This window comes from Microlunatus ginsengisoli, from assembly GCF_039537205.1.
In the GTDB taxonomy this organism is placed as follows: domain Bacteria; phylum Actinomycetota; class Actinomycetes; order Propionibacteriales; family Propionibacteriaceae; genus Microlunatus; species Microlunatus ginsengisoli.
On the sequence record NZ_BAABAB010000015.1, the window covers coordinates 73105 to 188447 of the forward strand.

The 115343-nt window shown below is 71.3% G+C and carries 94 protein-coding genes and 2 pseudogenes (1 of these 96 running past the window's edge); 48 read left to right on the top strand and 48 right to left on the bottom strand.

What is annotated here, in order from left to right:
* The 3 genes from rpsE to rplO all read left to right on the top strand — a co-directional run.
* Positions 1 to 540 (top strand): 30S ribosomal protein S5 (gene rpsE, locus ABD747_RS10950; RefSeq protein WP_344804338.1); only part of this gene is annotated, 540 nt, incomplete at its 5' end.
* The gene (gene rpmD / locus ABD747_RS10955; protein WP_344804340.1) at positions 540 to 722 is read left to right on the top strand and encodes a 50S ribosomal protein L30; all 183 of its coding nucleotides are present in this window, start codon (positions 540 to 542) and stop codon (positions 720 to 722) included. The genes rpsE and rpmD, both read left to right, overlap by 1 nt.
* Before the next feature lies 1 nt (position 723).
* On the top strand, positions 724 to 1164 hold the full coding sequence (gene rplO / locus ABD747_RS10960; protein ID WP_344804342.1) for a 50S ribosomal protein L15: 441 nt from the start codon (positions 724 to 726) through the stop codon (positions 1162 to 1164).
* 272 nt (positions 1165 to 1436) lie between these two features.
* Here the strand turns inward: rplO and ABD747_RS10965 are convergent, their stop codons facing one another.
* On the bottom strand, positions 1437 to 2117 hold the full coding sequence (locus ABD747_RS10965; RefSeq protein WP_344804344.1) for a FadR/GntR family transcriptional regulator: 681 nt from the start codon (positions 2115 to 2117) through the stop codon (positions 1437 to 1439).
* Positions 2118 to 2139: 22 nt separating this feature from the next.
* On the opposite strand from ABD747_RS10965, the gene ABD747_RS10970 reads away from it, so the two are divergent.
* The gene (locus tag ABD747_RS10970) at positions 2140 to 3405 is read left to right on the top strand and encodes a CynX/NimT family MFS transporter (protein WP_344804346.1); all 1266 of its coding nucleotides are present in this window, start codon (positions 2140 to 2142) and stop codon (positions 3403 to 3405) included.
* 31 nt (positions 3406 to 3436) lie between these two features.
* Here ABD747_RS10970 and ABD747_RS10975 read toward each other — a convergent pair whose 3' ends face one another.
* Complete coding sequence (locus tag ABD747_RS10975; RefSeq protein WP_344804348.1) at positions 3437 to 3916, bottom strand: universal stress protein; 480 nt, start codon at positions 3914 to 3916, stop codon at positions 3437 to 3439.
* A gap of 209 nt (positions 3917 to 4125) precedes the next feature.
* Here ABD747_RS10975 and secY point away from each other — a divergent pair, with 209 nt between their 5' ends.
* Both secY and ABD747_RS10985 read left to right on the top strand, forming a co-directional pair.
* Positions 4126 to 5436 carry a preprotein translocase subunit SecY gene (gene secY, locus ABD747_RS10980; RefSeq protein ID WP_344804350.1) on the top strand — a complete coding sequence of 437 codons (1311 nt, stop codon included), beginning with the start codon at positions 4126 to 4128 and terminating at the stop codon, positions 5434 to 5436.
* Positions 5436 to 5996 carry an adenylate kinase gene (locus ABD747_RS10985; protein WP_344804352.1) on the top strand — a complete coding sequence of 187 codons (561 nt, stop codon included), beginning with the start codon at positions 5436 to 5438 and terminating at the stop codon, positions 5994 to 5996. The genes secY and ABD747_RS10985 overlap by 1 nt, the downstream gene beginning before the upstream one ends.
* A 160-nt stretch (positions 5997 to 6156) precedes the next feature.
* On the opposite strand, the gene ABD747_RS10990 is transcribed toward ABD747_RS10985, so the two are convergent.
* The 7 genes from ABD747_RS10990 to ABD747_RS11020 form a co-directional block, all read right to left on the bottom strand.
* The gene (locus ABD747_RS10990) at positions 6157 to 6615 is read right to left on the bottom strand and encodes a hypothetical protein (RefSeq protein WP_344804354.1); all 459 of its coding nucleotides are present in this window, start codon (positions 6613 to 6615) and stop codon (positions 6157 to 6159) included.
* Between the two features lie 158 nt (positions 6616 to 6773).
* Positions 6774 to 7697 carry a pentapeptide repeat-containing protein gene (locus tag ABD747_RS10995; protein ID WP_344804355.1) on the bottom strand — a complete coding sequence of 308 codons (924 nt, stop codon included), beginning with the start codon at positions 7695 to 7697 and terminating at the stop codon, positions 6774 to 6776.
* 69 nt (positions 7698 to 7766) lie between these two features.
* On the bottom strand, positions 7767 to 8513 hold the full coding sequence (locus ABD747_RS11000; RefSeq protein WP_344804357.1) for a hypothetical protein: 747 nt from the start codon (positions 8511 to 8513) through the stop codon (positions 7767 to 7769).
* Positions 8514 to 8527: 14 nt separating this feature from the next.
* Positions 8528 to 9385: a leucine-rich repeat domain-containing protein gene (locus tag ABD747_RS11005; protein ID WP_344804359.1), complete on the bottom strand. Its 858-nt coding sequence runs from the start codon at positions 9383 to 9385 to the stop codon at positions 8528 to 8530.
* Between the two features lie 2 nt (positions 9386 to 9387).
* Positions 9388 to 14949 carry a DUF6531 domain-containing protein gene (locus ABD747_RS11010; protein ID WP_344804361.1) on the bottom strand — a complete coding sequence of 1854 codons (5562 nt, stop codon included), beginning with the start codon at positions 14947 to 14949 and terminating at the stop codon, positions 9388 to 9390.
* A 163-nt stretch (positions 14950 to 15112) separates the two neighbouring features.
* Positions 15113 to 15397: a pyrophosphorylase gene (locus tag ABD747_RS11015; protein ID WP_344804363.1), complete on the bottom strand. Its 285-nt coding sequence runs from the start codon at positions 15395 to 15397 to the stop codon at positions 15113 to 15115.
* Positions 15398 to 15547: 150 nt separating this feature from the next.
* Positions 15548 to 18241 (bottom strand): PEP/pyruvate-binding domain-containing protein, encoded by a 2694-nt coding sequence (locus ABD747_RS11020; protein WP_344804365.1) that lies wholly within the window; start codon positions 18239 to 18241, stop codon positions 15548 to 15550.
* A gap of 103 nt (positions 18242 to 18344) precedes the next feature.
* Here ABD747_RS11020 and ABD747_RS11025 point away from each other — a divergent pair, with 103 nt between their 5' ends.
* A complete protein-coding gene (locus ABD747_RS11025; RefSeq protein WP_344804367.1) occupies positions 18345 to 20468 on the top strand; it encodes a prolyl oligopeptidase family serine peptidase in 2124 nt (707 codons plus the stop codon).
* Positions 20469 to 21147: 679 nt separating this feature from the next.
* On the opposite strand, the gene ABD747_RS11030 is transcribed toward ABD747_RS11025, so the two are convergent.
* A complete protein-coding gene (locus ABD747_RS11030) occupies positions 21148 to 21534 on the bottom strand; it encodes a VOC family protein (protein WP_344804369.1) in 387 nt (128 codons plus the stop codon).
* 104 nt (positions 21535 to 21638) lie between these two features.
* On the opposite strand from ABD747_RS11030, the gene ABD747_RS11035 reads away from it, so the two are divergent.
* The 7 genes from ABD747_RS11035 (at position 21639) to ABD747_RS11065 (ending at position 38982) form a co-directional block, all read left to right on the top strand.
* On the top strand, positions 21639 to 22622 hold the full coding sequence (locus ABD747_RS11035) for a sigma-70 family RNA polymerase sigma factor (protein ID WP_344804371.1): 984 nt from the start codon (positions 21639 to 21641) through the stop codon (positions 22620 to 22622).
* Between the two features lie 828 nt (positions 22623 to 23450).
* Complete coding sequence (locus tag ABD747_RS11040) at positions 23451 to 26072, top strand: ATP-binding protein (RefSeq protein ID WP_344804373.1); 2622 nt, start codon at positions 23451 to 23453, stop codon at positions 26070 to 26072.
* A 258-nt stretch (positions 26073 to 26330) separates the two neighbouring features.
* Positions 26331 to 29489, top strand: coding sequence for a hypothetical protein (locus ABD747_RS11045; RefSeq protein ID WP_344804375.1), 3159 nt, complete (start codon positions 26331 to 26333; stop codon positions 29487 to 29489).
* Between the two features lie 14 nt (positions 29490 to 29503).
* Entirely contained in the window at positions 29504 to 33316 is a 3813-nt protein-coding gene (locus ABD747_RS11050) for a hypothetical protein (protein WP_344804377.1), read from the top strand.
* Positions 33317 to 33385: 69 nt separating this feature from the next.
* Entirely contained in the window at positions 33386 to 37351 is a 3966-nt protein-coding gene (locus tag ABD747_RS11055) for a hypothetical protein (RefSeq protein ID WP_344804379.1), read from the top strand.
* A 246-nt stretch (positions 37352 to 37597) separates the two neighbouring features.
* Positions 37598 to 37966, top strand: coding sequence for a DUF1707 SHOCT-like domain-containing protein (locus ABD747_RS11060; protein WP_344804381.1), 369 nt, complete (start codon positions 37598 to 37600; stop codon positions 37964 to 37966).
* Positions 37967 to 38094: 128 nt separating this feature from the next.
* Positions 38095 to 38982, top strand: a complete 888-nt coding sequence (locus ABD747_RS11065) for a GTP-binding protein LepA (RefSeq protein WP_344804383.1) — start codon at positions 38095 to 38097, stop codon at positions 38980 to 38982.
* Positions 38983 to 39138: 156 nt separating this feature from the next.
* Here the strand turns inward: ABD747_RS11065 and aroQ are convergent, their stop codons facing one another.
* The 13 genes from aroQ to ABD747_RS11130 form a co-directional block, all read right to left on the bottom strand.
* The gene (gene aroQ, locus ABD747_RS11070; protein WP_344804385.1) at positions 39139 to 39594 is read right to left on the bottom strand and encodes a type II 3-dehydroquinate dehydratase; all 456 of its coding nucleotides are present in this window, start codon (positions 39592 to 39594) and stop codon (positions 39139 to 39141) included.
* Positions 39591 to 40559 (bottom strand): alpha/beta hydrolase family protein, encoded by a 969-nt coding sequence (locus tag ABD747_RS11075; RefSeq protein WP_344804387.1) that lies wholly within the window; start codon positions 40557 to 40559, stop codon positions 39591 to 39593. The genes aroQ and ABD747_RS11075 overlap by 4 nt, the downstream gene beginning before the upstream one ends.
* Positions 40556 to 41473: a DNA-3-methyladenine glycosylase 2 gene (locus tag ABD747_RS11080; protein ID WP_344804389.1), complete on the bottom strand. Its 918-nt coding sequence runs from the start codon at positions 41471 to 41473 to the stop codon at positions 40556 to 40558. The genes ABD747_RS11075 and ABD747_RS11080 overlap by 4 nt, the downstream gene beginning before the upstream one ends.
* Complete coding sequence (locus ABD747_RS11085; protein ID WP_344804391.1) at positions 41470 to 42087, bottom strand: DNA-3-methyladenine glycosylase I; 618 nt, start codon at positions 42085 to 42087, stop codon at positions 41470 to 41472. The genes ABD747_RS11080 and ABD747_RS11085 overlap by 4 nt, the downstream gene beginning before the upstream one ends.
* A gap of 633 nt (positions 42088 to 42720) precedes the next feature.
* Positions 42721 to 43308, bottom strand: a complete 588-nt coding sequence (locus ABD747_RS11090) for a hypothetical protein (RefSeq protein WP_344804393.1) — start codon at positions 43306 to 43308, stop codon at positions 42721 to 42723.
* A 275-nt stretch (positions 43309 to 43583) separates the two neighbouring features.
* Positions 43584 to 44141: a hypothetical protein gene (locus ABD747_RS11095; protein WP_344804395.1), complete on the bottom strand. Its 558-nt coding sequence runs from the start codon at positions 44139 to 44141 to the stop codon at positions 43584 to 43586.
* Positions 44142 to 44528: 387 nt separating this feature from the next.
* Positions 44529 to 45017, bottom strand: a complete 489-nt coding sequence (locus ABD747_RS11100; protein WP_344804397.1) for a hypothetical protein — start codon at positions 45015 to 45017, stop codon at positions 44529 to 44531.
* Between the two features lie 157 nt (positions 45018 to 45174).
* Positions 45175 to 46245: a trypsin-like serine peptidase gene (locus tag ABD747_RS11105; RefSeq protein ID WP_344804399.1), complete on the bottom strand. Its 1071-nt coding sequence runs from the start codon at positions 46243 to 46245 to the stop codon at positions 45175 to 45177.
* A 622-nt stretch (positions 46246 to 46867) separates the two neighbouring features.
* Positions 46868 to 47509, bottom strand: coding sequence for an alpha-ketoglutarate-dependent dioxygenase AlkB family protein (locus ABD747_RS11110; RefSeq protein WP_344804401.1), 642 nt, complete (start codon positions 47507 to 47509; stop codon positions 46868 to 46870).
* A complete protein-coding gene (locus tag ABD747_RS11115; RefSeq protein ID WP_344804403.1) occupies positions 47506 to 48111 on the bottom strand; it encodes a methylated-DNA--[protein]-cysteine S-methyltransferase in 606 nt (201 codons plus the stop codon). The genes ABD747_RS11110 and ABD747_RS11115 overlap by 4 nt, the downstream gene beginning before the upstream one ends.
* A complete protein-coding gene (locus ABD747_RS11120; protein WP_344804405.1) occupies positions 48108 to 48560 on the bottom strand; it encodes an RNA polymerase sigma factor in 453 nt (150 codons plus the stop codon). Before ABD747_RS11120 ends, ABD747_RS11115 begins: the two co-directional genes overlap by 4 nt.
* A gap of 47 nt (positions 48561 to 48607) precedes the next feature.
* On the bottom strand, positions 48608 to 49120 hold the full coding sequence (locus ABD747_RS11125; RefSeq protein ID WP_344804407.1) for a methylated-DNA--[protein]-cysteine S-methyltransferase: 513 nt from the start codon (positions 49118 to 49120) through the stop codon (positions 48608 to 48610).
* Positions 49121 to 49282: 162 nt separating this feature from the next.
* Positions 49283 to 50143 (bottom strand): serine hydrolase, encoded by an 861-nt coding sequence (locus ABD747_RS11130; protein WP_344804408.1) that lies wholly within the window; start codon positions 50141 to 50143, stop codon positions 49283 to 49285.
* Between the two features lie 214 nt (positions 50144 to 50357).
* Here ABD747_RS11130 and infA point away from each other — a divergent pair, with 214 nt between their 5' ends.
* From infA to ABD747_RS11170, 8 genes and pseudogenes are all read left to right on the top strand, one after another.
* Positions 50358 to 50579 (top strand): translation initiation factor IF-1, encoded by a 222-nt coding sequence (infA, locus tag ABD747_RS11135; protein WP_091075514.1) that lies wholly within the window; start codon positions 50358 to 50360, stop codon positions 50577 to 50579.
* A gap of 75 nt (positions 50580 to 50654) precedes the next feature.
* Positions 50655 to 50768 (top strand): 50S ribosomal protein L36, encoded by a 114-nt coding sequence (gene rpmJ / locus ABD747_RS11140; RefSeq protein WP_013862061.1) that lies wholly within the window; start codon positions 50655 to 50657, stop codon positions 50766 to 50768.
* A gap of 241 nt (positions 50769 to 51009) precedes the next feature.
* Positions 51010 to 51384 (top strand): 30S ribosomal protein S13, encoded by a 375-nt coding sequence (gene rpsM, locus ABD747_RS11145; protein ID WP_344804412.1) that lies wholly within the window; start codon positions 51010 to 51012, stop codon positions 51382 to 51384.
* 43 nt (positions 51385 to 51427) lie between these two features.
* On the top strand, positions 51428 to 51832 hold the full coding sequence (rpsK, locus tag ABD747_RS11150) for a 30S ribosomal protein S11 (protein WP_344804414.1): 405 nt from the start codon (positions 51428 to 51430) through the stop codon (positions 51830 to 51832).
* A gap of 22 nt (positions 51833 to 51854) precedes the next feature.
* Entirely contained in the window at positions 51855 to 52460 is a 606-nt protein-coding gene (rpsD, locus tag ABD747_RS11155; RefSeq protein ID WP_344804416.1) for a 30S ribosomal protein S4, read from the top strand.
* A 131-nt stretch (positions 52461 to 52591) separates the two neighbouring features.
* Entirely contained in the window at positions 52592 to 53614 is a 1023-nt protein-coding gene (locus ABD747_RS11160; protein WP_344804418.1) for a DNA-directed RNA polymerase subunit alpha, read from the top strand.
* 108 nt (positions 53615 to 53722) lie between these two features.
* A pseudogene (gene rplQ / locus ABD747_RS11165) lies at positions 53723 to 54238 on the top strand (50S ribosomal protein L17); the annotation flags it as partial.
* 271 nt (positions 54239 to 54509) lie between these two features.
* Entirely contained in the window at positions 54510 to 55079 is a 570-nt protein-coding gene (locus ABD747_RS11170; protein WP_344804422.1) for a TIGR03086 family metal-binding protein, read from the top strand.
* A 235-nt stretch (positions 55080 to 55314) separates the two neighbouring features.
* Here the strand turns inward: ABD747_RS11170 and ABD747_RS11175 are convergent, their stop codons facing one another.
* Positions 55315 to 56598 carry an alpha-hydroxy-acid oxidizing protein gene (locus tag ABD747_RS11175; RefSeq protein ID WP_344804424.1) on the bottom strand — a complete coding sequence of 428 codons (1284 nt, stop codon included), beginning with the start codon at positions 56596 to 56598 and terminating at the stop codon, positions 55315 to 55317.
* Positions 56599 to 56887: 289 nt separating this feature from the next.
* Between ABD747_RS11175 and ABD747_RS11180 the strand changes: the two genes are divergently transcribed.
* Together ABD747_RS11180 and ABD747_RS11185 are read left to right on the top strand one after the other, a co-directional pair.
* Positions 56888 to 57472 carry an arsenate reductase/protein-tyrosine-phosphatase family protein gene (locus ABD747_RS11180; RefSeq protein ID WP_344804426.1) on the top strand — a complete coding sequence of 195 codons (585 nt, stop codon included), beginning with the start codon at positions 56888 to 56890 and terminating at the stop codon, positions 57470 to 57472.
* A gap of 225 nt (positions 57473 to 57697) precedes the next feature.
* Positions 57698 to 59017 (top strand): glycosyltransferase 87 family protein, encoded by a 1320-nt coding sequence (locus ABD747_RS11185; protein ID WP_344804428.1) that lies wholly within the window; start codon positions 57698 to 57700, stop codon positions 59015 to 59017.
* 131 nt (positions 59018 to 59148) lie between these two features.
* On the opposite strand, the gene ABD747_RS11190 is transcribed toward ABD747_RS11185, so the two are convergent.
* Entirely contained in the window at positions 59149 to 60027 is an 879-nt protein-coding gene (locus ABD747_RS11190) for an LLM class flavin-dependent oxidoreductase (protein WP_344804430.1), read from the bottom strand.
* Positions 60028 to 60348: 321 nt separating this feature from the next.
* Here ABD747_RS11190 and ABD747_RS11195 point away from each other — a divergent pair, with 321 nt between their 5' ends.
* Complete coding sequence (locus ABD747_RS11195) at positions 60349 to 61878, top strand: ATP-dependent DNA ligase (protein WP_344804432.1); 1530 nt, start codon at positions 60349 to 60351, stop codon at positions 61876 to 61878.
* Here ABD747_RS11195 and ABD747_RS11200 read toward each other — a convergent pair.
* Both ABD747_RS11200 and ABD747_RS11205 read right to left on the bottom strand, forming a co-directional pair.
* Positions 61856 to 63286: an FAD-dependent oxidoreductase gene (locus tag ABD747_RS11200; protein ID WP_344804434.1), complete on the bottom strand. Its 1431-nt coding sequence runs from the start codon at positions 63284 to 63286 to the stop codon at positions 61856 to 61858. The genes ABD747_RS11195 and ABD747_RS11200 overlap by 23 nt on opposite strands.
* Before the next feature lie 308 nt (positions 63287 to 63594).
* Positions 63595 to 66375: a PEP/pyruvate-binding domain-containing protein gene (locus ABD747_RS11205; protein WP_344804436.1), complete on the bottom strand. Its 2781-nt coding sequence runs from the start codon at positions 66373 to 66375 to the stop codon at positions 63595 to 63597.
* A 76-nt stretch (positions 66376 to 66451) separates the two neighbouring features.
* Here ABD747_RS11205 and ABD747_RS11210 point away from each other — a divergent pair, with 76 nt between their 5' ends.
* A complete protein-coding gene (locus ABD747_RS11210) occupies positions 66452 to 67204 on the top strand; it encodes a Type 1 glutamine amidotransferase-like domain-containing protein (protein WP_344804438.1) in 753 nt (250 codons plus the stop codon).
* A gap of 169 nt (positions 67205 to 67373) precedes the next feature.
* On the opposite strand, the gene ABD747_RS11215 is transcribed toward ABD747_RS11210, so the two are convergent.
* Positions 67374 to 67973, bottom strand: coding sequence for a superoxide dismutase (locus tag ABD747_RS11215; protein ID WP_344804440.1), 600 nt, complete (start codon positions 67971 to 67973; stop codon positions 67374 to 67376).
* Positions 67974 to 68219: 246 nt separating this feature from the next.
* Here ABD747_RS11215 and glpK point away from each other — a divergent pair, with 246 nt between their 5' ends.
* From glpK to ABD747_RS11250, 7 genes are all read left to right on the top strand, one after another.
* Positions 68220 to 69734 carry a glycerol kinase GlpK gene (gene glpK / locus ABD747_RS11220; RefSeq protein ID WP_344804442.1) on the top strand — a complete coding sequence of 505 codons (1515 nt, stop codon included), beginning with the start codon at positions 68220 to 68222 and terminating at the stop codon, positions 69732 to 69734.
* A gap of 143 nt (positions 69735 to 69877) precedes the next feature.
* On the top strand, positions 69878 to 71038 hold the full coding sequence (locus ABD747_RS11225; RefSeq protein ID WP_344804445.1) for a sensor histidine kinase: 1161 nt from the start codon (positions 69878 to 69880) through the stop codon (positions 71036 to 71038).
* A complete protein-coding gene (locus ABD747_RS11230) occupies positions 71035 to 71703 on the top strand; it encodes a response regulator transcription factor (RefSeq protein ID WP_344804447.1) in 669 nt (222 codons plus the stop codon). Before ABD747_RS11225 ends, ABD747_RS11230 begins: the two co-directional genes overlap by 4 nt.
* A 322-nt stretch (positions 71704 to 72025) precedes the next feature.
* The gene (locus ABD747_RS11235) at positions 72026 to 72742 is read left to right on the top strand and encodes a hypothetical protein (RefSeq protein ID WP_344804449.1); all 717 of its coding nucleotides are present in this window, start codon (positions 72026 to 72028) and stop codon (positions 72740 to 72742) included.
* Between the two features lie 161 nt (positions 72743 to 72903).
* Entirely contained in the window at positions 72904 to 73668 is a 765-nt protein-coding gene (locus ABD747_RS11240) for an ABC transporter ATP-binding protein (protein WP_344804451.1), read from the top strand.
* A complete protein-coding gene (locus tag ABD747_RS11245; RefSeq protein WP_344804453.1) occupies positions 73644 to 75236 on the top strand; it encodes a hypothetical protein in 1593 nt (530 codons plus the stop codon). The genes ABD747_RS11240 and ABD747_RS11245 overlap by 25 nt, the downstream gene beginning before the upstream one ends.
* Position 75237: 1 nt before the next feature.
* Positions 75238 to 75609: an MmcQ/YjbR family DNA-binding protein gene (locus ABD747_RS11250; RefSeq protein ID WP_344804455.1), complete on the top strand. Its 372-nt coding sequence runs from the start codon at positions 75238 to 75240 to the stop codon at positions 75607 to 75609.
* 2 nt (positions 75610 to 75611) lie between these two features.
* Here ABD747_RS11250 and ABD747_RS11255 read toward each other — a convergent pair whose 3' ends face one another.
* The 8 genes and pseudogenes from ABD747_RS11255 to ABD747_RS11290 all read right to left on the bottom strand — a co-directional run bounded on the left by ABD747_RS11255 (position 75612) and on the right by ABD747_RS11290 (position 82216).
* Positions 75612 to 76205: a class I SAM-dependent methyltransferase gene (locus ABD747_RS11255; protein ID WP_344804457.1), complete on the bottom strand. Its 594-nt coding sequence runs from the start codon at positions 76203 to 76205 to the stop codon at positions 75612 to 75614.
* A 191-nt stretch (positions 76206 to 76396) separates the two neighbouring features.
* Positions 76397 to 77215 (bottom strand): annotated as a pseudogene (truA, locus tag ABD747_RS11260) (tRNA pseudouridine(38-40) synthase TruA); the annotation flags it as partial.
* Complete coding sequence (gene trmB / locus ABD747_RS11265; protein ID WP_344804459.1) at positions 77212 to 77919, bottom strand: tRNA (guanosine(46)-N7)-methyltransferase TrmB; 708 nt, start codon at positions 77917 to 77919, stop codon at positions 77212 to 77214. The pseudogene truA and the gene trmB, both read right to left, overlap by 4 nt.
* 71 nt (positions 77920 to 77990) lie before the next feature.
* Positions 77991 to 78191 carry a hypothetical protein gene (locus tag ABD747_RS11270; protein WP_344804461.1) on the bottom strand — a complete coding sequence of 67 codons (201 nt, stop codon included), beginning with the start codon at positions 78189 to 78191 and terminating at the stop codon, positions 77991 to 77993.
* Positions 78192 to 78318: 127 nt separating this feature from the next.
* Positions 78319 to 79137, bottom strand: a complete 819-nt coding sequence (locus ABD747_RS11275) for a putative protein N(5)-glutamine methyltransferase (protein WP_344804463.1) — start codon at positions 79135 to 79137, stop codon at positions 78319 to 78321.
* On the bottom strand, positions 79092 to 79967 hold the full coding sequence (locus ABD747_RS11280) for an ABC transporter permease (protein WP_344804465.1): 876 nt from the start codon (positions 79965 to 79967) through the stop codon (positions 79092 to 79094). The genes ABD747_RS11275 and ABD747_RS11280 overlap by 46 nt, the downstream gene beginning before the upstream one ends.
* Positions 79954 to 81033 (bottom strand): ABC transporter ATP-binding protein, encoded by a 1080-nt coding sequence (locus ABD747_RS11285; protein ID WP_344804467.1) that lies wholly within the window; start codon positions 81031 to 81033, stop codon positions 79954 to 79956. The genes ABD747_RS11280 and ABD747_RS11285 overlap by 14 nt, the downstream gene beginning before the upstream one ends.
* 55 nt (positions 81034 to 81088) lie before the next feature.
* Positions 81089 to 82216, bottom strand: coding sequence for a LolA family protein (locus ABD747_RS11290; protein ID WP_344804469.1), 1128 nt, complete (start codon positions 82214 to 82216; stop codon positions 81089 to 81091).
* A gap of 664 nt (positions 82217 to 82880) precedes the next feature.
* Here ABD747_RS11290 and ABD747_RS11295 point away from each other — a divergent pair.
* Positions 82881 to 83540, top strand: coding sequence for a response regulator transcription factor (locus ABD747_RS11295; protein WP_344804471.1), 660 nt, complete (start codon positions 82881 to 82883; stop codon positions 83538 to 83540).
* Between the two features lie 34 nt (positions 83541 to 83574).
* Positions 83575 to 84954: a sensor histidine kinase gene (locus ABD747_RS11300; RefSeq protein WP_344804473.1), complete on the top strand. Its 1380-nt coding sequence runs from the start codon at positions 83575 to 83577 to the stop codon at positions 84952 to 84954.
* Between the two features lie 75 nt (positions 84955 to 85029).
* Here ABD747_RS11300 and ABD747_RS11305 read toward each other — a convergent pair whose 3' ends face one another.
* Complete coding sequence (locus ABD747_RS11305; RefSeq protein ID WP_344804475.1) at positions 85030 to 85698, bottom strand: pentapeptide repeat-containing protein; 669 nt, start codon at positions 85696 to 85698, stop codon at positions 85030 to 85032.
* Between the two features lie 215 nt (positions 85699 to 85913).
* Positions 85914 to 87725, bottom strand: a complete 1812-nt coding sequence (locus ABD747_RS11310; protein WP_344804477.1) for a glycoside hydrolase family 3 protein — start codon at positions 87723 to 87725, stop codon at positions 85914 to 85916.
* 112 nt (positions 87726 to 87837) lie between these two features.
* Between ABD747_RS11310 and ABD747_RS11315 the strand changes: the two genes are divergently transcribed.
* The 3 genes from ABD747_RS11315 to ABD747_RS11325 all read left to right on the top strand — a co-directional run bounded on the left by ABD747_RS11315 (position 87838) and on the right by ABD747_RS11325 (position 91838).
* Entirely contained in the window at positions 87838 to 89070 is a 1233-nt protein-coding gene (locus tag ABD747_RS11315; RefSeq protein ID WP_344804479.1) for a TetR/AcrR family transcriptional regulator, read from the top strand.
* A gap of 197 nt (positions 89071 to 89267) precedes the next feature.
* Positions 89268 to 89798, top strand: a complete 531-nt coding sequence (locus tag ABD747_RS11320; protein WP_344804481.1) for a peptidase — start codon at positions 89268 to 89270, stop codon at positions 89796 to 89798.
* Between the two features lie 357 nt (positions 89799 to 90155).
* Positions 90156 to 91838 carry an ABC-F family ATP-binding cassette domain-containing protein gene (locus tag ABD747_RS11325; RefSeq protein ID WP_344804483.1) on the top strand — a complete coding sequence of 561 codons (1683 nt, stop codon included), beginning with the start codon at positions 90156 to 90158 and terminating at the stop codon, positions 91836 to 91838.
* Between the two features lie 124 nt (positions 91839 to 91962).
* Here the strand turns inward: ABD747_RS11325 and ABD747_RS11330 are convergent, their stop codons facing one another.
* The 5 genes from ABD747_RS11330 to ABD747_RS11350 all read right to left on the bottom strand — a co-directional run bounded on the left by ABD747_RS11330 (position 91963) and on the right by ABD747_RS11350 (position 98358).
* Entirely contained in the window at positions 91963 to 94113 is a 2151-nt protein-coding gene (locus ABD747_RS11330; protein WP_344804485.1) for an HlyD family efflux transporter periplasmic adaptor subunit, read from the bottom strand.
* Positions 94106 to 94933: a hypothetical protein gene (locus tag ABD747_RS11335; protein ID WP_344804487.1), complete on the bottom strand. Its 828-nt coding sequence runs from the start codon at positions 94931 to 94933 to the stop codon at positions 94106 to 94108. The genes ABD747_RS11330 and ABD747_RS11335 overlap by 8 nt, the downstream gene beginning before the upstream one ends.
* A gap of 124 nt (positions 94934 to 95057) precedes the next feature.
* The gene (locus ABD747_RS11340; protein ID WP_344804489.1) at positions 95058 to 96281 is read right to left on the bottom strand and encodes an ABC transporter permease; all 1224 of its coding nucleotides are present in this window, start codon (positions 96279 to 96281) and stop codon (positions 95058 to 95060) included.
* The gene (locus tag ABD747_RS11345; RefSeq protein ID WP_425562510.1) at positions 96278 to 96973 is read right to left on the bottom strand and encodes an ABC transporter ATP-binding protein; all 696 of its coding nucleotides are present in this window, start codon (positions 96971 to 96973) and stop codon (positions 96278 to 96280) included. Before ABD747_RS11345 ends, ABD747_RS11340 begins: the two co-directional genes overlap by 4 nt.
* A 59-nt stretch (positions 96974 to 97032) precedes the next feature.
* Positions 97033 to 98358 (bottom strand): efflux RND transporter periplasmic adaptor subunit, encoded by a 1326-nt coding sequence (locus tag ABD747_RS11350; RefSeq protein WP_344804493.1) that lies wholly within the window; start codon positions 98356 to 98358, stop codon positions 97033 to 97035.
* A gap of 228 nt (positions 98359 to 98586) precedes the next feature.
* On the opposite strand from ABD747_RS11350, the gene ABD747_RS11355 reads away from it, so the two are divergent.
* Positions 98587 to 99729 carry a baeRF11 domain-containing protein gene (locus ABD747_RS11355; protein WP_344804495.1) on the top strand — a complete coding sequence of 381 codons (1143 nt, stop codon included), beginning with the start codon at positions 98587 to 98589 and terminating at the stop codon, positions 99727 to 99729.
* A 62-nt stretch (positions 99730 to 99791) separates the two neighbouring features.
* Here the strand turns inward: ABD747_RS11355 and ABD747_RS11360 are convergent, their stop codons facing one another.
* The 3 genes from ABD747_RS11360 to ABD747_RS11370 all read right to left on the bottom strand — a co-directional run bounded on the left by ABD747_RS11360 (position 99792) and on the right by ABD747_RS11370 (position 102262).
* Complete coding sequence (locus ABD747_RS11360; protein WP_344804497.1) at positions 99792 to 100193, bottom strand: hypothetical protein; 402 nt, start codon at positions 100191 to 100193, stop codon at positions 99792 to 99794.
* Between the two features lie 94 nt (positions 100194 to 100287).
* Entirely contained in the window at positions 100288 to 100707 is a 420-nt protein-coding gene (locus ABD747_RS11365; protein ID WP_344804499.1) for a pyridoxamine 5'-phosphate oxidase family protein, read from the bottom strand.
* 211 nt (positions 100708 to 100918) lie between these two features.
* Entirely contained in the window at positions 100919 to 102262 is a 1344-nt protein-coding gene (locus ABD747_RS11370) for a citrate synthase (protein ID WP_344804501.1), read from the bottom strand.
* 361 nt (positions 102263 to 102623) lie between these two features.
* On the opposite strand from ABD747_RS11370, the gene rplM reads away from it, so the two are divergent.
* From rplM to glmM, 3 genes are read left to right on the top strand one after another with little or no spacing between them, the layout of a single operon-like run.
* Positions 102624 to 103067, top strand: coding sequence for a 50S ribosomal protein L13 (gene rplM, locus ABD747_RS11375; protein ID WP_344804503.1), 444 nt, complete (start codon positions 102624 to 102626; stop codon positions 103065 to 103067).
* Between the two features lie 45 nt (positions 103068 to 103112).
* Positions 103113 to 103634, top strand: coding sequence for a 30S ribosomal protein S9 (gene rpsI, locus ABD747_RS11380; RefSeq protein WP_344804505.1), 522 nt, complete (start codon positions 103113 to 103115; stop codon positions 103632 to 103634).
* 27 nt (positions 103635 to 103661) lie between these two features.
* A complete protein-coding gene (glmM, locus tag ABD747_RS11385) occupies positions 103662 to 105014 on the top strand; it encodes a phosphoglucosamine mutase (RefSeq protein ID WP_344804507.1) in 1353 nt (450 codons plus the stop codon).
* A gap of 577 nt (positions 105015 to 105591) precedes the next feature.
* Here glmM and ABD747_RS11390 read toward each other — a convergent pair.
* Positions 105592 to 106590, bottom strand: a complete 999-nt coding sequence (locus tag ABD747_RS11390; RefSeq protein ID WP_344804509.1) for a Gfo/Idh/MocA family oxidoreductase — start codon at positions 106588 to 106590, stop codon at positions 105592 to 105594.
* A gap of 142 nt (positions 106591 to 106732) precedes the next feature.
* Positions 106733 to 107683, bottom strand: a complete 951-nt coding sequence (gene coaA, locus ABD747_RS11395) for a type I pantothenate kinase (RefSeq protein ID WP_344804511.1) — start codon at positions 107681 to 107683, stop codon at positions 106733 to 106735.
* Between the two features lie 134 nt (positions 107684 to 107817).
* Between coaA and glmS the strand changes: the two genes are divergently transcribed.
* The 6 genes from glmS to ABD747_RS11425 form a co-directional block, all read left to right on the top strand.
* Positions 107818 to 109662, top strand: a complete 1845-nt coding sequence (glmS, locus tag ABD747_RS11400) for a glutamine--fructose-6-phosphate transaminase (isomerizing) (RefSeq protein ID WP_344804513.1) — start codon at positions 107818 to 107820, stop codon at positions 109660 to 109662.
* 42 nt (positions 109663 to 109704) lie between these two features.
* Positions 109705 to 110055: a holo-ACP synthase gene (locus tag ABD747_RS11405; RefSeq protein WP_344804515.1), complete on the top strand. Its 351-nt coding sequence runs from the start codon at positions 109705 to 109707 to the stop codon at positions 110053 to 110055.
* Positions 110056 to 110060: 5 nt separating this feature from the next.
* Complete coding sequence (locus tag ABD747_RS11410) at positions 110061 to 111584, top strand: NAD(P)H-hydrate epimerase (protein ID WP_344804544.1); 1524 nt, start codon at positions 110061 to 110063, stop codon at positions 111582 to 111584.
* Positions 111572 to 112753, top strand: coding sequence for an alanine racemase (gene alr, locus ABD747_RS11415; protein ID WP_344804517.1), 1182 nt, complete (start codon positions 111572 to 111574; stop codon positions 112751 to 112753). Before ABD747_RS11410 ends, alr begins: the two co-directional genes overlap by 13 nt.
* The gene (locus ABD747_RS11420) at positions 112753 to 113817 is read left to right on the top strand and encodes an alpha/beta fold hydrolase (RefSeq protein ID WP_344804519.1); all 1065 of its coding nucleotides are present in this window, start codon (positions 112753 to 112755) and stop codon (positions 113815 to 113817) included. Before alr ends, ABD747_RS11420 begins: the two co-directional genes overlap by 1 nt.
* 376 nt (positions 113818 to 114193) lie before the next feature.
* On the top strand, positions 114194 to 115343 hold the 5' portion of the coding sequence (locus ABD747_RS11425) for a DEAD/DEAH box helicase (RefSeq protein WP_344804521.1). It continues 821 nt past the right edge of the window; only the first 1150 of its 1971 coding nucleotides appear in the window; the start codon lies at positions 114194 to 114196; its stop codon lies beyond the right edge, outside the window.

Below are 115343 nucleotides of genomic sequence, written 5' to 3' on the forward strand. Positions count from 1 at the left end.
CGGCGCGGCGGCCAGCAGCAGGAGAAGAGCAACTACATCGAGCGCGTGGTCGCGATCAACCGGGTGGCCAAGGTCGTCAAGGGTGGTCGCCGGTTCAGCTTCACCGCGCTGGTCGTGGTGGGCGATGGCGACGGCACCGTCGGTGTCGGCTACGGCAAGGCCAAGGAGGTGCCGGCCGCGATCGCCAAGGGCGTGGAGGAGGCCAAGAAGCACTTCTTCCGCGTGCCGCGGATCCAGGGCACCATCCCGCACCCGGTCCAGGGTGAGAAGGCGGCCGGTGTGGTCATGCTGCGTCCGGCCTCGCCCGGTACCGGTGTGATCGCGGGCGGTTCGGCCCGGGCGGTGCTCGAGTGCGCCGGCGTGCACGACGTGCTCGCCAAGTCGCTCGGCTCGTCCAACGCGATCAACGTGGTGCACGCGACCGTCGAGGCCCTCCAGTCGCTGGAGGAGCCGGAGGCCGTCGCGCGTCGGCGCAGCAAGCCGGTCGAGGACGTCGCCCCGGCGGCGCTGCTCAAGGCTCGAGCCGAGGTGAGTGCGTGATGGTGCGGCTCAAGGTCAAGCAGGTCAAGTCCGGGATCGGCGGCACGTCGGGCCAGCGCAACACGCTGCGCACGCTCGGCTTGAAGCGAATCGGCGACGAGGCCGTCAAGGAAGATCGTCCGGAGATCCGGGGCATGCTCGCCACGGTTCCCCACCTGGTCAGTGTCGAGGAGGTCGACTGACATGACGCTGAAGGTTCATCACCTCCGGCCGGCCCCCGGCGCGAAGACCGCGAAGACCCGGGTCGGTCGCGGCGAGGGTTCGAAGGGCAAGACCGCAGGTCGCGGCACCAAGGGCTCCAAGGCTCGCCAGAACATCGGCGAGAACTTCGAGGGCGGCCAGATGCCGATGCACATGCGGGTGCCGAAGCTGCGTGGCTTCAAGAACCCGTTCCGGGTCGAATACCAGATCGTCAACGTGGCCCGGCTCGGTGAGCTGTTTCCCGAGGGCGGTCAGGTCGGCGTCGGCGAGCTCGTCGCCGCCGGCGCGGTCCGGGCCGGCTCGCCGGTCAAGGTGCTCGGCAACGGTGACCTCACCGTCGCCCTGCAGGTGAGCGCGCACGCGTTCTCCGGCAGCGCGAAGGAGAAGATCGCCGCGGCCGGTGGGAGCACCACCGAGCTCTGAGGCTCGATAGCTCGATCGTCGAGGGGCGTCCGGTTTCGACCGGGCGCCCCTCGTGCTTCTTCTCGACCGGGTTCGGGCGGCCCGGGGCCAGCCCGCACACCCGGTCCCCGGCCCGGCCCCCGTCCCCGGCGCCCGTCCCCGTCCGAAAACTGTGCAGCTGTTGCAGCTCGGGCCGCCGTGTCGCTGCGAGAGCCGCACAGTTTCCGGGGGGACCGGGGCTGGCCGGGACTGGACCGGGACTGGGGCCGGGGCCGACAGGGGAGCAGGGAGGGTCAGCGGCGCCAGGAGTGCTCCCAGACGAAGGCGTGGGTGCCGGCCTCGGCAGCCGCCTCCTGGGAATTTCCGGCCCGGATCGCCTCGACCAGCCGGTCGTGGTCGACGTACGCGTGCTCGTTCAGCTCTGGCCCGACGTCGGAGCGGAGGAAGTCGCGGACGACCTCGATCAGGTCGGCATACAGGTCGAGCAGCACGGGGTTGTGCGAAGCGGCCACCACGACGAGGTGGAACTCGGTGTCCGCGTCGACGAACGCAGCCGCGTCGCCGGAGCGCCAGGCGTCCTCGCGGTGGGCCAGCGCGCGGTCGATCTGGCCCAGATCCTCGGCGGTGCGCCGGCCGGCGGCCAGCCCGGCCGCGGTCGACTCCAGCGACGAACGCAGCTCGGCCACGTGCCGGGTCTCGGCGTGGGCGAAGCGACGCTGCATCACCGCGGCGAGCTCGCTGGTCGCGACGACGTACGTCCCCGAGCCCTGCCGGATGTCCAGCAACCCGTTGTGGGCGAGCGCCCGGACCGCCTCCCGGACGGTGTTCCGGGCGACCCCGAGTTGCGCGACCAGCTCGGGTTCGGTCGGGATCTTCGAACCGACCGGCCAGGCGCCCGAGGTGATCTGGGCCCGCAGCCGGTCGATGACCGCCTCTGCCCGGGCCGGTCGCGGGGGCAATTGGCCAAGATTCATCCCATGATTATATGATTCTGTGATGACGGCGACCACCGAATCGGCGCGCGACGCCGCCCACGCCGGGCGGACCGCGACGCGACTCGGTGCCGCCCTGACAGCGGTAGTCGTCGTGGCGATCGGGCTGACCGCGTTCAACCTGCGGCCGGCCGTGACCAGCGTCGGACCGCTGCTGGCCGAGGTCCGCGCCGGGCTGGGCATGAGCGGGGCCGTCGCCGGCCTGCTCACCGCGTTCCCCGCCCTCTGCTTCGTCGTCTTCGGTACGTTCGCCCCGCGGCTCGTCCGCCGGCTGGGGCCGGCTCTGGTGCTCTGTCTCGCCGCCGCGACCGTCGCGGTCGGTCTCGCGCTCCGGCCGTACGTCGGTGGTGGCACGGGCGGCTTCATCGCGCTCAGCGCGGTCGCGCTCGGCGCGATCGGGGTGGCCAACGTCGTGATGCCGGTGGCGGTGAAGAAGTACTTCCCCCACCGGGTCGGCACGATGACCGGGTTCTATTCGATGGGGCTCACCCTCGGCGCGTCACTTGCCGCGGCGGTCACCGTGCCGCTGACCGGCGCGCTCGGCGGCCACTGGCAGGCCGGGCTCGCCGTCTGGGCGATCCCGGCCCTGCTCGCGGCCCTGGCCTGGACACCGCTGCTCCGCCGGGACCGGCCGCGCCGCGAGGCCCAGGACGCCACCGAGCGGGCCGCCGGGCAGCCGCACGGGCCGGCCGTGCGCCGCAGTCGGACGGCCTGGGCGCTGGCAGTCTTCTTCGGCCTGCAGAGCTCGGGCGCCTACATGGTGATGGGCTGGCTCCCGCAGATCTTCCGCGACGCCGGCTTCTCCGCCGAGACCGCGGGCCTGCTGCTCGCGGCGACCCCGGCGATCGGCATCCCCTTGTCGTTCCTGCTACCCACGGTCGCCGGCCGGATGCGCAGTCAGGGCGGGCTGGTGGTCGCGCTCAGCGCGATCGGAGTCGTCGCCTATGCCGGGATCGGGCTGGCACCGGCAGCCGCACCGTGGCTGTGGGTGCTGCTGCTCGGCGTCTCTCAGTCCACCTTCCCGCTGGCCCTGACGATGATCGGGCTGCGGGCGCGGACGCCGTCCGGCGTGGTGAAGCTGTCCACATTCGCGCAGGGGATCGGCTACCTGCTCTCCGTCGGCGCGCCGATCCTGGTCGGCGTCCTGTACGAGCGCACCCACGGCTGGCTGCTGCCGACCGCGTTCATGGCGGCGTTGCTGGTGCCGCAGGCGGTCACCGGCTATCTCGCCGGTCGGCAGCGGTTCGTCGAGGACGAACTGGCCAGCTGACGAGCGTCCTGGACGGCTCGCCGAGCGGGGACTACGAGATCTCGACCCCGGGCTGAGCGGCGCGCCACGCAGTGGGGACGTCGCCCGAGGTGTCGTGCGCCGGCCGGCCCTGCGAGCGCATCGCGGGCTTGACCCCGACGACCGGGCAGTCGGCGCCGAGCAGGATGGCCTGCGCCGTGCTGCCGGTGATGAGCTTGCCCAGCGGATTGCGCCGGCGGATGCCGATGACGATCAGATCGGCCTGGACGTCCGTCGCGGTCTCCAGCATCGCCTCGGCCGCCGGCTTGCCGTCGGTCGGGCGGCGGATCTCGTGGTCGATGCCCGCGCTCTTCAGCTGGGTGTCCAGCGTGTCGACGTCCTCGGCGGTCGCGAACTGCGGATCGGAGTAGTCCCCGTTCTTGGCGGTGTTGAGCACCGTCAGGCTGGCGCCGTTGTGCTTCGCCTCGGCGATCGCGTAGTCCACCGCGGCGAGGCCCTCGGGCGTCGGAATGTAGCCGACCAGGATCTTCATGAGCACCACCTTAGGGAATCCCTCAGTGGCATCACCAGACCACGCGTCGATAGTCGAGCAGCGCGGCCGCGCTCGCCGCCGGTTCGCGCGATGTCCACCCCGGCGCCAGTCCTTGATAGAGTCGGGCGGTCCCGGACTCGCGGGAGCGCGTTTGCGTGCGTGCGTACGGTCGGGACGTCTGCTACGAGGAAGTGAAAAGGAGGGGTGGAGTGCTCTCAGCGTTCGCCAACGCATTCCGGACCCCGGACCTGAGGAAGAAGATTTTCTTCACCCTGATGATCCTGGCCATCTTCCGGCTCGGATCCATCATCCCGGTCCCGAACGTGAACGTGAAGCAGGTCGACTTCTGCCTGAAGCAGGCGACGTCCGGCGACACCCAGGGTCTGTACTCGCTGATCAACCTGTTCTCGGGTGGCGCGCTGCTGCACCTGGCCATCTTCGCGCTGGGCATCATGCCCTACATCACCGCGAGCATCATCCTGCAGCTGCTCACCGTGGTGATCCCGCGGCTGGAGGCGTTGAAGAAGGAAGGCTCGTCGGGCCAGGCGAAGATCACCCAGTACACCCGGTATCTGACCCTGGTGCTGGCGGTGCTGAACTCGACCGCGTTCGTGACCCTGGCGGTCAACGACCGGCTGTTCACCGGCTGCACCGGCATCGTCTACAAGCCGGACAGCGTCTTCGCCATCTCGGTGATGATCCTCACCATGACGGCCGGCACCAGCGTCATCATGTGGATGGGCGAGCTGATCACCGAGCGCGGCGTCGGCAACGGCATGTCGGTGATGATCTTCACCCAGATCGCAGCCACCTTCCCGGCCGCGCTCTGGTCGCTGCGGGTGGCCCGGCCGGGTGCCAACGGTTGGATCGTCTTCCTGCTGGTGGTGGCCCTGGGCCTGGTCGTGATGGCCGGTGTCATCTTCGTCGAGCAGTCCCAGCGCCGGATCCCGGTGCAGTACGCGAAGCGGATGGTCGGCCGCCGGATGTTCGGCGGCACCACGACGTACATCCCGATCAAGGTCAACCAGGCCGGCGTCATCCCGGTCATCTTCGCCTCGTCGCTGCTCTATCTGCCGGCGCTGTATGCCCAGTTCCGGCCGGACTCCAAGGTCTCGTCCTGGATCCAGGCGCACTTCGTCCGCGGCGACCATCCGGTCTACATGATCACGTTCTTCCTGCTGATCGTGTTCTTCTGCTACTTCTACGTGGCCATCACCTTCAACCCCGAAGAGGTGGCGGACAACATGAAGAAGTACGGCGGCTTCATCCCCGGGATCCGGGCCGGCAAGCCGACCGAGAACTACCTGTCCTACGTCTTGTCCCGGCTGACCTTCCCGGGCTCGCTCTATCTGGGCCTGATCGCGCTACTGCCGTCGGTTGCCTTCATCTTCTTGAACGCGAACCAGAACTTCCCGTTCGGCGGCACCTCAATCCTCATCATCTGCGGCGTCGGCCTCGACACCGTGAAGCAGATCGAAAGCCAGCTCCAGCAACGCAACTACGAAGGGTTCTTGCGCTGATGCGACTTCTCATCATGGGGCCGCCCGGAGCCGGCAAGGGCACCCAGGCGAAGCTGATCGCCGCCCACTACGGCATCCCCGCCATCTCCACCGGGGACATCTTCCGCGCGATGCAGACCGCGGACACGCCGCTGGCCAAGCAGGTCCGCGAGATCATGGCATCCGGCGGCTACATCAGCGACGAGATCACCAACCAGATCGTGGCCGAGCGGCTCTGCCAGTCCGACTGCGACCCCGGCTTCCTGCTGGACGGGTATCCGCGGACGCTGCAGCAGGTGGACAACCTCGACGCCCACCTGGCCTCGATCGGCGCCCCGATCGACTCGGTCATCTCGCTCACCGCCGACGAGGACGAGGTCGTCGGCCGGCTGCTCAAGCGGGCCGAGATCGAGGGCCGCGCCGACGACAACGAGGAGACCATCCGCCGGCGCCAGCAGGTCTATGCCGAGCAGACGGCGCCGCTGCTGGACGTCTATCGCGACCGCGGCCTGCTGGTCGAGGTCGACGGCCTGGGCGGCATCGACGAGGTCTCCGAGCGGGTCTTCGCCGCGCTGGGCTGAGTTCGTTCCTCCGGGGCGTGTCGCGGATCGGCGTGTGGTCGCCGCGTCACACCGACACACCAGACGGCCAACCCTCGCCGGCTGCCGAGGAGGGTCGTCGCCTGCCCGACGAGGAGCAGCGGGACGGCCAGCACCAGCATGACTCGGCATGACGCGTCCCTCAACCGAGCCGAGATGTGGCCAGATGCCGCCAGCCGACGGCCAAAGCGATCTCGACCAGTCCGACGCCGGCGATCACCGGCTGAAGGAAGAAGTAGTGCTGAAGGACTGCGAGTTGCACCAGGATCCAGGCGAGCAAGCCCGCACCGGTCAGCAGGCCGACCCGCCAGCCGATCTGCGGCCACCACGGCGTCCGGACGAGTGCGGCGCCCACCCCGACGAACTGCGGCACGCCGACCGTCAACCACAACAACACACCCGGCCAGACCCATCCGGAGAACGGAGTCCGCGCCAACCACTCCGGCGGGATCCCGAATCCGGTGGCGATCAGCTGCCAACCGCCGATCACCGCGTTGACGGCGACCAGCGCCTGCACGGCGGCGAGGGCCACGGCGACGACCGGGCGCCGACGGCTCGGATCGCGGACAGCCCGCCCTCTCAGCTGCACACTGCTCGCCATGCTCATCGCCTCCTACGTCAACGTTTGACCCGAGGCCGTCCTCGCCACAGAGTCCAAGGGTTCGGTGGGCGAGTGCCAGAGGGCCCGCGAAGGCGCCGACACTCCGCTGGTTGCGCCGCCGACAGGTTGGGGGGTCGGCGCGTTCGATATGTCGCGGGTCAGTGCCCTTGAACGTGGGCGAAGGCCCGGCCCAGGACGGCGATCGTGTCGGGATCGTCGAATCCGTTGAGGTCGAAACAGTAGTCGGAGTCTTCGGTGCCCGGCGCCTTGAGCGGGTAGTCGAGGATTCCTGCTGTCCTGCGTTCCAGCTCCGTGGCGTCGGGACGGAGGAGCCAGTCACGAGCCGCTCGAAGAAGCCCGGGATAGCGACGAAGCACGACGAGATCGTCTTGCGCGGGAAGGACGACGTTGTCCACGCGGTAACCGATGATCGAGCAATTCCGGAAAACGGCCTGGCTGAAGTCGGCGGAGAACGCGGATGGGTCGACGCGATGCCGGTGGCCTCGTCCGTCGATCACCAGCGAATTCAACTCGCCGCGGAAGTGGCAGGCTCTGACGTCGCAGTCGACGAGATGCAGCTGCTTGGACGTCTTCTCGAAGCTGCAGGTGTCGAGGATGGCTGCGGTGAAGGTGGCTTCACGGAGGTTGGCGCGGTCGAACACCACGTTTCGCCAGGTGTTGCGTCTGCCCTGCCAGACGGCGGTGCCGAGGGCGCCGCCTCGGAGGTCGGCGCGGCGGAACGTGCTGTCGGCGATGGCGCTGCCCCACAGCCGCAGTCCCGCGAGGCCGGCGCCGTCGAAGACGCAGTTGGTGATGGTGCCGGCGAAGACGCGGAGTTGTTCGAGCTGTGCGCCGGACAGGTCGAGCGATTCCCAGACGACGCCCGCGGAGGGGTCGTCCTTGTCGCCGATGGTGGCCGGGCTCGCGGTCAACGGGATCCCGCGGAGATCGGTCCGTCCCCGGTGCTCGTCCAGGCCACCGGGTCGCTGGCCCTGACCCGCGAGCCAGGCGCGTGTCTCGCGGACGAGCCGTAGCCGGTCGGGCTGCGACCAACGGCGCCTCAGCTGCGCTGCGGTGATCATCGACGCTGGTTTCCTATCCCTGACTCGCGGCGTCCTGGCGGCTTCGGTCCATCGGCGCCCGACTGCGCGTCAGCCCTCGGTGCCGACGCTGATACCGGTGCGGCGTTGGGCTTGGGCGATGGTGAGGACCCAGTCGGGCAGTGGTGGAACGGCGGGGTTGGTGATCAGGACGCAGGGGCCGGGATAGAAGTCGAGGTCCCATGGGCGCAGGTCGAGGGCGGCGGCGTAGTCGTGCAGCAGTTGGGATGTGAATCGGTCGGCGATCTTGCGCTGTCGGTAGGCGCCGGTGTCCTCGAAGTCCTGGACGGTGCCGTTGGCGTCGAAGCGCCATCGGGCTCCGTCGCGGACGACCGAAAGCGTGCGCGTGTAGTTCATGAAATCGGTCGCCAGGGGGGAGAAGATCTCGAGTTGGCGGGCGCCGTAGCGGTCGGGCAGGTCGGCTGTGGCGCGCCGGTCAGGGATCGAGGCGACGCAGACGCCGTTGGTGGGGATGGTTCGGGCGAGGTAGCCGACGGTGGTCACCTGGTCCCCGCCCTGGACGCCACAGTCGAAGACGGCGGTCCAGTCGGGGGCCTGGGTGGCGACGAGCAGTTCTCTCGGTCGTACGCCGGCGGTGAGCGGTTCGAGCCGGTCGACGTTCGCCGCCAGGCCGTTGGCCAGGTCCGTGCGCTCAGCAGTGCCGTGGATGGACCGTCGCCAGTCCAGGAGGGCGGTTGCGACGTCCTCGAGCGGCGCGCGCAGGAAACCGATCCGGGCGGTGACCGGAGCCCATCGGTCGCCGCACAGCGTCAGCTCGTCGCCTCCCATGAAGCTCACTGAAGTCTGGTCCTTCAGCGCCCGCCATCCGCGCGGTGGGCGATCCTGGCTTGGATGTCTTTGACGGTCGGTCGGTAGTGGCGCCGGTTCTGCATCCGGAGCTCGGTGAGATGGGGCAGCGTGGCGATCGGGCCGAGATCGCCATCGGTGAACCGGGTGCTGCCGTACAGATAGAGCTCCTCGAGTGCGGCAAGGGCGCCGAGCGGCGCGCAGGTGTCGAGTTCGGCGCCTTCGGCGAGGTTGAGCTTGCGGAGGCCGGTGCAGCCGTCGAGGTCCTCGGTGGTGCCGAGTTTGGGGCAGGCCTGGAGGTAGAGGGTCTCGATCCGGCTGCGTCCGCGGAGGTCGGCGACGTCGTCAAGTCGGGAGGCCGCGTAGATGCCGAGATGGGTGACCTCGGGGAGTTGTCCGAGTCCGGCAAGCGATCGGATTCGTGGTCGGTCTTTCATCGAGATGCTGGTCAGCGAGTCGAGGCCGGCGAGCGGGGTGAGATCGTCGGGTCGGTAGCCGCCGAGTGCGACGCGCTGCAGTCCGCGGGCTGCACTCAGCGTGTCGGCGGCCTGGGTCCAGCCGGCAGAGAAGTCGGTGAGCCGGGGAAGTGCGCCGAGATCGACGGTGACGTCCGGATCGACGGTGAGGTGCAATAGTTCGAGGCTCGCGGCGAGGGTGTAGATCGGGGCGAGGTCGGTGATCCGGGGATCGAGAACAACGAGTTGCTTGATCGGCAGGTATTCCAGGAACCGGAGGTCCGGCTCGTCGAAGCCGAGGGCATAGTTGCAGACGACGCGGTCCGCGACCCCGGTCCTTACCGCGGTCTCCATCTGCTCGACCCAAGGGCCGTTGATCACGACCTCGTGCCGATCGTCGAACCGCATCCTCAAAGCCCCGGACGGGAGTAGGGCTGGGGCATCAGGTGAACGCGTTTCGGCCCGATGGGATTGACCTTGTTCAACAATTCGTCCTTGCCTCCGAGCCGGTCGATCATGGTTTGCTCCGAGATCTCTCGTTGGGTCTTGCCACCGAGAACCTCCTGCCGGGCCGCCTTGTCCACCTCGTCCTGGGTGAACTTGCCGGCGTTGACGTGCTCGGACAATCGGCGGTCGATGTCGTTGGACTGCCCAACGTACACACCGTCCGTCGAGTCGACGATGTAGATGCCCTCGTTCACCGAGCTCCGCGGTGCAGTAACCGGAGCCGGACTCGGGGCTGATGGTGTCGTCGGGACGTCGTTCAGCGTCTTGGTCGCGGTGCCCACACCCGGATCGGCCACTCCGCCACCGACGTGACCGGCGGCGGTACTGACGCCCCCGCGGAGGGAGGCAATTCCGGTCGTGATGCCATGTCCGGCGGCTCCGCCGGCCCCGCCCATGAGGGCGCCGGCGCCGGCGCCCTCGCCGGTGGCGAGGAGGAAGCCGCCGACGGTGTGCGGGCCGGGGTTGCGCAGATAGGAGTAGCCGCCGCTGCCGGCTCCGCCGATGGCGCCGGAGTAGGCGCCACTGATCACGGCGGCCCTGAGTCCGGTGGCGCCGGCTTTGGCGGCGAGGGCCGCACCGCCGCCGACGCCCCCGAGGACGCCGGAGACGGCGACCTGGCCCCAGTCGACGGAGCCGGTGGTGGCCTTTTGGATGATCGTGTCGGCGCCGGCGGAGACCAGCATCATGCCGACGGGTCCGCCGACCCCGGTGGCGATCAGCACGCCGCCGGCGATGACCATGGCGCCGCCGGCGACGTACTCCCAGTTGTCCTTCATCCAGTCTTTGGTGGCGTTCCAGGCGCTGTTGAGGGCGCCGCCGAGGCCGTTGCTGTCGCGGTAGGCCTGCAGCTCGGCGTCGGTGACGGGGTGCAGTCCGGTCGGGTCGAGGGCGTGCAGCGGGTCGTTGCCGGCGTAGGAGTACGGGTTGCCGGACCAGCCGGCGCCGGTGGTCGGCTCGACCGGGTCGGTCGACAAGAACCCGCGGCTGGCCGGGTCGTAGACCCGGGCGCCCAGCCAGTCGAGCCCGCCGACACTGAGGTCGCCGGAGCCGTCGACGGCGAGTTCGGCGTCACCGAGGGCATGGCCGCCGTCGGCCGCGGCCCACGGGTCGCCGCCGGTGGCGCGCCCGGTCCGCCAGCCGGGTGCGGTCCATCGGTCGTCGATACCGGTGACCGGTCCGGCGGCCAGGATCGGGGTGTCGCCGACCAGGACGGGGGCGCCGGCGTATGCGGCGGTATCCCAGAAGATCGTTGCGCCGTCGACGTCGGCCAGTTCGCCGAGGGCGTCGGCGTGCACCCGGGTCCGGCGCACCTGGTCCGTGGTGTTCGAGGAGTGGGCGGCGTGCCGGGTGATCCCGGTCAGGTAGCCGGTCGCGTTCCAGCTGAACTCGCGGATCGGCCCGCGCTCGTCCGAGACCTTGGTGCGGCGACCCGCGCCGTCATAGTCGTACGTCAGGCGCCGCCCGTCCGCGTCGATGGTGGCGAGAAGCTGCCCGGCCAGGTCGTAGACGTGACGCCGGGTCGCCTCGTCGACCGTCTCGGCGATCAGCCGGCCGGCCGGGTCATAGCGCCAGCGGGCGAGCGACCCGGTGCCGTCGTCGCGGCGGGTCCGGGCCTGGACCAGCTGGCAGGCGCCGTCGTAGCCGTAGTCGGTGATCTCCGGCCCGGCGGCGTCGTCGCGGCGGATCTGGACGATCCGGCCGTCGGCGTCCCGTTCGATGGCGGTCCGGCTGGCACCGTCGCCGTCGGTCAGGATGTGGGCGACGACGTGGCCATCGTCGTGTTCCCAGGCTTGGATGATCCCGCCGGCGGTGGCGGAGATCAGCCGGCCGCTGGCGTCCCGGTCGAACACGGCCCGGCCGAGGAGCGGATGGTCGATCCAGGTGAGCCGGTCGGCAGCGTCCCAGCCGTAGCGGGTGGTGTGCCCGTCGGGGGTCGTCATCGACGTCCGCCGGCCGGCGGCGTCGTAGGCCCAGGTCAGCTCGCGGCCGTCCCGGGCGCGGCGGATGAGCTGGCCGCGGCCGTTCCATTCCAGCTCGTGTTCGCAGGGCCGGTCGCCGGTCGTGTCGTGGATCCGGACGGTGCGGCGGCGCAGGTCCCGGGTGAGCGCGGTGACGGTCCGTCCGTCGACGGCCATCGATACGGGCCGGCCGGCCGAGTCGTAGGTCCAAGACAGCCGCCGGCCGTCGGGGTTGTCCTGCCAGGCCAGCCGGCCGGCCGGGTCGTAGCCGGCCCTGGTGGTCCGTCCGATCGGATCGGTTTCGGCGACGCACCGGTTCATCGCGTCGAAGACGCGCCGGGTCACCCCACCGACCGGGTTGGTGATCTCGACCGCCCGACCACATGCGTCGTAGGTGTAGCGGGTGACCCCGCCGTTGCCGTCGGTGACCGTGACCAGCTGGCCGGCCGCATCGTAGGAGAACCGGCGGTGGCCGTTGCGTGGATCGCGGGTCTCGACCACCCGGCCGGCCAGGTCGTAGACGTACCTCGACGTGCCGGCCCCCGGCCGGTGATGCGCGACCACCCGGCCGCACACGTCGAACTCCGACGTGGCGACCTCACCGGTCGGCAGGGTCTGCCGGACCGGCCGGCCGTCGGCGTCGTACTCGATCGTGGTCCGGCCGCCGAGCGGGTCGGTCACCGCTGCGAGCCGGCCGCACCGGTCGTAGGCGTAGCGGGTGACCGCCCCGGTCGGGCCGGTCACGTCGACGATCCGTCCGGCCGGGTCGCGGCGGTACCGGGTGAGCGCACCGTCGGCGTCGAGGGCCTCGACCGGCCGGCCGCAGCGGTCGTAGGTCAGCAGGGCGGCCGTGCCGTCGGGCTGGCCGAGCGTGGTCGCCCGGCCGAGCGGGTCGAAGCCGTCGACCACGGACATCTCGCCGTCGTCGACGGTGACCTGCCCGGTGCCGGCGTCCAGCGCGACACCCCGCCGGCCGCCGGTCGGGTCGACGGTGGCGGCCAGGTTGCCGGCCGGGTCGTACTCCCGGGTCCAGACCGCTCCGGTCGGGTCGGTCGTGGCGACCAGCCGGGACAGCGCGTCGTGGGCGAACCGCCAGGTGGAGCCGTCGGGCAGGTCGGCCGAGGCCAGGTTGCCGAGGTCGTCGAGGGTCCGGGTGATCGCGCGGCCGATCGGGTCGACGGTGCGGGTCTCCTCACCGTGCTCGCCGTGTTCGACAGTGGTTCGGGCGCCCAGCGGGTCGACGGTGGCGGTCAACCGGCCGCCGGAGGTGTACTCGTAGGCCCAGAGTCCGCCGTCCGGATTCAGCCGGGAGATCAGCAACCCGGAGACCGGGTCGTAGCCGTAGCTCGTGCGACGTCCGGACGGCGTGACCGCTGCGGTGACCCGGCCCGCCGGGTCGCGTTCCAACCGCGCCGTGTTGCCGTCGGCGTCGGTAGTGGCGATCAGGTCACCGTGGGCGTCGTAGTCGTAAGCCACCTCGACCCCGGTCGGGTCGACCACCCGCCGGAGCAGCCCCCGGTTCCAGTCGAGCCGGGTGATCCCACCCTCCGGGTCGGTGACCGTCGACGGATTCCGCTGCTCGCCGGTGTAGCCGTACCCGGTGACGGCACCGGCCTCGGTGACCACCGTGGTCACCCGGTCCTGCTCGTCGTAGCCCCAGGTCAGGTCCGCCCCGGACGGGGTGACGGTCCGGACCCGGCGGCCCCGGCCGTCGTACTCATGCACCGTGGTCGACCCGTCCCGCTCGGTGAGCAGGACCGGATTGCCGTACCGGTCGTAGCTGGTCGATTGCCGGTGCTCGTCGGCGTCGACGACGCCGATCAACCGGCCCCGGTCGTCGGCGATCCAGGTGTTCGACCGAGTCCCATCGGCATCGGAGACCACCGTGACCCGGCCCGGCAGATACGCGAACCGGGTGGTCCGGCCGAACGGCGACCGCTGAGCGACGACCCGGCCCGACTGGTCGTAGTCGTTCTCCGCCTCCACCACACCGTCCGCATCCAGGACGGCGGCGATCAGGTGGCGTCCGCCGAACTCCGCCCACCGGTACGTCCGGGACCCCAACGGACCGGCCGCGGCGGTCAGCCGGCCGTCGGCGTCATACGAATAGGAGATGGTGCGGCCGTCGGAGCCGGAGGCGGCGACGATCCGCTCGGCGCCGCCCACCGACCCCCAGTCCAGGTCGATCGACCGGCCGCGGCCGTGCTCCAGCCGGACCAGCCGGCCGGCGGCGTCGTGTTCGATCCGGACCAGGTTCCCGTCCTCTTCCGGCCCGACACCGAAACTCAGCAGGGATCCGGCGGCGGTGAACGACCACCACGACCCATCCGTCCCCGCTACCCGCAACCGGTCCTCGGGTGCCGCAGTGAGCCAGACACTCTCGCCGACCGCTCGGTCCCAGCCCTGGCCGAGCCGGGGAAACACGAGCTGTCGTCCGTCCGGGAGCCGGAAGCGGGCTACCCCCTCGGTGTCGAACGTCAGGCCGACCTCGGCCAGCGACGACCAGCCCGGCCCGAACCCGCCAGTGCCCGGATCGAACGAGTTGTAGCTCCGCCCCCACACCAGCAGCGCGGCCGCACCAGGGAAGGCCAGGTCGGTCTCGTTCTCGACGAAGTTGCCGGTCGAGGTGTTCACCGGATCGTTCGCATAGCCGGTCGTCGGCGGATTCCCGTACGCCTGCGGCGGCTCGATCGTCAGATCCTGCCGGGACGCATCCACACCCGCAGCCCGCAGCGCGGCCGCCAGCGCACTGTTCGACAACGTCGAGACGTTGCCCTCACCGCCCGCCGCGGCGAACGCGTCGGCGACCGTGGTCGCCCAGGTCACGTCCTCGTCGTTCGCCGCCAGCCACTTGTCGAACCCGACAAACACCCCGGACGCGTCCAACCGACCCCACCGGCACGACGACTCGAAACTGGAGAAGTCCGCCCGCAATGCCGCCGGCTTCGGCCGCAGATCATCGTTCGCGCCCTTCGACGACGACGCGAAACTCCGCAGCTTCGACGGCCGCGCCGACGACGTACCACCCCCGCCGCCACCGCCGGAGCCGCCGGGGGCCGGGGTCTGCCGGGACCGGTTCACCGACGGCGACCCCGCGATCGTCGGCTCCGCCGCCGGCGGCCCGACCGGCGGATCATCCCCACCGGTGGCCCAGTCCCAGCCCTTCTCGAAGATGTTCCGGTCGTCGTGCTCTTTCTTCCACGCCCGTGCCGTCTCGCGTCGCTGCTGCTCCTTCCGGGCCTCCTCGGCCAGCTTCCGGACACCGGTCGCGACCTCCCGCAGCCGGGCCGACAACTCGGTCGCATCACCCGCCGCCGTCGCGGCATTGGTCCGGAACAGTTCGGAGAAGTGGCCCTTGAAGTCGGTCAACCCGGTCGACACCCAGGTCGCCCGGGACCCGGCCTGACCATCGACCGCGCTGGCGGCGTTGTCACACGCGGTCGCGAACACGGTCGCGACTCCGAAGTCGAACGGAACATCTTCCTCGATGGCGCCGAGGTCGCCCATCAGCTCTCCTCCTGATCGCGCGAGCCACCCGGTGCCGCCCGCTACGAAACGGCAGGCGGCACCCGGGTCGGCACGGGCGACTACTTCGCTTGCGGGTTGATCGGGCGCCGGCCCGGAGCTAGCTCCACGACCGCGCCCGGAAAGACACGAACGCGACCCGAGATCAGGCGCCGCCGCCCGCGGTGAAGATGTTGGTGGCGATCTTGTTCAGTTGCTGGTGCAGCTCCTCCAGCTCGGTCTTCGCCTTCTGCAGCGCCGTCTTGGTCTCCGGCCAGGTCGAATTCCGGAACGTCGTCGCCAACGGGCCGTCCCACACATCGGGCCGGGACAGCTTCTGGCCGTTCGTGTCGAGCTGGCCCAGCTGCTCGGTCAAGCCGCCGTTGATGATCCGCTGAATATCCCGGATCGCTGCCTTCGCCTCTTCGGTCGACAGCACTCGATCTGACATCACGAACTCCTCTCGACCGACCACCCCGGCCGGTCATGTGTGGAAACTGTCGTGGTCACGCATAGCGACCGTAAGCATCCTCACACGGGCAGAGGGTCACCCGGACATCGAGTGCCGGAACTCGTACTAATTCTTCAGGGGCGCGAGTGGTCAGCCGACCATCGCCGTCTGTGCTTCCGGCGCCGCCGCGGAAGAGGCCGCGGGGCTGACCAGTCCGGCCGCACCGTCCACGGTGATCAGGTCGCCGGTGCGGAGCCGGTGGGTAGCGTCGGCCACCCCGACCACGGCCGGGATGCCGTATTCCCGGGCGACCACCGCGCCGTGCGAGTTCGAGCCGCCCATCTCCATCACCAGGGCGCCCGCTGTGAGGAACAGCGGCGTCCAGCCCGGGTCGGTGGACGGGGCGACGAGGATCTCGCCGGGGTCGAGATGCGCGCCGACCGGGTCCAGCACCACCCGGGCCCGGCCGGTGACGGTGCCGGCCGAGGCGGGACTGCCGAGCAGGGCGCCGGCCGGTGCATCCTTCGGCCGGAGGGTGGCCTCGGGTTCGGTGCCGTCGGAGAGCAGGATCCGCGGGATGTGCCGGCGGCGCAGCTCGGCGGCGTACGTCGCGCGGTTCGCCGTCGCCACCGGCCTCAAGTCCGTGCCGTCGAGTCCGCTCCGGGCCTCCGCCAGGTCGACGAAGAAGACGTCGTCGGCGTCGGCCAGCGCGCCGCGACGGACCAGCGCCTCGCCGACCCGCTGCAGCTGCTCGCGCAGCATCGCGAGCGAGAGCACCAGCAAGAACTTGGGGCTCTCCCGCAGCCCGGTCAGCCGCCGCGCGCGGTCGAGCGCGAACCCGAGGACCCGGCCGCGCGCCGAACCCGGCCCACCGACCCGCCGGACCAGCTCGGCGATCATGGTCTCGGCGGTGGCCTCGCCGGCCGCGAACTGCGCGGCCGGCGCCAGGGCCGGGTCGTCCAGCGCCAGGTAGTTCCTGACCACGCCCAGCAGGTGGGTCGGGTCGTCACCCCAGCGTGGCATGCCGAGGTCGATCTCTGCGACCGCCCGATGACCGTACGTCCGCAGGAATCGGGCCAGGCCCTGCTGCGCGACGCGGGGGAGGGCGCCGGACGCGTACGCCTCGGCCAGGTCGGGGACCGACGCACCGAACGCGGCCACCGAGGCCGGATCGGCCCGCACCTGCTCGGTCAGCTCCCACAGTTCGAGGTCCATCTCTGTGGTCACGTTGTTCGGCAGACCGCGCAGCACGGTCTGGATCTCCTCGCGGGTGGCCCGGTCGCCCAGCAGCCGGCGGGCCAGCGCCTGGGCCGCGAAGCCGGGGATGGCGTAACCGAACGTCGACGGCATCAGCAGGAAGGTGTCGGTGGAGAGCACGCGCTCGACGAAGTCGAGCCGCTCGGCCGCGTCGGCGGTCGCGGGCACCGTCAGGGCTCGGCGGAGCCCCGCCTTCGACCGTTCGATCCGGCGGACGGCCAGGTCGGGGGAGATCACGGCGAGAACGGCGTGCAGCGGGAGCCGGGTCCGGACCATCACCCGGGCCACACCGCCGACGAAACCGGCGCGGCCGGCCGGCTCGACCGCGAACCTGGGATCGTCGGTGAGCGAGCCGACCACGGCCGCGGCGCGGGCCTCCATCACGCCGAGCGCGGCCAGCACCAGCCGCCGGGCCATCGGGTGCCGGAACGCAGCGGTCGCGTCGATGAAGGGCCGCATCCCGGCGATCTGCAGCGCGCTCGGGCCGGATCGCGGATCGGCCGGTCGGGAGTGCAGCGCGACCCGCGCGATCGAGGTGCCGATCAGCCGCAGGCTGGCCAGGCCCATCGGCGTGAACGGGCGGGTCAGTCCCTGGGCAAGGGAAGCGCAGAGGAACAGCCGGGTGCCGTAGGCGTCCGGCCGGTTGAGCAGCGGATACAGTGTGGTGATCGGTCGCGCCTGGGTCAGCCAGAACCGGCCGGCCGCATCCAGCGCCCACTCGGTGTCCTGGGGCGCGCCGTAGTGTCGCTCGACCTCGGCACCGAGCCGGGCCAACTCGGCCGCCTGAGCGTCGGACAGGCAGCCGTCAGCGCTGCCGTCCGCCAACGACTGAGAGGTCGTTCCGCCGCCGGACAGCGCCCGGATCGCGACCCGCTTGTCGCCGTTGCGGCGGGCGAGTACCAGCCCCGACGAGCTGTCGACGACGAGGTGGTCGGGGTTCACCGCACCGGACACGACCGCCTCGCCGAGCCCCGGACTGGCATCGATCACCGCCCGGTGGCGGGTGCCGGCGACCGGGTCGGCGGTGAACATCACGCCGGCGGCGGTGGCGTCGATCAGCTGTTGGACCACCACGGCCAGCGCCACGCTCGACGGTTCGATGCCGTTGCTCGCCCGATAACTCACCGCCCGGTCGGTCCACAACGAGGCCCAGCAGCGCCGGACGGCGTCGAGCACAGCCTCGGCGCCGACCACGTTGAGATAGGTGTCCTGCTGGCCGGCGAAGCTCGCCCCTTCCAGATCCTCGGCGGTGGCCGAGGACCGCACCGCGACGGGTACGTCGGTGCCGAGTGCGGCGTACGCGGCGGTGATCTCCGCGGCCACCTCCGCCGGCACCGGCGCCTCGCCGACGATCCGGCGAGCGTGCTGGGCGAGCGGGTGCAGCGCGGCCGGGTCGTCCGCCGCGGCCGCCAGGGCGGTGAGAACGCCGGTCAGCCGGTCGCCGACCGCCTCCCGGTAGCCGGTCGTGGTGACGCAGAAACCGGGCGGCACCGGGAAACCGGCGCGCAGCAGAATCCCCAGGTTGCGGGACTTGCCACCGACATCGGCCAGATCATCGGCCGTGACGAGATCGAGAACGTACGCCATGGAATGAGACTACGGCGATCCGGCGAAGAATTCAACGCTTGGTGAATTCTTCTGCCGGTGGGCTCGGCCGCGACTCTCCGGGGCGCGGGTAGCGTCGGTCCGCGTGACCGTTCGGCATCAGCTCGGCTATCCGCAGACCAGGCGCGACGACGTCGTGGACACCCTCCACGGCACGCCGATCGCCGACCCCTATCGCTGGTTGGAGGACCCGGACTCGGCCGAGACCGCGGCCTGGGTCGCGGCGCAGAACGCCCTGACCGAGGGCTACCTCGCCGGGCTGCCGCAGCGAGCCTGGTTCACCGCGACGATGGCGGCGATCGTCCGGCGGCCGCGGACCGGCGTGCCGTTCGTCCGGGCCGGACGCTGGTTCGTCACCCGCAACGACGGGCGGCAGGACCAGGACGTCTGGTACGTCGCCGACAGCCTGGACGAGCTGCTGGCCGGCGGCCGGGTGCTGATCGACCCGAACGGCTTCAGCGCGGGCGGCACCGACTCGGTCGGCAGCTTCGGCGTCAGCCCGGACGGGGCGCGGGCCTGCTACGGGCGGTCCGAGGGCGGCAGCGACTGGCAGACCTTCGTGCTGCTTGATCTCGCAACCGGTGCGGAGATCGACGACGCACCCATTCAGACCAAGTTCAGCGAGCCGACCTGGTTGCCGGACAGCCGATCGTACGTTTACGTCGACTTCGCCCACGACGGCCCGGCCGACGGCACCCAGGCCGCAGCGCTTGCCGGTGCCAAGCTGCGGCTGCACCGCCTCGGCCAGGCCCAGGCCGACGACCGGGTGCTGCTGGAGTTCCCCGACAACGACGAGCTGATCATGTGGCCGGAGCTGAGCCACGACCGCCGCTGGCTGATCGTCTCCATCGTCGAGGGGACCGACAGCCGGAACCGGCTCTGGGTCTATCCGGTGCTGGACCAGGCCGGTCCGAGCCGGCTGGGCGAACCGATCCGGCTGATCGACTCGCCGGTGGCGCACATCGGGTTCGTCCGGACGGTGGGCGAGCGGCTGGTGCTGCGCACCGACCTCGACGCACCGCGCGGGCGGATCGTCAGCTGCGATCTGGGGACGTACGAACGGACGGGCCTGGCGGAGCTGATCGAGCTGGTGCCCGAGGGTCCGGACACTCTGGAACACGTCGTGCCGGCCGGCGAGACCCTGCTCGCGCTGTCGCTGCGGGACGCGATGCCGGTGCTGCACCGGCATGCCCTGGACGGGTCGCTGCTCGGCGAGCTCGACGTCTCGGGAGGTGCGGTAGTCGGGCTGAACGGCAGTGTCGACGAGCCGGTGGCGTTCGTGGGCATGTCGTCGGTGACCGCACCGACCGAGGTGTCCGCGGTGGACGGCGGCAGCGGGCAGGTGACCGCGTTACCGGAGCTGGTCCGCGCCGCCGGCGACGGCTCGACGGTGTTCGCACCGCCCGAGGTCCGGACCGAGCGGCGGGTCGCGGCGAGCAAGGACGGGACGGCGGTTCCGTACTTCTTGATCGTGCCGTCCGGCGTGGACCTGGCGGAGCCACGGCCGACCCTGCTCTGGGGATACGGGGGCTTCAATGTCCCGATCGCCGCGGAGTATCGGCCGGGGTGGTCCGGCTGGCTGGCCGCCGGGGGAGTGCTGGTGATCGCCAACCTGCGCGGCGGCGGAGAGTTCGGCACCGACTGGTATGAGCAGGGCCGGCTCGGTGCGAAGCAGAACGTGTTCGACGACCTCGTGGCGGTGGCGGAGGACCTGGTGGCGGCCGGCGTGACGACCCCGGACCAACTGGCCGTCCACGGTCGCAGCAACGGCGGGCTGCTGGTCGGCGCGGCGATCACCCAACGGCCGGATCTGTTCGCGGCGGCAGTACCCGGGGTCGGCGTGCTGGACATGCTGCGCTTCCACCTGTTCACAATCGGCGCCGCCTGGATCTCCGACTATGGCGATCCGGCCGACCCGGACCACTTCGCGACCTTGCTCGGGTATTCGCCGCTGCACAACGTCCGGCCCGGCACGGCGTATCCCGCGACCCTGGTGCTGACCGGCGACCACGACGACCGGGTCGTGCCGCTGCACAGCCACAAGTTCACCGCGACGCTGCAGCACGCCCAAGCGGGCTCGGCGCCGGTCCTGGCCCGGATCGAGCCCGCCGCCGGCCACGGGGCGGGCAAGTCCGCCGCGATGGTCGCCGCCGAGTGGGCCGACCTGCTCGCCTTCTGTGCCTTCCACACCGGTCTGCGGACGCCCTAGCGCCCGCTCTCTCGCCGGTCCGCTCGGGGGATTCGCAGGGGGATTCGCACCAACCCGACATTCCTTCCCACTTCGCGCGCCGGAGCGCGACCTCGCGCGTCGTGGAGGGTCCGCGAAGTCGCCGTCCGGTGCGCGAAGTGGGGCGTGACGGGGCCGACAACCGGTGGGCCTACTGAATTTCCGGGACGCATCGACCCGGAGGGCTGGCGAGGGATGCTCCGTAGGTACGCCCGGTGTCGTGAATCGACCTGGGAAGGTGCGGAAAGCGCTTACTCCGGACGATCCGTGCGGGGCGAGGTCGATCTGCGACACCGGCGGCGCCATTCCCGGACCAGGCGGAGCTCGCCGCGATCGCGGTCTCGCCGCCAGCGTTTCTGTGCCCGTGTGGTCCCGTGCCGCCGCGGTCTGCTCCGGCGACTCGCCACATCGCGCGCCTTGGTGCGACTTCGCGCGCCGGAGTGCGACTTCGCTCGCCGTCGCCGGTGCGTGAAGTCCCCGTCCGGTGCGCGAAGTGGAGCCGGGCAGGGCAGGGGAGGTGGAGCCGGGCTTGGGAGGTGGAGCCGGGCTTGGGAGGCGGAGCCGGGCAGGGGAGGCGGAGCCGGGCGGGGAGGTGGGCCGGGCCGGGAGGGGGGCGAACGGCCCGGGCGGACATTTCGAGAAGCGAGCGGAGCGTACGCGCTCAGCCGGCCTGGTCCATGTGCAGGACCTCCCAGACGTGACCGTCGGGATCTGCGAAGCTGCCGCCGTACATCGGACCTTCGGCCATCGTGTCCAGCCAGGGCTTCCCGCCGGAGGCGAGGGCCCGCCGGACCAGCGTGTCGACCTCGTCGCGGCTGCCGGCGGACAGGCAGTTGATCACCGACGTTCCCGCGGCTGGGTCGGCCACCGGGCCGGTGACGAAGTCGGCGAACCGTTCGCGGACCAGCAGCATCACGAAGATGGTCTCGGAGACCACGATGCAGGCAGCCTTGCCGTCGCTGAACCGCGCGTTCACGTCGAACCCGAGGCCGGTGTAGAACCTCCGCGCCACGGCGAGGTCGGCCACCGGCAGGTTGACGAAGATCATCCGGTTCATGCTGCTACCGACCGGCCGGTTCCGCCGAACTCGTCGGCGCGGGCGCAAATTCTCGCTCTCGAAATCTGTCGGTGCCCGCCGGTACGTTGGTCGCTATGACCGCTCTGGACACCGAGGCCACGTTCGCCCAGCTCGTCGAGCCGCTTCGGGGGGAGCTGACGGCCCACTGCTATCGGATGATGGGCTCGGTGCACGACGCGGAGGACCTGGTCCAGGAGACCTATCTGCGTGCGTGGCGGGCGTTCCATGGCTTCGAGCAGCGCTCGTCCGTGCGGACCTGGATGTATCGGATCGCGACCAACACCTGCCTGACCGCGCTGGAGGGCCGCTCGCGCCGCCCGATGCCCACCGGACTCGGCCAGCCCGCCTCCGACCCGAACGGTGCGCTCGACAACCGCCCCGAGGTGGGCTGGCTCGAGCCGCTCCCGGACGCGGTCGTCTGGGGCAAGCCGACCGACGACCCGGCCGATCAGGTGGTCAGCCGGGAGAGCGTCCGGCTGGCGTTCGTCGCGGCGCTGCAGCACCTGACCCCGCTGCAGCGGGCCGTGCTGATCCTCCGCGACGTGCTGGCCTGGCCGGCCGCCCAGGTCGCCGAGGCGCTGGACGTGTCGGTCGCCGCGGCCAACAGCGCGCTGCAACGGGCCCGGGCACACGTGGAGACGATGGTTCCCGAGGAGGACCAGCTGGTCGACGACCATGCCCGCGAGCTGCTCGACGGCTATGTGGCGGCCTTCGAGCACTACGACGTCGATCGGATCGTGGAGCTGCTCACCGCCGACGCGACCTGGGAGATGCCGCCGTACGCGGGATGGTACGAGGGTGCCTCCGCGATCGGCACGCTCATCCGCAACAACTGCCCTGCGCAGCGCGCCGGCGACATGCGGCTGGTGGCGACCGCGGCCAACGGTCAGCCGGCGTTCGGGATGTACATGCGCGACCTCGACGGCGTGCACCGCGCCTTTCAGCTCCAGGTGGTCAGTCTCCGTGATGGACAGGTCTCGCACGTCGCCGCGTTCTTCGACGTGTCGCTCTTCGACGCCTTCGGCCTGCCCCGCGAGTTCCCCGCCGACCACAGCTGAGGGGCCACCCGTGCAGCTCCGGCCCTGCCCTGGCGAGGCCTCGGAGCGAGCGAGGGTGTGAGCATGCGGGATGCTCCCTCGGAAAGTGCCAGATCTGGCAGGGGTGAAGCGGTTCAGAACTGCCGTATCCGCACACTTTCCGGGCGGGGATTGGTAGGGCCGATCGGAGCGAGGTTGCGCGGCGTCGGAGCCAAACCTAGGTAGCACGACCGTCAATCTGGGTAATCGTCTCCGATGTGATCGGCGCGCGATGCTGGCGTACTGGATGGCGTGCCGGTCCCCCATCACTCCGACTCTTGCCCCGACGACCTGACGTTTCCCCGTCACGGATCGCTGCAGCGCCGTCCGTGTGCCCCCGCGGACCGCGCGGACCAGCAGTCGATCCGCCAGGTCCTCGTCGGGCGATGGTGGGGCCGGCACGTCCTCCCCGCGCTGTGCGATTGCGACACCTGATGCCGTACGCACCCATGTTCGCTTCCTACCCGTGCGGCACGTCGGCCGCCGGGTCCGCGCCCCGCCGCTCGGATGGCGACGGCTCGAGCCGTCCGCACCGGACCGGTCCGGGCCCGGCCTTCCGGCGGCCGTCGAGCCGTGCGTTTCAGCCCCGAGGTGCTGCGCTCGGCGCTCCCGGGTGGACCGCTCGTTCCGCCACCGTCCTGCGCTGAGACAGCCGGTGACAGCCGACCTGCCGCGCATCATCAGCCGGCGGCCGGCCTGCCGCGTCGCGGACGTACCCGCGGGGCCCGGTGATCGGCCTTCCCGCGAGCCGAGGACGGATTAGGCTGGAGCCTCCCCCGACCAGATCCGGGCAGCGAGGTAGCCGCTGCGATGTCCTCCTCCCTCCTCGAGCGCTCGGCGCCCAGGGCTGCCCTGGCGGCGGCGCTGGCCGACCTGCGCGACGGCGGATCCGGCGTGGTTCTGATCGCCGGCGAGGCCGGGATCGGCAAGTCGACCCTGCTGTCCGCGGTGCTGGCCGACCTCGCCGAGAGCGCGGGCCGGCCGGAGAGCGGCGAGTGCGACGTACGCGTGTTGCGTGGGGCGTGCGACGACCTGGTGGCCGCCAACCCGCTGGGTCCGATCCTGGAGGCCACCCGCCGCCTCCCCGCTCCGGCATCCGCGGCACCGTCCGGCTCGATCGACCCGCTGTTGCCGGCGCTGGTCGACGAGTTCGAGCGGACCCCCACCGTGCTGGCGATCGAGGACCTGCACTGGGCCGACGACGCGACCCTCGACGTGCTGGCCTATCTCGCGCGGCGGATCGACCGGATGCGGCTGCTGATAGTCGTCACTTATCGCGACGACGAGGTGGCCGCCGACCATCCCGTGCAGCGTTTCCTTGCCGCAGTCCCGACCGCCGGCACCACGCGTCTCACGCTGGAGCCGCTGAGCGAGGCCGCGGTGGAGCGGCTGAGCGCCGGCAGCGGATGGGACGGTGAGCAGCTGTATGCGATCACCGGCGGCAACCCGTTCTATCTGACCGAGACGTTGGCGGCGCCGGCCGACGCGCCGGTGCCGCGGCGGGTGTCGGACGCGGTGCTGGCCCGGCTCCGCCGGCTCTCGCCGCCGGCCCGGCGGGGGGTCGAGCGGATGTCGGTCTGGCCCGGTGTGCTCGACCTCGACCTGGCCGGCGATCTGCTCGGTGCGGACCTGGACGCGCTGGCCGAGGCGGAACAGGCGGGGGTGATCCGGGTCGGACCCGACGGGCTGACCTTCCGGCACGAGCTTGCGCGGCGGGCCACCGAAGCCAGCCTGTCCCAGCTGCAGCATCGCCGCTGGCAGCGGGCGGTCACCGAGGTGTTGCGGTCTCGGCCCGAGCCCGACCTGCCGCGACTGGTGCACCACGCGATCCGGTCCGGCGACTCCGACAGCGTCGCCGAGTTCGCACCCCGGGCGGGTGCGGCCAGCTCCGCCGCGGGTGCGCACCGGCAGGCGTTGGTCTTCTATGCCGCGGCACTGGAGCACCGGGACCGGCTCGCCCCGGACGTACGGGTCGAGGTGCTGGACGGCTATGCCTGGGAGCTGTACAACGCGTACCGGTTCGCCGACGCGGTCGAGTACGCCACCCGGGCTGTGGCGGCGGCGGCGCGGCTCGGCGATCGGCAGACCCAGGCCGGCGCGATGGGCCGGCTGTCGCGGCACCTGTTCATGCAGGGCGAGCCCGACCAGGCCCGGGACCGGGCGATCGGGGCGGTGGAGCTCGCGGACGACCCGGACTCGCTGGCGGCGGCGCAGGTCTCGCTCGGTGCGCTGATGGCGCTCGACGTCGACTGCGAGACCGCGACCGAGGCGCTCGACGAGGGACGCCGGCTGGCCGAGTCGGCCGGCCGGACCGATCTGGTCGCGCTGACCCTCAACTACGACAGCCTGGCCCGGCCGGACTACAGCGCCGACGACCGGCTGGACGTGCTGCGGCACAGCATCGTGCTGGCGACCCGGTCCGGCGCGCACGAGTTCGTGGCGCGCGGCTACACCAATCTCGGTGAGCTGCTCTATCGCTACGGGCGCTACGACGACCTCGACCTGCTGCTCGGCAAGGCGCTGCGGTTCACCCGGGAGCGGGGGTTCTGGTCGCACAGCTACAACCTGGAGGTGCACCAGGCGCTGCTGACCATGCGGCGGGGCGACTGGGCGGCCGCGGAGTCTGCACTGCGTGACCTGACCGAGCGTCATCCGGACCCGGGCATGCTCGCGCTCTACGGCGTACCGCCGCTGGCCCGGCTGCTCGCCCGCCGCGGCGATCCGGCCGCCGAGCCGCTGCTGCGGGAGAGCTGGGAGCGGGCACGCCGGCAGCGGATGCTGATCGGGTTCGGACTGGCCGGTGCGGCTCTGCTGGAGTGGGCGTGGTTGAACGACGACCGTGACACCGCCGCCGAGGTCGTCCGCACCTGGTCCGAGATCGCCGGCCGGCCTACCGCGACTCCGCTCTGGGCCGAGATCCGTCGCTACGCGGCGCGGGCGGGGATCTCGACGCCGGCCGACGAGGGCGCGTTCACCGATCCAGTTGGCGATGACAGCGCGGATCCGTGGCAGCACGGACTGGCGGGGGACTGGTCCGCGGCCGCGGCGGGGTGGGCGGCGATCGGCGACCGGTACGAGCGTGCGCTCGAGCTGGCCGACTCGGGCGAGACCGAGCCGACGTTGGCCGCGCTCGGCGAGCTCGACGGCCTCGGCGCCACGGCGGCATCGGTGGTGGTCCGCCGCCGGCTGCGCGGGCTCGGCGTATCCGCGCCGCGCGGCCCCCGGTCGAGCACCCGGGAGAACCCCGGCGGCCTGACCGGCCGCCAGCTCGACATCGCCCGGCTGCTCGCGGACGGACTCACCAACGTCGAGATCGCCGACCGGTTGGTGCTCTCGGTTCGGACCGTCGACCACCACGTCTCGACCATCCTGGCCAAGCTCGGCGTCGACTCCCGACGCGCCGCCGCCGCCGTCGTCCGCAGCTGGCCCTGACCCGGCACCTAACCGGATCCGCCCGGCCCGAACCCGCCCCGCCCGCACGTGGAACCGCCCCGCCCGTACGCGGAAAGTGTGCAGTTCCTGCACTCTGAAGCGTTTCGGAACTGCGGCTTCTGCACAGTTTCGCGGGTAGCCGGGGTTCCGTGGGGGCCCGGTTTCCTCCCGGAGGGTCGGCAAGGTGGGTAGGCGGATGGGCAAGCTAGGCACCTCATGCCGATGCCCGCACGGGGTGATCGGCCGCCCAATGGTGTCGTGGTGTTCTTCACTCCGGATATCCGGCTGGTCCGCGCCGAGGACCATGTCGTCCTCGACGTCTCGGTGATCGGCCTCCAGCAGGGTCAGATCGACACGCCCGACGGCAGGCGGTACGTCCTCACCGGGTCGGGGCAGCTCCGGGTCCGGTTCGGCGCCCAGCAGATCCTGGAGTACGCGGCCCCCGCGCCGAGCGGCAGCGGGACCACGATCCGGGCGCGCCAGGACGTCCCGATCTACGGGCCGGCCAGCGACGTGGTGGTCACCGTCGCCCCGGCCAGCCCGCCGATCGAGCTGAGCGTCGCCGGCATCCTCGACGCGCTCGGGCGGTATCCGCTCGCCGTCGCGGCCGGTACGCCGAGCCTCGACCGGGCCGCCCCGCCGACCCCACGCCAGCGGGCGCAGCGGGCCGCCGCCGTTCGCACCCCGCAGAACGGTTCGCCCCCCGCAGACGGGGTGCGAACCGATCCACGGGGTGCGAACGCCAACCCGGGGCCGGTTACCCGGATCGCCTTCCCCCGGCGGCTGGTGGTGGAGGTCCCGGGAGGACCCGGGCCGCGGCTGTCCCACGCCAGCGAGCCGGTGAGCAACGGCGGGGCGGTCGAGCTCTGGACCAGCCGGTACGCCCTGCTCAGCACCGATCCGACCGAGCCGCCGAGCGAGCCGCCGATCCCGGTCGGTCTCGGCAAGCTGCCCGGCAACCCCAACCCGCCGCTGGCCGTCAGCGACACGCTGCTGGTCAACACGCTGACCGATGCCAACGTGGACACCTTCGCGGCCCGGGCCAGCGCGGCCGACCCGGCGACGATGACCGACCTGGCGCTGTCCGGACTGGGCGGCTGGATCACCCTGGACGGCACCTGGCAGCAGGCGGATCCGACCCTGCCGCCCGACCGGCTGCGGCACGAGACCCGGCAGGGCCGGGACCAGTTCCAGCACAACGTGCTGGTCGGCCGGCTGCTCCCGTTCGGCAACCTCTGCGTGCTGACCAGCACGACGGTGCGCAAGTTCGAGACCGGCAGCCGGCGCTCCGCAGCGCTGAGCTCGGTCGCCAACCTGGACATCCTCGAACCGACCGTCCCCTTCCCAGAGACCCGGAGCGAGACCGTGCCGCCGCCGGCCGGCAGCCCGCCGGGCACCCCGCCGACAGTCGTCACCCGGGGCAACCCGTGGCCGTGGGACTCGATCACCGTCGCCAACCCGCCCGCCGGCAACCAGGGACCGGGCCCGCAAGGGCATCCGGAGCTGTCCAGCTTCACCGTCGGCGGATCCGACTGGCGGTTCGAGGTCACCGCGGTCGACCGGCAGGGAAACCCCACCACCCTCCGGCTGCCGATGTATTTCCGGGCCGGCACCGCTCCGATCCCGCCGGGCCTGGCCAACGCCTGGGTCGCCGCGGTCGCCGCCACCGGGATCGACCTGGCCGGCCAGCCGCTGGCGATGACCAGCGTCCCGCCCCCGGCTCCGTTGCCACCGCACGCCGACGGGCGGGTACGTCCGGGTCGGGCCGGCGGCGGCCTTCCGCTCGCCGAGACCGCGACCACCGTGCTCGCCAACAACCTCACGCTCGGCTTCGCCGCCGACGGCCGGCCCGAGGTGACCGAGCTGCTCGCCCGGATCCCCAGCATCGATGCCCCGGTCCGGGACCTGGTCGGCCAGGCCGGGCAGCCGGGCCAACCCAACCCGGCCGCCGCCGTCGGCGAGGTCGCGCTGAGCTACGCCAAGGCCTACCGCGACGCCGCGTACACCGCCCTCAACGCCCAGGGCCAGCTGTTCCTGCAGGCGGTGAAGAAGGAGGGGAAGGAGGCGGTGCTCGAGCTCGGCAAGAGCGCCGCGGGCGGGCTGGCCGCCGCCGGGCTTCCGATCGGCGCGCTGTCGGCCAGCTACGGCACGGTCGCCGGCTCGCTCGATCCGGCCAAGGTGCAGGACAGTCTGACCAAGCTGGCCTCCGGCAAGGTGGATCTGAGCGTGCTGACCGAGGGCGTCGGCACGCTGCTCGGCCTGGTCCCGCTGGACGAGATCGTCGATCTCGACGCCGACCTGCCGCTGGACGAGGCGCAGAAGGTCGTCACCGACGGCCAGGACGGCGTGCTGACCAAGACGATCTTGTACGACGTCCCGCTGTTCCGGCGCGACCCCGTCACGCATGCGGTGATCCCGTTCCGCAAGGGATTCATCGAGCTCGCCCCGCGCGCCGACCTGACGAACCCGAAACTCACCGTCACCCAGACGCTGACCGCGGACGCCGACGCCCAGCAGGCGCACCAGACGACGTACGCGGAGGTGAAGGGGCTGGAGCTGAAGGTGTTCTACCGCTCCGACCCGCCCGCGAACGAGGCGGCGCTGGTCACGGTGCCGTTCAAGACGATCTCCGCGTCGTTCCGGGACACCGAGAAGCCGGAGATCGACGTCAAGTTCTCCGCGATCCGGTTCGGTGGCCTGCTGGCCTTCGTCGGGGTGCTGGCCGAGCTGATCGACGACCTCGGGCTGAGCGACCCGCCGGCGCTGGAGATCACCCCGACCGGGGCGAAGTCGTCCTTTTCCTTCCAGGTCCCGACCGTCGCTGTCGGAATGTTCGCGCTGGCCAATGTCACGTTCGCGACCAGCCTGGAGTTGAACTTCGCCACCCAGCCCGCGGTGCTGCTGCTGGTCGAGTTCTCCAGCTTCGACCACCCGTTCCGGCTGACCGTCGCGCTGCTCGGCGGTGGCGGCTACCTGCGGATCGGGGCGGCCTCGGACGGGCTGGCGCTGATCGAGGGATCGCTCTCGTTCGGGGCCGCGATCGCGGTCAATCTCGGCGTGGCCGCCGGCAGCGTGGAGGCGATGGGCGGGGTCTGCTTCCGCTACGACCGGGCCGCGCAGCTCGCCGAGATCGTCGCCTTCCTGCGGGTCCGGGGCGAGATCAACGTGCTCGGCCTGATCTCGGTCTCGGTCACGCTGATGATCACGCTGACCTACGACCTGAACCGCAACTCGCTGATCGGCGAGGCGACCCTGGTGGTCCAGGTCAGCGTCTTGTTCTTCTCCCAGAGCGTCACCGTGCCGTTCACCTGGGAGATCGCCGGCGGCAACGCCGATCCCACCTTCGCCGAGCTGATGGCGCCCCAGGGTGCGGTCGGCGAGCTGCCGTGGGACACCTACTGCCTCGCCTACGCCTGAAGAACGGGAACGCGATGACCTACTCCGTGATGTGGACCCTGCTCCCGGTGGGGTACGCCGTCGGCGGCACCAGCCGGCTGCTGTTCGACGCCGTGGCGTCGTTGAAGATCGACGACAATCGGCCCCAGCTCGGCGTGTCGCCGCTGCGCGACTGGCCGCAGACCCTGGCGGCGTTCGGGCCGCTGCACGTCCAGGTCCGCGGCGAACCGGCGCCGCGTCCCGCCGTGGTGCGCACCAAGGCCCCGGACGGCGCGCTGTGGCAGGCGATCTTCGCCACCGCGACCAGGGTGGACAAGCCGGCACCGCTGCCGAAGGCGCTGCCGATCGCGCCCGAGCCGCGCTCGTTCGCCGACACCGCGTCCGCGCTGGACACGCTGTTCGCGTCGGCGGCAGACACCCCGACCATCGACCTGGCCGCGGATCACCCGGCCGCTCGGGCGATCGAGGCGCTGGCGCTCCCGGCCGAGGCACGTCGGGCCCTCGCCGACGACACCCGGCGGATCGCCGACCCGATCGCGACGTACGCCCGCTCGCTCGCCACGCCGCAGCGGACCCGGAACCGCAGCCGGGCCGAGCGGGCCGCCCTGGTGACCCCGCTGGACCAGGTGCCAGCGGTCGAGCGCGCCGACTTCCACCAGGTGGTCGGGCTGCTGCTCAACCACCCGATCCTGTCCGAGATCCTCGGCCTGCGGATCCGGCTCGAGATCGACGCGTTCACCGACGAGCGGCTGGTCCGGGTCGCCGACGGTCAGGGCCGGCTGATCCAGGGCGAGAAGCCGGTCCGCCAGCCGTGGTCCCGGGTGGTCGCCACCCCGGCCCAGCGGCGGCTGGTGATGGCCACCCAGCGCAGCGACACACCCGAGGTGGTTGCTGGCATGGTCGACGTCGCCTCACCGGCGCGGCGGAAGGAATACCTGGTCACCAGCATCGACGTACCCGGGCTGTCCGCGCAGCTGGAGGCGCACGCCCAGGCCCGGAAGGCCGAGACCGCGCTCCGCACGCGCAGCTCCCGGACGCCGCCCGGCAAGAACCGGCTGCCCGTGCGCCGCGACACCGGGCTCACCCTGGCCCGCCGCGGCCGCCCGGAATCGGTGGTCCGTACCCAGCAGCAGCGCGCGGTGACGCTGGCCGACCCGTCCTCGGCCGCCGAGACGGTGGACGGCGCGCCCGTGCTGTATGCCGACGACGTCACCGTCGGCTTCCGGCTCGACGTCGCCGTGGACGACAAGCCGTTCGCCTCGGTCATGCACCGGCAGGTCAGCTACCGGATCGGCCAGCGCGAGCTCGCCGGGGTGGACGAGGGACGGATCGAGGGCATCGTCGGGGTGCAGCAGACCGACGAGCACGACGTCACCACGCTGCGTACCGGCGAGGAGGTCGCGTCCTGGGACGGCTGGGCGATGGCGGTGCCGAAGCCGGGGCCCAAGGTGGCGGCCCAGCCGGGCGCGCCCAGTCCGGTCACCTCGATCGACCCGACGGTGCTGGGCGGCTACGGCATCCAGATCGAGCTGCGACCGGCCCGCAGCACCCTGCCCAAGCTCCGTTACGGACACCGCCACGCGCTCCGGCTGCGGGCCGTCGACCTCGCCGGCAACTCGATCGAGCCGGCGGCGATCGACCCCGCGCAGCGGATCGAGGCCGGCCCGTACCTGCGGCACGAGGCCGCTCCCGGCCCGTACGTCGTCCCGCGCCGGCGCTACACGTTCGGCGAGTCCAACGAAAGGCTGGTAGTGCGCCCCGAAGGCGGCTCGGGAGAGCGGCACCTCGCCCCGCCGAGCGCGTCCTTCGCGCTGTGCGAGGCACACGGGCTGTTCGACGGCGCGTTCGGCGACGGTCCGGGCGCCGCGGCCGAACGCGCCCGGCTGCTCACCCTCGCCCGGCGGGAGGCCGGAACGTTCCTCGACCCGACAGTCGTCGCACCGAGCGGGCAGACCGCCCCGGCCCGCGGCATCGGCCTGGTCAGCAACGACCCGGCCGTGGTCCCCGCGGTCACCCTGCCGATTCCGCGCGGCGACACCTTGCCCAACGGCGTGTACGTCGTGCACGACACCACCGCGGCGCTGACCCCGTACCTGCCCGACCCGATCGTCACCGGGGTCACCATCTCCGGGCTCGGTGCGCTGCCGCCGCTGACCGTGCCCTTCAGCTCAGGCTCCGGTCAACCGGGCGCGTCCGGCTGGCCCGACCGCCAACCGGTCCGGCTCGTCGTGCAGCCGACCAGCAAGGCCGAGCCCAAGCTGGCGGCTCGCGCGGTGAGCGCGGGCGGACGTACCGATCTCGTGGTGTTCGTGCCGCCGGCCTTCGACGGCACGTTCGAGCTGTCCTGCGCGCTCGACCCGGCCCGGCTGGCCGAACTGGACACCGGCCAGGCCACCGCCGCGGACGTGATCGCCGGACGTCATCTGGGGCTGTCCGCCCGCCAGTCGATGAGCGTGGTCCACCCGGTGAGGAAGCCGCTCGCCCCGCCCACGATGATCGGCCAGCCCAGCCTGACCCCGACCGCCGGCGGCGTCGGCGTCCAGGGCACCGCCCGGTTCGACGTCCATCGCGCCAGCTCCGGCACCGTCGACGTGCTCGCCAGCTGGGACGAACGAATCGACACCGGGATCGGCGAGCTCGGCGAGCCGCAGCAGCGCCGGCTGGTGGTCGGCTCGGCCATGGTCGACGCCGCCGGCACCGAGCCGGCCGAGGTCCACCTGGTGCACGACTTCGGCGACACCCGGCACCGGCGGGTGCGCTATCGCGGTGTCGCCGCGACCCGGTTCGCGGAGTACTTCCCGCGGGTTCCGGCGGGCGACACCTCCCAGCAGCTGGCGGGCGCCGAGGTCGAGGTGTCGATCCCGAACCGCGGCCGGCCGCTGCCGCCGGAGGTGCACTCGCTCGTGCCGATCTTCACCCACACCACGACCAGCTCGCTCGGCACGATCAGCAAGGTCCGCAAGACCCGCGGTCTGCGGGTGTACCTGCGCCGGCCGTGGGAGCAGACCGGGGAGAACGAGCGGCTCGGCGTCGTCATCCCGGCCGACACCCCGGTCGTCGGCGGCCAGCCGCCCGCGCTGAGCACCCTGATGCAGGAGTACGTCTCCCGCTGGGGCGGCGACCCGATCGCCAAGGGCGAGGCGGACCAGGCGCCGGTGCGGCTGACCGCGCTGCAGTTCCCCAACCGGGTGACCGGCGAGTCGCCGCAGCTGCCGCTGGTCGACACGGCCCTGGTCGCGGCGGGGGAGCGGGCCCGGATCGTCTCCCACGCGGTCAAGTTCGACCCGCGCCGCCGGTTGTGGTTCGCCGACATCGCACTGGACGTCCCGGACCAGAACTGGCCGTTCGTCCGGCTCGCGCTGGTCCGGTTCCAGCCGCAGTCGGTCTCCGACGAGACCAGGATCTCGCCGATCGTGCTGACCGACTTCGCCCAGCTGCCGCCGGGTCGGACGGTCAGCGCCGCCCGCGAAGGCAAGTACGGCGTCCGGGTCAAGGTGAGCGGCACCAAGCCGCCGATCGGCGTCACCGCCGCCGGGCTGGGCTACACCCTGCGCCAGGAGCGCCGGATGCCGGACCCGCTCGACCCCGGTCTCGATATCGGCAGCGACGCCGGCATCGCCGCCGGCTGGCAGGTCAGCGCCGAACCGGCGACCGGCGAGTTCGGGCTGGCGAACCTGGTGCTGCGCTGGACGGGCCCGGCGGCCGTGCCGCCGCAGGCCACGGAGCTCGAGGCCGGCCGAATCGTGGTCGAGGAGACCGTCGCCGGGCTGCCGCTGCTGCCGGATGCACCCAGCACTCGGACCACCCTCGTCCAGACCTTCGACCGGGCCGCCATCGGCTTCGGCTGACCCACCCCAACACACCCACGTCCCCCCGACCGCGGGTGGGGGAGACGTAGCTCCCGAGAGGCATCGCTCATGACCGTCATCCGCATCCGCGACAAGATCTCCCTCACCCCCGGCGGGATCATCAACCTCGACCTGCCGCCGGGCGGCGAGGACATCGTGCTCGTCGCCCGCGAGATCGTGCTCGGCGGCGGCCGGATCACCGATCGACCCGTCACCCTGGTTGCCGAGGTGTTGACCCAGGTCGGCGGGATCGACCGTGGTCTCACCCTGTCCCACAGCGCCCCGCCCCAGGACTCGATCACCCTCGCCCGCGGCACCGTCGAGCCGGACGTACCCGTGACGGAGTCGCAGCAGGCCGCGGCCGGCAAGGACGGTTTCGCCCTTACCGCGTACGTCCGCACGCTCCGCGCCAGCACCGCGGTCACCCTCGGCCAGGGCGGCGGGCGCGGCCGGATCGGCCGGGACGAGATCCGCAACGCCTGCCAGATGGTGCCGGACTCTCCGGACCATCCCTGCCGGCATCTGGACATCAAGCACCGGGACTTCATCGAGGGGCCGCCCGGCGGGCCCGGCGTCGACGGTCAGCCCGGCGGGCAGGCCGGGTCGGTGGTGATCCACTGCGTCAGCAACGGCCTCGGCTCGGCGGCGGACTGGCGCGGACGCGGCGGTGCGGGCGGGGAAGGTGGCGAAGGAGGCAAGGGCGGCAAGGGTGCCGGCTTCAAGCCGCCCCCCGGCGACGACGGCGCCGACGGGGAGAAGGGTGCGACCCCGGCCGACAAGAACGCGGTGATCGTCGGCCATACCGAGACCGACTGGTACGCGCTGGTCGCCAAGCTGCCGTACGCGCCGGAGTGGGCGCGGTTCCGGGCGCAGCAACTGGCCCACATCCTGCGGGAGCACAGCGGCGCCGGGGTCAGCGGCGGACGTACCGACGGCTTCCTCGCCGAGCGGGCCGGGGCGGCCCGGCTGCCCGTCGTGCAGCCGCCGTTCCCGCTGACCGACCAGCAGTTCGTCGACGTGGTCGACGAGAACGGGGTCGAGTTCGACCTGGAGATCGTGCCGGAGGTGAGCCTGTACGACAGCATCCGCCGCGGACGCGCGGCGGAGGTCGAGGAGGCCCTGGTCGCGCTCAGCGGCACCGCTCCCGGCGCGGTGAGCGCCGCCCGGGATGCACTGAAGGCCGCGTTGGCCAGCCTGCTCGGACCGGGCGGCAGCTTTCTCGACCAGGGGGACCGGGCCCGCGGCCGACGTACCGTCGCCGATCTGGCGCGGGCCGACGCCGCGGCCGCGATCGATCGCTGCGCCCGCGTCCTCGGCCAGGTGTTCGGCGGCGGAGCAAGCCTGGTCGTGCCCGGCCTCGGGCCGAGTCCGACGTCGATCGACGCGCTCGCGCTGGCCGGCTCGCTGGCGAGCCTGATCGGCACGATCCCACCGGCTCAGGCGGGTAGTCCGGTGCCGAGCGTGTCACCGGTCAGCGCTCTACCGGCCAGGCCCAGCCTGGCGGTCAGCCGGGCGCACCGGACCACGGCAGGGCCGTACGAACCGGGCGCGTTACCCGGCAGCGTGCCGGCGCTGATCGGCCTGGCGCAGCACGGGCAGTGGCCGGCGCTGGCGGGTCCGACCGAGGCCCGGGCCGTCGACCTGGTCCAGGTGGCCGCCCAGCTCCGGCAGGCCACCGGGCCGCGGCCGGCCCGCGACCTGATCGTGGAACTGGCCGAGGCCGTCCGCACCTGGCTGCTCGCCGACCTGCGGATCGAGCAGGCGGGCGACGCGCTGGCGGCGGTGGACTGGGCCCGGGCAACCGCCCAGCAGGCACTCGCCGACCTCGGCGCGGTCGGCAACTCCGACTTCCGCAAGGCCATCCCGGTGCTGATGCGCGCGGGCGGGCTCGCCGCCGACGCCATCCGGTTTCACAGTCTTCGGGCCCAGCGGGCCGCCCGGCTGTACACCCTGAGCGAGGAGTCGCTGACCGGTTTCGGGGCCCGCTCGGCCGTCTCCGACCCGGACCTGATCTGGTCCATGGTCGACCGCGGCGAGCAGCTGTTCGGGCTGACCGACACCGTCCGCGAGCAGGTGACGGCGCTGCTCGCCAGCGACGCCGATGAGCAGCGGGACACCTACACCGCGCGCGGCACCTTCCGCGCCAAGCAGGACGCCGGGACCGCCCGGCTGAAGTTCGTCGCTCCCGATCTGCCGCCGGATCCGCAGGCCTACCCGGGCAGCGCGGAGGTGTTCGCACGGCTGCGGAGCGAGGAGGCGGGCTTCTGGTTCGACGCCGCGCTGGCCGACATCGAAGGTGCCCAGAGCGACGCCAAGGTCACCGGCGCGACGGTCACCATCACGTTCGACTCGGCCGAGAATGCACGGACCGTGCCGGTGACCCTGACCCATCAGGGCTTCTCCAGCCAGCTGGACCTGAACGGTGCTCTGCACACTCAGTCCGCGCTGCCGGCCACGCTCGGGGTCGTCTGCGTCCAGGCGCAGACGGACGGCACCGAGACCCAGGAGCCGATCGGGCTGGACTACGCGGTCGGCAGCCGGGACCGGACACCGCCGGAGATCCCGGCCGGCGGGCTGGAGCCGGAGCCGACGTTCCCGGCGTACGGCCGCGGCGTCGTGGCCGGCTGGCGGTTGGTGCTCGGACTGGACTCCGCCCAGCTCGACCCGTCCACCATCACGATGATCGAGGTAGAGCTGCGGCACGAGTCGCTGCAGGAGAAGCAGATCGTGAACCTGCTCCGGGTCGAGCTGGCCACCCAGGGACTTGCCGCCGGCAGCAGCGCGCCCGGCCGGGTCACGCTCACCGGGGAGGCGCCGACCGGTGGGCTGCAGGTGCTGCTGAGCAGCTCCGATCCGGCTGTCCTCCAGGTCCCGTCCGGCGTGCTGGTGCCGGCCGGGGAGCGTACGGCCAACTTCAGCGTGAAGGCGCTGAAGGCGTCCGGTACGTCCGCGGTCCGGATCGCGGCCCGCACGGCCGACGGGGTCAGCCGACGGGCCCGGATCCCGGTCCGGCCGGCGCTGCCGCCTGCGGTCTCCCGGCGCGTGCTCGGCGGGGCGGGTGTCGGGGCGGCCAACTGCGTCGTGCTCGTCCCGGGCACCGGATCGGCACCGGACCGGCTGTTGGTCACCGTCTCGCCGCCGAAGCCGAGCGAGGCGCCCAGCGGTCCGCTGGTCGCACCCGAGGTGCACCTGCTCGGCTCGGACCTGTCGCCGGTCCGAGTCGGCGAGCCGGGCGAGCTGCCGCGGGCGGTGAGCGTCGATCCAACCCGCTCGGCGGCGTACGTCGTGCTGGCCGAGCAGCTGGTCAAGCTCGACCTCGCCACCCTGAGCGTGGTGGCGACGGCGCAGCTGGGCTTCGGCCTCGTGGACGTCTGCTGCGCACCCACCCACGGGGTGGTGTTCGTCAGCGACCTGTCGCGCGGCCGGATCCACGTGCTGTCCGCGGACGACCTCTCCTCGCGGCAGATCCTCGGCGGTCCGTTGCCGGGGCCGGCGAACCCGCTCACCGGCGTCTCCCGGATGGCGCTGGACGGAGACCGGATCGTCGTCGCGCGCGGCGCCGCCGGGCTGGCCACGCCGGTGGCCGCGGTGACCGAGATCCGCCGGCAGGTCGACGGAACCTGGGCGATCGGGCGGAACCACGACTTCGCCGGACCGTTCATACAGCCGGTCGCGGTGGCGGTGGACCCGGTCCGCGGCTGGGTGTACGTCAGCTCGCTCGGCAACCCCGGCCGGCCGCCGACACTGACCGTGCACAACCGCAATCTGCTGCTCCGCGCCGAGCTGCCGCTGCCCGGCAACGCCAACGGGCTCGCGGTCCGGCCGCACGACGGACTGGTCTACGTTGCGAGCCAGGGTGGCACCCTGCTCGTGGACGGCCCGGGCGAACAGGTGCTGCGGATCCAACCGACCGGCCCGTTCCCGTACTCCGTCGCCGTCAACTCAGCCGGCAGCGCGTACGTCGCCGACCTGATCGAGCACACCGTCAGCAAGGTCGAGACCCCCGCCGAGCTGAAGCTCGTCCGCCTCGCCTGAACGCCCGTCCCGCCCGCCCCTGGCTCTCCGGCTGCCGGCTCCCCGACCCGCCGGCCCGCCGGCTCCCCGACCCGCCGGCCCGCCGGCCCGCCGGGCCCGGCGCCGCCCCTCACCCGAACCGGAAAGTGTGCAGAAACGGCAGATCTGAAGCGCTTCAGACTGCGAGAAGTGCCCACTTTCTCGGGGGACGGGGACCAGCGAACCTGCTCGGCACGGAGCGGTCCGGGACCCTCGTACCCTGGGTAGGTGAGCGAACTGCCGATCTCCTCGCCGTACCGCAGCACGCCGGACGCGCCGGTCAGCGACGCCGAGCGCGATCAGCTGAACGGCCGGCTCAACGCCGCCTTCGAGGCTGGCAGCATCGACGCCGACGATTTCCGCTCGCGGCTGGACCGGTTGTTCGCGGCCCAGCGGCTCGGCGAGCTCGTCCCGGTGGTGCAGGGCCTGCCGCCGCTGCCGACGTACGACACCCCGAGCATCGTGGACGTCGGCACCGGCCAGCCCGGAGAAGTCAGCGAGGCTCGACCGGCCGAGCGGATCGCCCTGATCCTGATCGCGGTGGTCGGCGTGATGTTCCTGATCGCGATGATGCTGCTGTTCATCCTGATGGATTGATCATCCTGATGCGCCGAGCGACAGTTCCGCTGCCGATCGAACGAATTTAGCTAAGGCTCACCTAAACTGTGGCGTACAACACGCGGGAGTCCGTGCCCGAACGATGCTTGTCTTCCTAGAATGAAACTGTGCCGCGGCAACCGATCACTCAGAAGAAGATCGCTGAACACGTTCAGCGGCTGGGTGAGCTCTACCCGCCCATCTCACTGGACTCGGTCGATCGCACCATCAAGAACCCGCAGGCGGTGGCCGATCGCTACGGCCACGTGATCGATTACCTCGCTCGAGTCGAGCTCGAGGTGGACCGCAACGTGCTCGAGCTGCTCTGCCTGCTGCCCGACGTCGACGACACCAACAAGACCTTCTACGCCGACGTCTGGCAGCCGCAGGAGATCCAGCACGGGCTGATCCTCGATCGGCTCCAGCAAGACCTCGGCCGCCAGCCCGCCGAGCCGCACCTGGACGTCTCGTTCAAGATCAAGATCCTGGGTGCGCTGGCCAACCTCAAGCCGATCCAGGACGTCGCGAAGCTGCTCTATTTCCTCACCGGTGCCAGCACCGAGCGGCAGGCGGTGCTTGCGTACAACCAGATCAACTCCGGGATGCGCGAGTTGGGGGAGAGCGCCATCTCCGAAACCATCATCTCTCCGATCAAGCAGCAGGAGCCGGGCCATTTCGCCTTCTACCAGATGTCGGCGACCGCGATGATCCAGGACAAGGTGCTCCGGCCGTGGCAGGTGTTCCTGACTCGGGTACTGCGGGAGAAGTCGTACAACCTGGTCGGCACCAACGCGATGGACCGCTATCGAGCGGACATGGGCGGGGTGGTCGTCCAGCTGGGGCTGGACAGCGACCTGGAGGGGTACGCCCGCGAGGTGGGTCGGGTGGAGACGCGACTGCTGTGGGCGAACGAGCAGGGGATGGAGTTCCCGCCGTACATCCTGCGGGCGCTGCGGGAGAGCGTCGAGCTCTATCAGGAGCGGCTCGGGCACACCGGCCGGTTCGCGACCGCCTGACCCTCCGGTCGTCGACAGGCTCCTGCCACCCGCCGGCCCGTTCGAAACTATGCTGTTGTTGCGGCGACACGCCGGTGGCAGCTGCAACAGCTGCACAGTTTTCCGTTCGGCAGACAGGACGGAGGGACGATCTGTTGCGACGACGGCCCTCGCGGGCTAGCGGCAGGCCTGGGCCAGCCGAGCCAGCTGGGCGATGGCGAACGGATACCCATGGATTCCGGCACCGATCACGATCACGTCGGCCACCCCGGACACGTAGCTGTGGTGCCGGAACTCCTCGCGCCGGTGCACGTTGCTGAGGTGCACCTCGGCGATCGGCAGCGCGACCCCGCTGAGCGCGTCACGCAGCGCAACCGAGGTGTGAGTCAGCCCGCCCGGGTTGATGGCGATCCCCGCGCAGTCCGTCCGAGCCTCGTGGATCGCGTCGATCAGCACTCCCTCGTGGTTGCTCTGCACGCAGCGCAGTTCGAAGCCCAGCGCCGCGGCCGCTTCGGTTGCCAGCCTCTCCACGTCGGCGAGGGTCTCCGTGCCGTACACCTCCGGCTCCCGGGTACCGAGCAGGTTCAGGTTGGGGCCGTTGATCAACAGCAGCCGGCGCGGTGAGTCGCTCACGATCCGTACGGTATCGGTCCGAGCGCGGCCGCCAACCGCTCGATCGCCTCGTCGGCCTCGAACTCGTGCCCCCGGTCGGTGACGATCAGCCGGGGAGCGGGGAATCCCATCCCCGAGCACAGGCCGACCAGCTCGGCGTGACTCGTCCGGGTGGCCGCGATCGGGAAGATCGGGTCTTGCTCGCCGGCTTCGAGGATCAGCGGCCGCGGCAGGACCAGCGCCGCGAGGTCCGTCATCTCGAACCAGCTGAGCAGGCCGGGGACGCTGTTGCAGATGCAGTGCGGCACGGAGCAGATACTGGCCGCGAACGAGGAGAAGTACGTCCCCACGACCGCCGCCGCGATCCTCTGATCCAGCGCCGCGGCCAGCAGGGCGACCGCGCCGCCGCCCGATCCGCCGAGCACCGCGATGCGGCGCGGGTGGACACCCGGCAGTCGAGCCAGCGCGGACACGGCGGCCATCGCGTCTCCGACCCGGTCCCCGAGCACCGGACGGCCGGTCAGCAGACCCATCGTCGCGTCGACCTGGCAGGAGCTCGACGCCCGCCCTTCCGCAACCGCCTCCGAGGTACGTCGCCGGCCGAAACTGCGCAGCTCCGGACACAGCACGGTGCAGCCCGCATCGGCCAGCTTCAGCGCGAGGCCCCGGTGGTAGGCGTCGTCGGCGTCGACCAGCGAGTCGATGCCCGGGCCATGACCCGCGACGGCGACCACGCCGGCACCGGTGTCCCGATCCGGCGGCGGTCGGACCAGCCAGCACGGAACGGTCGTGCCACGGCGCTCGAAGCTCGCTGCGCGGATCCGTGGGCCTGGTCCGGGGTCGCCGACGGTGAGGGTCGCGTCCGGTCTCCGGTCGGCGATGGCCAGCAGCTCGGCGAGGCGCTCGCGGCCAGCGGTCTGCCACGGACCGAACGCTGCGGCATCTGCCGGCACCCGGAGGCGTCGTACGTCCTCTGCGCCCGTCATCGTCCTCCGACCGTCCGCGCCTCAGACAGCTCGTTCATCCGTTCGCTGGTCCGCCCGGTCGTCGGCTCGGTCGGCAGGCCGCTCAGCGCGGCGGTCCAGAGTCGCATCACCGCGTACGCACGGAACGGTCGCCAATGCTCCGCACGCTCGAGTACGGCGGCGGGCTTGACCTGCCCGAGCGCCCGTCGAAGCACCAGGTCACTCGCGGGGCAGGCGTCCTGGTCGTGGAGCACCCGCATGGCGAGATAGTCCGTCGTCCACGGTCCGATTCCCGGCGTGGCCAGCAGGGCCGTACGCACGTCGGGTCCACGGGCCAGCACGAACCCGTCGGCGAAGAGCCGGGCGACCGCTCGCAGCGTCCGAGCGCGTGCACCGGTGACGCCGACAGCACTCTGCAACTCGTCGACCGGAACGTCGGCCAGGCGCCGCGGCTCGGGAAACCGGGTCAGACCGGCCGGTCCGGGATGGCCGTACGCGGCAGCCAACCGGCCCGCAAAGGTTCCCGCGGCCCGGACCGAGACTTGCTGACCGAGCACCGTGACCACGGTCGCCTCGAACGGCTCGGGAAAGCCGAGCACGCGCAGGCCCGGACGCACCCGACCGATGTCCGCGAGCACCGGGTCCTGGTCGAGCACCCGGCCGACCGCCTCCAGGTCCGTGCCCAGGTCGAACCAGTCGCCGACGAGCCCGAGCACGTCTGCGGGCGGGTCGTGAGCCGATCCGACCAGGGTGGCGGTGACACCGTCGGAATGCAGCATCACCGTCGTCGGCACCGGCCCTGCGGACGACGGCAACAGCCGGGTCAGGCTTCGCCGTTCCGACTCGATCCGGTCTATCCCCGGTATCGCATGCCGGACCAGGTAGCCCAAGGCGGTCTCCGCGTCGAACGCGCCGTTGGCCGGTAGCACGGTCACGGGCCTGGCCTGTCGCTCGATGCCGGCCACACCCCTGAGGAGCCGCGCCGGTGACTGCCGACGAAGTGGTCATCGACGATGCCGACCGCCTGCATCAGGGCGTACATCGTGGTCGGACCGACGAACTTGAACCCTCGCTTGCGCAGCGTTTTCGAAAGCGCCACCGACTCGGGTGAGGTGGAGCGGAGGTCGGCATACGACTCCGGGGCCGCCGGCTCTGTTTCGGGTCGGAAGGACCAGACGAGGTCGACCAAGCCCCCCTCCGCGCGGAGGGCCACGGTCGCGGCGGCATTGGCGATGGTCGCCTCGATCTTGGCTCGATTGCGCACGATCGCCGAGTCGCCGAGCAGCCGCTCCACGTCCGAGTCGCCGAACGCGGCCACGACATCGGGATCGAACTCGGCGAACGCCGCTCGAAACGCTGGTCGCTTCCGCAGGATCGTCACCCAGGACAGCCCGGACTGGAACGCCTCCAGGCTGATCCGCTCGAACAGGCCCCGCTCGTCGCGGATCGGCATCCCCCACTCAGTGTCGTAGTAGTCGCGCAGCAGCGGGTCCGACGCCGCCCAGGTGGGCCGCGCCAACCCGTCGTCACCGATCACCAAGTCGCTCACCTCGGCGACGCTAGCTGGACCCTCTGACAATTCGAGCACGACAGGTCGCCCGGCCCGATGCCCGACCGGGTAGCCCATTCCGGCTGCGCGACTCTGGCGGTGGTTCGTCACCAGGCTCCGCTGACCGAGCTGCGCGCCGCCGCCCTCGCTAAGCCGCAGCCCGGCGCGCGGAGGTGGTCGGGTGGCCGGCCGGGGTCGCCGTCAGGGTGCTTCACACCCCCCGCTGCTGCTTCGCACCGCGGGCTGGCGGTGTGGAGCGGCAGTCAGGAGTGTGAAGCAGCAGTCAGGGGCGTGAAGCAGCAGCCAGGGTGTCGTGGGGTAGGCAGGGTGTGGAGCAGCGACCTGGGTCTCATGCGGCCCGTCGGTGCGTGTCATTGGCGGATCTCGGCTGGGCATGGCGCGCCGCACCGGGTTCCGGAGGGGCCCCCGCGGGAACGTCCGCGGAGCGGACGCGGTCGGATAGCTGGCTGGCGTCGGCCCGTCAGGGGTGCTTCACACCGCTCGCTGCTGCTTCACACCCCGGGTGAGCGGTGCGAAGCAGCAGCCAGGGGTGTGGCGCAGCGAATTCGGGCTCAGGTTGGGGTGTCGTCGCGGACATCTGCGAGCTCGGATGGGCGGCGCAGATGCGGCCGGTCAGCGGATCAGGACTTGGAGCTCGCCGACCGGTAGCTGTTGAGTGCCGACCTGGTCCATGGTGACGACGCCCGACTGGCCGCCGACGACCCAGCTGATGGCCCAGTGGGAGGTAGCGCGAACGGTGTAGCTGCCCTTCGGGAGGCTCGGCTTTTGATACCGGTAGCCGCAGCTGCTCGCTTTGCCGGCCGGGACGGCTCGGGTCCACTTCTTCCCGGGGCCGTCGCACGTGACTGTGTGGCCGTCGCCCATGTCGTAGCTGACCGAGGTGAGGTTCGCGTCGAGGGAGACGTAGAGGTTCGCGACGCGTTGGGAGACGGGGCCGACGTGGGTCGGGCCGTCGGCCCAGAGCCAGAGCGGGTACCCGACGGCGGCCATCTTCCATCGGTTGATCGACGGATCGGGTCCGATGCCGGGCTTCACCGCCGGGAGCTGGAGCTCGGCTACCGCCATCAGGGCGATCTCCTGGGGGCTCACCTGTACGACCTGCGGGGCCTTGGGGTCGGACTTCTTCGCGGCGGGCTTCTTCGTCGGAGCGCCTCCGATGGCGAAGGTGCAACCGCCGCGTTCCGCGTCACTGAAGTACACGCAGTTGCGGATGGTGCGTGCTCGCTGCGTCGTAGGTTTGGTTGCCCCGGTTGGCGTGCGCGGACGTAGGGGGCCGTTGTAATGATGCTCGTTCGCGCGGCGGGACGCGCTCCACCGACGGTCAGGGTCGGCATGATGGGCCTTGGCGCTAGCGGTGATTCTTCGATCTGTGCCGTTGACATCTAGCGTGGCCTCCGCCGGCACTGTCGCAACCCCCAGCAGCACCGTGACCGTGAGCAGTAGAGCTGTCGCCGCGCCGAGAATTCTCTTGCGAGTCACTCGCATGACGAAGCCGTCCCCTTCTCATCGCCGTCCCACACCTTCCACCGGCCGTCAATCCTCCGGACGTATAGGGAGCGCAGAAGGATCTGACCGGTGCTGACCTGGTTGCCGTTGCGATCGAGGACCCGGTTCTTCGAGGCGTCTTCACAGACCTCGAGTGTCAATTGCGATGGTGAGTACCCACCCGTTCGGATGTACCCAATCTCGACGCCACTCGTATGGGTGTCGCCGGCCTTCTTCTGAGCCCGAAGGAGCTGTGACTGGAAATCGAGGTATGGCCCGGCGGCCGTCGCCTTCATTACTGCGGTCGGCTCGAGTGACCCGCCCGTCGCTGCCACTCTGTTGGTATCCGCGATGAACGTCCGGTATGCCTTCTCGGCGGCCTCGAAGTCCTCGCGCTGCTGGCGCTCGAGGCTGGTCTCGGGCGGGCTGGGCTGCACGGTCGGGGTCGGCGAGGGAGAGGGTCCGCCACCGCTGTCGCAGCCGACGAGACCGAGCAGGCAGGCAGCGGCAACCGCAGCGCCGAGGCGCACGCGCATCCTCGAGGTCATCAGCGGCTCCCGGGGGTCGGAGAGGGCTGGAGTCTGACACGCACGGGAGCGTCCTCAAAATCCTGCCCGATCGCCCCCGCGGCGGATTGTGACGTACGTAACATCGCGACCAGATCGGCCAGACAGTCGGCGAGCGGCCTCGGTCCGGCCGCCATGCCCGCTGCGCCGGGTCGCGCGTCGAAGGTGCTGGTGACAGCAGACATCGCCACCCCTTCCCGACCTCACCCGGACAACTGGTCATGGACTCTGGCAGCCGCGCGATCCAGGAACAAGAGCGTTCCCGCCACGGACAACACCGAGGCGATGCGGACAACACCGTGGCGATTCGGACAACACCGGGGGTGCGTCGGACAACACCGTGTCCGGACGCGACCAGACGGTGCGGCCTCAGGCGGCTCCGTCGCGGAGCTGACGGGCTCCGATCGGTGCCTCCAGATGAGCCTTCGTGACGATCGGGAGCGCGACCTGCGGTTGCGGTCCGTTGCAGTCGGCGCCGGGCAGTTTGCCCACCCAGAGGGTGATGGTCACTTCCTTCTTGCTCTCGGCGACATCCACGCGCGTGAGCACCGCGCACGGCGGTCCGGGGGTGAGCGCGGCATGGACCAACACGTCGTTCGTGCCGGGGATGAGTTCGACCTTGTTCCATCGCTGTCGCCGAGCGTCGTCGGCGGCGACCGGGGTGGCCAGACTGGGCGTCGGCTCGGCAGAGCCGTCCGGGAGGGGAGAGAGCGGGCCGGACGAGACGATGCCGGTGGGGTCGGCGGCCGGTCCTGCGGCCTCGCCGCCGCCGCCTTGGGACGCGCAGGCCGACATGGTGAGGACAGCAAGAGCGGAGATGGCGACGACCACGGGCAGCCGCCAGGAAGGACGTGACATTGCGTCTCCTTCGAAAACGTGACCGTCAGTGCGCGTCGAAGAAAATCTTCGAGCCGGAATCGATGACGGTCAGGCGAATATCGGACCTCAGGGCCCGGCGCCGTCGCGCCGAGCCCCTTGGTCACTCGAATGTGGAATTGTCGGAGCAGACCTGCGGTCAGCTGGTCTGGTATCGCACCGCGTTGTAGAGCGAGGCGACCTGGTTTCCGTAGTACGGGCTGTACATGTACGCCGGGGAATTGGTGTAGATGAAATCGTTGTGGCCGTTGACGTAGCCCCAGTTGCCGTCGAAGTTCCGGAACCAGGGGCCGCCGGATGATCCACCGGTCAGGCCGGAATACATGTAGATCGTTCCGTTTCCGGGGTTGCCGGTGTTGCCGCACGCCTCGACCAGGTACGCGCCGGTGAACGGCGCGGCCTGCGGGTAGCCGAACGCGCAGGCGTAATAGTTGGCGCTCTGGTTCCACATCAGACCCTGGGCGCCCAGGTAGTCGGCGATGCGGTAGCCGAAGTTGCGGTTCATCGTGGCTGCGCCGACGTCCTGGGTGAAGTCGCGGTTGTAGAACCACGCCGAGGTGGTGGTCAGCTGCCGGGCGTACCACGTTCCGTACGGCCGCGAACCGTTGGAGTAGGACGGGACGAACGCGAAGTTGCTGTCCCACACCTGTCCGTCGGCGACGCAGTGTCCGGCAGTCCAGACCAGGCTCTTGCCTTCACTGTTGACGATCGATCCCGAGCAGACGTAGTTGAGACCGCCGCGGGTGAAGAACACCTTCCCGTTCGTGCGGGCGGCCGGGTAGTAGTAGGGGAGGTTCGGATACCAGTACTGCGGAGCGATCGTGGATGGCGACCGCACCGCCCGGGGGGCGGCAGCCGCCTTGCCGGGCGCGATCTTGACCGCCGGTCCTTGGGCCTGCTTGACCGTCGCGCTCTGCTGCTTCGGCGCGGCCCCGGGGAGTTTCGCGGCGTTGTCGAGCGACTTCGCGGCCTTCATCCGGGCCGGCGTCCAGTAGTCGGCGACGGCGTTGGCCTCGGCGGCGACGCCGGTGCCCTTCATCAGCTTCTTGGCTGCCGGCGTCAGCGTGTTCGGATGGCTGACCGTGGCGTACTTGGGGGACTGGGGAGTTGGATCAGCGTTCGCCGTTGACGGGATCGCCAAGATCGAGGCGGCCGTGGCGGCGGCGGCGAGTGCCGCGAACACCGACACCCGTGCTCTGGTGTTGCCCATGGGTTTGTTCCTTGTTGATCGGGCGTCGGCCTAGCCGAGCGCCAGGTGGTCCCCGAGACCGAGTTGTTCTTGGCCGCTGCCCCGAATCGCCGGACCCGAAAGCCGAGCCGATGAGGCTTGATATTCAAGCGGGCTGTCATCGCGCGTTGTGTCGCTCACCGTGGACTCAACGCCACCGCAGAGTTGCCGGGATTCGTTCTCCTCCTTCCTCCCGTCAAGCTGGCCGGCACTCGTGGGGTTGACAACCGTCTCGAGGACTCCCCGTCCTGATCACATCCATTGCAGAAGAATGAGGTGTGATCACTTTTCGTCCGCTCGAGGGTTGGGGCTGCGACTCCGTGCTGAAGTTCACCACGCGGCACTAGCGCGGCGCAATGGAATATACGAGACAAATTCATGACCAAGCAGAGAACCGCTTGTGCGCCCCCGAAACATAGCCGAACACACCGATTCGGCGGCACTTCTTGCCCGAAATCCCATTTACGAGAGCACCAATTTTACATGGACAAAAGAAATTGAATGTAAAACAATTCTCGTTGCGCTGAGCGAACGGGACATCGACCTCACGATGGGCTCGCCGGCGCACTCGGAGGTCCGGGCCCGAGCGCAGCCGGCGCCGGTGTCAGAGGCCGGTGACACGCAGCGTCACGTTGATCCGGCCCGTGGTCAGCCCGCAGCCCGCTGGTGCGGTGCCGGGCAGGATCGTGGTCACGCCGTGGAATGCCAGCCGCGAGGGGCCGCCGAAGACGAACAGGTCGCCGGAGGCCAGGGTCAGGTCGACGTACGGCCGGGTCCGCGTCTCGGTGTTGCCGAACCGGAAGCGGCACGTGTCGCCGACGGACAAGGACACGACCGGCGCGAGTGACACCTCGTCCTTGTCCTGGTGCATGCCCATCTTGGCGGTGGCGTCGTAGTAGTTGACCAGCGCGGTGTCCGGCTCGTACGCGGCGGCGTCGGGGTCGCCGACGGCCGTCAGCGCCTCCCGGCCGAGCGCGGCCAGCCAGGACGGCATCGCCAGCACGCGTCGGCCGTTCACGTTGCTGGCCTCGCGGGTGTAGCGGTACGGCTGCCAGTGCCAGCCGAGGCACACGGTGCGGACCGACATCTCGTGGCCGCGCACCTTCGCCGCGGTCGGCGGTACCGGGCCGGCCGCCCAGGCCCGGAACTGCTCGACCAGGAAGGACTGACGCTCGAGCGACAGCCAGCCGGGGACGTGCACGGCACCCGGGGCGATCTCGGCAGTCCCGGCCGGCGGCGCCGTCACGCGGCCGACTCCAGCTCCAGCAGCGCGGCCTTCGCCGCGAGCCCGCCGGCGTACCCGCCGAGGCTCCCGTTGCTGCGCAGCACTCGGTGGCAGGGAAGCACCAGCGGCAGCGGGTTGGTCGCGCACCCGGAGCCGACGGCTCGGATGGCCCGGGGCCGGCCGAGCAGGGCCGCGACCTGGGCATAGCTCTCCGTCCGGCCGTACGGGATCTCCGGCAAGTGGTCCTGCACCTCGCGCCGGAACCCGGCCGACAGCGACCGGTCGAGCGTGAGGGCGAACTCGCGCCGGCGTCCGGCGAAGTACTCATCCAGTTGACGCGACGCCTCGTCCAGCCGGCCCGGTGCCCGCAGGATGCGTGGGCTGATCCGGTCGGCGATCGTCTGCAGGACCCGGTCGTGGTCCTCGACCGCGAACGCCACCCGCAGCAGCCCGCGCGGTGTCGCGGCGAGCAGCAGCGTCCCGACGGGGGAGTCGTGTAGGGAATAGGCAACGTCGAGCAGGCCGTCGTCGGCGCCCGACCGGGTCAGCCGGGCGTGCAGGTCGTCGAGGACGCCGGGCTCGATCGGTGCGGGCCGCAGGGCCCGGTCCAGCGGGGTGCTCATCGGGGTGCTCCAGTGGGAAGTAGGCGAGTGCGGAGGGTGGCGATGCCGTCCGCGGCGGCCCGTCGGGCCGCTGCGGGCGTGCCGCCGATCTGCTCGGCGACCAGGGCGTACGGCAGTCCGGCCAGGTAGTGCAGGCGGACCGCCATCCGCTGCTTGTCCGGTAGCCGTTCGACTGCCGCGCTGAGGTCTTCACGCTCCTCGGGTACGTCGGCCTGCGGTTCGGGCACGTTCCCAACCGGCGCCGGCCGCCGGCTGCGGGCGCGGGCCTGGTCGATCGCCTTGTTGGTCGCGATCCGCACCAGCCAGGCCTCGACGTTCGCGCCGGCGGGCAGGTCCGGATAGGCGCGCAGCGCCGCGAGGAACGTCTCGGCCCAGGCGTCGTCCGCGTCCGTGCCGCCGAGCATCGCCCGGCAGACCCGCAGCACGGTCGCGCCGTGGTCGGCCACCACCCGCTCGAACGGTGCCTTCCCCGGCGCTCCTGCCGCTGCCCGGCGAATCAGAACAGCCTCGCGGCGGCGACGTCGGCGGGTTCCTCCAACTCCAGCAGGAACCGCTTCCGATGCAGCCCGCCGCCGAACCCGGTCAGCGACCCGTCGCTGCCGACCACCCGGTGGCACGGGATGACGATCGGCAGCGGGTTGGAGCCGACCGCCTGACCCACCGACTGGGCCAGCCGGCGATCGCCGAGCGCGCCGGCCACGTCGCCATAACTGACCGTGCGGCCGTACGGGATCGTGCTCAGCTCGGCCCAGACCCGCTCGCGGAACTCGTCGGAGCCGAACCGGAGCGGCAGGTCGAAGTCGGTCCTGGTGCCCGCGAAGTATTCGTTCAGCTGGCGGCGGGCCCGCACCAGCACCGGGTGGGCGTCGTCCACGGCGATCTCGTGGTCGTTGCGGAACCACCGCCGGCCGCTCCCGTCGGCGAACCGCACCCCGACCAGGGCGTCACCTTCGGCGATCAGGGTCAGTTCGTCGATCGGGGACGCGATCTGGCAGCGGACCCGCTCCATGCTCGTTCTCCTCATGTCCGGTAGACGCTCGCCACGCCCGAAATGTGAGGTTACGCGGGACCGCCGACGAGAATCGCTCGCTCGTCGCGGGCTCACGACGATTTCCACGCTGGGCATGATCGACTCGGCACGACGAGGGAGCATCCGTCGTCCGTATCGGGCTCAACAGGCCCGGGCGGGCACCTGTCCGATCCGCTTCTCCAGCCAGTTCGCGACCCGGGTCAGGTCCCGGGCGGCCCGGCTGAAGCCCTTCGGCGACCAGACCGCGATCGAGACGCTGTACGTCCGCCCGTCCGGCAGGATCACCACGCCGAGCTGGCGGACCAGGTAGCCCTTGCCGACCGGTCCCCAGCCGCCCTTGAAGCGAGCGCCCCGGACGTGGCCCAGTCCCCAGCGCTGCGACGTGGTGATCTGGCCCATCAGCCGCAGCACCGGCTTGGCCTCGGCCCGGCAGGCGAGCCCGGCGCCGAACCGGGCCTGGTTGGTGGTCGTCCACCTCGTCTGGCCGAAGGCGGTGAACCCCGCCCGGACTCGCTTGCTCTGCACCTTGGTGTGCTTGTCGCCGGCGTCGCGGATGACCTTCTGGGTCCGGGCAGCGGCGGTCTTCGGGCGGCCGAGCCGGCTCCACAGCTTCTCCGCGGCCGCATTGTCGGAGACCGTGATCGCGCGCTTGACCAGGCGTTTCGTCGACGCCGACGGCGACCGGCGCAGCGCCGCGACCGACACCGGCACCTTCGAGGTGGACCAGGCCACGCCGGATCGCCAGCTGCCGACGGTCACCGAGCCCGCGTGCCCGACCCCGACCACGGACACCCCCGCGGTCCCCGGGAGCTGCTTCTCCAGCGAAGCGAAGCTCTTCGACCAGCTGGCCCGCACGCTGTCGGTGGACACGCTGTCGGCGGAGACGCGCGCGGTGGTTGCGGCCGAGGTGGATCCCGGTGCGGCGGCCGCCGGCGTCGCCGGACCGAGCAGCCCGGCGAGGATCAGGGACAGACCACCCAGCAGTGCCGTTGCGGTTCGCACCCGGCCAGTCTGTCGGCCGATCACCTGGGCGAACAGATCTGGGCCAAACAGATCTGGGGCCAACGGGGCTCGGGAATAGACGGGCGGAGCCGCGCGCTGAGCGTTCCGTACGCGGCTTCCCGTCAATTTGGGCGGCCGCGCATTTTGGCGTAATGTTGCCTGTCGGCCAACTCTGGCCGGCAGTCGTTCCATCCCCGATCGAGATTGTGAGTACATGGCGAAGAAGGAAGGCGCGCTCGAGCTCGAGGGCACCGTGGTCGAGGCTCTGCCCAACGCGATGTTCCGCGTTGAGTTGGCCAACGGGCACAAGGTGCTTGCCACCATCAGTGGCAAGATGCGGCAGCACTACATCCGCATCCTTCCGGCAGACCGGGTTGTCGTCGAGCTCTCCGCCTACGACCTCACCCGGGGCCGGATCGTCTACCGGCACAAGTAGCCGACCCGCAAGAATCCATCAACCCAGGTCTCGCACGCGTTTGCGTGCGTGCCCGCAGAGTCAGAGAGTCGTTCGATGAAGGTCCAACCGAGCGTCAAGCGAATCTGCGACAAGTGCAAGGTCATCCGCCGGCACGGTCGCGTGATGGTGATCTGCGAGAACCCGCGGCACAAGCAGCGGCAGGGCTGAGTCCCTCCGCTCGCCGCACGGGACTCGTACGACCCACCAGCAAGACCCAGCAAGACCAACAGAACAGCGTGATCGCAAACCCGGAGCTCGCTCCGGGACCACCCTCGGTCGGAGGCCGAGGCCCGGGCGACGAGACCACAGTTCTCGTCGACAGGCACCCGGGACGCATCACGCCCCACACCTCCGCGATGTGCCGCCGGCCGTTCCGGCACGCATCGACCACTCGAAAGGAACACCGCCTGTGGCACGTTTGATCGGTGTCGACCTGCCGCGCGACAAGCGCCTCGAGGTCGCTCTCACCTACATCTTCGGCATCGGCCGGACCCGGGCCCTCGAGACCCTCGAGGCGACCGGCATCTCCGGTGACACCCGGGTGCACCAGCTGAACGACGACCAGCTCGTCGCGCTGCGTGACTGGATCGAGGCCAACTACCAGACCGAAGGTGATCTCCGTCGCGAGGTCGCCGCGGACATCCGCCGCAAGGTCGAGATCGGCTCCTACCAGGGTCGCCGGCATCGCAGTGGACTTCCGGTCCGTGGTCAGCGCACCCGGACCAACGCGCGCTCCCGGAAGGGCGCTCGCAAGCCCGTCGCCGGCAAGAAGAAGGCCCGCTGACGCGGTCCGTGACGCCCTGAAGACGTAGGAGACAGACACACAGATGGCAACTGCAGGACGCAGCACGGCCGCCAAGAAGGTGCGCCGCAAGGAGAAGAAGAACGTGGTGGCGGGCCAGGCCCACATCAAGTCCACGTTCAACAACACGATCATCACCATCACCGATCCGGCCGGAGCGGTGATCGCGTGGGCCTCGGCCGGCACGGTCGGTTTCAAGGGCTCCCGCAAGTCGACGCCGTACGCCGCGCAGATGGCCGCCGAGGCCGCCGGCCGGCGCGCCATGGAGCACGGCATGAAGCGCGTCGACGTGTTCGTCAAGGGCCCGGGCTCGGGCCGGGAGACCGCGATCCGCTCGCTCGGGGCCATTGGCCTCGAGGTCGGCGCGATCTCCGACGTGACCCCTGTTCCGCACAACGGCTGCCGCCCGCCCAAGCGGCGCCGGGTCTGAGCCGAGAGGAGACTGACCGAAAATGGCTCGTTACACCGGACCACTGACCAAGAAGTCCCGCCGGCTCGGCACCGACCTCGTCGGCGGCGACAAGTCCTTCGAGCGCCGGCCGTACCCGCCCGGCGTGCACGGCAAGGGCCGCTCCAAGGAGTCGGAGTACCTGCTGCAGCTGCGGGAGAAGCAGAAGGCGCGCTTCAGCTACGGCGTGCTGGAGAAGCAGTTCCGCCGCTACTACGAAGAGGCCAACCGGACCCAGGGCAAGACGGGTGACAACCTGCTGCAGATCCTGGAGTCCCGGCTCGACAACGTCGTCTACCGCGCCGGGTTCGCCAAGACCCGCCGGCAGGCCCGCCAGATGGTCGTGCACGAGCACTTCACCGTGAACGGCCAGAAGGTGAACATCCCGTCCTACCGGGTCAGCCCGCACGACGTGATCGACGTCCGGGAGAAGTCCCGCGAGATGACGCCGTTCATCATCGCCCGGGAGACCCACGGCGAGCGTGACGTGCCCGGCTGGATGGACGCGCTGCCGAACAAGATGCGGATCCTGATCCACCAGCTGCCCACGCGTCAGCAGATCGTGATCGACGTTCAGGAACAGCTGATCGTCGAGCTCTACAGCAAGTAAGCGGCAGACGCGTGCTGAGCGCTTCGACAGGCTCAGCGCACGTACGTCGTACGCACGTCCCGGGGCGCCGGATGCGTCCCGGGTTCCGCGTCGTCAAATAGCGGTCGACGCGGGGAAGGAAGAAGAACACCATGCTCATCGCGCAGCGTCCCACGCTCACCGAGGAAGCGATCGTCGAGAACCGGTCCCGGTTCGTCATCGAGCCGCTCGAGCCGGGCTTCGGCTACACCCTCGGCAACTCGCTCCGCCGGACCCTGCTGTCGTCCATCCCGGGCGCGGCGGTCACCAGCATCAAGATCGACGGCAACCTGCACGAGTTCTCCACCCTGGAGGGCGTCGTGGAGGACGTCACCGAGATCATCCTCAATCTCAAGGGCCTGGTCGTCTCCTCCGAGGAGGACGAGCCGGTCACCATGTACCTCCGCAAGGCGGGCCCGGGCGCGGTCACCGCGGCCGACATCGCCCCGCCGGCCGGGGTCGAGGTGCACAACCCCGACCTGCACATCGCCACCCTGAACGAGTCGGGCCGGCTCGAGATGGAGCTGGTGGTCGAGCGCGGCCGCGGCTATGTCTCCGCCGTACAGAACAAGTCGCTGGACGCCGAGATCGGCCGGATCCCAGTGGACTCGATCTACTCCCCGGTGCTCAAGGTCACCTACAAGGTCGAGGCGACCCGCGTCGAGCAGCGGACCGACTTCGACAAGCTGATCCTCGACGTCGAGACCAAGCCGGCGATCCGTCCGTCTGACGCGGTGGCGTCCGCCGGACGTACGCTCGTCGAGCTGTTCGGCCTCGCCCGCGAGCTGAACGTCGAGGCCGAGGGCATCGAGATCGGCCCGTCGCCGATCGACGAGCAGCTGGCCGCCGACCTGGCGCTGCCGGTGGAAGATCTGAATCTGACCGTGCGGTCGTACAACTGCCTGAAGCGGGAGGGCATCCACACCGTCTCGGAGCTGGTCTCGCGCAGCGAGCAGGACCTGCTCGACATCCGCAACTTCGGCTCCAAGTCGATCGACGAGGTCAAGCTGAAGCTGCACGAGATGGGCCTGTCGCTGAAGGACTCGGCCCCCGGCTTCGATCCGCTCGCCGCGATCTCGCGCTACGACGACGCGGACGAGGACGACGTCGACTACTCGGAAACGGAACAGTACTGATTGTATGAAGCAAGGGGGGCGACCTCCTTGAACCCCCGCGCCGCGCGCAACAAGACACGGGAGCGCGGCCGGGGTAGCCGAAGCTAGAGAGAAGGACTGGAGAACACGATGCCCACGCCCACCAAGGGGAACCGTCTCGGCGGTAGTCCCTCGCACGAGCGGATCATCCTGGCGAACCTGGCGACCCAGCTGTTCGAGCACGGGCGGATCGTCACGACCGAGGCGAAGGCCAAGCGGCTGCGTCCGTTGGCCGAGAAGCTGATCACCAAGGCCAAGCGGGGCGACATCCACTCGCGCCGGATGGTGCTGACCACGGTCAAGGACAAGGGCGTGGTGCACATCCTGTTCACCGAGATCGCGCCGACCTTCGCCGACCGCGACGGCGGCTACACCCGGATCACCAAGGTCGGCCCGCGCAAGGGCGACAACGCCCCGATGGCGGTGATCGAGCTGGTGACCGAGACGGTAGCCGACTCCAAGAAGGCCAACGCGAAGTCGGCCGCGCCGGCGAAGGCCGCCGCACCGGCGAAGAAAGCCGAGCCCGCACCCGCCGCCCCGGTGGCGGTCGAGGAGCTGGCGGCCGAGGAGCCCGCGGACGAGCCGGCCGCGGACGAGTCGGAGTCGCCGGCCGAGGTGCTCGTCACCAAGACCGACGAGCTCGAGACCGAGGTCGCCGACCAGGAGGAGCCGAGCGACGACAGCTCGGCCGAGGAGGCTGCCGCGCAGCCGGAGGACAAGGCCTGACCTCAGGCCGTACGTCCCGAGCACGACCCAGAAACGCCCGACCCGGAGTGATCCGGGCCGGGCGTTTCGTCGTTCCCGGCGGTGGTTCCCGTAGCCGTGAGGGGAGTGTCGGCGAGATGCTGGTCTCACGAGGCGGAGGAAGGGAACGGGCATGGATGTGGGTGAGACGTATCGGCGCAGTGTCGAGGGCTGGCTCGCGGTCGCGGCGCGGGTGAGCGACTGGACGGCCCCGACGCCGTGCAGCGACTGGACCGTTCGGGAACTGGTGAACCACGTGGTGGGTGAGGACCGGTGGACCCGACCGCTGGTCGAGGGCCAGACCATCGCCGAGGTCGGCGACTCGCTGTCGGGCGACCTGCTGGGCGAGGATCTGGGCGGCGCGGTGCTGGCCGCCGCCGCTGAGGCGCTCGGCAGCGTGCAGGAACGGCTCGAGGGTGGCGGCATCGTCCACCTGTCCTACGGCGACGAGGATCTGGCCGAGTATGTCCGCCAGCTGACGGCCGACCACCTGGTGCACGGCTGGGACCTGGCGGCCGCGAGCGGCCAGGACCGCACCCTCGACGCCGATGTCGTTGCCGAGGTCGCCGCCTGGTACGCCGATCGCGAGGCGCTGTATCGGGGCGCCGGCATCGTCGCCGAGCGTCCCGCTGGGGTCACCTCGTCCGGCCCTCAAGACGACCTGCTGCTCGCGTTCGGTCGCGAGCCCGACTGGTCCGCCTGACCGCGGCCGAGTCGTCGCGTCCCCGCGTCGCTGCGTCCCCGCGTCCCCGAGTCGCCGCGTTCGCGCCGGACCGCCCCCTGCTCGGAAAGTGTGCGGCTGTTGCAGTGCGCGTCGGCGTGTCGCTGTCACAGCCGCACAGTTTCCGGCTCGGTGGCCGGGGGTGGGACGGCGCGGGTCCGGGTGTGGGGCGGACCGGTGCGGCAGCGGGGCGAGCCTGCGCAGGCGGAGAGTCGGGTCAGGGTCGGGTGGGGACGAGGACATCCGGGGTGATCGAGGCGAGGTCGGGCACGCCGACCAGGCCCATGGTGAGGTCGAGCTCCGCGATCACGTTCTCGATCACCTGACGGACGCCGTCCGCGCCGGCCAGGGCCAGGCCGTAGAGGTGCGGGCGGCCGAGCAGGCAGGCGTCCGCGCCGAGGGCGAGCGCGACGAACACGTCGGCCCCCGTCCGGATCCCACTGTCCAACAGCACGGTGGGCTCGGGGCCGATGGCGGCCCGGACCGCGACCAGCGCGTCCAGCGAGGCGATCGCGTTGTCGACCTGACGGCCGCCGTGGTTGGACACCACGATCCCGTCGACGCCCAGATCGAGTGCCCGCCGGGCGTCGTCGGGATGCAGGATTCCCTTCAGCAGGATCGGCAGCGACGTCCGGCCCCGCAGCGTCGCGAGGTGGTCCCAGCTCAGCCCGGGGTTGGAGTAGATGTCGAGGAACGTCTCGACGCTGGCCCGCGGCACGGGTGACCTCAGGTTGTCCAGGAACCGGCCCGGATGGGCCCTCGACATGGCCAGCAAAGTACGGATCGCGCCCAGCGTCACCGTGGTCGGCGGCCTGCCGGTGGGTGCGGCGATCCGCTCCGCCACGAGGTCGGCGAACCGCCGGTCCGAGGTGTATTGGGCGATCCCCTCACCGCGGGCGAACGGCAGCGAGCCGAGATCGAGGTCCTGGGTCCGCCAGCCCAGCATCGTCGTGTCCAGGGTGACCACGAGCGCGCGGGCGCCGCAGGCCTCGGCCCGGCCGATCATCGAGTCGACCAGATCCTCGTCGGTCGACCAGTACAGCTGGTACCAGAACGGAGTGTCGCCCATCGCCCTGGCGGTGTGCTCCATCGGGTCGCCGCCCTGGTTCGAGAACACGTACGCGGTCTCCGCGGCTGCCGCGCCGGTGGCGATCGCGACGTCGCTGTTCGGCCGGATCAGTCCGGCGGCACCGACCGGAGCGAGCAGCAGTGGGGCGCGGAGGTGGGTGCCCGCGACCGTGGTGGACAGGTCGCGCGCGGTCACCCCGTGCAGCATCCGCGGGACGATCCGCCAGCGGCCGAACGCCTCCCGATTGCTCCGCATGGTCTCGCCGCGTCCGGCGCCTCCACCGACGTACGCCCTGGCGCGGGCGCTCATCGCCCGTCGGGCACGGCGCTCCAGTCGCTCGGGGTCGGTCGGCACCGACGGTCGGCGCCCGAGTACGCCGGCGCGGTAGATCGCATTCTGCCGCATCCGTCCTGGGCCCCCGCCCGAACTCACGTTTGGCAGCGTACGACCGACCTGGCGTCGGCGAAAGTGGTGCGAACGACATCGTTGCGGTCCGAACGATGCCCGGGATCCCTAATTAAGTCCCTCCAGTGCACCGCAAGGGTGCTCGAACCGGCCTCGGGGCCCCACTGCGGGGACGAAATCAGGGGACCGGTGGAGCGCCCGGGCGACGGCGACGCAGGTAACGGTCGGAAACCGATGAAATGCGAGCGGGCGTGGGGCCGGTCAGGGTCGGCTAACCTGACGTCTTGGAGTCCTCGCACCGACCTCGGGGGAGCGCGTGTCGGCCACGATCGACTGCACCGTCTTGTGCATCTGCACGGGCAACATCTGCCGCTCGCCCGCGGCCGAGCGGTTGCTCGCGGCCCGGCTCGGGCCGACGGTCCGGGTGAGCTCGGCCGGGACCCGCGCGATCGTCGGTTGGTCGATCGCGGGTCCGATGGTCGCCCGTCTGCGCCAGGCCGGGCTCCCGACGGTCCGGTTCGCTGCCCGGCAGCTCCAGGCGTCGATGGTCGCCGAGGCGGATCTGGTCCTCGCGATGTCGCGTGGTCACCGGGCCGAGGCGGTCCGGCTCGCTCCCGAGACGGCCGAGCGCAGCTTCACTCTGCTCGAGTTCGCCCGGCTGATCGAACTGCTACGGCCCGAGGACCTGCCCGGCGACACTCCGGGCGAGCGCCTCCGGTCCGCCGTACCCGTGGTCGACCGGATGCGCCGTGCCGTGCGTGGGCGGGACGACATCGCGGATCCGTTCGGTGGGTCGAGCCGCGCCTACCAGCGGGCGTACGTCGAGATCGATCGCGCCGTCACCGCGATCTGCGTCGCCGTGGGGGCAGCGGTGCCCACTCCCGAGATCACCTGGGACTGAGGGTGGCCGGCCGGCTAGGGCGTTCGTCACGACGACGGTTGCTCCCTCGTCGCCGCAGAGCCGTCTAATGCCCGCTCAGCATGATCATCTCGGATCGACGACGGCGCAACCGTCGTCGCTGCCTCGTCCGCCCACGGCCCGGGCACAGGGAACGCATAGCGTGGCTGGGCAGGCTGAGACCGGATCGGCGCAGCGCCGCTTCTTCTCGACCACCGAAGGACTGCCATGCCGACTTCCAGCGCCACCGAGGCGTCCTCGGCCCCGGCGGGCACGCGGTCGCAGTCGCGACTGCTGACTCCGCAGTCGCTCGTGCTGGCGGCCCTGGTCAGCGGTGCCTTGCTGCTGCGCTGGTCGTTGTTCGACGTCGTCAGTGCCGACTACCGGATCTTCTTGTCGAACTGGTACGCCCATCTCGCCCAGGCGGGCGGCCTCGCCGGGTTGGGCGACGAGTTCTCCAACTACGACACCCCGTATCTCGCGCTGCTGGCCCTGCTGACCTATCTGCCCGTCGACCCGCTGGTCGGGATCAAGGCGATCTCGGTGGCCTTCGACCTCGTGCTGGCGTTCTTCTCCTACCGGATCGTTCGGGTGGTCCGACCGGAGTCGGCCTGGCTACCGACCGTGATCACCGGCATCGTGCTGTTCCTGCCGACCGCGGTGATGAACGGCAGCGCCTGGGCCCAGTGCGACTCGATCTATGCCTCGATGGTCTTGGGGAGCCTGTACTTCCTGATCAACCGGCGACCGTGGCGGGCCGCGATCTTCTTCGGCATCGCGTTCGCGTTCAAGCTGCAGGCCGTGTTCTTCCTGCCGGTGCTGGTGTTGGTCCTCGTGCTCAACCGGCACAAGCTCCGCACTCTGCTGGGCGCCCCGGCAGCGTTCGCAGCGCTGCTGATCCCCGCACTGGTGGCGGGCCGCAGCCTGCTCAGCCAGCTCGCGGTGTATCCGGGCCAGATCAGCGGTAGCTCGGGTGCCGGCGGAATCGGTGCCGCAGGGCCCGCCGGCGGCAACCTCGTAGGCGGGGGCGGGGGTTCGCACGGAGGCGGCGCCGGCGGTGGCGGCTTCGGCGGCGCCGACGCGGTCGGCACCGGACACGCGTTCACCGCCAACGCCCCGACGCCGTACGCCTGGCTTCCCGCCGACGCCGGCGAGATCTGGAAGTACGTCGGGCTCGGCCTCGCCGCGGCCGTCGCGCTCGCCTTCGGAGTCTGGCTGCTCCGCCGGCGGCGCCCGCTTGCCGCGGGCCAGGTGCTGCTGGTGGCGGCGACCGCGACCATGGTCGTCCCATGGCTGCTGCCGGAGATGCACGAACGCTACTTCTACCTGGCCGAGGTGCTGCTGGTGCTGGCGATTGCGGTCGATCGGCGGATGATCCTGCCGGCGGCCGCGATCCAGATCGCCAGCACGATCACGTACCTGAGCTATCTGCGCGGCAGGGACCTGATCTCGCTCGAGCTGACAGCTGTGCTCGGACTGGTCGCGGCCGCGGCCGCCGCCGTGGTGCTGGTGGTCCGCTTGCGCAGCGACGACCGCGCCACCCCCTGACCTCATCCTCGGATCCCGTACGGCGATTCGGATCCGTTGCAGGGGATCCGGGTCGCAGCAGGGGATCCGACGATTCGGTGGCGGCTGGGCCGGCCAGGCGCGTCGCGGTCGTGCCTGCGAAGCCCGCAGACTCACCCGCCGAGCAGTGGCCGGACCTCCGTACCGAGGAACCGGGCCAGGCCAAGAAGGTCGGGCTCGTCCGCGGTCGGCTGGATGGCAACGCTGGTCACCCCGAGCTCGGCGACTCGACGGAGCTGGGCGGCCACCGACTCGGCGTCTCCGGCAGCGCTGAAGCCGGGCTCGCCGTCCGGCGTCCAGCGGGCCAGCTCGGCGTCGACCCGTTCCCGCGCACCCGGCCCGGTGGACGCGATCAGCGCACCGACGATCTCGTGCCGACGGCCGGGCGCGGCCTGGTCGAGAACCGTCCGGGCGGCGGTGATCTGCTCCGCGCTGCGGGCCGCGCTGAGCAGGAACACATCGCCCAGCTCACCGGCAACCGCGACGGATTTCGGCCCGTCCGCGCCGATCGCAAGCGGGACGTGGGCCTCCGGCGGCCAGTCGAGCCGGACCCGGTCCAGCCGTACATAGCGGCCCTCGGTGGTCACTTCTTCGCCGGCGAGCAGTCTGCGTAATGCCGTCGCGTATTCCCGGAGGAGGGTCAGCGGAGAGGACGCCCGGACCCCGGCCTGGCCCATCCAGTCCTGCACCCCGTGACCGATGCCGGGGATCAGCCGGCCGGGAAACAGCCGTTCGAGCGTCGCGATTTCCATCGCCGCGAGGCCGACGTTGCGCAGCGGGGTCGGCATCAGCCCGATCCCGATCCGGATCCGTCGGGTCCAGGCGAGCGCCGCGCCGGCCGCCGCCACCCCGCTCTGCTTGAAACAGTCCTCCCAGACCCACAGCTCGTCCAGGCCGCTGTCGTCGGCGGCGAGAGCGAGTTCGCGCAGCTCCTCCGGAGGGCGGTAGGGGACGTAGGTGATACCCAGGCGCGGCGTCGGTGCGGTCGTCATGTCCCCATGCTGGCGGAGGCCACCGACAAGTCCGCGCGTCGGGGCCGGACCGGGCCGGCGCAGGTCAGCGGGCCAGTGACCAGCCGCCGCCGATCACGTGTCCGAACTGAGACTCGATTCGCATGCAGCCCAGCGTCGTCGCAATGCCGCTTCGAATCGTCGGCCTGCAGGACGAGTTTCGACGTACGTCGAGAGGATGATGCCCGCCGAAACCGGGTGGTGCTTCGCGGACGAACTGGCCGCGTGCTCGATCGGTTCTGCCCGCAGAACCGATTCTGTCGGTGCCGGCGGATAGCCTCCGGATGAGCGGGAAGGGGGTTGATGGTGCTGCTGGAGCGACTGGCCGAGACCTCGCGCGCGGTGGCCGGGATTCGATCGCGGAACGCGAAGCGAGACCTGCTCGCCGACGCGCTTGCCGAGGCGGGCCCGGACGACATCGAGATCGTGGTCAGCTATCTGGGCGGCAGCTTGCGGCAGCGCCGAACCGGCGTCGGCTGGCGCTCGTTGCAGGACCTGCCGCCACCGGCGGAGCGGGCCGGCCTCGAGGTGGTCGAGGTGGACGCGGCCTTCGAGGCGATGGCGGGTCTGTCCGGTGCCGGCTCCGCGGCCGCGCGGACCTCGGCCGTGACTGCCTTGTTCGCTCGGGCGACCAGGCCGGAGCAGGAGTTCCTGGCGGCGCTGGTGTTCGGCGAACTCCGTCAGGGCGCGCTGGACGCGCTCGTGCAGGAGGGGCTGGCGAAGGCGTACGAGGTGCCGGCGGCCACCGTCCGGCGCGCGGCGATGCTGCTGTCGTCCACTACGGCCGCGGCCCGGATCCTGCTCGCCGAGGGCGCTGCCGGACTGGACGCGGTCGGGCTCAGCGTCGGCACGGGGGTTCAGCCGATGCTCGCGGCGAGCGCCCAGACGCCCGCGGAGGCGCTGACCAGGACCGGTTTGCCGGCCGTGGTCGACCACAAGCTGGACGGGATCCGGATCCAGGTGCATCGCGACGGCGACGCGGTGCGGGTCTTCACCCGGTCGCTGGACGAGATCACCGAGCGGCTGCCGGAGGTCGTCGCCGCCGTCCGCTCGTTGCCGGCGCGGCGACTGGTGCTGGACGGCGAGGTGCTCGCGGTCCGGGCCGACGGCCGGCCGGAGAAATTCCAGGTGATCGCGTCCCGGACGGCGACCAGCGCCGACGTGCCGGCTGTGTCGGAGGCGATGCCGCTCCGGCCGTTCTTCTTCGACCTGCTGCACGTCGACGGACGGGACCTGTTGACCGTGCCGCTGAGCCAGCGGATCGCCGAGATGAGCGCCCGGCTGCCGCCGGAACTGGTCGTGCCGCGCGCGGTGACGAGCACGGAGGCGGAGGCGGAGGAGGTCTTCGCGGCCGCTGTCCGGGACGGTTACGAGGGCGTGGTGGTGAAGGCGCTGACCAGCGGCTATGCGGCCGGGCGGCGCGATCCGGCCTGGGTGAAGGTAAAGCCGCGGCACACCTTCGATCTGGTGGTGACCGCGGTCGAGTGGGGCCACGGCCGGCGGCAGGGGTGGCTGTCGAACCTGCATCTCGCGGCGCCGGACGCCGAATCCGGTGAGCTGGTCATGCTCGGCAAGACGTTCAAGGGGATGACCGACGAGATGCTGGCGTGGCAGACGAAGGAGTTCCTCGCGCTGGAGCAGCGGCGGACCGCCCATGTGGTGTACGTCCGGCCGAGCATGGTGGTCGAGATCGCCTGCGACGGCCTGCAGAACTCGGTGCGCTACCCGGGTGGTGTCGCGCTGCGTTTCGCGCGGGTACTGCGCTATCGACCGGACAAGCCGGCGACCGAGGCCGACACCCTGCAGACCGTCAAGGCGTTGGCGGTGGGTTGACCGATGGGAACGATCCCGGTCCGGTCGACTCGGACACCGACTCCGCTGGCACCACGGCGTCGAGGACCGCCGGCCGGGCGGCCGCAGCCGGAACACCGGCGACCAGCGAACGGAGGACCGTGCCGACGATGCGTGGCCGGAAGAGAGCCGTGCCGGGCGCCATCAGGTGATAGACGCTGTTCAGCGTCCGCCGGCACGAGGCGTCGCCGCCCGCGGCGAGCCGGTTGACCCGTTGCGTCCATCGATACATCAGCCGCTGGGCGGCGGTCTGGTCCTGCTCGCAACTGGGATAGAGCACGTCCTGTCCGGTCGCGATCGACCACGGCAGGTCGGCGACCCGAGCGAGCCTGGCCTGGACCCGCGCGGTCGTCCGGGCGTCGAGCGGCGTCCGCAATCGAGGCGTGAGCAACTCTGCCTGGCAGGCGGCAACTGTGATGCCCTGGCCGTAGACGGGGTTGAACGCGGTCAACGCGTCGCCGACCACGAGCAGACCGGCCGGCCAGTTCCGCGCCTTGTCGTAGCCGTGCCGGCGATTGCCGGTCTGCCGGTGGATCCGGACGTCCCCGACCGGTTCGAGCATCGCGGCCAGGTCGGCCACCGCCGGGTCACACAGGGCGCGCAGATAACCCTGGAACTCGGCCGAGTCCCGGCTCGGCCGGCGTGCGCCGAAGCCTGCGCCACAGATCAGCCACTCGTCGTTCTCCACCGGAAGGGCCAGCGCTCCGGTCTCGCTCTCCGGGGTCGCGCCGATGAGGATGCCGACGTCGAGTGGCCGGGCGCCGCGGGAGCGGTAGCGACGGGTCGCGTAGCCCAACTTTGCCTCGATCGTCGTCGGCTCGGGCACCTCGATGCCGAGATCGGCCAGCCAGTGCGGCAGCCGGGAGCTTCGTCCCGCGGCGTCGATCACGGTGTCCGCAGCGAGCTCCGGGCCGTCCGCCAGCCGGAGCCGCCAGCGGCCGTCGGCCGGGGCGAGCCCGTGCACCCGGGCCTGCGTGCGAAGTTCGACGCCGGGCAGCGCCAGCACGCGTCGCCGGACCAGGAGCTCGAGCAGCGGCCGGCTGAGCGACACGAATTCCTGCAGTCCTGGTCCGGTCGGTAGCCAGCCGTCCGGGCTCAGCCAGGCCATGTCGCCGCTGTCGATCGGGACGCCGCCCGCGGCGACCAGCTCGTCCCTCAGCCCGGGCAGCAGGCCTTCGATGGCCTCGAGGCCGCGGTGCAGGAGCACGTGCGGCTGGCCGCCCTGCGGCACCCCGGGCCGCTCGGTGGTGTCCTCGCTCAGCGCGTCGCGTTCGAGCAGGACCACTCGGGCGCCGGCGCGATTCGCGGCCGCGGCAGCGAACAGACCGGCGAAGCTCGCGCCGATGACGGCGACCTCAGGGCTGGTCGGCGGCTTGTCGGGGACGGTCACTCCTCTATTGTCCGTGTGCCGCCAGATCGCCCCGCGCCGCCTCGCTGCCCACACCTCGCTGCCCGTACGTCGCGGCCGGCACCGTGACCGCCCGGCACGTCGCCGCCCGGCACGTCGCCGCCCGGCACGTCGGCGTCCGCGCGTCGCGGTACGCACGTCGCGGCCTGACGCGTCGCCGCCTGGCGCGTCGCTGTCCGCGCGTCGCGGCCTCGGCACGTCACAGCCCGCACGTCACAGCCCGACGTCACCGCCCGCACGTCGCCACCCGGTCGTCCGACCCGTCCAGCCGTGCCCGGTCGTCCGACCCGTCAGCCGTGCCGCGTGGCGGCGCGCGCCCGCTTGGCCGGGTCGGCCCGCCGGCGGCGCCGGACCAGCACGGCGGTGCCGGCGGCGAGCACCCCGCCGGCGGCCAGCGCGATCGCCAGCTTGCGGTGCGAACCGTCGGTCTCGGCCGGCGCGGGCGGCTGGTCGGGATCCCCGGGCAGGATCACCTTGCCCGCGTCCCCGTCGACCGTGACGGTCGAACCGTCGACGATCCGGCGGGTCGCGACGTTCGTACCGAGCACGGCCGGGATGCCGTACTCGCGGGCGACGATCGAGGAGTGGCTCAGCGGTCCGCCGATGTCGGTCACCACGGCGGACGCCCGGGCGAAGAGCGAGGTCCAGGCGGGAGTCGTGATGCTGGCCACCAGCACGTCGCCTGGCTCGAGCCGGCCGAAGTCCTCCGGCCCGCCCAGCACCCGGGCGGTCGCCGTCACCTTGCCGGCGCTGCCGCCGATGCCGGTCAGCACGTTGCCGGTCTGCTCCTGGGTGGTGGCGGGCAGCCAGTTCTCCATCCAGTCCATCCAGGTGCCCTTCGGCAACCACTGCGGCGGCGTCGCCCGGCGCCGTCCCCGCCAGAGCTCCTTGCGTTGCTCGATCTCGGCGCCCATCGGGTCCGGCAGCTTCTCCGCCGGCGTGAGCGCGGCCACCAGCTCGTCCCAGTGAAGCCAGAACACGGCGCCCGGGTCGTCGATCACCCCGCTCGCCACGGCGCGCACGCCCAGTTCGTGCAGGACCCGGCGCAGCACCGGCCAGGCCAGCCCGATGTCGGCGAGGGCGTCCTCGCGGATCGGTGCGGCCGTCTGGGCCCAGCCGATGAGACGGTCGAACAAGGCGAGCCGGGCCGGGTCGAGCCGCTCGCGGACCGTGCGGACCGCCTGCTCGCGTCGTTCGGCCAGCCGGGCCTGACGGTCGTACGGACTCTGCCCGCCACCGCGCAGATAGAACCGGACGGTGTCCAGCAACGGTCCCGGATCGTCCGCGGCGACCGGGTTGGCGAAGTCCATGTTGTAGACGGCGTGCCCATAGTGGTCCAGATGGGCGGCGAACCGGTCCGCGAACTCCTCCCGGACCGAGCTCTCGTCCCGCTCGTCGCCGGCCTGCTCCCCGGACTCGTCGGCGGCATCCGCACCGAGTCGAGCCAGCAGCTCGTCGTTGTCCGAGGCGAGCACCGTCGCCCGCAGTTCCGGATGGCCGGCGACCCACTGAGCGAGGTCGTAGAGGGACTTCTCGGCGCGGATCGGCTCGCTGTCGAAGCCGAGCACGAACGTCTCGGCAGACGGGTCGCCGTGGCGTCGGATCAGCGTCTCGTAGAACCTGGTCAGGATGGTTTCGCTGGAGGCCGCGACGGGGATCACCGTCTGCACCGCGGTGTAGTACTCGGTGCCGGCGTCCAGCAGCTCACGGACTCCGGACAGCAGCTCCGGCGAGCTCAGCTCGGCCAGCGGGCGCGGCGACCAAGAGTCGACGATCCGGCGGTACTTGGGGTGCGACCTCGTGCGCCACCTGTTGATCCCGCTGCGTGGGCCGTCGATGCTGAGCACGCCGAACACCCGCGGCGTGACCGCGAACATCCGCCGCATCGCCCCCGAGTCGTACGCGTAGTAGGCGTAGCCGTTGATCGTCGGCAGGCCGACGTCGCCCGGCCGGACCGGATTGCGGCCCAGTAGCTCGCCGAACAGATCCTGGAGCGAGCGGGCCACCGAGCCGTCGATCAGGTCGGCGAACAGCGGGGTCAGCGGATCGGGCAGCTGCTCGGTGATGCTGGCCCGGACATAGAGGGTGTGCTCCTTCGGCGGTAACCACTCGGTGGGCGGGTCGGCCTCGGGCAGCGGCAGGGCCGTGATCGGTCGGGACTGGAGCACGAAGAACTCATCCCCGCTGCGGGCCCACTCGATGTCCTGCGGCACCCCGAAGTGGGCGGCGATGGTCCCGCCGACCCGGGCGAGCTCGAGCGCGGCCGCATCGTCCAGCACGCGGGCGCGGCGGCGCTCCGCGGGCACCGGCCGCTCCTGGGTTCCGGTCGGGGTCCGGACCGTCTGCACCGTCTTGTCGGCGACCTCGCTGGCGAGCACCCGCCCGCCGGCGGTGTCGACGGTGATCTGGTCGGTGTTCACCAGGCCGCTGACCACCGCCTCGCCGAGTCCCCAGGCTGCGCTGATGAGCGTCTGGTTGCGGCGGCCGTTGGCCGGGTTCGCGGTGAACATCACCCCGGCGGCATCGGCGTCGACCAGCCGCTGGACCACCACCGCCAGCCGGACCGACGCCGCCTCGATGCCGCGCTGGTCGCGGTAGGCCATTGCCCGCGCGGTCCACAGCGAGGCCCAGCAGCGACGTACGGCGTCCAGCACGGCGTCGTCGCCCTCGACGTTGAGATAGGTGTCCTGCTGACCGGCGAAGCTGGCATCGGCGAGGTCCTCGGCGGTCGCCGACGAGCGGACCGCGACGGGCCCGCGATCGATCCGGGCGTACGCGGCCAACACGGCGCGCCGCAGTTTCGGATCGACGGTGCCCGCGACGAACTGGGCCCGGATCGTCTCCGACGCCCGCCGGTACGCCTCGTCGGACGGCTCGGTCGGCTGCGTGGCCGCGATCACCGCGGCCAGGCCGTTGGCGTCGACGAAGGCCTGATAACTCTCGGTCGTCACCACGAACCCCGGCGGGACCGGCTGTCCCGCCCTGGCCAGCTCACCCAGGTTCGCGGCCTTGCCGCCTACCGCCTCGACGTCGTCCCGGCCGTACGTCTGCAACCGGCCCGTGTACGCCACCGTTCGCCTCCTTGCGCGTGCCAACTTCCTCACGCTATAGCGTGCGCCGAGACGGGTTCGGGCAGGGGAGGCGATCGTGAGCGTGCATCTGGTCGGCGGTGGGCGCACCGCATCGGCGGCTCCGGCGGTCTACGGGCCCTTCCTGGCGGAGGCGGCGATGCTGGCCAGGGCTCGCGGCCGGTCGGTGCCGCAGGTCGCGGTGCTGACGGTCGGTGACGACCCGGACCGCGCGGAGGCCGCGGCGGCAGACCTGGCCGCGTTGCTCGAGCTGGCGGGCCGGGTGGTCACGTCCGTGGTGGTCGCTGCCGCGGGCGAGCGCTTTCCGGCCGACCTGCCCGACGGGGTGGACGCGGTGGTGGTCGGCGGCGGGTCGACGCCGGCCTACCTGCGGGCGGTGGAGCCGGTCCGCGACCTGCTCCGGCAGTACGTCCGGCACGCCGTTCCGTATCTGGGCTACTCGGCGGGAGCCATGATCGCCGCCCGGCGCGCGATCGCCGGTGGTTGGCTGCTCGGGGGGCTGCCGGTCACCGCCGCCGAGAACGGTGAGGGCCTCGATCAGCTGAGCGTCGAGGACGGGCTGGGCCTGGTGCCGGTCTCCGTCGACGTGCACGCCGCCCAGGCAGGCACGCTGACCAGGCTGATCTGCGCGGTGCGCTCGGGTCTGGTCGGCCGGGGTGTCGCGATCGACGAGGACACCGTGTTGATCATGAAGCGAGACGGCGGCGCCGTGGCCGGGGCCGGCCAGGTCTGGTCGGTTGCCGGGGTGGCCGGTGAGGTCGACCTGCGCGTGCTCGGCCCGGGAACGACAATGGCGCCCACCCTCGGGTGAGCGCCACTCGTCAGGGGTGCCGCTGAGCCTGTCGATGAGGGCTGGTGCCCTGAGCCTGTCGATGAGGGCTGGTGCCCTGAGCCTGTCGATGAGGGCTGGTGCCCTGAGCCTGTCGAAGGGCGACGGTGTCCTTCGACAAGCTCAGCGCACGACCGGGGCGGCCGCCGGGTCAGCCGCGGGCGGCGGCGAACTTCTGCTGGGCGTCGGCCCAGTTGACCACGTTCCACCACGCCTTGACGTAGTCGGCCTTGACGTTCTTGTACTGCAGGTAGAACGCGTGCTCCCACATGTCCAGCAGCAGCACCGGGGTCTGCGCCAGGGGCAGATTGCCCTGCTGGTCGTACAGCTGGATGATGTTCAGCCGCTGGCCCAGGGCGTCCCAGGCCAGGATCGCCCAACCGGACCCCTGGATGGTGTTCGCGGTCGCCTCGAAGTGACCGCGGAACTTGTCGAAGTCGCCGAAGAAGTCGTCGATCGCCGCGCCGAGCTCGCCGTCCGGCTTGTCACCGCCGTCGGGAGAGAGGTTCGGCCAGAACGCCGAGTGGTTGACGTGTCCGCCGAGGTTGAACGCGAGGGTCTTCTCCAGCCCCATCACGCTGTCGAACTTGCCGGTCTCCCGGGCTTCTTCCAGCTTGTCCAGGGCGGTGTTGAGGCCGTTGACATAGGTCGCATGGTGCTTGTCGTGATGCAGCTCCATGATCTCGCCGGAGATGTGCGGCGCGAGCGCGCCGTAGTCATAGGGGAGGGGCGGGAGTTCGTACGCTGCCATGAGGGCGGGTCCTCTCGGGATCGATGGATAGTCCTGAACCGAGCGCGAATTTCATCCTACGCGGGGACTTGCGGCCGCCCCACCGGGCCCGACCCGGCACCCCACCCCCTCCCGGAAACTGGCCAGCTGTTGCAGCGACACGCCGGCGCAGACTGCAACAACTGCACACTTTCCGGGTGAGGGCCGGCCGGGTGAGCGACCACTAAGCTCGGCGGCACAGCGGATAACACGATCCAGGAGGCGACGATGCCGGAGTTCGTGGCGGCGATCGACCAGGGCACCACCAGCACCCGGTGCATGATCTTCGACCACGCCGGTCGCGAGGTGAGCCGGCACCAGCTGGAGCACCAGCAGATCATGGAGCGCCCCGGCTGGGTCGAGCACGACCCGGCCGAGATCTGGGTCCGCACGGTCGAGGTCGCGGCGACCGCGCTGGCGTCGGCCGACCTGAAGACCGACGACATCGCCGCGCTCGGCATCACCAACCAGCGCGAGACGACGGTGGTCTGGAACCCGAAGACGGGCAAGCCCTACTACAACGCGATCGTCTGGCAGGACACCCGAACCGACAAGATCGCCGCCGCGCTCGAGCGCGACGGCCACGGCGAGGTCATCCGGGCCAAGGCCGGCCTCCCGCCGGCGACCTACTTCGCGGGCGGCAAGCTCGCCTGGATGCTGGCCGAGGTGGACGGGCTGCGGGCGGCGGCGGAGAAGGGCGAGGCGCTGTTCGGCACGATCGACACCTGGCTGATCTGGAACCTCACCGGCGGCCGCAACGGCGGCCGGCACATCACCGACGTCACCAACGCCAGCCGCACGATGCTGATGAACCTGGAGACGCTGGACTGGGACGACGAGCTGCTCGCGATCTTCGACGTGCCGCGGCAGATGCTACCGGAGATCCGGCCGTCCTCGGATCCCAACCTGTACGGCACTGTCGAGCCCCGGGGCCTGGTGGCCGAGGTCCCGTTGAGTGCGGCGCTCGGCGATCAGCACGCCGCGATGGTCGGCCAGGTCTGCCTGGACAAGGGCGACACCAAGAACACCTACGGCACCGGCAACTTCATGTTGATCAACACCGGCGAGGAGATCGTCCGCTCCGACAACGGGCTGCTGACCGCGGTCTGCTACAAGTTCGGCGACGCGCCGGCGACGTACGCACTGGAGGGTTCGGTAGCGGTCACCGGCTCGGCCGTCCAGTGGCTGCGCGACCAGTTGGGGATCATCTCCGACGCGCGCGAGATCGAGGGTCTGGCCCGAACCGTCGAGGACAACGGCGGCGTCTATTTCGTGCCGGCGTTCTCCGGACTGTTCGCCCCCTACTGGCGCTCCGACGCCCGCGGCATCATCGCGGGGCTGTCCCGGTTCAACAACAAAGGGCACCTGGCGCGGGCGACGCTGGAAGCGATCTGCTACCAGAGCGCCGATGTGGCGAAGGCGATGGAGTCCGACACCGGTCTGGCGCTGGAGTCGTTGAAGGTCGACGGCGGGGTGACCAACGACGAGCTGTGTATGCAGATCCAGGCCGACGTGCTCGGGGTCGACGTGGTCCGGCCGGTGGTGAAGGAGACCACCGCCCTCGGCGCGGCGTACGCCGCGGGACTGGGGGTCGGGTTCTGGAAGAGTCCCGACGAGCTCCGCGAGCACTGGGCGGAGGACCGGCGCTGGACGCCGGAATCCTCGCCGGAGCAGCGCGCCGCCGGTCACGAGAAGTGGCACCGCGCGGTCGAGCGGACCTTCGGCTGGGTCGACGTCGACTGAGACTCGGCGAATCCCTGATTTCGTCCCCTCAGTGCCCGCCCGAGGCTCAGGATCGGCCTCCGAGCGTGCACTGGAGGGACGGAATCAGGGATCTCCGTCGTACGACCGATGTGCCCGCGCCGCCGATCGCCTACGGTCGGCACGTGAGTAGCCAGACTGCCGCAACGCTGCGCAACCGAGCGCGGGAATTGCGACTGGTCCCACCATTGATCGACATCGGGGTCGCCGTGGCCTTCGCCCTGTTCGCGGTGGCGGAGGCGCTGGTCAGCCCGGACGTCCGCTCTCCCGGTCCATTCCTCGCCCTCGCCGGCTTGTCCGCGGTGCTGCTGGCTTGGCGGCGGCGGTTCCCGCTGCTGGTGGCGGTAACGGTGACCGCCGCCAACATCGCGACGAACACCGACGGCGAGCTGTCCACCCTGCTGGCTCTGGTCTTGGTCTGCTTCACGGTCGGGTCCGAGACCGAGCCGCCGCGCAGCTATGTCGGGTTGATCGTGGTGCTCGGCTCGTTCGTCGGGGTGAGCATTCGGGACGGGCTGGAGCCGAGCGATCTGGCCGCCGGGCTCGTCTTCTTCGCCGGTCCCTGGGTCGTCGGCACGGCCGTCCGGTCGCGAGCCAAGCGGGCCGAGGAGGCCGTGGCCCGGGCCGAGCGGCTGGAGGCCGAGCGCGAGGCCGAGAACGCCCGCGCCGCCGCGGAGGAGCGCACCCGGATCGCCCGCGAGCTGCACGACATCGTCGCCCACTCGATCAGCGTGGTGACCATCCAGACCCAGGCCGTACGTCGCCGGCTCGGCCCCGAGCACGCCGCCGAGGCCGCCGACCTGGCGGCGGTGGAGACAACCGCGCGCGAGGCGCTGACCGAGATGCGCCGGCTCTTCGGGGTGCTCCGCAGCGACGGCGAGTCGCTGTCCCTGGCGCCCCAGCCCGGTCTCGCGGATCTGGACCGGATGGTCGCCCAGGCGGGCTCGGACCAGTTGCGCGTCGATCTTCGGGTGGAGGGTGAGCCGGTCGAGCTGCCGCCCGGTTTGGACCTGGCCGCGTACCGGATCGTGCAGGAGGGGCTGACCAACGCCATCCGGCACTCCCGCGCCGGCGCGGTCGAGGTCCGGCTGAGCTACGGGCCTCACCGGCTCGACCTCGCCGTCACCGACGATGGCCGCGGACCCGGCCGGGCGTCCGCTGGCGGTCACGGGCTGATTGGCGTGCGCGAACGGGTGGCGCTCTACGGCGGGACCGTCGAGCTGGCCGCCGCTCCGGGTGGCGGTGCCCGTCTCGCGGCCAGCCTGCCGGTGCCGGGTGCCCCATGATCACGCTGGTGATCGCGGACGACCAGGGGATGGTCCGGGCCGGGTTCCGCTCGCTGCTGTCGGCCGAGCCGGACCTGTCCGTGGTGGGCGAGGCGGCCGACGGCGAGGAGGCGGTCGCCGTGGTCTCCCGGCTGGTGCCCGACGTGACCCTGATGGACATCCGGATGCCGCGGCTCGACGGTCTGGCCGCGACCCGCCGGCTGCTCGAGACCGGGGTAGCCACCAAGGTGCTGGTGCTGACCACGTTCGACCTCGACGAGTACGTGTTCGAGGCCCTGCGTGCGGGCGCGTCCGGCTTCCTGCTCAAGGACGCCCCTGCGGAGGAACTCGCGGCCGGGATCCGGGTGGTGGCCGCGGGCGACGCCCTGCTGGCGCCGGGCGTGACCCGCCGGGTGATCGACGCGTTCGTGGCCCGGCCGGGTGCGGGCGGCGCCCACTCGGCGCCCGATCGCCGGCTGGCCACCCTCACCGCGCGCGAGCTGGAGGTGCTCGGCCTGCTGGCTCGCGGCCTGTCCAACCTCGACATCGCGGCGCGCCTGTTCGTCTCGGAGGGGACGACCAAGACCCACGTCAGCAACGTGCTGGCCAAGCTCGGCCTGCGCGATCGGGTGCAAGCGGTGATCTTCGCCTACGAGAACGGCGTGGTCGTCCCCGGCGCGAACTGATCCCGACCCGGGTTGGCTCCCGCAGGCACGCGATCCCCGACGGGGCCCGCCCCGCCCGGATCCGATCCCCTCCCCGGAAAGTGTGCAGTTCTCGCACTCTCCGCCGGAGTGTCGCTGCAACAGCTGCACAGTTTCCGGGGTGGGTGCGTCCCGCCCGGATCGGGCCGGGCGCGTTGCCGGAAAAGATCAGTCGCACGACGGAGGCGAAGATCGGTCGCCGGCCGGATCCGGTTGAGATCGGATCCCGGAAGGCTGGGTGTCACGCCGGACCACGGCGAAGACGACAGGGCCGGGACCCGGCCCCAACCCCAGGAGAGTCAGCGTGACCACCGTACTTCCCAACGAGACAACCGATCTCGACCCGACCAAGACCAGCGCGACCGAGACCAGCCCGACCAAGATCAGCAGGCGAGCGATCGCGGTCCGCCGCGGGTTCCTGATCGCCTGTCCCGTGCTGGCCGGCGCCTTCGCCGTCGTGGGCGCGATCGCCGACCCGGCATCCGGCCACGCCGGCGAGGAGATGATGAAGGTCTACATCGCCAACCCCGACCCGCTGCAGTGGAAGTCGACGGGATACCACTGGGCGTACGCCTTCTGGATCGCGCCGGCCCTGCTGCTCGCCGCCTCGGTGCGCGGCAAGGGTGCCTGGCTGGCCAACGTGGCGGCCCTGCTCGGCTTCGCCGGCATGGTGACGCTGCCCGGCATGCTGATGATCGACTGGGTGCAGTCCGGGGTCGGTCAGCTCTACGGCCTGGATGCGACGATCGCGCTGGACAACCACATGATGGCCACGATGTGGGGCCCGAAGGGCTTCATGATCGCGGGGATGGCGGGCTTCCTGCTCGGTCTTCCGCTGGCGATCGCGGCCCAGTGGCGGGCCGGCCGGATGCGGTGGTGGGCTCTCGCCGCGACCGTGGCGGCGTACGTCGTGTTCTTCGTCGGCCAGTCCACCTGGTGGGCCTGCGCCCTCGCCGCCGCCTTCCTCGGCGTCCTGGCCGTCGCCATCGCCCGCTCCACCGCCCCCGCCCCGCGGACCTGACCCGGACCGCGGCGCCCAGTGCCCCCTGAGCCGTCCGGGGGGCCTGGGCGGAGCGGCCGGGCAGCGAGCGGACGGGGTCGGGGCCGGACGTGCCGGACGTCACCGAATCGCATGACCTCTGTCACCCGGCCGTGTCGGTGCCCCGTGCTTGACTGGAGCACATGCCTGCAGCACTGTCCCTCGTCGGGCTCCACAAGAGCTTCGGCGCCAAGCATGCGGTCGCCGACCTCAACCTGGAGGTCGAGGCGGGCCGCATGTTCGGACTGGTCGGTCCCAACGGCGCCGGCAAGACGACGACCCTGTCGATGGCGACCGGACTGCTCCGACCCGACTCCGGCACGGCGTACGTCCTCGGGCACGACGTCTGGTCCGACCCGGCCAGCGCGAAGGCACTGATGGGTGTGCTGCCCGACGGCGTCCGGCTGTTCGACCGGCTGACCGGCAAGGAACTGCTGCGCTACATCGGGCTGCTCCGGCGGGTGCCGCCGGACACCATCGCCAGCCGGTCCGCCGACCTGCTGGACGCGCTCGGGTTGGCCCAGGACGGCGACACCCTCGTGGTGGAGTACTCGGCCGGCATGACCAAGAAGATCGGGCTGGCCTGTGCCCTGATCCATGCGCCGCGGCTGCTGATCTTGGACGAGCCGTTCGAGGCGGTCGACCCGGTGTCCGGCGAAGGGATCCGGGAGATCCTCCGGTCGTACGTGAAGGGTGGCGGCACGGTCGTGCTGTCCAGCCACGTGATGGAACTCGTGGAGAACCTCTGCGACTCGCTGGCCGTGATCGCCCAGGGCCGGGTGCTGGCCGCCGGCACCCTGGACCAGGTCCGGGCCGGTTCGAGCCTGCAGCAGCGGTTCTTGGAGCTCGTCGGCTTCCGGGCCAACACCGAAGGGACCCTGGCGTGGTTGCAGTCCTCGTCCAGCTGAAGCTGCACCTGCTGCGCAACAGCCTCAAGCGCAGCGTCTGGCGCACCGTCGGTCTGATCCTCGGGATGGCGTACGCACTGTTCATCGTCGTCCTGGTGCTGGCCGGGATGACCGCGCTGCGCTGGACGTCGACGGAGCTGACCGCGGACGTCACCGTGCTCGCCTTCAGCGCCCTGACGCTCGGCTGGCTGCTGTTCTCCCTGCTCGTGTTCGGCGTGGACGAGACGGTCGACCCGGCCAAGTTCGCCCTGCTGCCGGTGCGGTCCCGCCAGCTGCAACCCGGGCTGTTCGTCTCCGGCCTGATCGGCAGTCCCGGCGTCGCCACCGTCCTGGTCGGCTTCGGCCTGGTGATCGCCTGGGCCCGGAGCGTGCCGCTCGTGGTTGCCGCCGTGATCGCCTTCCCGATCGGCGTCGCCACCTGCTTCCTGCTCTCCCGCGCCGGGACGTCCGCCTTCGCGTCGTTCCTGGCCTCGCGCCGGTTCCGTGACCTGGCGTTCATCGTGCTGGCCCTGTTCGGGGTGGTGATGGGAATCGGCGGCAACCTGATCGGTGGCCTCGCCGGCCGAGATCCGTCGCAGATGCGCGGCGTGCTCGCCTCCGCCGCGACGCTGGCCGGCTGGAGCCCGTTCGGCTGGGCCTGGTCGGTGCCGGCTGCGGTCTCACGAGGCGAGTGGCTGGGCGCCGGGCTCCGGCTGCTGCTGGCCGTGGCCCTGGCGGTCGCGCTGTGGTGGGTCTGGGGCTTCTACCTGGCCCAGCGACTCACGTCACCGATCGAGAGCGGCGGGGGAGCGGGCAAGGTCCGTTCCGGCGGGTTCGTGGACCGGCTCTATCCGGCGACCCCGGCCGGTGGCGTTGCGGTTCGCACGCTGCACTACTGGCGCCGCGACCCGCGCTATTTCGCCGGTGTCGCGGGACTCTCGATCGCGCCGATCATCATCCTGATCAGCACGATGGTCAATCCCTACCCGGGCAGCACCGTGGTCGCCGCGCTGGCGCCGATCCTGCTCGCCCTGCTGCTGGGGATGAGTGTCGCGCAGGACCTGAGCTATGACGGCACGGCGGTCTGGCAGCACATCGTCTCCGGTGTCCGCGGCGCCGACGATCGGGCCGGCCGGGTGATGTCGACGCTGACGGTCTTCGGCCCCCTGCTGGTCCTGCTGGTGCTGGTGACGATGATCTTGACCGGTGAGTGGCGGCTGCTGCCGATGGTCGCCGGGGTCGCGTTCGGGGTCGCGCTGATCGGGCTGGGAGTCGGCTCGTTCGTCGGGTCGCTCTGGCAGTGGCCGGCGCCGCCGCCCGGCGCGAACCCGTTCCAGAAGGGCAGCAGCGGTGGGCTGCCGTCCTTCCTATCCTTCTCCGCGTCCAGTATCGGCACCTTCGTGCTGGCAATTCCGCTGGCCGCGCTCGCCGCCGGCTCGTTCTGGGTGTCCTGGCTCGGCTGGCTCGCGCTACCGGTCGGGATCGGGTTGGGTTACGTCGTGCTGCGGATCGGCATCGCCCAGGGCGGGAAGCTGCTGGACCGGCGCTGGCCCGAGGTGATGGCCGCCGTCAGCGAGAAGGCGGCCTGAGGTGGCCACCGTCGACGACGTTCGGGCGGTGCTGTCCGGACTGCCGCGCAGCACCGAGGTGGTGGTCCGCGACCGGGTGAAGTTCCGGGTCGGCCAGATCGTCTACGTAGCGTTCAGTCAGGACGAGACCGAGATCGGGTTCGCGTTCCCGAAGGAGGAGCGGGCGGAGTTGGTCGCCGCCCGGCCCGACGTGTTCTTCCTGCCACGGCCCTCGGACCTGCGTTTCCAATGGGTCGAGGCGTGGCTCGCCGCGCTCGAGGTGGACGAGCTGCGAGAGCTGCTGCTGGACGCCTGGCGGATGGTGGTGCCGAAGCGGGTCGCCCGCGAGGCGCTCGGCCCCCTCGCGGAGAGCGAGCGGGGCCGCTCCAACTGACCTCAGCGGGTGACCTCGAGCACCCGGAATCCCTTCGCCGAGGCGGCCCGCTCGCAACCGAAGCCCTGCTCGCGCAGCCAGCGTTGCAGGGTGTCCGCGCCCAGGTTGCGGCCCACCACGAGCTTGCCGGTCCCGTCCCCGGCCAGCCGGGGCAGCCAGGTCAGCAACAATTCGTGCAGGGCGCCCTTGCCGATCCGGATGGGCGGGTTCGACCAGATCTCGTCGTACGTCGCCGCCGGCTCGACCTGTTCCGGCCGCAGCGGCCGCACCCGGTCGGCCACCCCGTGCGTCGCCGCGTTCTCGGTGCAGAGCGTCAGCGCCCGGTCGTTCACGTCGACCGCGTCCACGGTCGCGCCCGGGCACGCGAGCGCGACGCCGACCGCGATCGGACCCCACCCGCAGCCCAGGTCGAGGATGCGCGGTGTCCCGACCGGCGGGTCGTACGTCCGCAGCAGCACGGCGGTGCCCAGATCCAGTCCGTCGGCGGAGAACACGCCGCCGGCGGTGGCGAAGGTCAGATCCCGGCCCCAGATGGTGGTCTCCACCGACCGGCGTTGGTCCGAGCCGGCGCCGTCGTTGCTGAAATAGTGGCTCACGTGTTTTCCTCGTTCGCGCCCGGCGCTGGGAGTCCGGTCATCCGCGGCCACGTCTCGGAAGGCTCTCCCGTCTCGGGTTCACCGCTGGTCGCCTTGCTGGTGCCTTCCGCTCCGCGGCCACGGAGGACCGGAGCGCCTGCCCGACGCTCACTCGCATGTTCCTCGCTCGCGCCCGGCCTCCGGCCCCCTGCGTCGGGCAGGGTGCGGATCGTCTGCGCCTCCGCGACTCGAGCCGCGAGCTCTTCGTCCAGCGGATAGCCCACCTCCTCCAGGGTCAGCCCGTGAGCCGGGAGCACCGGTACGCCCGAGCGGCGTTCCGCGGCGGAGGCCAGCTCGGCCAGCCAACCGGCGTCGCGCCGGCCCAGCCCGACCTCGGTCAGCGCGCCGACCACCGCGCGCACCATCGAGTGGCAGAACGCGTCGGCCCGGACGGTCACCTCGACCACGCCGGCGAGCGGTCCTGACGCCACCCGGTCGGCGCGGCAGTCCAGCAGGGTGCGGATCGTCGTCGCGCCGTCGCGCCGCTTGCAGAAGGAGGCGAAGTCCCGCAGTCCCAGCAGGCCCTGGGCGGCCGCGTTGAACGCGTCGAGATCCAGCGGCGCCCTCAACCGCGTCACGTGCCGGCGCAGCAGTGGGTCCGTCCCGGTCGGCCCGTCCCACAACCGGTAGACGTAGCGCCGCCAGACCGCGCCGAACCGGGCATGGAAGCCGGGCGGTGCGGCGCTCACCCGCCGGACGACCACGTCGTCGCGGAGCACCCGGGCCAGCCGGCGGTGCAGGAGGGCAGGGTCGGGCAGATCGTCCGCGTCGAGATCGACGTGGGCGACCTGACCGCGGGCGTGCACCCCGGCGTCGGTCCGTCCGGCGCAGACCAGCAGCACCGGGCGGTCGAGCCGCAGCACCCGCGGAATCCATTCCTCGAGCTCACCCTGCACGGTGCGCTGACCCGGCTGGGTCGCCCAGCCGGCGAAGTCCGTACCGTCGTAGGCGAGTTCGAGCCGCCACCTCACGTCGAGCTCGACCGCGGGTGAGCGTCGTCGAGCTCGGGGGAGGGGTCGACCCGCCGATAGCAGAAGTCGGTTATGGTACGGCCCGCGTCCAGCCCGCGCTGCTCGAACCGGGTCACCGGGCGGTCCACCCAGCGGGGTGCGGACTCGGCGTCCGGATGCTCGTTGACGAACTCCGGGTGCCGGTCGAGGACGTCTCGGATCTGGGCCGCGTAGTCGGGCCAGTCGGTGGCCAGCCGCCACCGGCCGCCGAGCCGCAGCCGGGTGGCGACGAGGTCGGCGAACTGCGGGCTCAGCAGCCGGCGCTTGTGGTGCCGGGCCTTGTGCCACGGGTCGGGAAAGAACATCCACACCTCGTGCACGCTGTCCGGCGGCAGCAGGTGGGCGAACCCGTCCACCGCGTCGACCGAGGCAATCCGCACGTTGCCGATGTCGCCGGTCGCCAGCCGGGCGAGCAGTGCGGCGATCGCGGGCTCGAAGACCTCGAAGGCGAGCACGTCTAGGTGCCGGTTCGCCGCGGCCATCGGGGCGAGCGAGTCGCCCATGCCCGGACCGATCTCGACCACCAGCGGCGCGGCGCGGCCGAACAGCGCGGCCGGGTCGAGCGTGGCTCCCGGAGCGACCGATGTGCTGGTCTCGCCGCGCGGCACATCGAGCACCCAGCGGTCCCGGTAGGACTCCCAGGCCCGGCGCTGGGCCGGCGTCATCCGGGTGCTCCTGCGGACGAACGAGGTGACCCGGCGATGGGTTCGGGCGGTCCCGGCACGGACCGGCGCGGTCACCGCTTGCGCCGCCGCTCGTAGGCCAGCAGGGCGCCGCCGAAGACGGCGAGGCAGAGCAGGAACGTCAGGATGCCGTAGCCGATCGAGTTCGTCTTCCAGATGGCCAGCGCGCCGCCGAGGGCACAGAGCGCGGACATACCCCAGAGCCGGCCCTCCTTGGCCAGCCCGGTCCGGACGTCGTTACTCTCCTTCGGCACTCACGGAGCCTATCCCGACGCCGCGGGTGGTGCTGTCGGGTGACCGACCCGAAAATCCGCCCCTCGTCGGGCTCGGCGGGCCACTCCCGGGCGGGACGGGTCGCGGAGGAGCACATCGAGGGTCGGATTATCGGGTTCGCCTCGTGCCGACGACCGCAACAGCGTCCCGATCCTGATCCCGATGCACCCGGGCCTCGAGATCGGCGGCCTCGAAGAGGTCGAGCGCCTCGTCCACCTGCGGCTCGGCCACCTCGATCAGCAGCCGGCCACCGGGAGCGAGCCAGCCGGGCGCGTCCGCGGCGATCCGGCGATGCACGTCCAATCCGTCCGAGCCGCCGTCCAGGGCCACCCGCGGCTCGTGCTCGTGAGCCTCCGGCGGCATCAGCCCGACCTCGCCAGTCGGCACGTACGGCGCGTTGGCCAGCACGACGTCGATCCGCCCGAGCAGCGCGCGCGGAACGGGCGCGAACAGGTCCCCCTCGAACACCTCCCCGAGGTCGGCCAGGTTGCGCCGGGCGCAGCCGACGGCGACCGGATCGAGGTCGGCGGCGAGCAGCCGGCACGGCACCCGGGCGGCGACGGCGAGCCCCATCGCACCGGTGCCGCAGCACAGGTCCAGCACGACCGGGCGCCGATCCGGGCCGCTCGGCAGTCCGGCCACCGCGAGATCGACCAGCAGGGCGGTCCGCTGCCGCGGCACGAACACGCCCGGTTCGACACCGACCCGGAGCCCGCAGAACTCGGCCCAGCCGAGGATCACCTCCAGCGGTTCACCGCCTTCCCGGCGGCGGACGTACGCCTCGAGGTCGGCATCGGATCGCGCCGCGGCGAGCAGCAGCCGCGCCTCGTCCTCGGCGAACACGCAGCCCGCAGCGCGCAGGCGGGCGATGAGGGCCGCGGTCAGGAGCTGACGTCCTTGTTGGAGAACCGGGCCCAGGCCAGGCACCAGAACACCACGGCGTAGGCCAGCGCGACCAGCAGCCCGCGGGAGACGTTCTCGGTGAACATCGGGGTGCGGAGCAGGTCTCCGAACGCCGTCGCCCAGTGCACCAGCAGCCACGGGTGCAGCCAGGACAGCTGCGAGATCGAGTCGAGGGCGTACATCATCACGTTCACCAGGACGACCGCGATCATGGCGCCGATCGGCTGCTCGGTGAGTGTGGAGACGAAGAGCCCGATCGCCCCCAAGGCGGCCAGGATCGCCGAGATGTAGCCGACCACCAGCACCATCCGCCACAGCGCGGCACCGAACGGGATCTGCAGTCCGGACAGGGTCATCATCGGTCCCGTGCCGAACAGCGCGATGCCGATCACCCCGCCGACCACGGCCACCAGGGCGGTCGCCCAGACCGCCGAGATGATCAGCGAGAGGTACTTCACCAGCAGCAAGCGCGTACGTCCGACCGGGATCGTCAGCAGGTAGCGCAGGGTGCCGATATTGGCCTCGCCGGCCACCGCGTCGCCGGAGACGGCGGCGATCGCCAGCGGCAGGAACAGCGGGAGCTCGACGGTCAGCGCGGCCAACGCCACGAACAACCCGTTCCCGGTGATCGCGTTGACGAACGTCGGCCCGCCGGCGGAATCGTCGGCGGACACCCGGACCGCGATCGCGATGATGATCGGCACGACTGCCAGCACGCCGAGCCCGGCGATGTTGCGGCGCCGCCCGGCGATCAGCCGCAGCTCCGACAGCAGGAATCGGCCGATCCGCCAGCCACCGCGCGTGTTGGCCGGGGTCGAGGAGGCCCCGACGACCAGGGTCTCAGCCGCTGACATCGAAACCCTCCCCGGTCAGTTGAACGAACAGGTCCTCGAGGCTGGGCGCGCTGACCGTGAAGCCCAGCACGCTGACGTGCTCTCGCACCAGTCGCGGCACGATCGACGCGATCTCCACCTCGCCGGGAAGTCCGGTCACCACCCGGCCGTCCGGGTCCTGCGCCACGTCGGCCAGGCCCAGGTCGGTGAGCACCCGGGCCGCCTCCGCCGGCTGCTCGGTCTCGACCCGGACCGTCTGCACGGCCCCGGCCCGGAGGTCGTCGATGCGGCCCTGCCAGACGAGCTTGGCCTCGTACATCACACCGATGTGGCTGCACATCTGCTCCACCTCGCTGAGCAGGTGGCTGGAGACGAGAACGGTGACGCCCTCCTGCGCCAGCTGTCCGATCAGGTGGCGCACCTCGCGGGTGCCCTGCGGATCCAGCCCATTGGTCGGCTCGTCCAGCACGAGCAGTTCCCGCGGCATCAGCAGCGCGCTGGCGATGGCGAGTCGCTGCCGCATGCCGAGGGAGTACGCGCGGTAGCGCTTGGTCGCGGCGGCGAGCAGCCCGACCCGATCCAGCGCCGCGTCGATCCGGGTCCGGGCCGTCCGCGGGTCGGCGGCGGGATCGGCGGCATCGATCCGGGCGAGGTTGGCCCACCCGGACAGGTACGGGTGGAACGCCGGGCCCTCGACCAGCGACCCCACCCGGGGCAGCGCCTCGGCCGACCGGGCCGGGATCGGCAGCCCCAGCACCTCGACCTCCCCGGCCACCGGCCGGATCAGCCCGAGCAGCATCCGGATGGTGGTCGTCTTGCCCGACCCGTTGGGCCCCAGGAAGCCGTAGATCGCGCCGGCCGGCACGGTCAGGTCGATGCCGTCCACCACGGTCGCGTGCCGGAACCGCTTGGTCAGGCGCCGGGTGCGGATCAGCGCCTCCGGCTCACCGGCACCCTCCGAGCTCACGGCCCCCACCGTACGGGTCGCGCCAGCGATCACCGCCATCTCGGCCGCCGACTCCCCGTCTCCGACCCGGACGTCGTCCCCCACCCCGGCCCGGAAACTGTGCGCGTCGTGCAGCGACACGCCGAGCGCGACTGCGAGAAGTGCACAGTTTCCGGGGAAGGGAGGTGCTGGGTGGTCAGCTGAGGGCCTTGTACAGCGTCTCCGGGGCGACCGCGCCGGCCGCGAACCGGCCGTCGTCGGTGATCACCACGGAGAAGGCCTTGCTGGCCAGCAGCCGGCCGCTGCCCCACGATCCGGAGACCTTCGGCAGCGCGTTCAGGATCTGCTGCATCGACGCGGCGCCGCCCCGCTCGCCGCTGTGGGTCGAGTCCTCGGTGCTCGCCTTGGACAGGTCGGCCTTGCCGACCACGACGGTCGACCAGCCGCTGCCGACGACCGTGGTGTCCTTCTGCGCCGCCGTTGCGTCCTTCTCCGCTTGAGCCTTGCGCTCGGCGACCTTGTCCTTGTCGACGGTCGGCGGCTTCTCCTCGGTCACCTTCGTCCCGGGCGGCGCGTTGAACGTGAAGTTGGCGTCATCGGGGGTGCCGAAGTCGATCGAGCTGAACGCCGTCTCGAACACCGTGGTGCCGTCGGTCGCGATCACCTTCACGCTCAGCGGGACCTTCTTCTCCCCGTCGATGGCGATCCGCACCTGGCCTATCAGCGAGCCGCTGTCCTTCGGCTCCAGCACGAGGGCGTACGCGTCCCGGCCGGCGACCTTCACCGCCGGGTTGGTGCTGACCGTCGTCGTCGGCTCGATCGCGTCCAGAACCTTGGCGGCCGCCTCCTGCGGCGTCTTCGGCGCGTCCGACGGGACCGCGTGCTCCGGCTCGGCGGTGTCCGAGCTCAGCTTCGTGTGGGTCGCCGCGTTGTCCCGGCTGGACCAGTTCCAGACGTCGGTGCCGTTGCGGATGATGTCGGTCTCGCCGAGCGTGCCGTGGATCGCGAGCCGCTGCTTGTCCTCGCCCGACGACCAGACCTGCAGCGTGTGCGTACCGGAGATCAGCGAGGTCAGACTGGTGTCGTAGTCGCCGCCGATGCCCGGCAGCTGCGGCAGCCCGAGGTCGGAGGTCTGCACGACGGTCCCGCTGAAGCTGTCCACATGGGAGTTCTGCAGGTCGACGAGCAGCTGCTGGGGTGTCTCGTCCGGCAGGGCGGCATCGGCGCTCGCGCTGACCGCGATCAGGCTCGTGCCGCCGACCACGCCGACGACGATCGCGGGCACGGCCCAGCGCAGGGCGGGGTGGGACTGGAAGATCCGCATGGGCTTCATTCTGGCTCGAAGCCGCTGTGAGGTTGCTGAGCCGCGTTTGGGCGCGGGCGAGGCGGATAGGACCCCGTATGGTGCAACCTCGCGCGCGCGGTTCGAGTCGCACCTAGGCTTCGCAGGTCATGCCGCTGGCCTGCGAAGCCGCGGCTCGCACGCCCCGTTAGATTGCTTCGCTCGGCAAGCCTCGCTCCCGCGCTCCGCTGCGCTTCAGGCCGGCTCGTTCGTCGCGTTCGGTGAGACGGAAAGGCGTGTCTCACCGAACGCTCCTGCACTTGCCGGCGCGCAGCGCCTTTGATTGCTTCGCTCGGCAAGCCTCGCTCCAGCGCTCCGCTGCGCTTCAGGCCGGGTCGTTCGTCGCGTTCGGTGAGACGGAAAGGCGTGTCTCACCGAACACTCCTGCACTCCCCGGCGCGCAGCGTCGGGCTTGATTGCTTCGCTCGGCAAGCGTCGCTCCGCCGGTCGGGATACTGCGCCGTGTGGTCTTCGCTCGGGTTTGACGTGCTTCGCGCGTGAAGGGGGTCGCGCGGACAAGGTCGAACCCGCGCGGAGTAGCCCATGGGTGCGGGGGTGTGCGGTCTTGCCGCCGAGTGGCGGCTCTGCTCGGCCGGCTCGCCTGTCGTCCCCGACGCGTCGGGCCGGCGTCCGTAGGCTTGCCGTCGTGCGCTTGCTGCTGGTCGACGACGAGGAACGGATGGTCGAGGCGCTGCGCCGCGGGCTGGTCGCCGAGGGTTTCGCGGTCGAGGTCGCGCACACCGGTCCGGAGGGACTGCGGCAGGCGAGCTTCGGCGACTTCGACGCGGTGGTGCTCGACGTGATGCTGCCGGGGATGTCGGGCTTCGAGATCGTCCGCCGGCTCCGCGCCGAGGACAACTGGGTGCCGATCTTGATGCTGTCGGCCAAGGACGGGGAGTACGACCAGGCCGACGCCCTCGATGACGGCGCGGACGACTATCTGACCAAGCCGTTCAGCTACGTCGTGCTGCTGGCCCGGATCAGGGCACTCCTGCGCCGCGGCGTCGTCGCCCGGCCGGCCGTGCTGCAGGTCGGCGAGATCTCGCTCGACCCCGCCCGGCGCGAGGTCGCCGTCGACGGCGCGCCGGTGTCGCTGACCCAGCGCGAGTTCGTGCTGCTGGAGTACCTGATGCGCAACCCGGACCGGGTGATCAGCAAGGCCGAGCTGCTCGACCACGTCTGGGACAACGCGGCGGAGGTCGCGGCCAACGCCGTCGAGGTGTACGTCGGCTATCTGCGGCGCAAGGTCGGTGCCGAGCGCCTGCTCACCGTCCGCGGGGCCGGTTACCGGCTGGCCGACACGTGATCGCCCCGGCCCGCCGGACGCCGGCGGTGGACGCATGCGCAATCTGAGCCTGCGCTGGCGGCTGATCACCATCGGCGTGGTCGGGATGTTGGTCGGCCTCACCGGCGGTGCGTTCGTGTTGTACGCGACCCTGGCGTACGCGGTCAATCGGACGCTGGACAACGAGGCATCGGCGGCCGCCCGGGACGTGGCCGCGATGGTCGACCAGCAGCGGCTGCCGAACCCGGTGCCGGTCAGCGGCGCCCAGGTGATCCAGGTGATCGACACCCAGGGACGGGTGGTCAGCGGGTCAGCGACCGCCGACCGGCTGGTTCCGCTGCTGCGCCCGGCCGAGCTGGCCCGGGCGCTCGCCGGTGGCACGGTGACCGTGCCCGGCTCGCGCGCCGGCACCGTCGGGCCACTGCGGGTTCGGGCCATCCGCGCCGGACCGGCGGACAACCCGGTCAGTGTGCTGGTCGCGGTGCAGGTGGGGGACGTGCTGACCAGCCAGTTCGTGCTGCGGACGTCGCTGATGATCGCCATCCCGCTGCTGGTGGCCGGGCTCGCGGTGATCGCCTGGTACGTGATCGGCTGGACTCTGCGGCCGGTGGAGCAACTGCGACTCGGTGCCGAGCGGATCGGGGCCAGCGTGGAAGGCGGGGCCGGTGCTCGCGGACCGCTTCCACCTCCCGAACGGCTGCCCGTGCCGCCGGCGCGGGACGAGATCCAGGCGCTCGCGCTCACCCTGAACGACATGCTGGGCAGGCTCGCCGCCGGCCGGGCCCGGCAGCGGACGTTCGTGGCCGACGCGGCGCACGAGCTGCGTAGTCCGCTGGCCAGCATGCGGACCCAGCTCGAGGTGGCCCAGCACCTCGGCGAGGCCGGTCGGCTCCCGGCGGACCTACTGCCCGAGGTGGACCGACTGTCCGCACTGGTAGAGGATCTGCTGTTGCTGGCCCGTGCCGACGCGGACGCGCCACTGCCGGCACGGGTCGACCGGGTCGAGGTCGCCGCGCTGCTGACCGCGATCGCGGAGAGTTACGCCGAGGCAAGGGTCGCGGTCCGCACCGACCGGCTGGACCCGGCCGCGAGGGTGACCGCCTCGGTCGACGAACTCCGCCGAGCGGTGACGAACCTCGTCGACAACGCGGTGCGCCATGCCCGCTCGGCGGTGACGCTGTCGGTGGTCGCCGACGGTGGCGACGTGCTGATCGCCGTCGCCGACGACGGTCCGGGCATCGCGCCGGCCGACCGCGAGCGGGTGTTCGATCGCTTCACCCGGCTGGACGATGCCCGCGACCGGGACGCCGGCGGCACCGGGCTCGGCCTGCCGATCGTCCGCGAGCTGGTCCGCCGGGCGGGCGGCTCGGTCGGCTTCGGCACCGAGCCGAATGTGTCGCGGGCCGAGATCCGGCTGCCTGCAAGCCGCGACTGACGCAAATCGGGCGCTCGATCGTCCGGATCCGCGGCAGAACGCCGATTTCGGGCATCGAGTGTCGGTTTTGCGACGTCACACGGCGATATGGATGCCCAGCTGGGTGGCCAGCAGCGGAGCGAACTCGAACAGCTGGGTCTCGGTGATCCAGGCGCCGGCGAGCCCGCCGAGCCCGTTCACCGTGCTCAGCCGGGCGCCGCGCAGGTCGACGTCGGTCAGGGAGGCGTTCGAGACGTCCAGCGTGCCGATCCGGCAGCCGTCCAGCACCAGCCGGCTGATCTTGCCGTAGGACAGATCCAGTTCGTCGATCACGCAGTCCCGGAACGCGACGTCGCGCCAGGCCGCCGACCGGGCGTTCAGATAGTTGATCTTGCCGCCCTCGATCACCACCGAGCGCCAGGTGCTCTCGTACAGCTCACCGGAGCCGATCCGCGACCCCGCCACGGTGGTGCTCCGCCAGGACGATCGGGGTGCCGACAGGGTCGGCGCGTCCAGCTCGTCCAGCACACAATCGGAGAACTGGGCGCCACGCAGCACGGTGTCCAGCAGCCGGGCCCGCTCGAAGGAACAGCCGATGAACGACGTCGAGGTCAGGTTCAGACCGGTGAAGTCGGCGTCGACGTAGCGCTCGTCGGAATGCAGCTCCGCGTCGATCGCGTCCTCCGCGATCGCATCGCCGAGATGGGCGCCCAGCCGCGGGGCGACGATCTCGGGTGGCTTGGGGCCGCTCTTCGATGCGCGCACGCCGCCCACCCTAGGTCAGCGCCGGCCCGACCACCCGTTGGCGGCTCCGGCCGTGCGCGCTCGAGCGACCCCCGCGCAAATTCCGACCGCGGCGGGAAATTCGGGTGTCCTCGGGCACGGAGCACCCCGAAAACCCAGCCATGGACGGAAAATGCGCTGAGGTGGGTGGGGGGAACGGAGGCGAGGCCGGCGGGACGCGCTCGTGCCGGGCGTCGTCAGCTCTCGGGATAGCTCAGCCCGTGACCGAACCGGAAGAGCGGGTCCGCGGTGTCGAACGGTACGTCCGGCCGGCTGGCCACGACCGCCGCCATGCTGGAGGGCAGATCGAACGGCAACCGTCCCTGCGGCCGGGCTCGACCGGACAGCACGTCGAGCAGCGCGGCACCGCTGGCGCCGAAGTCCAGCACGATCGCGGCCGCGGCGTCGACGAACGGGGTCAGGATCGCCGGCCGGTCGCAGAACACGTCGAGCACGGTCGGGACCTGCGCGGCCACCTCGGTCACGTGGGCGACGACGTCGGCCGGGAACTCCAGCGAGCCGGCATGGAAGAAGTTCTCGAACGCGGTCGCCCGGGTCTCGTACGGCGCCTTCAACCGGAGCACGGCGACGTCGGCCTCGGCGGGGGAGCCGACCACAGTGCCGTACGCCGCGGCGACATCGGGATCGATCCCCTCGACATAGAGCGCGAGCCCCGGCCGCAGCGGCAAGGTCGGCGTGCCGTCGGCGCCGGCGGAGTTCGTGATCAGGGTCAGCGAGGCGCGCTGGGCTGCCTCGCCGGCCGCCCGGAAGTCGGCGTTGCCGACGGTCGCCGCCGCCCGGTCCGGATCGACGTACGGATCGTCGAAGAGGCCGAGCTCGAACTTCTCCCGCAGCAACCGGCGGACCGACACATCGATCCGGTCCTCGCTCACCTCGCCGGCGGTGATGATGTCGACGAGCAGGTCGGCGCCGTATTCGCCGCCGAACTGGTCGACGCCCGCCTCCAGGCACTTGATCATCCGCTCGCGCTCGGACAGGTGTTCCACCCCCCAGGCCCGGGCGGGATGGAACGCGTCGATGATCATGTGCCCGGTGATCAAACCCCAGTCGGTGCAGACGATGCCGTCGAAGCCGTAGCGCTCGCGCAGCAGGCCGGTGATCACGCCCTTGTTGAAGCCGAAGCCGACCTCCTCGAACTCGGTGCCGACCGGCATCCCGTAATAGGGCATCATCTGCCGGGCGCCGACCGCCAGCGCCGCCTCGAACGGCTTCAGGTGGAGCTCGAACTGGCCGCCGGGATAGATCTGCTCGCGGCCGTACGCGAAGTGCGGGTCCTCGCCGTCTTGCTGCGGGCCGCCGCCGGGGAAGTGCTTGGTCATGGTGGAGACCGAGCCGGGACCGAACGCGCCGTCCTGATCGCCGCGCTGGAAGCCGCGGATGTACGCCGCGCCGAGCCGGCTGGTCAGGTCCGCGTCCTCACCGAACGTCGCGAATCCCCGCGCCCAGCGGGGCTCGGTGGCCAGATCCACCTGCGGGTGCAGGGCGCAACGCAGGCCGACCGCGACGTACTCCTGGCGGGCGATGTCGGCGAACCGCTCGACCAGATCCTCGTCGCCGATCGCGGCCAGTCCCATCGTCTCCGGCCACTCCGAGAACGCGGCGGCGTTGAACGCCGCTCCCGGGTTGTCGGTGAAGGAGTGTCGCGGATCGGTGGACAGAGTGACCGGGATGCCCAGTCGGGTGGAGGCTGCGAGCTCCTGGAGCTTGTTCTGCCAGCGAGCCGCGACCGCCGGGTCCGCCAGCGGACCGAGCAGGTTGAAGTGGTTCAGGTGCCGCCCGGCGACCAGCTCGTCCGGGGACGGGATGCTGAACGCCGGGTTGCCGTCGCCGAGCTCGCCGTCCGGGCCGATGCTGATCATGCACTGGAAGAACAGGCCGGCCTTCTCCGGCACCGTCATCTGGGCCAGCAACCGCTCGACCCGATCCGCCACCGGCAGCGCCGGATCCCGGTAGCTGGTGTCGAGGTCGGTCGTGGTTTCGCTGGTCATGATCACGCAACTCCCTTGCTGACTGAGGATCTGGCGGCCGGCGTCGTCGGCTGCTACAGTCAATCAGACCGAGTGGTAACAATTCAAGTCGATCATGGTGACGGAGGGTGCGATGGCAGAGGCCGGCGCCCCCCGCGGCCCGTACGTTCGCGGCCCGTACGTCCGTGGCACCCGCCGGCGGGAGCAGATCGTCGATGCCGCACGGCAGCTGTTCGTGACGGAGGGCTATCGGGCGGTGTCGCTACGCGACATCGCCGCGGCCGCCGGTCTCACTCACCCGGGACTGCTCCGGCACTTCGCCGGCAAGGAGGCGATCCTCGACGCAGTCGTGGACGATCTCGAGCGGGCCAACCATGTCTGGATCGACCGGCAGGGTGGACCGCTGGCGCCGGCGTCGATGGTCGAGCTGGCCGAGCACAACGCGACCATCCCGGGCTACGTCGCGCTGTTCACGATGCTCGCCGGCGAGGCGAGCAGCGCCCACCACCCGGCCCACGATCGGATGCGCCGACGCTACGAGTGGCTGCGTGAGCAGAACGCGGCCGTGCTGGGGCGCCACGTCGAGGATCCGCGGACCGAGGCGACCCGGCTGGCCGCGGTCTGGGACGGGCTGCAGCTGCTGTCGCTGTACGATCCCTCGATCGACGTGCCGAGTGAGCTGGCCCGCTGGCTCGAGGCCCTGCTCGGTGGCGGCCGGGCCTCGCGTTCGAGCGGGCGCCTCGCGCGGGCGGACTCGGTGACAGGGGCACCCGTCCGCGGTTCTGTGGGGACCGAGCCGGCCCGCGTCGGCAGCCCCGCGGCCGGTGCGAAGAAGGCGTTGATCATCGACCGGGCGACCGAGCTCTTCGCCAGCCGCGGGTTCCACGAGACCAGCCTGCAGGATGTCGCCGACGCGGTCGGCAGTTCCAAGTCCGGCCTGCTCTATCACTTCCCGACCAAGGAGGCGCTGCTGGAGGCGGTGCTGCGCCGGCGCGACGCCGGCGGCCTCCCCGGACCGGGAGACGGCTCCGGACCCGCCGACCTCGGGGCGGCGGTCGAGGGTCTCGCCGGCACGGTCCGCGATGCGCCGGGACTGATCGAGGCACACGCGGTGCTCTGCTGCGAGGCGACCGCGCCCGACCACCCGGCGCACCAGTACTTCCGCGACCGGCTCTCCGGCACACGGACGTACGTCGCCGCGGAGTTGGCCCGCGCCGCACTTCGGGACGGCAGGCAGCGCAGTGCCGCCACGTCGTTCGTCGCACTGTGGGAGGGGCTGCAGTTCCAGTGGCTGTACGACCGGGGCGCCGTGGACGTACCGGCTCTGCTCGCTGGGCAGCTCCGCCGGCTCGGCCCGGTCGAGTGAGCGGGCCCACACGTGCGGAGACGGGTTCGTTACGAATCTCGCGAGTTCGTTACGTTTCGGCGCTGCGAGGCGTATCCGGCCTGGCACTCGTGCACTCTTGAGTGCTAAGGGCAATCCCGGTCACGATGTGCCCACCAGGTGTGTCAGTGGACATGATCAACCGGTCTGGTGATTGGTGCACGTCGAGGGAGGTCATCATGGATGGCTTTCGGCCATCGGCAGTCGAGGTCGCGCCCCTGCAGTCGGAGGGGACGCTGTACGGATTCATGCTCCTGGGGCGGTGGCCGCAGGACACGGTCGAGTGGGCGAAGTTCCTCGTGCTGGCCGTCCGGATGGCGGCCGTACCCGGCCTGTTGCCGCTCTCCACCGTCTTCCGGGTGAGCGAGGACCTGCCCGACGAGCCGCATGCCGGCGCGGTCGGGCTGGTGGTCAAGGAGGGCCAGCTGATGGGGGAGCACCCGCTGCTGCCCGGTCAGTTCGGCAACCCGCAGCCGCCCGGGCTGGTCGTGTTGCATCCACCGTCGAGCACGCTGCGCTCGGTTCCGGAGTACGAGGTCGCCTCCGGCTGCCTGTTCCTGCCGGGCCTGCCGCACCTCGGCCTGGATCATCGGGCCGCCTGGGTCGAGGCCGACCGTGAGGGCACGGTCACCCAGCTGGTCAGCCGGGCCGGCGTGGACCCGTCCGGCGACGCCGACACAGCCGCCCTGGCGATGCTCCTCGCGGCGTGATTTTCCTGGTGGGCTCGCGCACGCGACGCGCCTGAGAGATCCGGCCTTCCCTCGTCGTTCGCGCGGCACTCGTCCATAGGGTTGTGCAGTCAGCTGCCCGTGAGTGCCGCGTTCACTCCTCAGTCCAGACCGGATCGGGCGCGCCGCTAACGACGCTCGCCCACGGGCTCCTGGTGGGCTCGCGCACGCAGGCGCGTCTAAGAGATCCGGCCTTCGCGGCCCGGTCCAACCCCGAAAAGTGTGCAGGTGTTGCAGCATCGGCCGGCGTGTCGCTGCAAGAGCTGCACAGTTTCCGGGCGAGGGGCAGGGCGGGAAACCAGTCGCGAGCCGGGGCAGCGACGCCTAGCATCGACGGTCATGGGACACGTCGACCTGTCCGCGATCAGCTATCACCTGCCGGACGGGCGGGTGCTGCTGGACGACATCTCGTTCCGGGTCGGTGAGGGCGCAGTGGTGGCGCTGGTCGGGGCCAACGGGTCCGGCAAGACGACGTTGCTCAAGATCATCGCCGGCGACCTGGCGCCGACGTCCGGCTCGGTCTCGCGTTCCGGCGGGCTGGGGGTGATGCGCCAGTTCATCGGCAGCATCCGCGATCACTCGACGGTCCGCGATCTGCTGTTCTCGCTCGCGCCGCCGCGGCTGCAGCACGCCGTCGCCGAGATGGACGCGCTCGAGCTGGCGCTGATGGAGGACGACAGCGAGCCGGTGCAGCTGCGCTACGCGCAGGCCTTGGCCGACTACGCCGATGCGGGTGGGTACGACGCCGAGGTCACCTTCGACGTGTGTACGACCGCCGCGATCGGCATCCCGTACGACCGGGCCAAGTGGCGCGAGGTGAACACGCTGTCCGGCGGCGAGCAGAAGCGGCTGGCGCTGGAGGCTCTGCTCCGCGGTCCGGACGAGGTGCTGCTGCTGGACGAGCCCGACAACTACCTGGACGTGCCCGGCAAACGCTGGCTGGAGGAGCAGCTGGCCGGCACCCAGAAGTCGGTGCTGCTGGTCAGCCACGACCGCGAGCTGCTGGCCCAGGCGGCGACCCGGATCGCCGCGCTCGAGCTCGGCGCGGCCGGCAACACCGTCTGGGTGCACGGCGGCGGCTATGCGACGTTCGGCGAGGCGCGCCGGGAGCGCTTCGACCGCCTCGACGAGCTTCGCCGGCGCTGGGACGAGGAGCACGAGAAGCTGCGCCAGCTGATGCTGATGTACAAGAACAAGGCCGCATACAACTCCGGCATGGCCTCGCGTTACCGCGCGGCGCAGACCCGGCTGGCCAAGTTCGAGGAGGCCGGCCCGCCGCAGGAGCTGCCGCGCGAGCAGCACGTGAAGATGAGGCTGACCGGAGGACGGACGGGCAAGCGGGCGATCGTCGTCGACCGGCTGGAGCTGACCGGGTTGATGAAGCCGTTCAGCGCGGAGATCTGGTTCGGCGACCGGGTCGCCGTGCTCGGCTCGAACGGGTCGGGCAAGTCGCACTTCTTGCGGCTGCTGGCGCGCGGCGGCTCGCACCCGGACATCGAGCACCTGCCGGTGGACGACCTGCGGATCGGCGAGGTCGCGCACACCGGGAGCGCGCGGCTCGGTGCCCGGGTCCGGCCGGGGTGGTTCGCCCAGACCCATCACCACCCGGAGCTGGTCGGCCGTACGCTGCTGGAGATCCTGCACCGCGGCAACGACCATCGCACCGGCATGGGCCGGGAGGAGGCGTCGCGCAAGCTGGACCGCTACGAGCTGGCGTACGCCGCCGAGCAGCGTTTCGACACCCTCTCCGGCGGCCAGCAGGCGCGCTTCCAGATCCTGCTGCTGGAGCTGTCCGGGGCGACCCTGCTGCTGCTCGACGAGCCGACCGACAACCTCGACATCGAGTCGGCGGAGGCCCTGGAGCACGGCCTCGAGTCGTTCGAGGGGACGGTCGTCGCGGTCACCCACGACCGCTGGTTCGCCCGCGGCTTCGACCGTTTTCTGGTCTTCGGCGCCGACGGCAGCGTGTACGAGTCGGACGAGCCGGTCTGGGACGAGACCCGGGTCCAACGCGCCCGCTGAGTACCCACTTCTCGCCCCCGGGGTGCCGAGAGCCCCGCCGGAAACTGTGCAGCTCCTGCAGCGACACGCCGACGGCGACTGCAAGAGCTGCACGGGCTGGGGAGGGCGAGGGACGGGGCGAAGGTCAGCGCGGGCCGGTGCCGCGGCCCGCTCCGCCTGCGCCGCCGGCCGGAACCCCGCCGGGCGGGGCCCCGCCGAAGCCGCCACCTCCACCGGCGAACTGGCGTACGGAGTTGGTGCTGTTGCTCGGCACGGCGGCCGTCCGGTCGGCAAGGATGACCACGGCACCCGCCTGGACGCCCTCGGTGATCTGCGCGGTGGTGTCGCCGACCACCCCCAGGCTCACTCGGGTGGTGGTGGCGACCCCGTTCGCGAGCACCGACACGGTGCCGCTGGTGGTGCTCTCCCGGGTGATCGCCGACACCGGGACGACGACGGCATGGTCGACGGAGGCGATCGTCACGGTGACGGAGGCGGTCGCTCCGGCCCGCAACGTCGTCGAGGTCGAGGCGGGCGCGGCGACGGTCACCCCGAAGGTGCTGGAGCCGCTCGCCGACGAGGTCGGCAGCAGGGCCTTGGCCGAGACGGTGCCCGCCACCGGAGCCTGGCCGGCCTGGTTGATCTGCGCCTTCTGTCCGACCTTCAGCTGCCGGAACGTGGCTTCGCTGACCTGCAGGTCGACCTGGGTCGAGCCCTTGCCGATGACGACGGCCTGGTCGCTCGTGCTCGCGGTCGCGCCCTTGGTGAACGGAAGCTCCGCAACCACGCCCGTCAGCGGGCTGCGCAGCGTTGCGGCGTCCAGGTTGTCCTCCGCGGTGGTCAGCGCCAGCTGGGCCTTGGTGACGACCGCCTCAGCGGTACCGACCGTGGTCGTGCCACCTTGGCCGCCTCCGCCGCCGGTCGAGCCGGTACCGGGCGAGCCCGAGCCACTCGACCCGGAGCCGCCCGAACCCGAGCCACCCAAGCCGCTCGAACCCAAGCCGCTCGAACCCAAGCCACCCGAACCCGAGCCACCCGAGCCCGAGCCGCCCGTCCGGGTGCTCGTACCTCCGGAACCACCCGAGGTTTTGCCCGAGCCCGAGCCGCCCGAGCCCGAGCCGCTCGCGCCGCCTGATCCGTTCCCGCCGGCCTGCGTCAGCGCGGTTGCCAGCCGGGTGAGCGCGGTCGAGAGGACGGCCTGCTCATCCGTGACCGCCTGCTGAGCCGTCTGGGCGGCGGTCAGCGCATCGATGCACTTCTGCAGCTCGTCGCCGGTGCTGACCGGGTAGTCGACCGGCTTGGCCGTACCCGAACCGGTGGTGGCCGACGGCGTCGGAGTCGCGGACTGGCCGGTCCTGCTCGCACTGGGGGTCGCGCCGGCGGTAGAGCTGGGGGCGGCCGACGGCGATGCGCTGGCCGAGGGCGTCGCGCCGGCGGACGAGCTGGCGCCGGCGGACGAACTCGGTCTGGTCGACGGACTCGGCGTCCTGCTGCCCGACGGCGTGGGCGTCGGGGTGACCCCGGTCAACGGCGAGCAGGCCGCGCCCTGGGCGGTGAGCGCGGCGGTCGCCGCTGCCTGGCGCTTGGTCAGCTCCTGCTGCGCGCCCTGGACGGCCTTCAGCAGCCGGGCCGTGTCGGACGTACCCGGTTCGCCGGGTCGGGTCGGCGACCCGGACGACGGGCTGCCGCTCGACGTCCTCGACGACGGCTGCGCGGACGAGCCGGCCGACCGGGAGGAGCCCGCCGAGCCGGAGGAGCGTGCGGTGGAAGCGCTCTTCGCCGCGCCGGCGCCGGCCGACGCGCTGGCCGACGTACTCGCCGATGCGCTCGCCGAGGCTGCGTCCTCGGCGTTGGCGAGGTCTTCCTCGGCCGACGCCAGGTCGGCCTTGGCCTGGATCACCGCCGCCTCGAGGTCGGTGGTGTCCATCGTGGCCAGTGTCTGGCCGGCCTCGACGGAGTCGCCGACGGCGACCTTCACCGAGGTGATGGTGCCCGACGCGGGAAACGAGGCGGTCGCCTGATTCACCTTGGCGATCGTGCCGCCGGCCGACAACGTCTGGGTCACCGATCCGGTGCCGACCGTGGTCGTCGTGTAGCGGTCGGCCTCCTTCTGCGCGGCCATCGCCTGGATGCCGATCCAGGTGCCGCCGCCGGCGACCGCGAGCGCGATCAGGCCGATGCCGGCCCGCCGCACGACCGTACGTCGGCGCGTACCCTTCGCTGATCCACCGGGCTTGGCGCTGTTGCGGTTCGTGCCGGGGCCGGTCGTCGCCGCCCTCGATCTCGTTCTAGCCACCGCTCTGGCTCCCGCTCGCCCGTCGCCCGCCGCCGAAACCGCACTCGCCGTTCACCGGGGCCGACAGCCGGATCGCCGTCGCCGCCAGCGCCCCGGTGGAGTCGGACTTGCCCGTCGCGAGCACGCACCGGTTCGTGGCGATCGCACTGGTGCCGGTCTTCACCTGCTCGGTGTAGGTGGTGTCGCCGGTCAGGTTCACCGCCACCGTGGACTTCTCGGTGCCCCTGGTCTGCTCGATCGTGAGCGTCGAGCCGCTGACCGCGGTGATCTTGCCGCTCGCACCCCCGAACCCGCCGCGGGGCGCACCGCTCGGAATCGCCCCCGAGGGCATGCCGCTGGGCAGCTCGCCGCCGGGGCCGCCCGACGGTAGCCCGCCGGGCCGGTTGCCCCGACCGCCGAAACCGCCGAAGCCGACCTGGCAGCTGCCGTCGACCTGATCGCTGAGGCTGACGGTGCGCGCCGTGATCGACGAGCCTTGGCTCGCCCCGGCGGACGACTGGTCGGTGCTGCGGACCGTCGCGCACATCCCGACCCTCGCCGCCGATGCCTTCGTACTCTGCTGCTCGGTGACCGTGGTCTTGCCGGTGTACGTGACCGCGGACTGGCCCGAGATGGTACGGACCTGCATCGTCTTGCCCGACAGCGCGACGATCAGTCCGGACACACCCGGGAATCCGCGGCCCGGCTGGCCGGACGCGTTTCCGCTCGGCGCGCTCGGATTGCTGCCCGCACTGCTCGCGCTGGGACCGCAGGCGGCCAGCGTGACGACGGCGAGTCCGCCGACCAGCAGGGTCGCGAGTCGGTGCTGGTTGTTGATCATGCGCTTCTCGTTTCGAGTCGTTCCCGTCCCGGAAGCTGTGCTGTTGATGCAGCGTCGACCGGCGTGTCGCTGCAACAGCCGCACAGTTTCCGAGGGAGGTGGGTGGAGGTGGGGAGCAGGGCCATCACTCGCTCCGGAGGGCGTCGATGGGGGCGAGGCGGGCGGCCCGGGTGGCCGGATAGACCCCGGCGATCAGCCCGACGGCCAGCGAGACGCCGAGCGCGGCGATCGAGGCGGCCACCGACATCGTGACCGGCTGGTTGATCAGCTTCGGCAGCGCCAGCGACCCGGCGTAGCCGACCGCGAGGCCCAGCACGCCGCCGGCCAGGCTGAGCGTGCTGGCTTCCATCAAGAACTGGGAGCGGATCACCCGCGGCGTCGCTCCGAGCGCCTTGCGCAGCCCGATCTCGCGGATCCGCTCGGTCACCGAGACCAGCATGATGTTCATCACCCCGATCCCGCCGACCAGCAGCGAGATCGCGGCGATCCCGCCCAGCAGGATGGTCAGCGTCTCGGTCGTTGCCGTCGCGGTCTCGACCAGGGACTGCTGGCTGGAGATCGAGAAGTCGGCCGTGGTCGCGGTGACGTCGTGCCTGGTCAGCAATGCGTTGTAGGCCTGCTGATAGGCCGCCGACAGCCGGTCGGAGGAGACGGCCTCCAGATAGATCGAGGAGACCGTCCCGGGGGCCGAGGTGCCGAGTGTCTGCTGGGCGGTGGTGTACGGGATCAGCGCCTGGTCGTCCTCGTTGGTGGTGCCCGACGAACCGTTCGAGGCGAGCACGCCGATGACGGTGAACGCGGTGCCGTTGACCGTCACCGTGGAACCGACCACGACCGGACTGGTGAGGAGTTCCTCCGCGGTCGATGCGCCCAGCACCATCACGTTCGCCGCCGAGTCCAGCTCCGTCTGGGTGAAGAACCGGCCCTGGGCCAGGGTCCGGGCCCGCACGTCGACCCAGTCCGGGGTCGTCCCGATCACCGACGTGGTCCAGGTGGTGGTGCCGACGGTCAGCACCTTGGAGCTGGTGCTCACGGGGGCGACCTTGGCGATGTCCGGAGCGACCGCGGGATCGGCCAGCGCCGTCGCGTCCGCCTTGGTCAAGGTCGTCGCCGAACCGAGCCCGCCACGTACGCCGCCGGTGGTCGAGCTGCCCGGGGACACGATCAGCAGGTTGCTGCCCAGGCTGTTGATCCGTGCCTCGACCGACTGCTGGGCGCCCTGGCCGAGGCCGACGGTCAGCGTCACCGACGCGATCCCGATGAAGATGCCGAGCACGGTCAGCAGCGACCGCAGCCGGTGCGTACGGACCGCCTCGAGCGCGATCCGCCAGGTCTCGGTCCACCTCATCCGTCCACCGGTCCCGGTGCCGGTTCGAGGTCGCCGAAGATCCGGCCGTCACGGACGTGGATGGTGCGCTGCGCACGATGGGCGACGTCCGGCTCGTGGGTGATCAGCACGATCGTCCGGCCGGAGGCGTGCAGCTCGTCCAGCAGGGCGAGGACGTCGGCAGTCGAGTGCGAATCCAGGTTGCCGGTCGGCTCGTCGGCCAGGATCAGGGTCGGGTCGCCGACCAGGGCGCGGGCCACCGCCACCCGCTGCTGCTGCCCGCCGGACAGCTCGTTCGGCCGGTGGTCCACTCGGTCGGCCAGGCCGACCCGGCCGAGTGCGTCCCGCGCCCGCTGCCGGCGTACGTCCTTGCGAACGCCGGCGTAGCACAGCGGCAGCTCAACGTTCCGCAACGCGGTCAGCGACGGCAGCAGGTTGAACTGCTGGAAGACGAACCCGATCTGCCGGTTCCGCACCTCGGCGAGCTGGGTTTCGTTCATCTGCTCGACGTCGGTGCCGCCGAGCAGGTACGCCCCGGCGGTCGCCACGTCGAGGCAGCCGATGATGTTCATCAGGGTCGACTTGCCCGAGCCGGACGGGCCGACGATCGAGACGTACTCACCCCGGGCCACCCTCAGCGACACGTCTTGCAGGGCGTGCACCTCCAGCACCCCCGACGCGTACGTCTTGCTCACGTGGTCGAGCTGGAGGATCACCTCCCCAGGCCGCGGTCCCGGCCCGGCCGCCGGGCGATCGATCAGCGTCGGCCCGCTCACCGGTTTCCGCCCTGTCCGGTTCCGCCGCCGAAGCCCCCACCGGAGAACCCGCCGCCGCCGAAGCCCCCGCCGCCGCCACCGCCCAAGCCGCTGCCGCCGCGGAAGCCGCCGCCGTTCTGCCCGCTGCCGGTGCCCGTCCGGGTTCCCGTCCCGGTCCCCGTGCCGGTTTGCCGGGCGAACGAGATCTGCACCTCGTCGCCGTTGGCCAGGCCCTTGGTGATCTCGGTCAGATTGCCGTACGTCGACCCGATGCTCACCTGGGTCTGCACCGGGGAGCCGTTGACCAGCTTCTGCACGACGGTCTTGCCGTCGACCGTGGTGACGGCGGCGGTCGGCACCACCAGGACGTTGTCGCGCTGCTCCACGATGATGGAGACCGACGCCGACGCGCCGGCGAAGACGTCCTTCTGCGCCTCGGTGACGTCGATGGTGACCGGGAAGGTCGCGGCGCCCGCGCCGCTGCCGCCCGTGCCGCCGCCACCCGTGCCACTGCCGCCGGTCGTGCCCGAGCTGCCGGAGGAGCTGGAGGCCATCACGCCGACGGTGGCCACGGTGCCGTAGATCGGCTCGGTCGCGCCGCTCGGGGTGATCACGGCCTGCAGCCCGACCTTGAGCTTGGCCAGGTCGGCGCTACCGACCGAGGTGTCGACGACGTACCGGTCGGTCGAGATCACCGTCACGGCCGCCGAGCTCGAGCTCGACGCCGAGCTTCCGGTGCCGCCGCCCCCGCCCGAGCTCGAACCCACCTGATCGCCCTTGGCGATGTCGACCGCCGCTACCGTGCCGGTGATGGTCGAGCGCAGCGCGGCCGCCTTCAGCGCGCTCTTGGCCTGGCTCAGCGCGCTGGCCTTGAGCTTCACCTGTGCGGTCGCCGACGCGATCGCGGTGCTGGTGGAGCTGTCGGCGTCCTCGAGGTCGGTCAGGTTGCTCTCGGCGGCGGTCAGGTCCGCCTGCGCGGCCGCCACGTCGGCCTTCAGCGCGGCGTCGTCGATGGTGGCCAGGACCTCGCCCTTGGCGACCTTGTCGCCGACCTTGACCGCGACCTTGGTGACCGTGCCGCTGCTGGTGAACGACAGGTCGGCCTGGCGGGCGGGCTCGAGCGTGCCGGTCGTGCCGACAGTGGTCTGCACGGTCTGGGTGCTGGCCGTCGCCGTCCGGGTGAACGCGGTCGCGCCGGCATCGGGCTTCAGGACGAGCTGGTACAGGCCGAACCCGGCCAGCGCGAGCACCACCACGCCGATGGCCGAGACGATCCCCCAGCGCCGCCGGCGCTTGTGTGACACGGGCGCCGCGTCGGGGTCGCTCCCGGTCTTCGTCCCCATGGTGTGCGCCTCCCACGACCCGGTGCCGGACTCTCCGGTCCGGTCAGGGCGAGCATCGTGACGCGGTCTGTCCGTATGCTTGGCCCGACCTAGGAGCCAGCTGTGAACGGCGAGGCCGCTGTGGGGCCGGCGATCCGCGTCATTAAGGTGGGGTGTCTTCGAGGGCGGAGGACCGACGGCGCTCCCTCTCGACCCACTGGCCTCCAGCCGTCGGTCGAGGAGCCGAGCATGGTCACGCGGTACGAGTTGCCCACCGTCGAGGACCTGAACCGGCTCGGTGAGCGGCGCGAGCAGGCCATCTCGATCTATGCCCAGACGTCGCCGATCGTGTCCGAGCGCCAGGGCAGCTTTCTCAACGCCAAGAGCGGCTTCGACACCGCGATCACCACGCTGCGCACCGCCGGCCTGTCGCACGCGACCGAGTCCGCGCTCCGGGACCAGTGGTCGGCGATCGCCGACGGGATCGAGCCCTGGAACCGGCTGTCGGCGTCGTTGGCGATCTTCATCTCACCGACCGACAGCGATGTGTACGTCCTGCCGAACCGGTTGGAGAACCAGCAGCAGGCCGCCGACTACTTCGATCTCGGCCAGCTGGTCCGGGCCGTCACCACGCCGCAGGAGGCGTACGCCCTCACCCTGTCCGCCAATGGGTGGAACCTGTGGGTGGCGACGCCGACCTCGCGGGCCAGTGAGCTGGAGCTGGTCGGCGACCATCCCACCGACGCCGCCGACGCGACCAACAAGGCAACCATCCGCGGTCGCGGGCACGCCAACCGGCTGGTCGGCGACGAAGGCCGCAAGACCCTGCTGGAGGCGTACGCCAAGCGGGTGGCCGACGCCGTTCGGGCGGAGCTGGCCCGGGTCGACCCCAACGACGAGCGGCCACTGTTCCTGTTCGCCACCGACCCGCTGCTCGACTTGTACCGCTCCGCGGATCCGCGCCGGCGGATCGTCACGGTCCCCGGCGCGCCGGACGAGCTGCGGCCGGACCAGATCGACGAGCCGATCCGCGCGTCGCTGGCCGAGCTGAACGCCGAGCGCGTCGACGCCCGGCTGGAGAAGATCGGCAACGACGTGTCCGCCGGCCTGGTGCTGACCGAGCTGGGCGACATCGCCCGGGCCTCGGCGTCCGGCGCGATCGCGACGCTGGTCTACGACTTCACCGTCGACGTCTTCGGCACGCTGGACGGCGGGACCGGCGAGATCAGCTACGCCGGCGACGACGCTCGCGGCTATGACCTGCTGTCACGGATCGCGGTGTCCACCCTGCAGGCCGGGGGAGAGGCCATCGCGGTCCGCTCCGACGAGGTCAGCGCCCGGATCTGGGACGGCGGTCCGGCGCTCGCGCATCTGCGGTTCCCCCTGGCCTGATCGGGCTGAGACCCACACGGGCTCGGCCGGCGCGAAGGGTTCTTGAAGTCGATGCCCCGCTGCTAGGTGGACGGGTTGTTCGCGCGCTTCTGCTCGACCTTCTTCTTCACGAACAGGAAGGGCAGCAGCCAGGTGGCGAGCGCGGTGACCAGCCAGACCACCACCGTCGCCGCGATCCAGGCGGTGGCGCCGGTGATCTGCAGCCCGTCGGTGAAGAAGTGGGCCACCACCAAGGCGACGAAGGTGGAGAGCAGGCCGACCCCGCCGAGCAGCGCCCGGGCGTGCCTGTGCGCGACCTTGGCCAGGAACGGGCTGAGCACGCTCTGCAGCACGGCGAAGACCAGCACCGAGGTGACGAACCCGCTGGCGTGGATGGTGAAGCCGTCGACGACCAGGCTGGTGATCAGCAGACCGAGGGTCGCCGAGACGATGAACACGACGACCCGAATCAAGAACCTGACCACGGCCGAACCGTAGCAGCGCGGCCGCTGCCCGTCGTCGGGACTCAGCGAGGGTTCACCACACCGTGATCAAGCGGCAAGCCGAGAGCCCGGCGGCTCAGCCGGCCTCGGCCAGGAAGCCGTCGATCCGCTGGATCGGCACGCGGATCACATCGGTCGGCAGCTCCGGCGGCCAGTCGTCGGCGAGGGCACCGACGCCCGGATCCACCAGGCTGGCGGTTCCGGTGACCGTCACGATCTCGAACGTGTCGGGCGCGCACCGCTCCTCGACCTCCAGGGTCACGGACTCACCCGGCGCGTACTGCAGCAAGTCGTTGTACGTCGGCACCCTGACCAGGACGGCGTCGGCCTGGACCGCGTACCGCACGACAAGCGAGCGCGGACCTCGTCCGGTGCGATAATCCAGCCGGCCCTCATGATGCCCGGCCAGCCAGCTGCGGCACTCGCCGCTGTTCAGCCGTCGCGCGGCCGAGCCGCGGGGAGCGATGGAGGAACTCGGGTTCGCCATGGCGATCATGCCTGTTCGTGCGGGAACGACCGAGTGTCGACGGCGACGCACTCGTGGGGGAAGGGGATCGAGGCGGCGTGCCCGCCCGATTCGTGCGGTCAGCCCGGGGCCAGGCTGCTTGTGATCAAGGCTACGCCGATCGCCACCGGACGCACAGAGGCCCGGCGTGCGATCCGGACCACAGAATCGCGCGCCGGGCCCCTGCCACGGCGGTCGGGGACTATCGCTGGTCGAGCGGCACGAAGTCCCGGGTCCGATAGCCGGTGTAGATCTGCTTCGGCCGGGCGATCTTCTGCTCCTTGTCGGTGATCAGCTCCTCCCACTGGGCGAGCCAACCCGAGGTGCGCGGGATCGCGAACAGCACGGTGAACATCTCCGGGGAGAAGCCGAGCGCCTCATAGATCAGGCCGGAGTAGAAGTCCACGTTGGGATAGAGCCGGCGCTTGACGAAGTACTCGTCCTCCAGCGCGATCTTCTCCAGCTCCATGGCGATCTCGAGCAGCGGGTTGACCCCGGTCACCTCGAAGACGTCGTCGCAGGCCTTCTTGATGATCTTGGCCCGCGGGTCGTAGTTCTTGTAGACCCGGTGGCCGAAGCCCATCAGCTTTTCCTTGCCGTTCTTCACCCCGTCGATGAACTCGGGGATCCGGTCGACGGTCTTCACTTCGCGCAGCATCCGCAGCACGGCCTCGTTGGCGCCGCCGTGCAGCGGGCCGTAGAGCGCGCCGATGCCGGCGCCGACCGCCGAGTACGGGTCGACCTGCGACGAGCCGACCGAGCGCACCGCATTGGTCGAGCAGTTCTGCTCGTGGTCGGCGTGCAGGATGAAGAGCACCTCCAGCGCCTTCACCAGCCGCGGGTCGGCGTTGTACTTGCGCTCGCTCATCTTGAACAACATGGCGAGGAAGTTCTCGGTGTAGGAGAGGTCGTTGTCGGGATAGACGTACGGCCGGCCCATCCCGTGCCGGAACGCGAACGCGCCCAGGGTGGGCATCTTCGCGATCATCCGGGTGATCTGCAGCTTGCGGGCGTCCGCGTCGAGCACGTCGCGGGCATCGGGATAGAAGGTGGACAGCGCGCTGACCGAGGCCATCAGCATGCCCATCGGATGGGCGTCGTAGCGGAAACCCTGGATGAACTGTTTCAGGTTCTCGTGCAGGAAGGTGTGGTAGGTGACCTCGTGCACCCAGTCGTCGAGCTGCTCGCGGTCGGGCAGCTCGCCGTTCAGCAGCAGATAGGCGACCTCCAGATAGGTGGAGTGCTCGGCCAACTGCTCGATCGGGTAGCCGCGGTACTCCAGGATGCCCTCGTCACCGTCGATGAAGGTGATCGCGCTGCGGCAGGAGGCGGTGTTGACGAAGCCGGGGTCGTACGTCGCCAGGCCGCCGGGCTCGCCGTCCACGGCGAGCTTCTTCAGGTCCGCTGCGCGGATGGTGCCGTCGGTGATCGGCACCTCATATTCTTGGCCGGTCCGGTTGTCCCGGATGGTCAGCGTGTCGGCCCTGTCAGTTTCTGGGCTGGAGGTGTCGACGTCGGTCGAATCCGCCGTGGACGTATCTGTCATGGCGACAAACTACGCGGGTGGGCCAGCACCTGCCCAGCCGGGTGACGGTATCTCCGGCGTCACTCGGCAAGCCTCGCTCCGCGCTCGCTGCGCTTCAGGCCGGCTCGTTCGTCGCGATCCGTGAAACGGAAAGGCGTGTTTCACGGATCGCTCCTGCACTCCCCGGCGCGTAGCTTCGGTGACGGGCTGCGCTGGGGGACCGAGCCCCTGTCGTGAGGAGCTCTCCGGCGAGCGTTTTGCTCCGAGGGTGCGCGGCCGGTATTCTGGTCGGCTGTTGCGTTCGCGCGGCCAGTTGACGCTGCGCTGTGTGCCGCGCGACGAGCCAATTGTTGAGGATCACTTCAGGAAGCAGTCGACGAGCGTGTCTACTTTCAGCCCGAAGCCAGGCGACGTCACCCGAGCTTGGCATGTCATCGATGCCGAGGACATTGTCCTGGGCCGGCTCGCGGTCACGGCCGCCACGCTGCTGCGCGGAAAGCACAAGCCGACGTACGCCCCGCACGTCGACGGCGGTGACTTCGTCATCGTCGTCAACGCCTCGAAGGTGGCGCTGACCGGCAAGAAGCGCACCGACAAGCTCGCCTACCGGCACTCCGGCCGCCCCGGCGGCCTGAAGTCGGTCAGCTACGGCGAGCTGCTGGACTCCGATCCGCGGCAGGCGGTGGAGAAGGCGGTCTGGGGCATGCTGCCGAAGAACAAGCTGAGCCGGAAGGTGATCTCCAAGCTGAAGGTGTACGCCGGCCCGGAGCACCCGCACGCAGCGCAGAAGCCGCAGCCGTACGAGATCACCCAGGTCTCCCAGTAGTCGCCCGCAGATCCGTCTTCCGAAACACCGAGGATTCACCAGCAGATGACCGACATCGTCGAAACCGCCGTCGAGGACAGCGAGGTCGCCCCGTTCACCGAGGGTGACCGTGAGATCGCCTACCGTTCCGAGGCCAGCCCGTCCGTCGCCCAGGGGCCGGCCGGTCGCCCGGCCGTCGTGGCCCCGGCGGGTGCCACCGGCCGCCGCAAGGAGGCCGTCGCCCGCGTCCGGATCGTGCCCGGCAGCGGTCAGTGGACCATCAACGGTCGCACCCTGGACGACTACTTCCCGAACAAGGTGCACCAGCAGATCGTGTCCGAGCCGTTCGCGACCGCCGCGGTCGCCGGTTCGTACGACGTCATCGCCCGGATCCACGGCGGCGGGGTGACCGGCCAGGCCGGCGCGCTGCGGCTCGGCGTGGCCCGTGCGCTGAACGCCGTGGACGCCGAGGCCAGCCGCCCGGCGCTGAAGAAGGCCGGCATGCTGACCCGCGACGCCCGGGTGAAGGAACGCAAGAAGGCCGGTCTGAAGAAGGCCCGTAAGGCTCCGCAGTACAGCAAGCGCTGATCCGCGCCAGGATCGGCGGATCTGGGCATGGGTCGTCTGTTCGGTACGGACGGGGTGCGGGGTCGCGCCAACGAGGAACTGACCGCGGAGCTGGCTCTCGATCTCTCGGTGGCCGCCGCGCACATTCTCGGTGAGGCCGGCGCCTTCAGCGGCCATGTGCCGACGGCGGTGGTCGGCCGGGACCCGCGTGCGTCGGGTGAGTTCCTGGAGGCGGCGGTGGTGGCCGGGCTGGCCAGCGCCGGGGTCAACGTGATCCGTCTGGGCGTCTTGCCAACGCCCGGGGTGGCGTACCTGACCAACCACACCAAGGCGGATCTGGGCGTGATGCTGTCCGCCAGCCACAACCCGATGCCGGACAACGGGATCAAGTTCTTCGCGCGCGGCGGCACCAAGCTCGACGACACGCTCGAGGACGCCATTGAGGCGCGGATGGGCGAGGTCTGGACGCGTCCGGTGGGGGCGGACGTCGGTCGGGTCAGCGACAACCCGGCCCTGGTCGAGTCCTACGTCGCCCACCTGGTCGCCAGTCTGGGGCAGCCGGTGAGCCTGGAGGGGCTCAAGGTGGTGGTCGACTGCGCGAACGGCGCGGCCTACCGGACAGCACCCTCCGCGTTCGGCGTGCAGGGTGCCGCGGTCGTCCCGATCTTCGCGCGGCCCGACGGGCTGAACATCAACGACGACTGCGGTTCCACCCATATCGAGCATCTCCAGGCGGCCGTGCTGGCCCATCGCGCCGACATCGGCATCGCACTGGACGGGGATGCCGACCGTTGCCTCGCCGTGGACGCGTCCGGCGAGCTGGTGGACGGCGACCAGATCCTGGCCGTGCTGGCGACCTCGCTGGCCGAGCAGGGCCGGCTGGCCCACGACACGGTGGTAGCCACCGTGATGAGCAATCTCGGCTTCCTCCAGGCGATGGGCGCGCACGGCCTCCGGGTGCTGCAGACCAAGGTCGGCGACCGCTATGTGCTGGAGGAGATGAACGCCGGCGGGTACGTCCTCGGTGGCGAGCAGTCCGGCCACGTGGTGATGGCCGAGCACGCCACCACCGGTGACGGGGTGCTCACCGCACTGCACCTGATGAGCCGGATGGTGCAGACCGGCCGCCCGCTCGCCGATCTCGCCGCGGTGATGACCCGGCTGCCGCAGGTGCTGATCAACGTCAAGGGAGTGGACAAGTCCCGCGCCTCGACCGACCCGGCGCTGACCGAGGCGGTCGCCGCCGAAGCCGCCCGGCTCGGGGACAACGGCCGGGTGCTGCTCCGCCCGTCCGGCACCGAACCCCTGGTTCGGGTCATGGTGGAGGCGACCACGTCGGAGGACGCTCGCTCGGCCGCCGAGCGCCTCGCCTCCGTGGTCCAGCGGTCGCTGGCCCTCTGATCGTGCCCTGAGCCGGCGCTTCGACAGGCTCAGCGCGCATATCTCGTCTCGTGGGCCAGTCGTTGTGGCGTCCCGTGTGCGTGAGCCGGGACAACCCTCGGCGAGCGTCGTTAGGGGAGCGCCTGGCTCTGTCTGGACGATCGAACGAGCAGCGTGGCCTGATGGCGGCAGCGGCAGGATGTCGTGCTGCGAGTGAGTGAGGAAGACGGAGTCAGCTGGGCGCTCGGCCTGCGCGAGCCGAGACAACACAGAGCGCAACGAGGGCCGGTCGCCCCCCAGCAAACCGGCCCTCGTCGCTCTTCTCCATGCGGTGTCGTCGCGCCGCACGCCTCCCCGGGTCCTCGGCGGAATTCCCCCAATGGCTCCCGGCCGCGACCTGCGATCTTGTGCTCGACGGCCGCCCCCCAGTGGCCGCCGAGATCGTTGCGCGAGTCCGCCCCGCATCGACTGGTCAGGTGCGCAACGGGTGCCTGGCCTCGGGTGAGCGGACTCGACAACCAAGAGAAGCGCCGATGCGCCCTGATACCGACTTCGCGAAGTATTTCTCGGGTCGGGGTCGGCACGCCGGTGAGAGCGGCTACGGGTAGGTGATCGGCTCGGTCCGGCCGGAGGTCAGCGAGCGGGTCGCCGCCTCCGCGACGGCCTGGGCCTTGAGCCCGTCGGCCAGGGTGGGATACGTCGCCGGGCCGCCCTCGAGGGCGGTCACGAACGCGTCCAGGGCGGCGGGGTACGTCAGCGCCACCCGATCGAACCAGCCCGGATGCAGCGCGTCGCCGACCACGCCGCCGGCCCGGTACCTCAGCACGCCGCCGGTCTGCTGCCGGCGCGCCTCGACCAGACCGGTCGAGCCGTGCACCTCGATCCGCTCGTCGTACCCGTACCCGGTGCGGCGGACGCTGTCGATCTGCACCAGCGCGCCGGACGGCAGTTTCAGTACCGCGACGGAGGTGTCGATGTCGCCGTAGTCGGCCAGCCGTGGTTCGGCCAGCGGCGACCCGGTGGCATAGACCTCGACCGGGTCGGCAGCGGCGATCCAGCGGGCCAGGTCGAAGAAGTGCACGGTCTGGTCGCGCAGCTGGCCGCCCGAGACGGCGACGTAGGACAGCGGCGGCACCACCGGCCCGCGCGAGGTGAGCTGGATCAGCTCGATCGCGCCGACCTCGCCCGCCGCCACCAGCCGCCGCAGCTCGGCGTTGTCCCGGTCGTAGCGACGGTTGAAATCGACCATCGCGGGGATGCCGGCCGCCTCGACATGGCGGGCGATCTCCGTCGCCGCAGCCAGGTCGGCGTCGATCGGCTTCTCGCAGAGCACGGCGATGCCGGTGTCGGCGGCGCGCCGGAGGTGCTCGGCGTGGGTGTCGGTCGAGGACGCGATCAGCACGGCGTCGACCCGGTCGGGGTCGAAGGCGGCCGAGACGTCGGTCAGGACCTCGCAGCCGTGCTCAGCCGCCAGCGCCCGCGCGCGAGCCGGGTCGATGTCGTACACGCCGACGAAGTCGACGCCACGATGCCCGGCCAGGCTGCGGGCGTGGGCGGCGCCGATGAATCCGGCACCCAGGAGCACGAATCTCTTCATGGCAGCGCAGTCTCGCACATTTGTCCTGACATGGACGCCGACGGGCGAAACCCGAGAATCCGCACCTCGTTGCCGCGGGCGGCGTTTGGCCACGCCTGCGCGGCCACGCCCGTCGTCGACGAGGGGTGGATTATCGAGTCCGTCAGACCTTGCGAATTCTGACCCACTGCACGTGGTGCTCGCGGTCCTTGCGCAGGATCGCGGTGGCGCGGTCGCGGGTAGGCAGGATGTTGCGATCCAGATTGGGCCCGTTGATGGTGTCCCAGAGCTGCTCGGCCTGGGTCACCGCCTGATCGTGGGTCAGGTCGGCATACCGGGTGAAATAGGACCGCGGGTCGCGGAAGGCGGTGTCGCGCAGCGACAGGAACCGGCTGACGTACCAGTCGCGGATGTCGTCGGCCGCGGCATCGACGTAGACCGAGAAGTCGAAGAAGTCGCTGACGGCCAGGCCGGCCCGGCCGTCGAGCCGGATCCGGGCCGGCTGCAGGACGTTCAGCCCCTCGACGATCAAGATGTCGGGCCGGCGGACCGCGACGGAGACGTCGGGCACGATGTCGTAGACCAGGTGGCTGTAGACCGGCGCGCTGACCTCCTCGTCACCGGACTTCACGTCCATCACGAACTTCAGCAGGGCGCGCCGGTCGTAGGACTCCGGGAAGCCCTTGCGGTGCATCAGCCCGCGCCGGTCGAGCTCGGCGTTGGGGAACAGGAAGCCGTCGGTGGTGATCAGCTCCACCCTGGGGTGCTCCGGCCACGCGGCGAGCAGCTCGCGGAGCAGGCGGGCGGTGGTCGACTTGCCGACGGCGACCGAGCCCGCGATGCCGATCACGAACGGGGTCCTGGTGGTTGCCCGGCCGAGAAACGCGTTGGTCGACTGGTGCAGCTCGCGGGTGATCCGGACGTACCGGCTGAGCAGGGCCGACAGCGGCAGGTAGACCTCGCGGACGTCGGTCAGCGAGGTCGGGTCGGACAGCCCGCGGAGTTTCTCCAGGGTCGCCGCGTCCAGCGGCAAGGCAGTGGTCTCGGCGAGGTTCGCCCAGTCGGCGCGGCTCAGCTCCACGAAGGGTCCCAGCAGCTGCGCGTCGGGCGGCATGGGAAAACAGTAGTAGTCGGCCCGGCGACGGGCCGGCATCGGCCGCGCGGTGAGCGATCGGCCATTTCGGCGAGTCGGCGCCACCTCGCCGAAAGGACGGCCGCTCGGCGAGGATCCCTACTAGCCTTCTCGCCATGTGTGGAATCGTCGGGTACGTCGGCCCGCAGTCTGCTCTCGCTGTCGTGGTCGAGGGGTTGCGGCGGTTGGAGTATCGGGGCTATGACTCAGCCGGCGTCGCGGTGGTGGCCGACGGTGCGGTCGTCACCGCGAAGAAGGCCGGCAAGATCGGCAACCTGGACGCCGAGCTCGCCGCCCACCCACTACCCGTCACCGGCACCGGCATCGGCCACACCCGCTGGGCCACCCACGGCGGCCCGACGGATGCCAACGCGCACCCGCACGTGTCGTTCAACGGTCGGGTGGCGGTCGTCCACAACGGGATCATCGAGAACTTCGTCGTGCTCCGCGACGAGCTCGAGGCCGACGGCATCTCGATGACCTCCCAGACCGACACCGAGATCGTCGCGCACCTGCTCGGCCGGGAGGTCGCACTGGGGGTCGAGCTGCCGTCGGCGATGCGCGCCGTCTGTCACCGGTTGCACGGTGCGTTCACCCTGGTCGCGGTGGACGCCGAGGACCCGAGCCGGGTGGTCGCCGCCCGCCGCAACTCACCGCTGGTGGTCGGCGTCGGGCAGGGGGAGAACTTCGTCGCCTCCGACGTCGCTGCCTTCATCGAGCACACCCGCGAGGCGATCGAGCTGGGCCAGGACCAGGTCGTCACCATCACTGCCGACACCGTGGAGGTGACCGACTTCGACGGCCACCCCACGAAGGTCCGGCCGTTCCACGTCGACTGGGACCTCACCGCCGCCGAGAAGGGCGGCTACGACTGGTTCATGCGGAAGGAGATCTTCGAGCAGCCGAAGGCGGTGGCCGACACCCTGCTGGGGCGCTACGACGCAGACGGCGCGCTGACGCTGGACGAGATCCGGATCTCGGCCGCCGAACTGCGCCGGATCGACAAGATCGTGATCATCGCCTGCGGCACCGCGTTCTATTCCGGCCTGGTCGCCAAGTACGCGATCGAGCACTGGACCCGGATCCCGTGCGAGGTGGAACTGGCCAGCGAGTTCCGCTATCGCGACCCGATCGTGGGTCCGACCACACTGGTGGTCGCGATCAGCCAGTCCGGCGAGACCGCCGACACGCTGATGGCAATCCGGCACGCCCGGGAGCAGCGGGCCCGGGTGCTAGCCATCTGCAACACGAACGGCTCGACCATCCCGCGCGAGTCGGACGCGGTGATCTACACCCACGCCGGCCCGGAGATCGGGGTCGCCTCCACCAAGGGCTTCCTGACCCAGCTGGTGGCCTGCTATCTGCTCGGGCTGTATCTGGCCCAGGTACGCGGGACGAAGTTCGGCGACGAGATTGCGCTAGTGATGGAGGAGCTGGCCGCGGTCCCGGCCGCCATCTCCGGCCTGCTGACCGAGATGGACCCGGTGCTGAAGCTGGCCGCCGATTTCGCCGACGAGCGGGTGGTGCTGTTCCTCGGCCGCCACGTGGGCTACCCGGTGGCACTGGAGGGGGCGCTGAAGCTCAAGGAGCTGGCGTACATCCATGCCGAGGGCTTTGCGGCCGGCGAACTCAAGCACGGGCCGATCGCGCTGATCGAGGACGACCTGCCGGTGTTCGTGGTGGTGCCGCCGCAGGGCCGCGACATGCTGCACGACAAGGTGGTCTCCAACATCCAGGAGATCCGGGCCCGCGGTGCCCGCACGATCGTGCTGGCCGAGGCCGACGACCACGAGGTGGACGCGTTCGCCGACGTGCTGATCCGGTTGCCGAAGGTGTCCACCCTGCTGCAGCCGCTGGTCGCGACCGTGCCGCTGCAGGTGTTCGCCTGCGAGCTGGCCACCCGGAAGGGTCACGATGTCGACCAGCCGCGGAACCTCGCGAAGTCGGTCACGGTCGAGTGATCCCCGGTCGCATTGGGCGGGCGATCCGGTGAGGGGTCGCGGATGATCGTCGGGATCGGGATCGACGTCTGCGACGTGGAGCGCTTCGCCGCGTCGATCGCACGGCGGCCGGGGATGGTCACGCGCCTGTTCACCCCCGCCGAGGCGGAGCGCCCGATCGCCTCGCTGGCGGCCCGCTTCGCTGCCAAGGAGGCGCTGGCCAAGGCGCTCGGCGCGCCGAGCGGGATGTCCTGGCAGGACGCCGAGATCCGGACCGACGCGAGCGGACGACCGTGGTTCGCGATCACCGGCACGGTCGCCGAGCGGGCCCGCGAGCTCGGCATCGGTACGGTCCACGTCTCGCTGTCCCACGACGCCGGGATCGCGTCCGCCGTCGTCGTCTGTGAGGCTTGAGCCTCGTGGAGATCTACGACGCCTACGACGTCGGCACCGTCCGGGCGCTGGAGGAGCGGGCGTTCGACACCGTCGGGGCCGACGCCTTGATGCAGCGGGCTGCCCACGCGCTCGCCCTGGCGGTCGCCCGCGAGGCCGTCAGCCTGTGTGGCGGCGTGTACGGCTCGACGATCATCATCCTTGTCGGTCCGGGCAACAACGGGGGAGATGCGCTGTTCGCCGGCGCCCGGCTGGCCCGACGCGGCGCGAGGGTGACGGCCGTCCGCTGTCTGGGTACGCCGCACGCCCGCGGGCTGGCCGCGCTCCGCGCCGCGGGTGGCCGGCTGATCGATCTGGACGACCTCGGTCTCGATCCGGCCGCTCGGATCCAGCAACGGCCGGCCGCCGACATCGTGGTGGACGGGGTGCTCGGCATCGGTGGGCGACCGGGTCTGCCGGAACCGGTGGCGCTGCTGGCCCGCGCCTGCCGGGACTGGTTGGTGACCACGATCGCCGTCGACCTGCCGTCCGGGGTGGCGGCCGACACCGGAGCGGTGGCCGGCGACGCCTTCGCGGCCACCCGGACCGTCACGTTCGGGGTCGCGAAGCCCTGCCATCTGATCGAGCCGGCCCGCGGCCGGTGTGGCGAGATCGAGGTCGTCGACATCGGACTCGATCCGGCGCCGAGCGAGGATGACCGGGCCGGCTCCGGTTCGGGACGCTGGTTGCGCCAGGTGCAGACGGATCAGCTGGCGGCGTACCTGCCCTATCCCGACGCCGGCAGCGACAAGTACGCCCGCGGAGTGGTCGGGATCGACACCGGCTCCGACACGTATCCGGGTGCCGGGGTGTTGTCGACCTACGGTGCGGTGCACTCCGGTGCGGGGATGGTCCGTTATCTCGGCGCGGATGTGCCGAGGGCGCTGATCCGGGAGCGGCTGCCGAACGTGGTGTTCTCGCCCGGCCGGGTGCAGGCGCATCTGGTGGGCTCCGGCTGGGGCGACCGGCCAGATGGCGCGGCGGTGCTGGCCCGGCTGCTGGGCGACGGCCTGCCGACCGTCGTCGACGCCGACGGGCTCGGTCATCTGCCCGCGCGGGTGCCCGCGACGTGGCTGCTGACACCTCATGCGGGGGAGCTGGCCCGGCTGCTCGGCGAGGACCGGTCCTGGGTGACCGAGGATCCGGTCCGGGCCGTCCGGGCCGGGGTGGAGAAGACCGGCGCAACCGTGCTGCTCAAGGGTGCGACCCAGCTGGTCTGCACGCCGGACCAGCCCTGGATCGACGTGGCCCTGCCCGGCCCGGCGTGGACGGCTCAGGCCGGATCCGGCGATGTGCTCGCCGGCATCTGCGCCACCCTGCTGGCCGCGGGCGTACGCACCCCGCGGGCGGCCGCGGCCGCCGCCTCCCTGCAGGCGTACGCAGCGCACCGGAACCCAGGGCCGGTTCCTCCGCAGCGGCTGGCGGAGCTGATGCCGGCCGCGATCGCCCGGCTCCAGTCCCGGCGAACCCGGCAGCTCGACGAGATCCGGCGGTCCGAGTGGACGGGCTGATCGATCCGGGCACGGCGAGCGCGCAGATCGACCTGGCCGCGTTCCGGGCCAACATCGGCGCGGTCGCGGAGGTGGCCACCGGTGCGCAGGTGATGGTGGTGGTGAAGGCCGACGCGTACGGCCACGGCATGCTGCCCTGCGCCGTCGCGGCCCGGCAGGCGGGGGCGAGCTGGCTCGGCGTGGCGACGCCGGCCGAGGCCCTCGCGCTGCGGGCCGGCGGCGACACCGGCCGGGTGCTGACGTGGCTGTACGGGCCGGAGGAGGACCTGGTGCCCGTGGTGGCGGCGGACATCGACGTCACGGCCTCGACACCGGAGCAGGTCGACCAGCTGGCCCGGGCGGCGAGGTCGGCCGGGATCGTGGCCCGGCTGCAGCTCAAGGCCGACACCGGACTGTCCCGCAACGGTGCGCCGCCGGCGGCCTGGCCCGAGCTCTGCCGGGTCGCCGCTGCCGCCGAGCGATCCGGGCGGGCGCGGGTGACCGGCCTCTGGTCCCACTTCGCCGCCGCCGACGAGCCCGGGCATCCCTCGATCGCGCTTCAGCAGGAGAACTTCCGGATCGCGGAGCGGGTCGCCGCAGACGCCGGCCTCGATCCGGAGCTGCGGCATCTGGCCAACTCGGCCGGCGCGCTGATCGTGCCCGACGCACGGCTCGACCTGGTCCGGATCGGCATCGCCGCGTACGGCATCGACCCCGCGCCGGGGGTTGCCGCGCTGGCCGGCGTCTCGCTCCGGCCGGTGATGCGCCTCCGCGCCCGGCTGGCGAACGTGAAGCGGATCCCGGCCGGCAGCGGGGTCTCCTACGGCTGGATCTGGACCGCGCCGCGGGACACCGTGGTCGGGCTGGTCCCGCTGGGCTATGCCGACGGCATCCCGCGCCAGGCGGGCAACCGCGCCGAGGTCGGCTGGCGCGGGCAGCGGGTGCCGGTTCGTGGTCAGATCTGCATGGACCAGTTCGTGGTCGAGCTCGGCCCGGGCGCGGACGCGGAGATCGGCGAGGAGGTCGTCGTCTTCGGACCCGGCGACGACGGCGGGCCGACTGCGGAAGACTGGGCCGCTCACGCGGGCACGATCGGCTATGAGATCGTCACCCGGATCGGGGCACGAGTGCCGCGGGTCTATCGCGACGGGGTCGATCGGCACGGGTCCGATCGAACGGAGGAGGGCTGATGGCGAGCCGATGGGGCGCCGGTGTCGGCTTGGTGGCCGGAATCGCCGCACTGGCCGCCGGTGGCGTCGCGGTCGGGCTGGAGCTGGAGCGGCGGCTGGTCAACAAGCGGATCCAGGCGCGCGACGACGCCGACGACGAGCAGTTCTTCGGGCTGCGTTCGGCCGGACCCGACGTCACCACCGCCGACGGGGTGGTGCTGCATACCGAGGTCGACGACGTACCGGACTCCGACCTGACCGTCGTCTGGGTGCACGGCTATGCGCTGAGCCTGGACTGCTGGCACTTCCAGCGCAAGCACTTCCGCGGCCCCGGCACCGATCGACCGGTGCGCCAGGTGCTGTACGACCAACGCTCGCACGGCCGCTCCGGCCGGTCCGCTCCGGAGCACTGCCGGATCACCCAGCTCGGCGAGGACCTGCTGCAGGTGCTGGACGAGATCGCCGGCGACGGCCCGCTGGTGCTCGTCGGGCACTCGATGGGCGGAATGACCGTGATGGAGCTGGCCCGGGCGCATCCGGAGCTGTTCGGCAGCCGGATCCGCGGTGTCGGCTTCTTCTGCACCTCCGCCGGCGAGATGGCCGACCACTCACCGATCCGGGGACTGCCCGGCCGGACCTTCTCCCGCCTCGCCCCGCCGCTGATGGCCACCCTGAACCGGATCCCGGAGGTGGTCAGCAAGGCCCGCAGCGCCGGCTCGGACCTCGGGTTCGTCGTGACCCGGCGGATGGCGTACGGCTCGGACGTGCCGAACAGCTACGTCGAGTTCGCCACCCAGATGCTGGCCGAGACGTCTCTCGACGTGGTCGCCGACTTCTATCCGGCGTTCGCCGAGCTGGACGAGTACGAGGCGATGGCCTCGCTGGCGCACATCCCGACCGCGGTCGTCGGCGGCGAGGACGACGTGATCACTCCGGTCGAGCACACCGAGCGGATCATCGACCTGCTGCCGACCGCCGACGCGCACATCCTGCCCGAGTGCGGCCACCTCGGCATGATCGAGCACCACGACCAGTTCAACGCCGTCGTCGAGCACCTGCTCGCCCGCGTCCGCGCCCAGCTCTGATCCCGCCCGCCCCGTCACCGCTCGGACCACTCCCGGCACAGGGTCCTCCCGCTGCGCTCGGCCCCAGCCGACCACGCTTCAAACCCCTGGCTGCTGCCCCACACCCTGTGTCCGCGGGGTGCGGGGCGACAGTCAGGGGTGTGAAGCGACCGCCGGGGGTGTGAAGCGCAGGCGCGAGCGGGCGCGAGGATTGGGGTACGAGGGCACGCGCTGGTATCGTTGTCACTTCCGGCGGCGCAGCGCCGTCCGGGCCACCCGCGTCGATCGCCACCGATGTCCGACGCCTGGGCTCGTCTTCCTGCCTCGAGATTCTGCGGCCGGGTGCTGACGCCGCCCGCAGACCGCCCCCGAACCGGGGCAGAACCGAGAGAACGACATGCCTCACCGGCAGCCGGCGCCGTCGCGCGCCCGCCGTCAGAACACCAACCCCAAGCGCCGCTGGACCGCCGCCGAGAAGGCCCAGCGCAGCGCCAAGGCGCAGCGCTCCGATCGCGCCGGCTGGAACAGCGAGCGGACCGAGCGGAACGATCGGCCCCAGCGCAGTGATCGCGAGCGCACCACCTGGACCGACCGCTCCGAGCGCGGCGATCGCGAACGCAGCACCTGGACCGACCGCTCTGAGCGCGGCGATCGCGAACGCAGCACCTGGAACGACCGCTCCCAGCGCAGCGATCGGGAACGCAGCACCTGGAGCGAGCGTCCGCGCAGCGAGCGTCCGAGCTCGGAGCGGGCCGGCTGGAGCGACCGCCCGGAGCGCGCTGGCCGGTCCGGCCGGGACGACCGCTCCTCACGCAGTGACCGTCCCCAGCGCGACCGTCCCCAGCACAGTGAGCCTGCCCAGCGCAGCGACCGTCCCCAGCAGAGCGACCGTCCCCGGCGCAGCGACAGCGCGCCGCGCGGTGAGCGTTTCCAGCGGGACGACCGTCCGTGGCGCAGCGAGCGTCCGGCGGCCCGGCGACCGCACCCGGTCGCACCCGAGAGCGCCGCCGAGCCGACGGTTCAGCCGGCCACCCCGGCGCCGGTCGCCGCGCCGGTCGCCTTCTCCGAGCTCGGCCTGCCGCAGCCGATGGTGGCGGCGCTGGCCGAGTCCGGCATCACCACCACCTTCGCGATCCAGAGCGCGACCATCCCCGACGCGCTGGCCGGCCGCGACGTGCTGGGCCGCGGCCAGACCGGCTCCGGCAAGACGCTGGCGTTCGGTCTGCCGATGCTGGCCCGGCTCGCCGACCCGGCGACCAAGGATCGGCGCCCGCGCGGCGTCGTCTTGCTGCCGACCCGCGAGCTGGCCATGCAGGTGCACGACGCGCTCGCCCCGCTGGCCCGGGCGGTCGGCCTGAGCCTGAGCCTGGTCGCCGGCGGGATGAGCTACACCCCGCAGCTGAAGTCGTTCGAACGCGGCGTGGACGTCGTCATCGCCACGCCGGGCCGGCTGCTCGACCTGATGGAGCGCGGCGCGGCGGACCTGCGGGCGGTCCAGGTCACCGTGCTCGACGAGGCCGACCACATGGCCGACCTGGGTTTCCTGC

What these genes read in the sequence shown, in the direction of transcription:
- rpmD (WP_344804340.1), top strand. Translation starts at nt 540, where the DNA reads ATGGTGCGGCTCAAGGTCAAGCAGGTCAAGTCCGGGATCGGCGGCACG.
- rplO (WP_344804342.1), top strand. Translation starts at nt 724, where the DNA reads ATGACGCTGAAGGTTCATCACCTCCGGCCGGCCCCCGGCGCGAAGACC.
- ABD747_RS10965 (WP_344804344.1), bottom strand. Translation starts at nt 2,117, where the DNA reads ATGAATCTTGGCCAATTGCCCCCGCGACCGGCCCGGGCAGAGGCGGTC.
- ABD747_RS10970 (WP_344804346.1), top strand. Translation starts at nt 2,140, where the DNA reads ATGACGGCGACCACCGAATCGGCGCGCGACGCCGCCCACGCCGGGCGG.
- ABD747_RS10975 (WP_344804348.1), bottom strand. Translation starts at nt 3,916, where the DNA reads ATGAAGATCCTGGTCGGCTACATTCCGACGCCCGAGGGCCTCGCCGCG.
- ABD747_RS10985 (WP_344804352.1), top strand. Translation starts at nt 5,436, where the DNA reads ATGCGACTTCTCATCATGGGGCCGCCCGGAGCCGGCAAGGGCACCCAG.
- ABD747_RS10990 (WP_344804354.1), bottom strand. Translation starts at nt 6,615, where the DNA reads ATGGCGAGCAGTGTGCAGCTGAGAGGGCGGGCTGTCCGCGATCCGAGC.
- ABD747_RS10995 (WP_344804355.1), bottom strand. Translation starts at nt 7,697, where the DNA reads ATGATCACCGCAGCGCAGCTGAGGCGCCGTTGGTCGCAGCCCGACCGG.
- ABD747_RS11005 (WP_344804359.1), bottom strand. Translation starts at nt 9,385, where the DNA reads ATGCGGTTCGACGATCGGCACGAGGTCGTGATCAACGGCCCTTGGGTC.
- ABD747_RS11010 (WP_344804361.1), bottom strand. Translation starts at nt 14,949, where the DNA reads ATGGGCGACCTCGGCGCCATCGAGGAAGATGTTCCGTTCGACTTCGGA.
- ABD747_RS11015 (WP_344804363.1), bottom strand. Translation starts at nt 15,397, where the DNA reads ATGTCAGATCGAGTGCTGTCGACCGAAGAGGCGAAGGCAGCGATCCGG.
- ABD747_RS11020 (WP_344804365.1), bottom strand. Translation starts at nt 18,241, where the DNA reads ATGGCGTACGTTCTCGATCTCGTCACGGCCGATGATCTGGCCGATGTC.
- ABD747_RS11030 (WP_344804369.1), bottom strand. Translation starts at nt 21,534, where the DNA reads ATGATCTTCGTCAACCTGCCGGTGGCCGACCTCGCCGTGGCGCGGAGG.
- ABD747_RS11035 (WP_344804371.1), top strand. Translation starts at nt 21,639, where the DNA reads ATGACCGCTCTGGACACCGAGGCCACGTTCGCCCAGCTCGTCGAGCCG.
- ABD747_RS11040 (WP_344804373.1), top strand. Translation starts at nt 23,451, where the DNA reads ATGTCCTCCTCCCTCCTCGAGCGCTCGGCGCCCAGGGCTGCCCTGGCG.
- ABD747_RS11050 (WP_344804377.1), top strand. Translation starts at nt 29,504, where the DNA reads ATGACCTACTCCGTGATGTGGACCCTGCTCCCGGTGGGGTACGCCGTC.
- ABD747_RS11055 (WP_344804379.1), top strand. Translation starts at nt 33,386, where the DNA reads ATGACCGTCATCCGCATCCGCGACAAGATCTCCCTCACCCCCGGCGGG.
- ABD747_RS11075 (WP_344804387.1), bottom strand. Translation starts at nt 40,559, where the DNA reads ATGACGGGCGCAGAGGACGTACGACGCCTCCGGGTGCCGGCAGATGCC.
- ABD747_RS11095 (WP_344804395.1), bottom strand. Translation starts at nt 44,141, where the DNA reads ATGACCTCGAGGATGCGCGTGCGCCTCGGCGCTGCGGTTGCCGCTGCC.
- ABD747_RS11100 (WP_344804397.1), bottom strand. Translation starts at nt 45,017, where the DNA reads ATGTCACGTCCTTCCTGGCGGCTGCCCGTGGTCGTCGCCATCTCCGCT.
- ABD747_RS11105 (WP_344804399.1), bottom strand. Translation starts at nt 46,245, where the DNA reads ATGGGCAACACCAGAGCACGGGTGTCGGTGTTCGCGGCACTCGCCGCC.
- ABD747_RS11115 (WP_344804403.1), bottom strand. Translation starts at nt 48,111, where the DNA reads ATGAGCACCCCGCTGGACCGGGCCCTGCGGCCCGCACCGATCGAGCCC.
- ABD747_RS11125 (WP_344804407.1), bottom strand. Translation starts at nt 49,120, where the DNA reads ATGGAGCGGGTCCGCTGCCAGATCGCGTCCCCGATCGACGAACTGACC.
- infA (WP_091075514.1), top strand. Translation starts at nt 50,358, where the DNA reads ATGGCGAAGAAGGAAGGCGCGCTCGAGCTCGAGGGCACCGTGGTCGAG.
- rpmJ (WP_013862061.1), top strand. Translation starts at nt 50,655, where the DNA reads ATGAAGGTCCAACCGAGCGTCAAGCGAATCTGCGACAAGTGCAAGGTC.
- rpsK (WP_344804414.1), top strand. Translation starts at nt 51,428, where the DNA reads ATGGCAACTGCAGGACGCAGCACGGCCGCCAAGAAGGTGCGCCGCAAG.
- rpsD (WP_344804416.1), top strand. Translation starts at nt 51,855, where the DNA reads ATGGCTCGTTACACCGGACCACTGACCAAGAAGTCCCGCCGGCTCGGC.
- ABD747_RS11160 (WP_344804418.1), top strand. Translation starts at nt 52,592, where the DNA reads ATGCTCATCGCGCAGCGTCCCACGCTCACCGAGGAAGCGATCGTCGAG.
- ABD747_RS11170 (WP_344804422.1), top strand. Translation starts at nt 54,510, where the DNA reads ATGGATGTGGGTGAGACGTATCGGCGCAGTGTCGAGGGCTGGCTCGCG.
- ABD747_RS11185 (WP_344804428.1), top strand. Translation starts at nt 57,698, where the DNA reads ATGCCGACTTCCAGCGCCACCGAGGCGTCCTCGGCCCCGGCGGGCACG.
- ABD747_RS11190 (WP_344804430.1), bottom strand. Translation starts at nt 60,027, where the DNA reads ATGACGACCGCACCGACGCCGCGCCTGGGTATCACCTACGTCCCCTAC.
- ABD747_RS11195 (WP_344804432.1), top strand. Translation starts at nt 60,349, where the DNA reads ATGGTGCTGCTGGAGCGACTGGCCGAGACCTCGCGCGCGGTGGCCGGG.
- ABD747_RS11215 (WP_344804440.1), bottom strand. Translation starts at nt 67,973, where the DNA reads ATGGCAGCGTACGAACTCCCGCCCCTCCCCTATGACTACGGCGCGCTC.
- glpK (WP_344804442.1), top strand. Translation starts at nt 68,220, where the DNA reads ATGCCGGAGTTCGTGGCGGCGATCGACCAGGGCACCACCAGCACCCGG.
- ABD747_RS11230 (WP_344804447.1), top strand. Translation starts at nt 71,035, where the DNA reads ATGATCACGCTGGTGATCGCGGACGACCAGGGGATGGTCCGGGCCGGG.
- ABD747_RS11240 (WP_344804451.1), top strand. Translation starts at nt 72,904, where the DNA reads ATGCCTGCAGCACTGTCCCTCGTCGGGCTCCACAAGAGCTTCGGCGCC.
- trmB (WP_344804459.1), bottom strand. Translation starts at nt 77,919, where the DNA reads ATGACGCCGGCCCAGCGCCGGGCCTGGGAGTCCTACCGGGACCGCTGG.
- ABD747_RS11280 (WP_344804465.1), bottom strand. Translation starts at nt 79,967, where the DNA reads ATGTCAGCGGCTGAGACCCTGGTCGTCGGGGCCTCCTCGACCCCGGCC.
- ABD747_RS11290 (WP_344804469.1), bottom strand. Translation starts at nt 82,216, where the DNA reads ATGCGGATCTTCCAGTCCCACCCCGCCCTGCGCTGGGCCGTGCCCGCG.
- ABD747_RS11300 (WP_344804473.1), top strand. Translation starts at nt 83,575, where the DNA reads ATGCGCAATCTGAGCCTGCGCTGGCGGCTGATCACCATCGGCGTGGTC.
- ABD747_RS11310 (WP_344804477.1), bottom strand. Translation starts at nt 87,725, where the DNA reads ATGACCAGCGAAACCACGACCGACCTCGACACCAGCTACCGGGATCCG.
- ABD747_RS11315 (WP_344804479.1), top strand. Translation starts at nt 87,838, where the DNA reads ATGGCAGAGGCCGGCGCCCCCCGCGGCCCGTACGTTCGCGGCCCGTAC.
- ABD747_RS11320 (WP_344804481.1), top strand. Translation starts at nt 89,268, where the DNA reads ATGGATGGCTTTCGGCCATCGGCAGTCGAGGTCGCGCCCCTGCAGTCG.
- ABD747_RS11325 (WP_344804483.1), top strand. Translation starts at nt 90,156, where the DNA reads ATGGGACACGTCGACCTGTCCGCGATCAGCTATCACCTGCCGGACGGG.
- ABD747_RS11335 (WP_344804487.1), bottom strand. Translation starts at nt 94,933, where the DNA reads ATGATCAACAACCAGCACCGACTCGCGACCCTGCTGGTCGGCGGACTC.
- ABD747_RS11340 (WP_344804489.1), bottom strand. Translation starts at nt 96,281, where the DNA reads ATGAGGTGGACCGAGACCTGGCGGATCGCGCTCGAGGCGGTCCGTACG.
- ABD747_RS11350 (WP_344804493.1), bottom strand. Translation starts at nt 98,358, where the DNA reads ATGGGGACGAAGACCGGGAGCGACCCCGACGCGGCGCCCGTGTCACAC.
- ABD747_RS11355 (WP_344804495.1), top strand. Translation starts at nt 98,587, where the DNA reads ATGGTCACGCGGTACGAGTTGCCCACCGTCGAGGACCTGAACCGGCTC.
- ABD747_RS11365 (WP_344804499.1), bottom strand. Translation starts at nt 100,707, where the DNA reads ATGATCGCCATGGCGAACCCGAGTTCCTCCATCGCTCCCCGCGGCTCG.
- ABD747_RS11370 (WP_344804501.1), bottom strand. Translation starts at nt 102,262, where the DNA reads ATGACAGATACGTCCACGGCGGATTCGACCGACGTCGACACCTCCAGC.
- rpsI (WP_344804505.1), top strand. Translation starts at nt 103,113, where the DNA reads ATGACCGACATCGTCGAAACCGCCGTCGAGGACAGCGAGGTCGCCCCG.
- glmM (WP_344804507.1), top strand. Translation starts at nt 103,662, where the DNA reads ATGGGTCGTCTGTTCGGTACGGACGGGGTGCGGGGTCGCGCCAACGAG.
- ABD747_RS11390 (WP_344804509.1), bottom strand. Translation starts at nt 106,590, where the DNA reads ATGAAGAGATTCGTGCTCCTGGGTGCCGGATTCATCGGCGCCGCCCAC.
- coaA (WP_344804511.1), bottom strand. Translation starts at nt 107,683, where the DNA reads ATGCCGCCCGACGCGCAGCTGCTGGGACCCTTCGTGGAGCTGAGCCGC.
- glmS (WP_344804513.1), top strand. Translation starts at nt 107,818, where the DNA reads ATGTGTGGAATCGTCGGGTACGTCGGCCCGCAGTCTGCTCTCGCTGTC.
- ABD747_RS11405 (WP_344804515.1), top strand. Translation starts at nt 109,705, where the DNA reads ATGATCGTCGGGATCGGGATCGACGTCTGCGACGTGGAGCGCTTCGCC.
- ABD747_RS11420 (WP_344804519.1), top strand. Translation starts at nt 112,753, where the DNA reads ATGGCGAGCCGATGGGGCGCCGGTGTCGGCTTGGTGGCCGGAATCGCC.